This window comes from Kitasatospora sp. NPDC093679, from assembly GCF_040683455.1.
GTDB classification, from domain to species: domain Bacteria; phylum Actinomycetota; class Actinomycetes; order Streptomycetales; family Streptomycetaceae; genus Kitasatospora; species Kitasatospora arboriphila.
This window is the reverse complement of the sequence record NZ_JBFBDW010000016.1, coordinates 1-115343: the sequence shown is the minus strand read 5'-3', so window position 1 is coordinate 115343 and position 115343 is coordinate 1. Positions and strand designations below refer to the sequence as shown.

The following is a 115343-nucleotide window of genomic DNA, read 5'->3' as shown; positions in this document are numbered from 1 at the left end:
CCGCGTACCACCCCCCGGTCCCCGGCAGTTCCCTCACCGCCGCACCGACACAGCGCGCAGGCACGGGGAGTGAGGCCGGGATGAGGATCGCGATGGGCACCGGATCGGTCGCCTCCCTGCTGCTGACCGCCGTCCTCTGCCTCGTCCTGGCCCTCACCTGGCTGATGATCCGCCGGCTGCAGGCCGCCCAGCGCCGCGCCGTCGGCGAGGCCGAGCGGGCGCGCACCTGGGCCGAGACCCAGGCCACCCAGCTGCGCGCCGAACTCGACCGCCGCGAGGAGCGGTTGGCCGAGGAGCTGCGCCGGCTGCGCGCCCAGGAGGACGAACTCGACCGCCGCGCCACGGAACTGGACGCCACCCGGGCCGAACTCGCCGAGCTGGAGACCGACCGGCGCCGCGCGCTGGAGACCGCCGCCGGGCTGACCGCCGCCCGCGCCCGGGAGGAACTCACCCGCGCCGTCGAGTCGGAGGCCCGCCGGGACGCGGCCGTCACCGTCCGGGAGATCGAGCGCCGGGCCAAGACCGAGGGCGACCAGCGGGCCCGCGAGATCATCGCCGGTTCGATCCAGCGACTGGCCGCCGAGCAGACCGCCGACACCGTGGTGGCCGCCTTCAAGCTGCCCAACGAGGACATGAAGGGCCGGGTGATCGGCCGCGAGGGCCGCAACATCCGGGCCTTCGAGGCCGTCACCGGGGTCAACCTGATCGTCGACGACACCCCCGAACTCGTCCAGCTCTCCTGCTTCGACCCCGTCCGCCGGGAGGCCGCCCGGCTGACCCTGGAGGCGCTCACCGCCGACGGCCGGATCAACCCGCTGCGGATCGAGGAGGTCCACGAACGCAGCCGCGCCGAGGTCGAGCGGCTCTGCGTGCGGGCCGGTGAGGACGCCCTGCTCGCCGTCCAGCTCGACGGCATGGAGCCGGAGCTCGTCCGGACCCTCGGCACCCTGCGGTACCGGACCTCGTACGGGCAGAACGTGCTCGGGCACCTGGTGGAGTCCGCGCACATCGCCGGCATGATGGCGGCCGAACTCGGCGTCGACCAGGACCTGGTGAAGCGCTCCGCGCTGCTGCACGACATCGGCAAGGCGCTCAGCCACGAACTGCCGGGCAGCCACGCCGCGATCGGCGCGGAGTTCGCCCGCCGGCACGGCGAGTCCGCCGAGGTGGTGCACGCGATCGAGGCCCACCACGGCGAGGTCGACCCCAAGACGGTCGAGGCGGTGCTCACCCAGGCCGCGGACGCCTGCTCCGGCGGCCGCCCCGGTGCCCGCCGGGAGTCGCTGGAGGCGTACGTCCGGCGGCTGGAGCGGCTGGAGGAGATCGCCCGCTCGCACGAGGGCGTCTCCAAGGTCTTCGCGATGCAGGCCGGACGCGAGGTGCGGGTGATGGTCCAGCCCGAGAAGGTGGACGACCTGCGGGCCAAGACCATCGCCCGGGAGGTCGCCCGGCAGGTCCGCGAGGAGCTGACCTACCCCGGGCAGATACGGATCACCGTGGTCCGCGAGAGCCGGGCCACCGAGTTCGCCCGCTGAGCACCCTCCCGCCGGACCCGCGCCGCCCCTGCGGCGTCCCTGCTCCCTCCCCGCGGCGCGTCAGCGGCGGCCCGCACCGTCCCGGGCGGCGTCCTCCCGCGGCGCCGCCTGCGGACCGCGTTCCGGCGTCCGGCCGGTGCCACCGCCGGCGGCCGGGAGCCGGGCCGGCCCGCCGCGGGCGCCCTCCGCGAGGCTGCGCAGCTCCTCGGCCCGGCAGCCCTGGGTGGTGCCGACCAGGTGCCCGTCCGGGCGCACCAGCAGCACGGTGTGCGGCTCGGCCCCCGGGTACTCCTCGGTGACCAGCACCTCGGCCGGGACGGGCAGCGCCGCGGCCACCTCGGTGAGCCGCGGCATCATCCCGGCGCCCAGCCAGTGCCGGGACGACCAGACGGCCGTGCCGGGCGCGACCAGCACCAGCAGGAAGCCCAGCCCGAGCCGGGCGCGCAACCGGTCCGGCGTGCCCTCGGTGGTGACCACGGCCAGGTCGGGCACCTGCACGCCCGGCGCGGTCGGCGGCAGGTTCTCGGTGAGCGAGGTGGCACGGGCCGCGCGCTGCTCCGGGACCTGCCCGGGCACCCCGGACGGGGCGGCCGGGTAGGCGGGTGCGCCGCCGAAGCGGCCGGTGCCGAGCTGGCCGTCCGCCAGCAGCGGCGCGTGCTTGCGGAACGAGCCGGTGAACATCGACCGCCGGGTCTGCTGCCAGCCGCGCAGCGGCCGCAGCAGCGGCATCGCCTGGTCCACGGCGCGCAGCCGGGCGCCGACGGCGCTGCGCCGCTCGGCCTCGTAGCCGTCCAGCAGCGCCCCGCCGGGGTGGAGGTGCCAGGCCAGGGCCAGCCGCCAGGCCAGGTTGTCGGCGTCGCGGAGCCCGTCGACGAGGTTCTGCATGCCGAGGGCGCCGTGCAGGTGGGCGGCGTCGCCGGCGAGGAAGCAGCGGCCGGAGCGGAACCGGGCGGCGAGCCGCTGCTGGGCGGTGTGGTCGGCGGCCGCGAGCAGCTCGTACGCGGGGAGTTCGCCGCACCAGCCGGTGAGGGCGGCGCGAACCCGGGTGAGCAGGGTGTCGCCGGTGACGATGCCGGGCCAGGTGGCGTGCGGGTCGACCGGTTCGGTCGGGGCGGGGCGGCCCGGGGGCAGCCGCCAGTCGAGGCGCCATAGGCCGTCGGGCAGCGGGCGGGCGGAGGCCTCGCGGTCGCCGCGCCACGGGGGTTCGCGGTGCAGCCGGGCCTCGCCGGGGAAGGGCAGGTCGACGCGGACGGTGGCGACCGCGTGCCGGTCGACGGCAGGCCGGCCGGGGAAGCGGATCTTCAGCAGTTTGCGGACGGTGGAGCGGGCGCCGTCGCAGCCGACCAGGTGGCTGCCGCGCCACCAGGTGGAGGCGCCGTCACGGGTGCCGGTGGTGCGGACGCCGACGCCGTCCCGGTCCTGTTCGAGTTCGACGACGCGGGTGAGCGGCGCCAGCTGGATCAGCGGGGTGGCGGTGACCGCGTCGCGCAGACCGCGCTGCAGCCGGTGCTGCGCGAGGTGCAGCACCGGCTCCTCGTCCAGCGGGATCCGCAGGACCTCGGCGCGTCGGCGCCAGACCGTGAAGGCGTCCCAGCGGGCCGCGTCGGAGGCGGCCCGGGTGTAGCCGAGGCGTTCGAGCAGGGCGGTGGTGTCGGGGCCGAGGACGACGGTGCGGGGGCTCTCCGGGCAGAGGCCCGCGCCCTCGTCGAGGACGATGCTCGGCACCTCGTGCCGGGCCAGGGCCAGGGCGAGCGACAGCCCGACCGGCCCGGCCCCGACGACGATCACCGGGTCCACGCGGGGACCTCCGGGCGTGCGGGATCAGCATGTGCCGCGGGGGTCGTCCCTGGTGGTGTCACGAAGAGCAATGCAACAGATCACCCGGGTTGACGTCAAGCAGCAGCAGGTGTGCGCCGGTTCGCGCCGCGGCGGCCGCGCGCCTCGAGCCACTTGGCGAGGCCGGTGAGGGCGAGGCACAGGCCGATGTAGAGCGTGCCGACGACGATCACCACGGGGATGTACGGATAGCCCGTGGAGTTGCTGGCGATCAGCTTGCCCGCGTAGAGCAGCTCGGGGTAGGTGATGACGAAGCCGAGCGAGGTGTCCTTGAGGGTGACCACCAGCTGGCCGATGATCGCCGGGAGCATCGACCGGACCGCCTGCGGCACCAGGATCAGCGTCATGACCTGGGTCTTGCCCATGCCCAGGGCGTAGGCGGCCTCGCCCTGGCCGCGGGGCAGCGCGAGGATGCCGGTGCGCATGATCTCGGCCTGGACGGCGCCGTTGTAGAGGGTGAGCCCGAGGACGAGGGCCGGCATCGGCTCCGAGGGGAACACCGCGTGGTACAGCGCGAAGATCATGATGAGCAGCGGCATGGCGCGGAAGAACTGCACCAGGGCCGAGGACACCGCGCGCACCGGAAGGTGGTCGGAGAGCCGGCCGGCGGCCAGCAGCGCGCCGAGCACGATCGACAGCACACCGGCCAGCGCGAAGACCTTGAGGGTGGCCACCATGCCGTCGAGGATGCGCTGCTGCACGGCCGTGTACTGGAACGGGTCCCACAGCTGGGGGTCGAACTGCCCGGCCGCGTCCAGCTTGGCGTACACGTACCAGCCGAGGCCGGCGATGGCGAGCAGCGACAGGACGCCGAACAGCCGGTAGCGGAGCGTGGCCTTCGGGCCGGGGGTGTCGAAGAGGACGGTCGCGGTGGCGGTGCGGGTGCTCATCGGACCACCGCCAGGCGGCTCTCCAGGAACCGGAACACACCGCCGACGGTGAAGCTGACCAGCAGGTAGGCCAGCGCCACCCAGAAGAAGATCGCGAGGATGGCGTACCCCTTGTCGCTCAGTGTCGCCTGCACGCTGTAGAGCTCGGCGACGCTGAACGCGCCGGCGATCGCCGAGTTCCTCGGCAGGGCGATGAAGATGCTGCTCATCGGCGGCAGCACGGTGCGGGCCGCCTGCGGCAGCACGACGTGGAGGAGGGTCTGGCCGAAGGACATGCCCAGGCTGCGGGCGGCCTCGGCCTGCCCGAACGGCACCGTGTTGATGCCCGAGCGCAGCACCTCGCAGACGAACGAGCCGGTGTAGGCGCTGAGCGCGATCACCGCGAAGGTGAAGTTGTCGAAGTGCACGTCCAGCCGCGGGAGTCCGAAGATCACCGCGAAGAACAGCAGGGTCAGCGGGGTGTTCCGGAAGGTGTTCACCCACACGGTGCCGAACACCCGCAGCGCCGGGACCGGGGAGACCCGGAAGGCCGCCAGCACGGTGCCGAGCAGCAGCGCGAACAGCGCACTCACCGCGCTGAGCTCGATCGTCTGCAGGAAACCGTCGCGGAAGAGCGCGAAGTTGTCGCCCTCGAACAGTATGCCCACGCCGGCGGCCCTCCTCTCTAGGTCGTTCGGCCGGTCCCGGACCGGATCAGTAGCGCTCGAGCGGCGGCACGGCCGGGGCGGCGGCACCGGACAGGCCGAGCGTCGCGTCGTACGCCTTCTTCCAGTCGCCGTTGTCCTCGTGGGCCTTCAGCGCGTTGTTGATGGCGTCCCGCAGCACCTTGTCGTCGTGGTTCAGGCCCACGCCGTACTTCTCGGCGGAGAAGGTCTTGCCGACGACCTTGAGCTTGCCGGCGTTCTTGGCGCCGAAGCCCTTGAGGATCGCGTCGTCGGTGGTGACCGCGTCGATCTCGCCGGTCAGCAGCTTGTCGACGCACTGGGCGTAGTTGTCGTACTGGACGACCTTCTTGCCCTCTCCGACGTACTTCTGGATCTGGGTCACCGAGGTGGAACCGGTCACCGAGCAGACGTTCTTGCCCGCGACCGACTCCGGGCCGGTGATGGCGGTGTTGTCCTTCTTCACCAGCAGGTCCTGGCCGGCGATGTAGTACGGGCCGGCGAAGGAGACCGAGGCCTTGCGCTTGTCGTTGATGCTGTAGGTGCCGACGTAGTAGTCGATGCCGCCGCCGCTGATCTCCGTCTCGCGGTTGGCGGAGACGACGGTCTTGAAGTCGATCTGGTCGGGCGCGAAGCCCAGGTCGGCCGCGATCATCTTGGCGATCTCGATGTCGAAGCCGGTGCGGGTGTTGGCGGTGACGTCCTCGAAGCCGAGGTACGGCTGGTCCGCCTTGGCGCCGATGGTGAGCTTGCCCTTGGCCTTGGCCTTCTTCCACACCGGGGAGGCGTCCAGGTTGGCGGACTTGTTCACGGCGTAGGTGGGCAGGGTCGGCGCGGCGGCGTCGGAGCCGGCCGGGGAGCCGTCCTTGCCGCAGGCGGCGACGGCGGTCAGCGCGAGCACCGACAGGGCGGCGGCGATGGTGCGACGAGTCCTCATGAGGGTTGGCTCTCCTCGGTAGTGGCCACCGGACGACCGGGGGCCGGGCTGGACCTTCCGTGACTGCGGCCGGGCACCCCGTCGGGCCCGGCCGCTCTGGGTCGGCGCGCAGAGGGGCGCCGCGGCGTTCAGTGACTCAGGATCTTGGACAGGAAGTCCTTGGCGCGGTCCGTCCGCGGGGCGGTGAAGAACGCGTCCGGGGTGTTCTCCTCGACGATCCGGCCGTCCGCCATGAACAGCACCCGGTTGGCGGCGGAGCGGGCGAAGCCCATCTCGTGCGTGACCACGACCATCGTCATGCCCTCGGCGGCGAGCTGGCGCATGACCTCCAGCACCTCGGTGACCATCTCCGGGTCGAGCGCGGAGGTCGGCTCGTCGAAGAGCATCACCTTCGGCCGCATCGCCAGCGCCCGGGCGATCGCCACGCGCTGCTGCTGGCCGCCGGAGAGCTGCGCCGGGTACTTGTCCGCCTGGGCGCCCACGCCGACCCGCTCCAGCAGCTCGCGGGCGGTGGCCTCGGCCTGGGCGCGCGCGACGCGGCGCACCTTCACCTGGGCCAGGACGACGTTCTCCAGCACCGTCTTGTGCGCGAAGAGGTTGAAGCTCTGGAACACCATGCCGACCTCGGCGCGCAGCCGGGCCAGCTCCTTGCCCTCCGCGGGCAGCGGCCGGCCGTCGATGGTGATGGTGCCCGAGTCGATCGTCTCCAGCCGGTTGATCGTCCGGCAGAGCGTCGACTTGCCGGAGCCGGACGGCCCGATCAGCACCACGACCTCGCCCTGGCGGATGCTCAGGTCGACGTCCTGCAGCACGTGGAGGGCGCCGAAGTGCTTGTTGACGCCGGACAGCACCACCAGCGGAGCGGTTGCGGCCGCGGCATCGGTGACGGCGGTCTCGGTCATCGCGCGGTAGCTCCTCGTCTCTGACCCGGGGTGAACTCCCTCGGGTGGCAGTGCTGGTGGTGCGAAGTCGGGTCGAACCGGTGGGTCCGACTGGTGCCGGGGGCCGGAGCCGGCGGAGCCCGCAGCCCCCGGTGGGCCGACCATAGGAGGCCCGACGATGCCATGTCAGTCGATCTGAGCGGAACTTGAGGATCACGATCAGGCCACGCACGGCCGCCGGGGGGTCACCCTGCGCATCGGGACGGGTCCGGACGGCTCCGGGTATCGGCTCGGTAACGGCCCGCGGCCGCGGCCCCCGGCGACCGGCCGTGTGCGGTGCGATGGGCCGGGGCGGCGCGTCCGCCCCGCAGACGCCGGTGTCGCCGCCCCCGGGGCGGACGGCACAATACTCCGAACCGCGTGGCCGTACCGGTCGGGCCGTCCGCCCGGCACACTGGCCGGACAGGCCACCGCGGCAACGGGAGAAATGGGAGGTACCGGATGCGACTGCTGCTCGTCGAGGACGACGACCGGGTCGCCGCCGCGCTCACCGCTGTCCTGGGCCGGCACGGCTTCCAGGTCAAGCACGCGCGCAGCGGGCACGAGGCGCTGGACGCGCTCGTGCCCGACGGCAACGATCCGTTCCGGGTGGTGCTGCTCGACCTCGGGCTGCCGGACCGGGACGGCTTCGAGGTGTGCAGCCGGATCAGGGCCGGCAGCGGCGTCCCGGTGATCATGGTGACCGCCCGGGCCGACATCCGCTCCCGGATCCACGGCCTCAACCTCGGCGCCGACGACTACATCACCAAGCCCTACGACATGGGCGAACTGCTCGCCCGGATCCACGCCGTCTCCCGCCGCGGCCTGCCCGCCGCCCCGGCCGGCCCGGCCGAGCAGGCCGGCGGACCGCTCGCCTCCCGCGGCATCGTGATCGACCGCGAGCGCCGCCGGGTCAGCGTGCAGGGCCGCGACGTGCCGCTCACCCGCAAGGAGTTCGACCTGCTGGCGCTGCTCGCGCAGAGCCCCGGCGTGGTCTACCGCCGCGAGCAGATCTTCAGCGAGGTCTGGCGCAGCGGCTGGGAGGGCAACGGCCGCACCCTGGAGGTGCACATCGGCTCGCTGCGCACCAAGCTCGGCCTGCCCGGCCTCGTCGAGGCCGTCCGCGGCGTCGGCTACCGGCTGATCGCCGAGCAGCCCGCGGACGACGCCGACCGGGCCGCACCGGCCGGGGCCCCGGGCACCGCCGACACGGGCACCACCGGCACGGACACCGCCGGCACCGGCACCGCGGAGCGCTGAGCCCGACGTGCAGAACCGCCTGCTCGGCATCCTGCTCTCCCTGATGGCCTGCGTGCTGGCGGCCCTCGGGCTGCCGCTGGCCGCAGCCGTCGCCGCGGCCGAGCAGAGCCGGGTGGTGGTCGACCGGATCGACGACGCCGCCCGCTTCGCCCAGGACCTGCCGACCCAGGGCCGGGCGGGCTCCGACACCGCCGTCAAGGGCGGCACCGAGCCCGACGCCGGGGACACCACACGGCTGCGCATGCTCGCCCTGGAGGCCTCCCGCTACCACGACCTGTACGGCGCCCGGGTCGGCATCTTCCAGCGGGACGGCAGCTCCGTCGCCGTCGCCCCGGTCGGCTGGACGGTGCCCGAGGAGGGCCCCGGCGCGCAGGCCTTCCAGGAGGCGCTGGACGGGCGGCGCAGCCACAACCCGCCGCAGGTCTGGCCGTGGACCCCGGACCGCACCATCACCGTCGCCCTGCCGGTGGTCCGCGACGGCGACGTGGTCGCCGTGGTGATCACCGAGTCGCCGGCCGGCCCGATGCGTGCCCGGGTGCTGCACAGCTGGCTGTGGATCGGCGCCGGCGAGGCGCTCGCCATGATCGTCGCCGTGCTGCTCGCCCTCCGGCTGACCGGCTGGGTGCTGCGGCCCGTCCGCACCCTCGACCGGGCCACCCACGACATCGCCACCGGCCGGCTCAACGCACGGGTCGCCGCCAGCGGCGGCCCGCCGGAGCTGCGCCGCCTCGCCCGCTCCTTCAACGACATGGCCGACCACGTGGTGCTCGCCATCGACCAGCAGCGGGCCTTCGTCGCCGACGCCTCGCACCAGCTGCGCAACCCGCTGGCGGCCCTGCTGCTGCGGGTGGAGCTGCTCGGCCTGGAGCTGCCCGAGCGGCACCAGGGGGAGGTCGGCGCCGTCCGCGAGGAGGGCATCCGGCTGGCCCGGGTGCTGGACGACCTGCTGGGCCTGGCCACCGCCGAGCACGCCCGGCCCGAGCCCGAGCCGGTGGACCTCACCGCGCTGGTCCTCGCCCGGGTCGACGCCTGGCGCCCGGTCGCCGACCAGCGAGGCATCGACCTGTCCTGGGACGGCCCCCCGGTCGCGTACGGGCTGGCCGACCCGATCGGTTTCGGCAGCGCGCTGGACGCGGTGCTGGACAACGCCCTGAAGTTCACCCCGTCGGGGCGCCGGGTGGCCGTCGACACGGTGCTGCGCAAGCGCGAGGTCAGCGTGGCGGTGACCGACTCCGGCCCCGGGCTCACCGAGGAGGAGCTCGGCCGGATCGGCGACCGCTTCTGGCGCAGCCCCCGCCACCAGAACGTGGACGGCTCCGGGCTGGGCCTGTCCATCGCCCGCACCCTGCTGCTCGCGGGCGGCGGCTCGCTGGACTTCGCCCCGGCCGAGCCCGGCGGGCTGACCGTGGTGCTGTCGGTGCCGCGCCGCCGCGACTGAGGCCCCGCCCGGCGGCCGGGCCCGGGGTCCTGCGGTCCCTCAGGGCTTGATCGAGGTGTAGTACCGCCGGGCGCCCTCGTGCAGGGGCAGCGGGTCGGTGTAGACGGCGGTGCGCAGGTCCACCAGCTGCGCGGCGTGCACCTGGGAGCCGATGGTGTCCCGGCTGTCGATCACCGCCCGGGTCACCCCCTGCACCAGGTCCGGGTCCACGTCGTCACGGGTGACCAGCAGGTTCGGCACCGCGACCGTCGGCACGGCGGTGCCGGCCGGCTCGGCCTTCGGGTAGGCGTCCTTGGGGATGGTCGCGGCCCGGTACGCGTCGGTGCCTCCGCCGCCCTCCTGCTGGTGCAGCGCCTCGGCGAGGTCGGCCAGCGGCACGATCCGGATCCGGTAGCGCTCCGACAGGTCGGTGAGCGCGGTGGTCGGCAGGCCGCCGGACCAGAAGAACGCGTCGATCCGGCCGTCCCGCAGCTGGTCCGCCGCGTCGCCGACGCCCAGCAGCGCCGGCCGGACATCCTTGTCGATGTCCAGGCCGGCCGCGGCCAGCAGCTTGCGGGTGACGAGGTTCACGCCGGACTTCTCCTGGCCCACCCCGACCCGCAGCCCCCGCAGGTCGGCCGTCCGCCGCACCTTGGAGTCGGCGGGCACCACCAGCTGCAGGTAGTCGTCGTAGAGCCGGGCGATCGCCCGCAGGTGCCACTTGGACGGGCTGTTGAAGCCCGCCACCGCGTCCGCCGTCGAGATCGCGAAGTCGTCCCGGCCCGCGGCCACCCGCTCCAGGTTGTCCACCGACCCCTGGGAGTTGTCCAGGCGCATCCGCACCCCGGGCATCGCCGTGGAGACGTAGCCCTGCAGCAGCTGCCCGTAGCGGTCGTACACGCCGCGCTGCACGCCGGTCGAGAAGCCGATCTCGCCCTTCGGGTAGCCGGGCGAGGCGTTGGAGGACAGCCACCACCCGGTGAGGGCGCCCGCCACCAGCAGCAGCACCAGGCCGATCGGCACCGGCCGGCGGCGGGCGGCGCGGCGCACGGCGGCACCGAACCGGGCGGGTATCGAGGACTGGGCCATGCAGGGATACTGCCAGGCCGGACGGCCCGGCGGGAGGGCCGTCCCACTGCCCGTACCCTTGCAGGCGTGGGTATGGAGGAGAGCTTGCGAACTTACAAGGTCGTCACGTACGGCTGCCAGATGAACGTCCACGACTCCGAGCGGCTGTCCGGCCTGCTGGAGGAGGCGGGCTACGCGAAGGCCGCCCAGGACGCCGACCCGGACCTGGTGGTCTTCAACACCTGCGCGGTCCGCGAGAACGCCGACAACAAGCTGTACGGCAACCTGGGCCGGCTGGCCCCCGTCAAGCAGCAGCACGAGGGCATGCAGATCGCCGTCGGCGGCTGCCTCGCCCAGAAGGACCGCGACACCATCGTCCGCAGGGCGCCCTGGGTCGACGTCGTCTTCGGCACCCACAACATCGGCCACCTCCCCGCCCTGCTGGAGCGGGCCCGGGTCGAGGAGCGGGCGCAGGTCGAGATCCTCGAGTCGCTGGAGACCTTCCCCTCCACCCTGCCGACCCGCCGCGAGTCCGCCTACGCGGCCTGGGTCGCCATCTCGGTCGGCTGCAACAACACCTGCACCTTCTGCATCGTCCCGGCGCTGCGCGGCAAGGAGGAGGACCGCCGGCCCGGCGACATCCTCGCCGAGGTCGAGGCGCTGGTCGCCGAGGGCGTCGTCGAGGTCACCCTGCTCGGCCAGAACGTCAACTCCTACGGTTCCGACCTGGGCGACCGCGAGGCCTTCTCCAAGCTGCTGCGCGCCTGCGGCGACGTCGAGGGCCTGGAGCGGGTCCGCTTCACCTCGCCGCACCCGCGCGACTTCACCGACGACGTGATCGCCGCCATGGCCCAGACGCCGAACGTGATGCACCAGCTGCACATGCCGCTGCAGTCCGGCTCGGACACCGTGCTCAAGGCGATGCGGCGCTCCTACCGGCAGGCGCGCTACCTGGAGATCATCCGCAAGGTCCGCGAGGCCATGCCGGACGCGGCGATCTCCACCGACATCATCGTCGGCTTCCCCGGCGAGACCGACGAGGACTTCGAGCAGACCCTGCACGTCGTCCGAGAGGCCCGCTTCACCAACGCCTTCACCTTCCAGTACTCCAAGCGGCCCGGCACCCCGGCCGCCGAGATGGACGGCCAGATCCCGAAGGCGGTCGTCCAGGAGCGCTACGACCGGCTGATCGCCCTCCAGGAGGAGATCTCCTGGGAGGAGAACAAGAAGCAGGTCGGCCGCCGGCTGGAGATCCTCGTCGCCGAGGGCGAGGGCAAGAAGGACGACCGGACGGACCGGCTCTCCGGCCGCGCCCCCGACAACCGGCTGGTGCACTTCACCCGCCCCGCGGAGGGCGTCCGGCCCGGCGACGTGGTGACCGTCGAGATCACCTACGCCGCCCCGCACCACCTCCTCGCGGAGGGCGCCCCGATCGGCGTCCGGCGCACCCGGGCCGGCGACGCCTGGGAGAAGCGGCAGGCCGCCCCGGCCGCCAAGCCGGCCGGCGTGATGCTCGGCCTCCCGACGATCGGCGCCCCGGCGCCGGCCGCGGCCCCGGCGGGGCCGGGGTGCGGCTGCGACTGACGTTCCCGTCGGGACCCGCGTGCGGCGGAAGGCCACGGTCAGTGCCTTCCGCCGCACGCGGGTCCCCCCGCCCTTCGGCCGGGAGGTGCCCGCATTCCCCTCGGGGTTCGCCGCGGGTCTTCGGCGGGCCCGTGCCGACTAGAGTGATCGGCATGCTGGTTGCCGCCGCCGTGTGCCCCTGTCCGCCGTTGATCGTTCCGGAGGTGGCGGCCGGTGCCGCGCCCGAGCTCGACGGGCTGCGGGCCGCCTGCGCGGAGGCCGTGGGGGAACTGCTCGACTCCGGGGCCGAGCTGATCGTCCTGGTCGGGACGGGCCCGAAGGCGGAGGTCTGGACGGAGGGCGGAGCCGGGTCGTTCCGCCGCTACGGGGTGGACCTCGCGGTGCGGCTGCCCGCCGGCGTGTCCGGCCCCGAGCTCGCGCCCTCGCTGACCGTCGGCGCCTGGCTGCTCGCCGAGGCCGGCGCCGCGCTGCCCGCGCACGCCTGCGCCGTCCGCCCCGACACCGCCCCGGACCGCCTGGCCGGCCTCGGCAAGGGCCTGGCCGACCTCGCGGACCGGGTCGGCCTGCTGGTGCTGGGCGGCGGCAGCGCCTGCCGCTCGGTGAAGGCCCCGGGCTACTGGGACGAACGCTCCGAGGCCTACGACGCGGCGGCCGCCGCCGCGCTGGCCGCGGCCGACACCGCCGCGCTGGCCGCCCTCGACCCGCAGCTCTCGGCCGAGCTGCAGGCCGACGGGTGGGCACCCTGGCAGGTGCTGGCCGGCGCCGCGGAGGGCGCGGGCCTGGGCGGCCGGCTGCTCCACGACGAGGCCCCGTACGGCGTGGGCTACCTCGTGGCCTCCTGGCGCTGAGCCCAGGCCCCGGCCGCGCGGGTTCCGCCCCGCGGGGCGCCGCGGTCAGGAGGTCTTGCCCGCGTCCGGCTTGGTCGCGAAGTCGTTGACCATGTGCTTCGCCTTGGCCGTGCCGTGCTCGATCTTCTCGTGGTACTTGTGCTTGGTCGCCTTGTCGACCGCCTGGCCGGTCTTGTCGACGACGTCGTCGATCTTCTCCTCGTGCCGGCCGGTGAGTTCGCTCGCCTTGACCTTGAGCTCGTCGGCCTTGACCTTGAGGCTGTCCTTCAGTCCCATGGCTGGTCTCCTCGTCCGGTGGGGGAGGGCCGGACCCGGCGGGCCGGCGTCCCATTTCCTCCAACGCTCGGATGTGCCCGGTTGTTCTCCCCGGCAAACCGGGCGTAATCGGACAAAACGATACGGGGGTGCGAACTCCGCCGCAGGGTTTGGGAGACTGGGCGGGTGAGCAGCTCCAGCCCCGTCCCCTCCCGCGTCGTCTCCGTCGTCGGCGCCACCGCAGCCGGCAAGTCGGACCTCGCCGTGGCGATCGCCACGGCCCTCGGCGGCGAGGTGGTCAACACCGACTCGATGCAGCTCTACCGGGGCATGGACATCGGCACCGCCAAGCTCACCGAGGAGGAGCGCGGCGGCGTCCCGCACCACCTGCTGGACATCTGGGACGTCACCGAGGCGGCCAGCGTCGCCGAGTACCAGCGTCTCGCGCGCGCCGAGATCGACCGGCTGCTCGCGGCCGGCCGCACCCCCGTCCTCGTCGGCGGCTCCGGCCTGTACGTGCGGGCGGCCGTGGACGAGATGGAGTTCCCCGGCACTGATCCGTCCGTACGCGCCCGACTGGAGGCCGAGCTGGCCGAAAACGGCCCCGGGGCGCTGCATCGCCGACTCGCCGCGCTGGACCCGGCGGCCGCCGAGGCGATCCTGACCGGCAACGGCCGGCGGATCGTCCGGGCGCTGGAGGTCATCGAGATCACCGGGCGGCCGTTCACCGCCAACCTGCCCGGCCACACCGCCGTCTACGACACCGTGCAGATCGGCGTCCGGGTGCCCCGACCCGAGCTGGACGAGCGGATCGAGCTGCGGGTCGACCGCATGTGGCAGGCCGGACTCCTCGACGAGGTGCGGGAGTTGGAGAAGGCCGGGCTGCGCGAGGGGCGGACGGCCTCCCGGGCGCTGGGCTACCAACAGGTGCTGGCCTTCTTCGCCGGCGAGTGCACCGAGGACGAGGCCCGCGCCGAGACCGTCCGCGCCACCCGGCGGTTCGCCCGCCGCCAGGAGTCCTGGTTCCGCCGCGACGACCGCATCCACTGGCTGGACCGCCCGGCCGGCGCCGACCCCGTCGAGCTGCTGGCGCGCTCGCTGGAGCTGATCGGCGCCTGACCCGCGGCCCGTCCGCGGCCCGCCCCGGGGGAGTACCCTCCGGGGGTGCTCCCCGAGGACGCCCGGCGCGGCCCCGGAGGCCGCGGGGGCGCTTTCCGGCCATGTCGTTCGTGCAGCTGCGCACGCAACGGCAGGTGCACGACGAACCGGCGGTTACAGCCGGATCACGTCATGGCCACGGATCACCCGGAGACCCGGTACGACGCCCTGTCGGCAACCTTGGACATGCCATCATCGTCAGTACCGGGGGTCGGTCTACGCGGGCCGGCTCCTCCGTTCACGAGTCCGTGAACTCGTGTCGATCCGTCAGGGGAGGCCGCGTGTCGACGGGTACCGGCCCCGAAACCGAGGAGCTCAGGCAGGGCACCGAGCAGGTGCTGCCCGAGCTCGTGGTCCCCACGTCCTACGCGATCGCACTGCCCGCCATCGAGGACCTCGCCGCCCCCGGCGTCGTGCACGAGCGGGAGATCCGGCCGCGCCGCCGACTGCGCTGGTGGCAACTGCTGCCGATCGTGCTGATGGCCACCTTCGGCTCCCTGATGTTCGCCTTCCCGCTGGCCTTCTCCGGCGACGCAGCCTCCTCGATGATCGGCATGCTCGGCCTGCTGCTCACCGCGGCCTCCGGCGGCTGGGGCGCGATGGCCGCCCGGCGGGCCGGCTACAAGTGGCCGGGCCTGCCCCGGCGCGGCAGCGGCACCCGTGCGAGCTGGCGGGCGATCATGGCCTACACCCTGATCGCGGGCGCGGCCGTGGCGCTGGCCCTCTGGCGGGTCGTCCACCTGCGCGGCTGATCAGTACCATCGGCCCTGTGAGCGCACCCACCGGAACCGGCCTCCCCTTCCTCAAGGGCCACGGCACCCAGAACGACTTCGTGATCGTCCCCGACCCGGACGGCCGCCTCGACCTCGGCCCCGTCGCGGTCGCCCGGCTGTGCGACCGCCGCGCGGGCATCGGCGGCGACGGTCTGCTGCGGGTGGTGCGTTCCGCCGCCGACCCGGCCGCCGCCCACCTGGCCGGCGAGGCCGAGTGGTTCATGGACTACCGCAACTCCGACGGCTCGATCGCCGAGATGTGCGGCAACGGCGTGCGGGTCTTCGCCCACTACCTGGTGCAGGCGGGCCTGGCGGAGCCCGGCGCGCTCGCGGTCGCCACCCGGGCCGGCGTCCGGCGGGTCCGGGTCGCCGCGGCCGCCGCCGGCGGCGCGCCCGGCGAGGTCACCGTCGACATGGGCCGCGCGCTGCTCCCCGGCCCGGACGGCATCGAGGTCGCGGTGGACGACAGGGTCTGGCCCGCCCGCAACGTCAACATGGGCAACCCGCACGCGGTCGCCTTCGTCGACAGCCTGGACGATGCCGGGCACCTGTACACCGCGCCGCGCACCGCCCCCGAGGGGGTCTACCCGGACGGCGTGAACGTGGAGTTCGTGGTCGACCGGGGCCCGCGGCACGTGGCGATGCGGGTGCACGAGCGCGGCTCCGGCGAGACCCGCTCCTGCGGCACCGGCGCCTGCGCGGTGGCCGTCGCCGCCGCGCGCCGCGACGGGATCGACCCGGCCGTCACCGGCGAGGCCGTCAGCTACACCGTGGACCTGCCCGGCGGCCGACTGGTGATCGAGGAGTTCCCGGACGGCCGGGTGGAGATGACCGGCCCCGCCGAGATCGTCGCCTCCGGCACCCTGGACCCGGCCTGGCTGGCCTGCCTGCCTGCCTGATCCGCGGCCCCGGCCCGTCGTCCACCCGCCCCGCCCATCCGCCCATCCGCCCTTTTTTCCGCCCTCCCCGCCCGACGGCCCGTCGGCTCCACACCGGCGGGCCGCCGGCGGGCGTCCGCGGGGCCGTCCGCATGCGGAGGTGTCCGGCGGTCCGTCAGCTCCGGCCGGAGCGCGGTGTTTTCCCGTTCCGGTCGTGGGCGAATCCGCCCGATCGGGTGATCCTGGTCACGGACCGGGAGCATTGCGTCGCGGATCGTGCTGTCCTCGGTAGCATGGACCACCGGGTCGGGAGCCCGCTCCGGTGATCGCTGCCGGAGGTGCGGATGGCCATCGAAGCAGGACCGATCGAGACCGCTCAGCCCGGCGCCGCGTCCAGGCGCCCGCTCGGCCGGCTGAGCCGCAGCGCGCTGACCCGGGCGGGCCGCGCCGCCCTGCTGGCCACCGGCCGCGCCCCCGTTCCGGACGCCATCGAGCCGATCGTGCAGGCGCACCGCCGCCACCATCCGCAGGCCGACCTCGCCCTGCTCGCACGGGCCTACCGGCTCGCCGAGGAGGGCCACCGCGGCCAGACCCGCAAGAGCGGCGAGCCGTACATCACCCACCCGCTCGCCGTCACCATGATCCTCGCCCAACTCGGCGCCGAGACCACCACGTTGGTCGCCTCGCTGCTGCACGACACGGTCGAGGACACCGAGGTGACGCTCGATCAGGTGGCCGCCGACTTCGGGCCCGAGGTGGCCTACCTGGTCGACGGCGTCACCAAGTTGGAGAAGGTGGACTTCGGCGTCGCCGCCGAGGCGGAGACCTTCCGCAAGATGCTCGTCGCCACCGGCGACGACGTCCGGGTGATGGTCATCAAGCTCGCCGACCGGCTGCACAACATGCGCACCATCCGGCACATGAAGCCCGCCAGCCGGGTACGGATCGCCAAGGTCACCCGGGACGTCCTCATCCCGCTCGCCGAGCGCCTCGGCATCCAGGTGCTCAAGACCGAGCTGGAGGACATCGTCTTCGCCACCCTCCACCCGGAGGAGTACGCCCGGACGCGCGCCGTGGTCGCCGCGCACGAGGCCCGGCCGGACGGACTGCTGCAGCCCTTCGCCGGGACGCTCGCCCGCCAGCTCGCCGAGGCCGGGGTGCCCGCCGAGGTCACCGTCCGCCCCCGGCACTGCGTGTCGGTGCACCGGGTGATGCTCAAGCGGGCGGCCGCGGCCGGCCCGGACGGCCGGCCGCAGGCCCTGCAGCCGGCGGACTTCGGACGGCTGCTGGTCGTCGTCGAGGAGAACGCGGACTGCTACGCCGTCCTCGGCGAGCTCCACACCTGCTGGACACCGCTGCCCGGTGAGTTCAAGGACTTCGTGGCGGCCCCCAAGTTCAACCTCTACCAGTCGCTGCACACCGCGGTGCAGCTGCCCGGTGGCGAGGTGGCCGAGGTGCTGGTCCGCACCCGGCAGATGCACCGGGTGGCCGAGTTCGGCGTGGTCGCGCTCGGCGACCCGCACCAGCCGGCCGACCGGGCGGCCGCCGCGGCGCCGGCCGGGACGGGCACCCCGGCCGGGACGGGCACCTCGGCCGCGGGCGGTGCCCCGGCCGGCGGCGACGAACTCGACCGCACCGACCCCGCGAGACCCGGCTGGCTCAGCCGGCTGCTCGCCTGGCAGCAGGAGACGCCGGATCCGGACGCCTTCTGGACGACGCTGCGGGACACCCTCGCCGACGACGGCGAGATCACCGTCGTCACCGAGGAGGGCGACACCCTCCACCTCCCGGTCGGCGCCAGCTGCGTGGACGCCGCCTACCTGCTCGGCGAGGAGACCGGCCACCGATGTATCGGCGCCCGGGTCAACGGCCGGCTCGCCACCCTCTCCACCGTGCTGCGCGACGGCGACATGGTGGCCGTGCTGACCGCCCCGACCGGCGAACCGCCGGGCCCCTCCGCCGACTGGCTGGAGCACGTGCGCACCCCCGCCGCCCGCCTCGCCGTCGAACGCTGGCTGGCCGGCCGCCCGGCCGCCGCGCCGGAGGTGGAGACCGGACCCGCCGACGGCAGACCGGTGCCCCAACCACTGCCGCACCCCCCGGCGGGCGCCCGCGGCCGCGCCCCGGTCACCGTGGCCGGCCGTCCCGACACACCCGTCCGGCTCGCCCGCTGCTGCACCCCCGTACCCCCGGACGCGGTCACCGGCTACCCGATCCGCGGCGGCGCCGTCGCCGTCCACCGCACCGGCTGCCCGGTCGGCGAGCGGATGCGCGAGGACGGCCGCGGTCCGCTCCGGCTGACCTGGGTCCCCGGCGCCGCACCGCCGAACGGCTACCGGGTCGCCCTGCAGGCCGAGGCGCTGAACCGCCCGCGGCTGCTGGCCGACCTCACCGCCGCCATCTCCGGCGAGGGCGTCGGCATCTTCTCCGCCGACGTCGAGGCCCCCCGCGACCTGCGGGTCCGGCACAGCTACACGATCGAACTGCCCGGCGCCGAGACGCTGCCCGCGGTGATGCGCGCGATGCTGCGCGTCCCCGGCGTGTACGACGTCTACCGGGCCGGCGCGCCCCGCGAGGACGCCGCCGTCGGCCCCGCCGCCGACCCGCCGGACGGTGCCGCCGAGGTGGCCGCGGGGCGAAATGGGGGTGACCCGGCGGACGGGGCCGTGCGACCATCGTGGGGAATGCACGGCCGGTCCGCGGCGTTCTCCGGAGGCAGTAGCTCCGGTGCCGCCGGCGGTCCGCAGGGGTAGCTCGTCCCGCCCGACGGTAGAAGGGGCGGCAGCCGGGCAGACTCCTCGACGCAGTCCGTCTGCGCCGGCCTCCCGACACCGCAAAGGATGAGATGACCTCCACGTTCGACAGCCGCACCCAGACGCGCGAGTCCGCCCGCCGGCTCGCCGACCTCAGGGCCGGTGCCCTGATGGACGAGGACCTCGCGGCGATCGACGAGGACCTCGACCACTACGACGGGGAACAGTACGACCGCTCCGAGCGCGCGGCCCTGCGCCGCGTGGCCGGCCTGTCGACCGAGCTCCAGGACGTCACCGAAGTCGAGTACCGCCAGCTCCGCCTGGAGCGCGTGGTGCTCGTCGGCGTGTGGACGGACGGCACGGTCGAAGAGGCCGAGAACTCGCTGGCCGAGCTGGCCGCGCTCGCCGAGACGGCCGGCTCCGAGGTGCTGGACGGTGTGATCCAGCGCCGTGACAAGCCCGACGCGGCCACCTACATCGGCTCCGGCAAGGCGCAGGAGCTGCGCGACATCGTCGCCTCCACCGGCGCCGACACCGTCGTCTGCGACGGTGAGCTCACCCCCGGCCAGCTGATCCACCTCGAGGACGTCGTCAAGGTGAAGGTCGTCGACCGGACGGCCCTGATCCTCGACATCTTCGCCCAGCACGCCAAGTCCCGCGAGGGCAAGGCCCAGGTCTCCCTGGCGCAGATGCAGTACATGCTGCCGCGCCTGCGCGGCTGGGGCCAGTCGCTCTCCCGGCAGATGGGTGGCGGTGGCTCCGGCTCCTCGGGCGGCGGCATGGCCACCCGTGGTCCCGGTGAGACCAAGATCGAGACCGACCGGCGCCGGATCCGCGAGAAGATGGCGAAGCTCCGCAAGGAGATCGCCGACATGAAGAAGGGCCGCGACACCAAGCGCCAGGAGCGCAAGCGCCACCAGGTGCCGTCCGTGGCCATCGCCGGCTACACCAACGCCGGCAAGTCCTCCCTGCTCAACCGGCTGACCGGGGCCGGCGTCCTGGTGGAGAACGCCCTGTTCGCCACCCTGGACCCGACCGTCCGGCGCGCCCAGACCCCGAGCGGCCGGCTGTACACGCTCGCCGACACCGTCGGCTTCGTCCGCCACCTGCCGCACCACCTGGTCGAGGCGTTCCGCTCCACCATGGAGGAGGTCGCCGCCGCCGACCTCATCCTGCACGTGGTCGACGGCTCGCACCCCGAGCCGGAGACCCAGCTCGCCGCCGTCCGCGAGGTGATCGTCTCGGTCGAGGCACAGGACGTGCCCGAGATCGTGGTGATCAACAAGGCCGACGCCGCCGACCCGGCGGTGCTGCAGCGCCTGCTGCGCCGCGAGCCGCACGCCATCGTGGTGTCGGCCCGCAGCGGCCAGGGCATCGACGAGCTGCTGCAGCTCATCGACGACGAGCTGCCCCGCCCGGCCGTCGAGGTGCAGGTGCTGGTCCCGTACACCCGCGGCGACCTGGTCTCCCGGGTGCACGCGGAGGGCGAGCTGATCTCCACCGAGCACACCGGCGACGGCACCCTGCTGCACGCCAAGGTGGCGGCCGTGCTGGCCGCCGAGCTGGAGCGCTTCGCCGTGGTGGCCCAGGCCTGACGACGGCGCACCGCGAACGCCGCGGGCCCCGCACCCCTCGGTGGGGTGCGGGGCCCGCGCCGTTCCCAGGTCACCGCTTCAGGGTGCTCATGTAGTCGAACATCGCCTTCGCCTGCGCGCCGAGCGCCGGGCCGGCCATCCAGGCCGCCGGACGCGGGCCGATCGAGTTGTTGCTGATCAGCGACGGCTTGCCGTTGCGCAGCACGAACCAGCCGCCGCCGCTGGAACCGCCCGTCATGGTGCAGCCGATCACGTACATCGTCGGCCGCTCGGCGTCGAAGGAGAGCCGGGCCGGCTTCACCCGCGAGTCGCAGAACTCCAGCTCCCGGCCGTCGAAGGGCGCCCCCTGCGGGTAGCCGTACGCGGAGACCCCGGCGATCTGGGCGCGCGGCGCGTCGAACCACACCGGCACCGAGCTGCCGACCGCCTCCTCCAGCGAACGGCCGTCGGAGGAGTCCTCGTTGTGCACCCGGAGGATGCCGAAGTCGTACTGGCTGGCGGGTCCGCCGCGCTCGCCGCCCTCCTCCGCCCACTGCGGGGAGACCACCGCGTAGTCGGCCGTCCAGGCACCGTACGGCGCGACCTGCTCGAAGGTCGCCTCGCGGCCCTTCGACGCGGCGCCGGAGCGGTTGTACGAGGGCACGAACGCCATCTTCTTGAACCAGGTGCCGCCCTTGCCCTCGTGCAGGCAGTGCGCGGCCGTCCACACCAGGTTGGACTTGCCGGGGTGCGCCGGGTCGCTGATCACCGTGCCGGAGCAGACCGCGCTGGTCTGCGCGTCCACCTGCATGAAGATCTTGCCCAGCACCGCGGAGGCCGGGGAGTACGGGTGCGGCTGCGCCTTGGCGGGGATCTTCGCCGGCGGCTGCGGGTCGTTCTCCGGAGCGGTCTTCTCGGACTGCAGGGCGGCGTCCTGCGTCTCCATGCCCTGCGCCTTGTCCATCCGGGCCCGGTCCCAGAAGCCCTTGAGCTTCTCCGCGGTGAAGCCGTGCGCACCGGCCCACTTCGCCCAGTCGTCCGTGGTCCAGTTCTTCAGGTTCTTCAGCGCCTCGGTCAGGTCGAGACCGGGCTTGGCGGCGCCCGAGGCCGAGGCCGAGGCCGGCGCGGCCGCGTCGGCGCCGCCGCCGGCCTCCGGGTCGCAGGCGGTCGCGGTGAGGGTGAGCACGGCGGCCGCCGCGGCGGCGGCTGCGGTCCTGCGGAAGGTGGAAGGCATGTCTGTCCCCGTCTGCTGTGTCGATGTTCCGGCGGTCGGCAGCACCGGGGGAGTGCCCCGGGGCCGCCGGCCGCGTCGGTGCGTGTCTGTCGGTCGGGCGGGTCTACTTCTGGGAGATCCAGGCCAGTGCCTGCTGGGCGACCTTCTCCAGGTAGGGGCCGCTCAGGGTGGTGTGGGCGCCGGTGCCGATCGAGGTGTTGCTGACCAGGGCGGTCCGGCCGTCCGGCATCGGGGCGAACCAGCCGCCGCCGCTGGCACCGGCGGTCATGGTGCAGCCGATGGTGAGCATCGCCGGGCGGGCCGCGTCGAAGGACAGCCGGGTGGGCCGGCCGCCGTCGCACCGGTCCAACTCCTGGCCGTTGAACGGCTTGACCGCCGGATAGCCCCAGGCGGAGATCCGCAGCTGCTCGCGCGGTGCGTCGAACCACACCGGCACGGCGGTGCCGATCGCCTCCTCCAGCGACTTCGAGGGGTCCTGCGGGTCGTGCACCCGCAGCACCGCGAAGTCGTACTGGTTGGCGGCGTCCCCGCTGTGCCCGCCCTCGGCCGGCCACAGCGGCGAGGTCACCACCTTGTCGGCCCACCACTGGCCGAGCGGCGCCACCTCGGCGAGCGGAGCCCTGCGGCCGCCGCTCGCCGCGCCCGAACTGTTGTAGGCCGGCACGAAGATGATGTTCTTGAACCAGTCGCCGCCCTTGCCCTGGTGGACGCAGTGCGCGGCCGTCCAGACCAGGTTGGACTTCCCCGGGTGCGACGGATCGGCGACCACCGTCGCCGAGCACTGGCCGATGCCGCCGCCCGGCGCGTTGCTGAACACCTTCCCGGAGGCCGGGTACCGGGTGTACGGGCGCTCCACCGGAACGGCCGGGACCGGTGTCGGATCGGGCTCGGCGCTCCCGTCCCCGGGCGGCGGCGCGGTGGGCGACACCGTGGGCGGTGCCGGCTGCTGCGGGGCGGCGGCGTCCATCCGGTCCGGATTCCACAGGTCCCGCACCACCGGGTTGCGGAAGACGTGCGCGGACGCCCACCTGTCCCAGTCCGCGTACGTCCAGTGGCGCAGCTCGTCCCAGCTCCGCGGGAGCCCGGCCAGCAGCCCCGAGGGCAGGTCGGTCGGCAGCTTCAGCCGGCCCGCCCGTGCCGAGGCGGCGCTGCCCGACGGCTCCGGCGTGCCCCCGCCCTCCGGAGTGCAGGCCGCGACGGTGAGCAGCAGTGCCGCGGCGAGTGTCGCGAGCGGCCCCGCCCGTCCGATGTGTGCCATGGCTACGTCCCCCCTGACGTCGCTGCGGCCGAATCGCCGCCGGTGAAGTCTGCCATCACCGGCACGGCCGACGTCGCCGGGGTGCACGCCGGTTGACAAGAGGTCACCGAACCGTGACCCGGACGCACCGTCAGCACACACCACCCCCACGGGTGAGCAAACGGCTCCGTTTCACCACAACGAGTGAGGAGCTTTTGTGGTCGGGCGCCCCAGGAAGGTAACCCTTACCTGTCGCCTTCCGGGTGCCGTTCCCCCACCGCACCCGTTCGACCCCGCGCCGGCCGACGGCGCGCACCCAAGGAGCAGCCTTGAGCACCGCCCTCACCGGAGCCCCGACCCCCGCCGCACCGCCCGGACCAGCTGCCCCCCGAGCACGCCGCACCCCCGACGACGACCCCCTGCACGATCCCCTTCCCGGCGCCCTTCCCGACCCGCCGGACCACCCCGGGACGGACCACCCCGGGACGGACGACCCGCTGCTCCACCCCGACCCCGCCACCGCCGCGGAACACGCCACCACCGAAGCCGTCCTGCGCTGCTGGGCCCGCGAGACCGGCACCCGGCCCGACGCCGCCGGACGCCTCGACGCCCCCGTCCTCGGCGGCGCCGCCCGGCTCGGCGCCCCCGTCCGCTACTGGTCGCCGTGCGGCCGCCACCGCTTCGGCCCCGCCACCGTCGGCACCGGGCCCGGCGGCCCCGCCGCACCCGTCGACGCCGTCACCGCCACCGCCCTGCTCGCCCGCACCGCCGACGGCGACGGCCGGCACACCGACCCCGGCCGGATCGCCGACCTCGCCGCCCGGGTCGCCGACTCCGTCGCCCGCACCACCGAGATCCTCGCCCACCGCCGCACCGCCGCCGACCCCGCCGGCCACACCCCCTTCCTCCGCTCCGAACAGGCCCTGCTGCTCGGCCACCCCCTGCACCCCACCCCCAAGAGCCGCGACGGCCTCGGCCCCGCCGAGAGCCGCGCCTACTCGCCCGAACTCCACGGCTCCTTCCGCCTCCACTGGTACGCCGTCGACCGCACCCTGCTCGCCGCCGACTCCGCCACCGCGGAGAGCGCCGACCGGATCACCGAACGGCTCCTCGCCGCCCCCCACCTCCTGCCGCCCGGCACCGCCGCCCTGCCGCTCCACCCCTGGCAGGCCCGCGAACTCGCGCTGCGCCCCGCCGTCGCCGCCCTGCTCGACCAGGGCCTGCTGCACGACCTGGGCCCGCACGGCGACCCCTGGCACCCCACCTCCTCCGTCCGCACCGTCACCCGCCCCGGCACCCCCTGGATGCTCAAGCTCTCGCTCGGCCTGCGGATCACCAACTCCCGCCGCGAGAACCTCCGCAAGGAACTCCACCGCGGCACCGAGGTCCACCGCCTGCTCGAAGCCGGCCTCGCCGCCGAGTGGCGGGCCGCCCACCCCGGCTTCGACATCGTCCGCGACCCCGCCTGGATCGGCGTCGACCACCCCGGCCTCACCGACCCCGACGGGCTGTCCACCGTGCTGCGCCAGCAGCCGTTCGGCCCCGCCGACCGCGTCTACTGCCTCGCCGGCCTGCTCGCCGAGCACCCCGCCGGGCAGCGGCTCGACTCGCACCTCGGCCGCCTCCTCGCGGCCCTCGCCGACCGCACCGGCCGCCGCCCGGGCACCGTCGCCGCCGAATGGTTCCTGCGCTACCTCGACGCCGTCGTCCTGCCCGTCCTCTGGCTCGACGGCACCGCCGGCATCGCCCTGGAGGCGCACCAGCAGAACAGCCTCGTCCTGCTCGACCGGGACGGCTGGCCCGTCGGCGGCCGCTACCGCGACAACCAGGGCTACTACTACCGCGACTCCGCCGCCGAACGGCTCACCGCCCGGCTGCCCGGCCTCGGCAGCACCAGCGACACCTTCGTCCCCGACCGGGTCGCCGACGAGCGCTTCGCCTACTACCTCGGCATCAACCACGTCCTCGGCCTGATCGGCGCCCTCGGCGCCCAGCGGCTCGCCGACGAGGAGGTGCTGCTCGCCGCCCTGCGCCGCTTCCTCGCCGGCCCGCGCGCCGCCGCCACCGGCTCGGGCCTGCCCGCCCACCTGCTCACCGCCGCCACCCTGCGCTGCAAGGCCAACCTGCTCACCCGGCTGCACGGCCTCGACGAACTCGTCGGCCCGGTCGAGACGCAGTCCGTCTACGTCGACATCCCCAACCCGGTGGCCGCCGCATGACCCCGGCCACCGCCCCGGCCCCGGCGGCTCCGGCACCGGGGGAGCGCCCCACCCCACCGGACGGCGTCGCCGACCACGGCCCGATCGCCACCCCCGCCGGCGAGTTCCGGCTCCGCCCCGTCCGGCTGCCCGACGACCTCCCGCTGATCGCCGGCTGGATGAACGACCCCGCCGTCGACACCTGGTGGCAGCTCGCCGGGCCGCCCGACCGCACCGAGCGGCACCTGCGCGCCCAACTCGACGGCGACGGCCGCAGCCTGCCCTGCCTCGGCCTGCTCGACGGCACCCCGATGAGCTACTGGGAGATCTACCGGGCCGACCTCGACCCGATCGCCGCCCACTACCCGGCGCGCCCCCACGACACCGGCCTCCACCTGCTGCTCGGCCCGCCCGCGGCCCGCGGCCGCGGCCTCGGCGCCGTCCTGCTCGCCGCCCTCGCCGACCACGTCCTCGCCCGCCGCCCCGACTGCCACCGGGTGCTCGCCGAACCCGACCTCCGCAACACCGCCTGCCGCCGCTCCCTCGAACGGGCCGGCTTCCGGCAGGCCGGCGAACTCGAACTCCCCGACAAGCGCGCCGCACTGATGGTCCGTTCCCGGCCCGGCCCCCGCCCGCTCCCCGCCCCCCGCGACGGCGGCGAACCGTACGGCCTGCTCGGCGTCGGCATCGGCCCCTTCAACCTCTCCCTCGCCGCCCTCGCCCACGGCGCCGCCGACGCCGTCTCCGCGCTCTTCTGCGAGGCCGAGCCCGAGTACCGCTGGCACCCCGGCATGCTCGTCGAGGGCGCCCGGATGCAGGTGCCCTTCCTCGCCGACCTGGTCTCCCTGGTCGACCCCACCAGCCCCTGGAGCTTCCTCAACTACCTGCGGCACCAGGAACGCCTCTACCCCTTCTACTTCGCCGAGCGCTTCCAGCTCTCCCGCCGCGAGTACGCCCACTACTGCCGCTGGGTCGCCCACCGGCTGCCCAACTGCCGCTTCGGCGCCCCCGTCACCGCCCTGCGCTGGGACACCGCCGAGCGGCTGTTCCGCGCCGAGGCCGGCGGCGAGGAGATCCGCGCCCGCAACGTCGTCCTCGGCGTCGGCACCCGCCCGCACCGGCCGGCCGCCTTCGCCGACCTCGCCGGCCACCCCCGGGTCTGGCACTCCGCCGACTACCTGCAACGCCGTGACAGCCTCGACGGCGCCCGCGACATCACCGTCCTCGGCTCCGGCCAGTCCGGCGCCGAGGTCTTCCTCGACCTGCTGCGCCGCCGCGCCGACGACGGCACCCGGCTGCGCTGGCTGAGCCGCACCCGCGCCCTCGCCCCCATGGAGTACTCCAAGCTCGGCCTGGAGCACTTCACCCCCGACTACACCCGCTACTTCCACAGCCTCCCGCGCGAGGTCCGCGACGACCTGGTGCCCGCCCAGTGGCAGCTCCACAAGGCCGCCAGCGCCGAGACCCTCGCCGAGATCCACGACCTGCTGTACGAGCGCTCCGTCGGCCGCCCGCCCGGCGGCGACCCGGTCGAGATCGTCCCGGGCACGGCCGTCACCGCCGCCCGCAGCGGGCCCTGCGGCGGCCTCGAACTCCACTGCCGGCACACCGACTCCGGCGCCGACCACGTCCTGCGCACCGACGCCGTGGTGCTCGCCACCGGCTACCGCGCCACCCGCCCGGACGCCCTCGACCCGATCGCCGCCCTCATCGACTGGGACGAGCGGGGCCGCTACCGCGTCGACCTGGACCACCGCGTCGCCACCCGGCCCGAACTCACCGGCGGCCTCTACGTGCAGAACGCCGAGCTGCACACCCACGGCGTGGGCACCCCCGACCTGGGCCTCGGCGCCCACCGCGCCGCCGTCATCCTCAACGCCGTCGCCGGCAAGGAGCTCCACCCGCTGCCCGCCCGCACCGCCTGGACCAGCTTCGCCCCGCCGGGCGGCGCCTGAGCACCCCCGCCGGCCCGCCGGGGCGGCCCGCCGGGCCGGGGCGCACGGGGCGCCCGGCCCGGCGGGCGGGCCGAGCCCGCCCGCCTCGGCGCGCACCGATTGTCGGCGGCGCGCAATAAGGTGGGCGGCGTCATGACGAACGACTCCGCACCCCTGCCCCTGCCGGGCGACGACACGCCGGCCCCCGTACCGCGCTCCCGCATCCCCGAGCTGCTGCACGCCGCCGTCACCGCGGTCGGCGGCGTCGAGCGCCCCGGCCAGGTCAGGATGGCCGAGGCCGTCGCGGACGCGGTCGACGAGGGCGAACACCTCCTCGTCCAGGCCGGCACCGGCACCGGAAAGTCCCTCGCCTACCTGGTGCCCGCCCTCGCCCACGGCGACCGCGTCGTGGTCGCCACCGCCACCCTCGCCCTGCAGCGCCAGCTCGTCGAACGCGACCTGCCGCGGACGGTCGACGCCCTGCACCCCGTGCTGCGCCGCCGCCCGCTCTTCGCGATGCTCAAGGGCCGCTCCAACTACCTGTGCCTGCACCGGGTGCACGAGGGCACCCCGGCGGACGAGGGCGAAGGCCTGTTCGACGCCGCCGAGGTGCTCGGCGGCCCGAGCAGCAAGCTCGGCCAGGACGTCGTGCGGCTGCGCGACTGGGCGGACGAGACGGAGACCGGAGACCGGGACGACCTCTCGCCGGGCGTCTCCGACAAGGCCTGGGCCCAGCTCTCCGTCAGCTCCTCCGAGTGCCTCGGCGCCTCCAGGTGCCCGTACGGCCAGGAGTGCTTCGCCGAGGCCGCGCGCGAGCGGGCCAAGGTGGCGGACGTCGTCGTCACCAACCACGCGATGCTGGCGATCGACGCCATCGAGGGTGCCCCGGTGCTGCCCGAGCACGGGCTGCTGATCATCGACGAGGCGCACGAGCTGGTGAACCGGGTGACCGGCGCCGCCACCGCCGAGCTCACCGTGCACGCGGTGAACCGGGCCGTCCGGCGGGCCGCCAAGCTCGCCAACGAGAAGGCGGTGGACGCCCTCCAGGCCGCCGCCGAGAACTACCACGGGCTGATGGAAACCGCGCAGCCCGGCCGGGTCGAGGAGCTGCCCGAGTACCTCGCCTACGCCGTCACCGCGATCCGGGACGCCGCCCGCCAGGTCATCACCTCGCTCGGCGAGACGCGGGACCGCTCGCTCTCCGACGAGGACGCGGTGCGCAAGCAGGCCATGGCCTCCGCCGAGTCGCTGCACGAGACGACCGACCGGCTGCTCCAGGACTCCGCCTACGACGTGGTGTGGATCGAGCGCAGCGACCGCTTCGGGGCCGGCACGGCCTCGCTGCGGGTCGCCCCGCTCTCCGTCTCCGGCCTGCTCCGGGAGAACCTCTACCGGGACCGCTCGGTGGTGCTCACCTCGGCGACCCTCAAGCTGGGCGGCGACTTCAACGGCGTCGCCGCCTCGGTCGGCCTGCCGGCGGAGGGGCGGCTGCCCGACGAGCGGACGCCGGACGAGCCGGAGCCCGACGGCGGCGAGGACGCCCCGCCGTCCTGGCGCGGCCTCGACGTCGGCTCGCCGTTCACCTACCCCAAGCAGGGCATCCTCTACGTCGCCAAGCACCTGCCGCCGCCCGGCCGCGAGCCGGACCGGCCGGCGATGCTGGACGAACTCGCCGAGCTGATCGGCGCAGCCGGCGGGCGGACGCTCGGCCTGTTCTCCTCGATGCGGGCCGCCCAGGCCGCGGCCGAGGCGCTGCGCGAGCGGCTGGACAACCGCATCCTGCTGCAGGGCGAGGAGACGCTCGGCGAGCTGATCAAGGCGTTCGCCTCGGACGCCGAGTCCTGCCTGTTCGGCACCCTGTCGCTCTGGCAGGGCGTGGACGTGCCCGGTTCGGCCTGCCAGCTGGTCGTCATGGACCGCATCCCCTTCCCGCGGCCGGACGACCCGCTGATGAGCGCCCGGCAGAAGGCGGTCGAGGAGGCCGGCGGGAACGGCTTCATGGCGGTCGCGGCGACCCATGCGGCACTGCTGATGGCGCAGGGGGCGGGCCGGCTGGTCCGTGCGGCGGACGACCGGGGTGTGGTGGCGGTGCTCGACCCGCGCCTGGCCACCGCCCGGTACGGCGGCTTCTTCCGCTCGTCGATGCCGGACTTCTGGTACACCAACGACCGCAACCAGGTCCGCCGCTCGCTGGCGGCGATCGACGCCTCGGCCCCGCCGGTGAAGCCGGTGAAGTAGGAGCCCGGCGGCGACGGCCCGCGAAGGTGCCGGACGGACAGAAGGGGGCGCGGGGAGCCACGCGGGCCGTGAGCCCCGCGCAGTTCTCCGCGCCCCCGCGCGTCTGCCCGTCAGAGGCGCCGCAGCACGGCGACGACCTTGCCGAGGATGGTCGCGTTGTCGCCCGGGATCGGGTCGTACGCGGGGTTGTGCGGCATCAGCCAGATCTTGCCGTCCTCGCGCTTGAGGCGCTTGACGGTGGCCTCGCCGTCGATCATGGCGGCGACGATGTCGCCGTTCTCGGCGACCGGCTGCCGGCGGACGGTGACCCAGTCGCCGTCGCAGATGGCCGCCTCGATCATCGAGTCGCCGCGGACGGTGAGCGCGAAGAGCTCGCCCTCGCCGACCAGCTGACGCGGCAGCGGGAAGACGTCCTCGACCGTCTGCTCGGCGAGGATCGGGCCGCCGGCGGCGATCCGGCCGACCAGCGGCACGTAGGAGGTCGAGGGGCGGCCGGCCGTCTCGGCGGTGTTCGGGCGGGCGACCTCGACGCCGCGGACCTCGTAGGCGCGCGGGCGGTGCGGGTCGCGGCGGAGGAAGCCCTTGCGCTCCAGGGCCATCAGCTGGTGGGCGACGGAGGAGGTGGAGGAGAGGCCGACGGCCTGGCCGATCTCGCGCATGGACGGCGGGTAGCCCCGGCGCTGGACGGAGTCCCGGATGACCTCGATGACCCGGCGCTGGCGCTCCGTCAGGCCGGCCTCGTCGGTGCGGATCCCGGGCGGGCGGCCGGGCAGGGAGCGGGTGGGGGCGGGCGCGCCGAGCACGGTGTCCTGCACGGCGGCGTGCTCGATCGGCTGGCTACGGCTCATGCTGTGGTCCACGCCTTGCTGGTCCGTGGTGCGCGCGGAGCGCTCCTGCACCGGGATGGAGTTGCTCTTGAGTTCTACGGTGTTCATCGCGGCCCCTCATTGGACAGGCGTTTCTCCCTTGCCCTGCTCAACTGGTGCCCCTATCGAAAGGTTGCGCCAAACACACGTTCGAGTGAATTATTTAGCAGTCTGCTGACGCGATCAAGGCTTTGGGTGTACATCGATTAAATGTTCGACTCCGGCAGTCTATTTCACCGGCCCCGGAGATTTCGACCCGGTCCGCGGAACACGCCGCTCGAACGGCGGCGCAGGCACTGCGGACGAACCGGATCCGTTCGGCGTGGCGCGACCCCCGAGCGCTAGATCTTGTGCCAGTCTCACCGGTCGGGCCCACAGGTTGTGGTCGAGCTTGCTGTGGACCCCCGCTCATCGCGTAGAGTGGCCCGGTCCGCTGTCATGCCCTTCGGGAGGGAGTCCTCAGGTGCACTGCCCCTTCTGCCGGCATCCCGACAGCCGGGTCGTGGACAGCAGGGCCAGCGACGACGGCAGTTCCATCCGCCGCCGCCGCCAGTGCCCCGACTGCGGCCGCCGTTTCACCACGGTGGAGACCGCGACCCTGATGGTGATCAAGCGCAGCGGCGTCACCGAGCCCTTCTCCCGCGAGAAGGTGATCTCCGGCGTCCGCAAGGCCTGCCAGGGCCGGCCGGTCAGCGAGGACGCGCTCGCCCAGCTGGGCCAGCGGGTCGAGGAGTGCGTGCGCGCCTCCGGCAGTGCCGAGCTGTCCACCCATGACGTCGGTCTGGCCATACTGGGCCCGCTCAAGGAGCTCGACGTCGTCGCGTACCTGAGGTTCGCGTCGGTCTACCGGGCCTTCGACGGCCTGGAGGACTTCGAGGCCGCCATCGCGGAGCTCCGCGCCGAGCGGCCCTTCGTCCCGGAGGACGGCGCCGCGCTGTCCTCCCACGCCGCCGCCGCGCCCTAGGGCCGCGGCAGGCCACCGCTCCGACCGTCCGCGGTCGGCGCATGCCCGCTCGACGGGTGCAGAACACAACACAACGTGCGAAAGCGGTCGGCGTTCCGTGCTGCCCGCACACCAGGAGAAGCGAACCACCGGATGTCCCGCACGCCGGAAGCATCGGGGCGTCCAGGGCGTTTGCCCAGGAGGAGGAAGAAGAAGTGACTGACACGACGAGCGGTTCCGCACGCGGGTCGAAGTCCGGCAAGGCGACCAAGGCGGCCGGCAAGGCCCCCGAGGGCGGCCTGCGGATCGGGCGCATCTACACCACTCCTGGCGTCCACCCCTACGACGAGGTGACCTGGGAGCGCCGCGACGTCGTCATGACCAACTGGCGTGACGGCTCGATCAACTTCGAGCAGCGCGGCGTCGAGTTCCCCGACTTCTGGTCGGTCAACGCGGTCAACATCGTGACCTCGAAGTACTTCCGCGGCGCCGTCGGCACCCCGCAGCGCGAGTGGAGCCTCAAGCAGATCATCGACCGCGTGGTGCTCACCTACCGCGCCGCCGGCGAGAAGCACGGCTACTTCGCCACCCCGGACGACGCCGAGACCTTCGAGCACGAGCTGACCCACGCCCTCCTCCACCAGGTGTTCAGCTTCAACTCGCCGGTCTGGTTCAACGTCGGCACCAAGCAGCCCCAGCAGGTCTCCGCCTGCTTCATCCTGGCCGTCGACGACTCCATGGAGTCGATCCTCGACTGGTACAAGGAAGAGGGCATGATCTTCAAGGGCGGCTCCGGCGCCGGCCTCAACCTCTCCCGCATCCGTTCCTCCAAGGAACTCCTCTCCTCCGGCGGCAACGCCTCCGGCCCGGTCTCCTTCATGCGCGGCGCCGACGCCTCCGCCGGCACCATCAAGTCGGGCGGCGCCACCCGCCGCGCCGCGAAGATGGTCGTCCTGGACGTCGACCACCCGGACGTCGAGGCCTTCATCGAGACCAAGGTGAAGGAGGAGGAGAAGATCCGCGCCCTGCGCGACGCCGGGTTCGACATGGACCTGGGCGGCGACGACATCACCTCCGTCCAGTACCAGAACGCCAACAACTCCGTCCGCGTCTCCGACGAGTTCATGGCCGCGGTCGAGAACGGCACCACCTTCGGCCTGCGCGCCCGGATGACCGGCGAGGTCATCGAGACCGTCGACGCCAAGAAGCTGTTCCGCAAGATGGCCGAGGCCGCCTGGGCCTGCGCCGACCCGGGCATCCAGTACGACTCGACCATCAACCACTGGCACACCTGCCCGGAGTCCGGCCGCATCAACGCGTCCAACCCCTGCTCCGAGTACATGCACCTGGACAACTCCAGCTGCAACCTCGCCTCGCTCAACCTGATGAAGTTCCTCCGCGACGACGACTCGTTCGACGCCGGGACCTTCGCCAAGGTCGTCGAGCTGGTCATCACCGCGATGGACATCTCCATCTGCTTCGCGGACTTCCCGACCGAGAAGATCGGCGAGACCACCCGCGCCTTCCGCCAGCTCGGCATCGGCTACGCCAACCTCGGCGCCCTGCTGATGGCCACCGGCCACGCGTACGACTCCGAGGGCGGCCGCGCCCTGGCCGGCGCCATCACCTCGCTGATGACCGGCACCGCCTACCGGCGCGGCGCCGAACTCGCCGGCGTGGTCGGCCCGTACGAGGGCTACGCCCGCAACGCTGCCGCCCACCGCCGGGTCATGCAGCAGCACGCGGACGCCAACGCCGCCGCCGTCGCGGTCGACGACCTGGACGCCCCGGTGTGGGCCGCCGCCACCGAGACCTGGGGCGACGTCGTCCGCCTCGGTGCGGCCAACGGCTTCCGCAACGCGCAGGCCTCCGTGCTCGCCCCGACCGGCACCATCGGCCTGATGATGGACTGCGACACCACCGGCGTCGAGCCGGACCTCGCGCTGGTCAAGTTCAAGAAGCTCGTCGGCGGCGGCTCGATGCAGATCGTCAACGGCACCGTGCCGCGCGCCCTGAAGCGCCTCGGCTACCAGGACGAGCAGGTCGAGGCGGTCGTCGCCCACATCGCCGAGCACGGCAACGTGATCGACGCCCCCGGCCTGAAGACCGCCCACTACGAGGTCTTCGACTGCGCGATGGGCGAGCGGTCCATCTCGCCGATGGGCCACGTCCGGATGATGTCGGCGATCCAGCCGTGGATCTCCGGCGCCATCTCCAAGACGGTCAACATGCCCGAGAACGCCTCGGTCGAGGACGTCGAGGAGATCTACTTCCAGGCGTGGAAGCTCGGTGTGAAGGCGCTCGCCATCTACCGCGACAACTGCAAGGTCGGCCAGCCGCTCTCGGCCAAGACCAAGACCCCGGCCGTCGAGGAGAAGGCCGCCGAGGCGCCCGCCGCGGTCGAGAAGGTCGTCGAGTACCGCCCCGTCCGCAAGCGCCTCCCGAAGGGCCGCCCGGGCATCACCACCTCCTTCACGGTCGGCGGTGCCGAGGGCTACATGACGGCCAACTCCTACCCGGACGACGGCCTGGGCGAGGTCTTCCTGAAGATGTCCAAGCAGGGTTCGACCCTCGCGGGCATGATGGACGCCTTCTCCATCGCCGTCTCGGTCGGCCTGCAGTACGGCGTGCCGCTGGAGACCTACGTCTCGAAGTTCACCAACATGCGCTTCGAGCCGGCCGGTCTGACGGACGACCCGGACGTGCGGATGGCGCAGTCGATCGTCGACTACATCTTCCGCCGTCTGGCGCTGGACTTCCTGCCGTTCGAGACCCGCTCCGCGCTCGGCATCCACTCCGTCGAGGAGCGCACCCGCCACCTGGAGACCGGCTCCTACGAGCCCGTCGAGGAGGAGGTGGACGTCGAGGGCCTCGCCCAGTCCGCGCCGCTCGCCGCCCCCAGGACCGCCGAGCAGCCCGCCCCGGCGAAGCCGCAGGCCGCCCCGGCCCAGGCCCACAACTCCACCGAACTGGTGGAGATCCAGCTGGGCCTGAACGCCGACGCGCCGCTCTGCTTCTCCTGCGGCACCAAGATGCGCCGCGCCGGCAGCTGCTACCTCTGCGAGGGCTGCGGCTCCACCAGCGGCTGCAGCTGACGGCGGGCGCAAGCGCCGCCGACGCGCCGGTGAGCACCTGCCGCTGAGCGTGCCGGGCCGCACGTGAGAGAGGGTGTCGACCATCGGTCGGCACCCTCTCCGCCGTTCCCCCGCGTGGCGCCCGTCCGCGCCGGCCCCGGCGGGGAGGGTGTGCGGCATGATGGGCGGATGGAACTCGAGCCGTACCGGCGTGAGTTGGTGGCCTACTGCTACCGGATGTCGGGCTCGTTCCACGAGGCCGAGGACCTGGTGCAGGAGACCCTGCTGCGGGCCTGGAAGGCCCGGGACCGCTACGACCCGGCGCGGGCCTCGGTGCGGACCTGGCTGTACCGGATCGCCACCAACGTGTGCCTGACGGCGCTGGAGGGGCGCGGGCGGCGGCCGCTGCCGTCCGGGCTCGGGGTGCCGAGCGACGATCCGGGGGCGCCGCTCGTGCCGGCGCCGGACATCCCCTGGCTGGAGCCCTTCCCGGACGCCCGGTTCGACGCCGAGGCGCGGGCCGACCTGCGGCTCGCGTGGGTGGCCGCCGTGCAGCACCTGCCCGCCCGCCAGCGTGCGGTGCTCGTCCTGCGCGAGGTGCTGGCGTTCTCCGCCGCCGAGGTCGCCGAACAGTTGGGGACCACGGTCACCGCGGTGAACAGCGCGCTGCAGCGGGCCCGCGCGGCCGTGGCCGGGGTGGGCGACCCCGGCGAGGTCCGGGAACCGGACGATCCCGAGGTGCGGGCGGTGGTCCGGCGCTACGTGCGGGCGTTCGAGGCGGCCGACGTCGCGGCGCTGGTGCGGCTGCTGGCCGAGGACGCCGTCCTGGAGATGCCGCCCGTGCCGCTCTGGTACCGGGGTAGCCGGGACTACGGCCTGTTCCTGGAACGCGTCTTCCGGATGCGCGGCACCGGCTGGGGCATGCGGCGGCTCACCGCCAACGGGCAGCCCGCGCTGGCCGCCTATGCGCCGGATCCCGGTGGCGGACTCCTTCTGCACACGGTGCAGGTCCTCACCGTCGTCGGCGGCCGGGTCGCGCACAACGCGGTGTTCGCGGATCCGCGCGTCCTCGAAGTGTTCGACCTGCCGCGACGGATTTCCGCCGAGGAGTTCCGGCGGCGGCGATGAGTCCGGGCGGTGCGGCCGGTACGTACCGGTGAACACCGCACCGAAGGGAATCCGCCGTGAGCGTCGTCGTCATCGAATTCATCACCCTGGACGGGGTCGTGTCCGACCCGGACGGGTCCGGGGGAACGCCGCTGGGCGGCTGGGCCTTCCGGTTCGGCCGGGAGGCCGTCGCCGGGGACAAGTTCCGGCTCGGCAGCACGCTGGACGAGGGGGTCATGCTGTTCGGGCGGGAGACCTGGCAGCTGTTCTCGCGGCTGTGGCCGGGCCGCGACGACCAGTTCGCCGTCCGGCTGAACGCCGTGCCGAAGCTCGTCGCGTCCCGCACCCTCACCGACACCTCGGCCTGGGCCAACTCCCGCCTGCTGGAGGGGGACCTGGTCGACGCCGTCAAGCGCGAGCAGCGCGACGTGATCGTCACCGGCAGCCTGAGCGTCGTGCACCGGCTGATGGCCGAGGACCTGGTCGACGAGTACCGGCTGCTGACCTTCCCCACCGTCCTCGGCACCGGCCGCCGCCTGTTCCCGGCCGAGGGCCCGCACGCCGACCTGGAGTGCCGGTCCGTCCGGCGGATCGGCGCCGCCGTGCTGAGCACGTACCGCAGGGCAGGCTGATCCCTGCCGCCGGGGGCCGGCCGTCCGCGGTGCCGCGGGTCCGGGGTGGCACCCGGGCGGTCAGGTCGCCGGGGGGAGGTGCCGTGCGGCCGCCAGGGCGGCCACCGTGCGGAGCTTCGCGAAGTAGGCGCGGCAGTACGCCTCGTCGATCAGCGGGACCACCCGGTCGAGCTCGGTGATGTACCGCCAGAGCACGGCGGTCCGGTCGGCGTCGAGTCCGCCGTCCAGCTCGCGCCGGACGAGTCCGGCGACGTCGGCGTCCAGGAGGATCAGTTCGACGCCCGCGATGTCCACGCCGCGGAAGCTGTCGGGGTAGGGCGCGCGCCGGTGCTCCTCCCACAGCAGGGCGAGCCGGTCGGCGGACCCGGCAGCGCCGGTGTCCGGGACCGCGGCCCCGGCCGTGGGCGGCGGTCCGAGGAGCAGGGCGACGGTGTCGAAGACGGCCCGCAGCAGTTCGACGGCCCCGGCCGGGCGGACGGCGGCGCTGATCGCGGCGCCCCGCGCGAGCCGGTCGCGCAGCAGCAGGGCCCGGTCGAGCACGGCGGCGCGGTCGCTCGTGACGAGCCCCGCGCGGACGGCCCGGTCGAGCAGTTCGCGGAGCGGCCGCTCGGTGGCCAGACGGTCGACGAGGACGCGCTCCAGGGCGAGGAGGGAGTGCGTGACGGCGGCGGTGGCGAACTCGTACCGGTGGTAGGAGTGCCGGACGAGTTCGCGGGCGGTCTCCAGCGTGCTCATCACGTCCATGGAGGCCCGGTCGGGCAGGACCAGCCCGGCGATCAGGTCCTGCATGGCTGCGAAGTCGGGGACGAGGTCGCGGGCGCGCGGGTCGGGGGCGGGCCGGGCGAGCGGGCGGGGTGCCGAGGGGTGGGGCGCCGAGGGGTGGGAGTCCACCCGCGCAGTCTGGTCGGCCGACGGGCCGCGGTGCCAGCGGATTCGCGCGCCGGGGGCCGGACCCCTCGGTCGGGGTCCGGCCCTCGGGTTCGCCGCGGGTCAGTGGGTGGTGCTCAGGGAGGGCAGGGGCCACTCGCGGTGGAAGGCGGGCAGGGGGAGGTCGGCCTTGAGGAGCGGGGTGCCGAGGATCTTGATCTGGGCGTAGAGCCTGCCGTTGATGTCGAGGCCGGCGGTGTTGGTCCAACTGCCTTCGACGTGCGGGGGCTTGCCCGTGGTGTCGAGGGTCACGGAGCCGGCGACCCGGGTGTGGAGGTAGGGCTCGACGGACGCGGCGACGCCGACGGTGTCGTAGAGGCCGACGGAGGCCTCGGCGGTGAGGCCGGTGCGCAGGGTCGCGTCGCCGCTGAGCTTGGCGCGGACGGGGCCGACGGTGGTGGTGCCGGGGTCGGCGGTGGTGGTCCAGCCCTTGCCCTTGGCGTAGTCGGCGTGGACGGACCAGGCGCCGTCGAGGTCCTGTTCGGCCTCGACGGTGAGCTTCCCGTCGGCGCCGACGGTGAGGTAGCAGGTGAGGTCGAGGTTGACCACCACGGGGAAGCCGGCGACGGTCAGCACGGGGCTGGCGCTGAGCTTGGCGAGCGGGACGCGCAGCGGGTTGGGGCTGGCGGCGAGGGTGGCGCCGACCTTCCAGTCGGCGTGGGCGCCGAGGCCGAAGCCGACGCGGGCCTTCTCGATGCCGCCCTTGAGGATGCCGCGGCCGTCGTAGGAGAAGTCGACGGAGGGGGAGAGGCGGATGCCGGCGGCGAGGTCGGCCTTGGCTCCGCCGGGGAGGGGGACGCTGGTGCCGGCGTCGAGGGAGAGCTGGGCCGAGGCGGAGCCGTTGCCGCCGCCGGGGCGGGTGGTGAAGCCGACCTTGAGGTCCTTGACCAGCGGCTGGACGCGGATGCCGTGGACGTCGATCGCCTGGTGCTGCTCGGTGGCGGTGGCGCCGAGCAGTTCGGCGACCTCGGCGGGGCGGGTGGTGACCTCGACCTCGTCGCCGGCGGTCTTCTGCACGCCGGTGACGGCGACCAGGGCGCCGCGCGGTGCGGCGGGGGTGGGCGGGCTGGCGATCAGCTGGCCGGTGCGGACGGTGTCCGGTGCGGCGGACGCGGACGCGGAGGCGGTGGCGTCCGGGCCGTGCGGGGCGCCGGTGGTGCGGGAGGGCGCGGGGGTCTTCCCGGTGCTTCCCGTGCTGCCGGTGCTGCCGGGGTTCTTGGCGTGCCCGGGGTTTCCGGTGCGCAGGGTGGCGTGGCCGCTCGCCGGGTCGTAGGCGACGAGGGAGACCGTCCGACCGGTGCCGGCGGCCGGTTTGCCGGCGGTCGCCGGGGCCGCGACGGCGGCGGTCGGGGCCGCTGCGGCGCGGGTGTCGGTGCTGCTCGGGGCGGTCGCGGCCGGCGCCGCCGGGGCGGTCTCCGTGGTGAGGGCCGCGGCGGCGAGGGCCGGTTCGGCGGCGGGCGCCGAGGCGGCGCAGCCGGTGGCGGTGAGCAGCAGACCGGTGGCCAGTGCGGGGAGCGCACGGGAGCGTATGGACATGCAGAGGGTTCGCCTTCGAGGTGGTGAGGGCAGGGTGAGGCCGGACGGGGGTGGCCGACCGACGCATTCCTTGGCATGTTACTGACGAGTCATCGGTTGGACGAAAGTGACGCAGGCTCAACTTTCTGGAGGTGGATGCCGGATGAGTTTCGGATGGCATGCCCGGCGGGTGGCGGATTCGAGGTTGCCGCTCCGGGTGAGGGTGGCGGCGCTGCGGTCGTGCGTGCAGCTGTACCGGCCGTTGGGGTTCCACGGGACGCTGGACCGGCTGGCGTGGCTGGCCGGGCCGTTCCAGCGGGACGAGGCGGCGCTGTTGCGGGCGCTGGCGGTGCTGGAGGAGGACCGCAGCCGCTGGCTGGCCGAGCTGGACGCGTACGCGCGCTCGCGCCGGACGGGCAAGCGCTGCGGACGCCGGATGCCGAGGGAGGGGGAGCGGAACCCGAACGATCGGGCGTACTGGTCCGTGTGAGGCTTCGCCGTCGGTGCGGCCGCCCGAGGTCTTTGTCAACCTGGGTTGACACCGAGCGCCTGTCAACCTAAGTTGACAGCATGAGCGAGACGAGACAGCTCGCCGCGGACGCGAGCAGCCGCGACCCCGCGATCGGCCTGCGGGCCGTCCGGGCGCTGCGGGACCTGGCCGACCGGCTGGAGGACCTCCAGGTCGGCAACGCGCGCGAGCAGGGCTGGTCCTGGCAGGAGATCGCCGCCTGCCTCGGGGTCAGCCGACAGGCGGTGCACAAGAAGTACGCCAAGCGGATCTTCGGTACGAGAGGGGAGGGCTGACCGTGTTCGAGCGGTTCACGGACGGCGCGCGCCGCGTCGTCATGCAGGCCCAGGTGGAGGCGCGCGAGCTCGGCCACGAGAAGGTCGGCACCGAGCACCTGCTGCTCGGCATCGTGCACGACCCGGCCGACCCGGTGGCCGCGCTGCTGGCCGCCGACGGCCTCGACCACGAGGCCGCGCGGGCCGAGGTCGTCCGGCTGTCCGGCGGCCACGTCGACGGCCGGGCGCTGGCCGCGATCGGCGTCGACCTCGACGCCGTCCGGGCGGCCGTGGAGTCCGCCTTCGGCGAGGGTGCCCTGGAGCGCCGGCCCGCCGAGGGCCGCCGGGCCGGCAAGCACAGCCGGCTCACCCCGGGTGCCCGCAAGACCCTGGAGCTCTCGCTGCGCGAGACCCTCCGCCTCAAGCAGAAGGAGATCGCCACCGGCCACATCCTGCTCGGCCTGATCCGCGAGGGTCAGGGCCTGGGTGCGGCGGTGCTCTCCGGCCACGGAGTGGACTTCGCCAAGCTGCGCCGGGACGTGGAGGCGGTCCTCGGCTGACCCGGCGCCGACCCGGCGCCGACCCCGGGCGCCCCCCCGGCGGGCCGTTCCCACATCGCGGAACGGCCCGCCGGACGTCTTCCGGAGCCCGTCGGCCGCACGGTTACCGGGTGGTACGGGCGCGGAGCGTCATCCTGTGCGACTGTGTGTCAACTCGGCCATTGAGTCGAAAACCTGAATGGATATGATCGGGCGACCGCGTGTACCGATCAAATGAGCGGAACGCGCTCGGCCGTACGCTGTCCCGGCCCCGCCCGGCATGCCCGCGGCCGGCCCTGCGGTCACCCTGCTCCGCCGCCGACGCCGCACGAGGATCAGACAGATGAGAGCTCGCACGCGCCCCGCCGGGGCGGCGTACCAGGGATCCGACGGCGCTCTCGCGGTCCGCGCCGGGGCCGGGATGGTCCTCGGCGCCGCGGCCGCCGCCGCGGCCGTCGCCCTCACCCCGTCCGTCCACCGCGCCGCCGTCGCGGGCGTCGCCGCCGTCGCCGCCCTGCTCTGGTGCGGCCTCGTCGGCTGGACGGCCAAGCTCGGCCTCCGCGCCCGCGCCGCCGAGCACGAACTCGCCGCCGCCCGGCGCGAACTCGCCGAGACCGGCGCCGCCGCCGGCGCGCTGCACACCGACCTCACCGCCGCCCACACCGCGGCCGGCGCCCTGCGCGCCGCCCTCGCCAACGCCCAGGCCGAGACCGCGGAGATCCGCACCGACCTGGAGCAGGCCCGCGCCGACCGGCAGGCGGCGCGCGCCGAACTCACCGCCCTGCACGAGGCGCACAGCGCCGCCGTCCGGGAACGCACCGAACTGGCCGCCCTGCGCGACCAGGTGCTGCCCCGGGTGATCGAGAGGCTGCGCGCCGGCGCCTCGGTCGACACCGCCCTCGCCGGCCACGACCTGCCCGTCCACCACGCCCTGCTGCGCACCGTCGCCGAGGCCGTCGGCCGCGGCGAGCGCCAGCGCGCCGCCGCCCTCGCCGTCTGCGCCACCGCCGCCGGCCGCGTCCAGGCGCTGGCCACGAGCATGCACGCGGAACTGCGCGACATGCAGCACCGGCACGGCGAGGACGTCCTCGGCGACCTGCTCGTCCTCGACCACTCCACCGCCCAGGTCGGGCGGATGGCCGACTCCATCGCGGTGCTCACCGGCGCCCGCTCCGGCCGCCGCTGGACGAAGCCGATCGGCGTCGAGTCGATCCTGCGCGGCGCCCTCGGCCGGATCGGCGCCTACCAGCGCGTCCGGCTGCACAACGCCTCCACCGCCGCCGTCGCCGGGTTCGCCGCCGAGGGCGTGATGCACGTCCTCGCCGAACTCCTCGACAACGCCGCCAACTTCTCCGCCCCGCCGGCCGAGGTGCACGTCTACGTCGAGGAGGCGCACTCCGGCCTCGTCGTCACCGTCGAGGACGGCGGCCTCGGCCTCAGCGACAGCTGGCTGCGCCGCGCCGAACAGGCCGTCTCCGCCCAGCCGCTGGACCTCAGCGCGCTCTCCGCCGGCACCCGGCTCGGCCTCGCCGTGGTGGGCTCGCTGGCCCGCAAGCACGGCCTGTCGATCTCCTTCCGGCCGTCCGCCCGCGGCGGCACCGGCGTCGTGGTGCTGATCCCCGAACAGCTGATCAGCCACCCCGCGCCCGCCCTCGCCCGGGCCCTGGAGGCCGAGCGCCGCGCCGCGGCCGCCGCACCGGCCCCGGCCGTACCCGTCCCCGCCGTACCGCGCCCGGCCCGCGCCGTGCTGGAGCCCGCCCGCCCGGCCGCCCCCGCGGGCCCGGACACCCCCGCCGGCCCGGACACCACCGGCGTCACCGAGGACGCCGACACCACCGAGCGCACCGACGGCCCGCACACCACCGACGACGACGCCGGCAACGGGGCCGGCACCGACACCCCGCCCGCCGCCCGGGCCCTGCCGCAGCGCCGCCGCGGCCAAACCCTGGCAGCGGCCGCGCCGGCGGCCCCGGCCGCTCCGGCGCCGCGGACCGAGCGCTCCGCCGCCCTCTCCGCGGCCCGCTTCGGCGCGTTCCGCAAGGCCCTGCAAGGGGCCGAGTCCCCCGACGCCCACTCGAAGGACGATGCCCGATGAGCAGCAGCACCGACCGCGACCTCGACTGGCTGCTGGAGAACCTGCTGACGGCCACCCCCGGTGCCCGGCACGCCCTGGTGCTCTCCGCCGACGGCCTCAAGCTCTGCCACACCGCCGGCCTCGGCACCGACCAGGCCGACCAGCTCGCCGCGATCGCCTCCGGCATGCAGAGCCTCGCCCACGGCGCCTCCATCGAGTTCGGGAACGCGGCCGGCGGCGTCCGCCAGTCGATGACCGAGTTCCACGGCGGCATCCTGTGCATCGTCGCCGCCGGCGAGGGGGCCCACCTCGCGGTCGTCACCGACGACGACGCCGACGTCGGCGTCGTCGGGCACAACATGCACGGGCTGATCGAGCAGATCGGGGTGTTCCTGAGCGCCCCGCCGCGCGAGATCGAGGCCGGGGTGTGACGCGGCCGCTCGCCGGCCGGGACGAGGACCCGGACCGGCTCTACACGGTGACCCGCGGCCGCAGCCGGCCGCCCGAGCACGCCTTCGACCTGGTCACCCTGATCGTCACCGAGCAGGAGCCGGTGCCCGGCATGCAGTCCGAGCACGCCCGCATCCTCGCCCTGTGCGCCACCCCGACGGCCGTGGTCGAGCTCGCCGCCGAACTCGCCCTGCCGGTCAGCGTGGTGAAGATCCTGCTGGGCGACCTGCTGGAGGCCGGCCGGATCACCGCCCGCCACCCCAGGTTCGCCCCGTCCAAGGCACGCCTGCCCGACCTCGACACGCTGAAGCAGGTACTGCATGGTCTCCAACAGCTCTGACACCCTCGCCGCGGCCGGCCGGGCCCCGCTCAGCAGCACCGCCGCCAACGGACTGAAGATCGTCGTGGTGGGCGGCTTCGGCGTCGGCAAGACCACCCTGGTCGGCTCGGTGAGCGAGATCCGCCCGCTCAACACCGAGGAGACGATGACCCGCGCCGGCGAGGGCGTGGACGACCTCACCGGGGTGCAGGGCAAGCGGTCGACCACCGTCGCCTTCGACTTCGGCCGGATCACCCTCGGCGCCGAGAACGTGCTCTACCTCTTCGGCGCCCCCGGCCAGGAACGCTTCTGGTTCCTCTGGGACCGGCTGTTCAGCGGCGCCCTCGGCGCCGTGGTGCTGGTCGACACCCGCCGCCTCGAGGAGTCCTGGTACGCCATCGACCGCCTCGAACACCACGGCACGCCCTTCGTGGTCGTCCGCAACAACTTCGGGCCGCCCGAGCACACCCTCGCCGAGGTCAGGGCCGCCCTCGACCTCGCCGACCACGTCCCGCTGGTGGAGTGCGACGCACGGGACCGCGAGTCGAGCAAGCAGGTGCTGATCGAACTCGTCCGCCACCTGCACCGCATGGCCGAGGCCGAGGCCTCCGGAGAGGACACGCCGTGACCGAGCCCGTCACCACCCCGCCGCCCGGCTGCCCGGCCCACGCCGACGCCGCCCCGCTGTACGGGCCCCGCTTCCAGACCGACCCCGGCGCGCTCTACCAGGAGCTGCGCGACCGCCACGGCCCGGTCGCACCCGTCGAACTCGCCGGCGGCGTCCCCGCCTGGCTGGTCATCGGCTACCGCGAACTCCAGCTGGTCACCGGCCAGCCCAAGGTCTTCGGCCGGGACTCCACCCGCTGGAACCAGTGGCCGGACATCCCCGAGGACTGGCCGCTCAAGCCGATGATGGCGCCCGTCCCCTCGATCCTCTACGCCGAGGGGGCCGAGCACCAGCGCCGCTCCTCCGCCGTCACCGACGCCCTCGCCGCCGTCGACCCGTACGAACTGCGCATCCACGCCGAGGAGATCGCCGACCGGCTGATCGACGGCTTCGCCGGCCGCGGCGAGGCCGACCTGGTCGCCGACTACGCCCACCGGATGCCGCTGCTGGTGCTCTGCCGGCTGTTCGGCCTCGACGAGGACGAGGCCCCCGTCCTGATCCGCGGCCTGCTCGCGATGCTCGACGGCGGCGCCGACGCCCAGGAGGGCGCCCAGCAGCTGCTCGCCGTCATGCTCGGACTCGTTCACCGGCGCCGCGAGATCCCCGCCTCCGACGTCACCTCGCGGCTGCTCGCCCACGAGGCCGGGCTCAACGACGAAGAGGTCATGCGGGACCTGCGGGTGCTGCTGATCGCCGGTCACCAGCCGCTCGCCTACTGGATCTCCAACGCGCTGCGGCTGATGCTCACCGACGAGCGCTTCGCCGCCTCCCTCTCCGGCGGACGCCGCTCGATCGGCCAGGCGCTCGGCGAGGCCCTCTGGGAGGACACCCCCACCCAGATCTTCGCCGGCCGCTGGGCGACCCGCGACGTCCACCTCGGCGGCCAGCGGATCGCCAAGGGCGACATGGTGCTGCTCGGCTTCGCCGGCGCCAACGCCGACCCGACGGTCCGCCAGGACTCCGGCCGCCCCGCTGAGGGCAACCGCGCCTACCTGAGCTTCTCCGCCGGCGACCACGGCTGCCCCTACCCGGCCCGCGAGGCCGCCGAGGTGATCGCCAACACCGCGATCGAGGTGCTGCTCGACCGGCTGCCGGACCTGCGCCTCGCGGTGTCCGAGAGCGCGCTTGTGTGGCGCCCCTCGGCCTGGGTGCGCGGACTGATGGCGCTGCCGGTGGCCTTCACCCCCGGCTACGTGGCGGAGTGACGAGACCCGAGGAGGGGCAGGGATGACCGAACTGACCGCAGGAGCCGCAGTGACGGCGGCGGAGCCGGCGACCGGACCGGACCAGGCGGCCGGAGCGGCCGCGCCGACCGCCGACGCGCCGTTCGTGATGGACCCGCTGGCCCGTGACAACGCCGCCGAGGGCGCCCTGCTGCGCGCCGCAGGCCCGGTGGTCCCGGTCGAGCTGATGGGCGTCCGCGGCTGGGCGGTCACCCGGCACGCCGAGGCCCGCAAACTGCTCACCGACGCCCGCCTGGTCAAGGACGCCGCGCACTGGTCGGCGTACCAGGGGGGCGAGGTGCCGAAGACCTGGCCGCTGATCGGCCTGGCCGTGCCCGGCCCCTCGATGGTCACCACCGACGGCGCCGCGCACCGCCGGCTGCGGGCGATCGTGGCCCAGGCCTTCACCCCCCGCCGCGTCGAACTCATGAAGCCCCGCGTCGAGGAGATCACCGCCGAGCTGCTCGACCGGCTCGCCGCGGCCGGCCCGGTGGTCGACCTGAAGACGGCCTTCGCCTTCCCGCTGCCGATGTCGGTGATCGGCTGGCTGCTCGGCGTGCCCGAGCACGACCACGCCTACATCCGCGAGCTGTACGAGCGGTTCTTCTCCAGCACCACCGCCCCGGCCGATGTGCCGGCCACCATCGCCGCGCTGAACGCCTTCGTTGCGGACCTGGTGGCGCTGCGCCGCGCCGAGCCCGGGGACGACCTGATCAGCGCCCTGCTGACGGCCGACGTCGAGGGCGGACCGCTGACCGACGCCGAGGCCTCGGCGACCCTGCGCGTGATCATCGCGGCCGGCCACGAGACCACCGTCAACCTGATCACCAACGCGGTCCGCGCCCTGCTCACCCATCCGGACCAGCTCGCGCTCGCCCGTTCGGGCGAGGTCGGCTGGCCGGCGGTGGTCGAGGAGTCGCTCCGCTGGACCCCTCCGACCAGCAACTTCCTGTTCCGCTTCGCCACCGCCGACATCGAGGCCGGCGGCACGGTGATCCCCGCCGGGGACGCCGTCCTGATCTCCTACAACGCCATCGGCCGCGACCCCGCGCAGCACGGCGTCACCGCGGAGGTCTTCGACATCACCCGTGACGCCGGGCGGCACCTCTCGTTCGGCCACGGGCCGCACGTCTGCCCGGGCTCGCCGCTGGCCCGGCTGGAGGCGGCGGTGGCGCTGCCCGCCCTCTTCGAACGCTTCCCCGGCCTCGCCCTCGCGGTGCCCGAGGAGGAGCTGCGGCCGAACCCCACCATGGTGGTCAACAGCCTGCGCGAGCTGCCCGTCCGGCTCTGATCGGGGCCCCGGAACGGTGCTGGAGGGCCGGTGCGGAACCGGCCCTCCAGCACGGCCCGATCACGACCGGGACACCGGCCGATGAAGGTCGAACGCGCACCTTGGCGTGGGGTAACCGGTGAGTTAACGTCTTCAAGCCAGCGATACTGCTGGGTACAGCTCGATCAACCGGTACAGCGCAGACTTGTAGTCCCACGCCGGCATCTCGGGGTGCCCTGGCCAGGAGGAGCGCATTGTCCACCACCACGATCGCCTGTGAGGCCCGCCGATGACCATACTCCTGCGGCGGCGTCTGCTCGCCGTTCCCGCCGTGTTCGCCCTGGCCCTCGCCGCGGCGTGCTCGAACAGTTCCTCGAAGGACGGCGGCGGCACGTCTGCGGCACCCACGCTCACCGGTGACTGTGCCAAGTACCAGGCCTACGCGGGCCACTCCGGCACCAAGGTGACGATGTTCGCCTCGATCCTCAGCCCGGAGTCGGACTCGCTGGAGAAGTCCTGGGCGGAGTTCAGTTCTTGTACGGGCATCAAGATCTCGTACGAGGGCTCCAACGACTTCGAGTCGCAGCTGCCGGTGCGCGTGAGCGGCGGAAACGCCCCGGACTTCGCGATCATCCCGCAGCCCGGCCTGCTCGCGCAGATGGTCAAGACCGGAAAGGTCGTGAAGCCGCCGGCGCAGACCGTCGCCAACGAGGACAAGTGGAGCCCGGTCTGGAAGACCTACGGCTCCGTCAACGGCACCTTCTACGCGGCGCCGATGAGCGCCAACATGAAGTCGCTGGTCTGGTACTCGCCGAAGGCCTTCAAGCAGGCCGGCTACGAAGTCCCGAAGACCTGGGCCGACCTCATGGGCCTCAGCAACAGGATCGCCACCTCGGGCGGCGCCAAGCCGTGGTGCGGCGGCATCGCCTCCGGCACCGCGACCGGCTGGCCGGCCACCGACTGGGTCGAGGAGGCCGTCCTCGGCAGCTACGGCGGCGACGTCTACGACCAGTGGGTCAGCCACAAGATCAAGTTCAGTGACGAGAAGATCACCGGCGCCATGAAGACGGTGGCCGACTGGATGCAGAACCCGGCCTGGGTCAACGCCGGCATCGGCGACGTGAAGTCGATCGCCACGACCACGTTCCAGGACGCGGGCGCGCCGATCCTCTCCAACAAGTGCTACATGCTGCAGCAGGCGTCGTTCTACCGGGCGCAGTGGCCCAAGGGCACCAACATCGGCCCGGACGGCGACATCTTCGCCTTCCACCTGCCGGCCGTGAACCCGGCGGTCAGCAGCCCGGTCGAGGGCGGCGGCGAGTTCCTGGCCGCGTTCTCCAGCCGGCCCGAGGTGCAGGCGGTGCAGAACTACCTGTCGACCAGCGACTGGGCGAGCAGCCGGGTCAAGGTCGCCTCCGGCTGGGTCTCCGCCAACCAGGGCGTGGACAAGAGCCTCTACACCGACCCGATCGACAAGCTCTCCGCCGAGGCGCTCACCGACCCGGCCGCCACGTTCCGCTTCGACGCCTCCGACCTGATGCCGGCGGCCATCGGCTCCGGCCAGATGTGGAAGTCGTTCACGGCGTGGTTCGCCGAGGGGCAGTCCGTCCAGAAGGTGGCGGCTGACATCGACGCGGCCTGGCCGCAGTAACGCCGGCCGCCTCCGGGCAGCGCGGGTCCCACCCGCCCGCGCTGCCCCTCCCCATGTCCGAGGAAGGACCCTCCGCATGCCCACGGCCACCGCCGTGCACCTCGCCGACTCGGCGTGGACGGATGCGACGATCAAGTTCACCAACACCGTCGGAGCCGTCGCCGGCTTCCTCGGCGTGCTGCTGCTGATCTTCTTCGCGGCAGGCCGGGCGACCGGGCGGTTCTCCCGCCCGCTGGCCGTCCTGGTGATGGTCGGACCGGCGATCCTGCTGCTGCTGGTCGGTCTGGTGATCCCGCTGGTCCGCACCGTCTACCTGAGCTTCTACAACGACGACTCCACCAAGGCGGTCGGCGGCAGCAACTACGGCTGGGCGCTCACCACCGAGTCCATCCACCAGGTGCTGTGGAACACCCTGCAGTGGCTGGTCGTCGCCCCGCTGGTGGCGACCGGCACCGGCCTGGTGCTGGCCCTGCTGGTGGACCGGCTGCGCGGGCAGGCGGTCTACAAGTCGCTGCTGTTCATGCCGATGGCGATCTCCCTGGTCGGCGCGTCGATCATCTGGAAGTTCGTCTACGAGGACCGCGACCCCTCCCAGCCGCAGATCGGCCTGCTCAGCCAGCTCGCGATCAGCCTCGGCTGGGACGACCCGCCGAACTGGATCCTCTCCCACCCGCTGAACAACTACCTGCTGATGATCGTCATGATCTGGGTGCAGACCGGCTTCGCGATGGTGGTGCTCTCCGCGGCGATCAAGGCCATCCCGGACGAGATCACCGAGGCCGCCCGCCTCGACGGCGCCCGCGGCTTCCAGCTCTTCCGGCACGTCACGGTGCCGATGATCCGCACCACGCTGATCGTCGTGCTGACCACCGTCATGATCACCACGCTGAAGGCCTTCGACATTGTCCGCACCATGACGGGCGGCAACTTCGGCACCCAGGTGCTCGCCAACGAGATGTACTCGCAGTCCTTCGTGCAGTTCAACGTCGGCCGCGGCAGTGCGCTCGCCGTGATCCTCTTCCTGGCCGTGATCCCGCTGGTGGCCTACAACATCGTCCAGCTGCGCAAGGAGCGTGAGCACCGATGAGCGAGCAGCTCGCCCCGGCCCCGCAGCCGGGGGCGGAGGACCGCGTGCCCCCGGTGAAGGCCGTCCGGCGGGTGTTCAGCAGCCCGCTGGCCTCGCTGCTCATGGTCGTGGTCACCGTGCTCTGGACGATCCCCACGATCGGCCTGCTGGTCACCTCGCTCCGCCCCGAGGAGGACGTCTCCGACAGCGGCTGGTGGACGGTCTTCGGCGACCCGAACCTCACCCTGGAGAACTACCACACGGTGCTCTTCGAGGGCGGGTTCGGCGTCAGCGGCGGCCTGATGCCGTACATGGTCAACTCGCTGGCGATCAGCATCCCGGCGACGGTCTTCCCGCTGGTGCTGGCCGCGATGGCGGCGTACGGGCTGGCCTGGGTGAAGTTCCGGGGCAGCGACGTGGTCTTCTTCGCGATCTTCGCGCTGCAGGTGGTGCCGCTGCAGATGGCGCTCATCCCGCTGCTCCAGCTGTTCTCCGGCGGCGCGCACATCGGCTCGGTCACGGTGATCCCGGCCTTCGACCTCAGCGGCACCTACGTCCCGGTCTGGCTGGCGCACACCATGTTCGCGATGCCGTTGGCGATCTTCCTGCTGCACAACTTCATCGCCCAGCTGCCGCGCGACCTGATGGAGGCGGCGGTGGTCGACGGGGCCACCCACTTCAAGATCTTCCGGTCGATCGTGCTGCCGCTGTGCGCGCCGGCGCTGGCCTCCTTCGCGATCTTCCAGTTCCTCTGGGTCTGGAACGACCTGCTGGTGGCGCTCACCTTCGCCGGCGGCACCCCCGAGGTCGCCCCGATGACCGTCCGGCTGGCCCAGCTGAGCGGCTCCTTCGGCGGCCGCTGGGAACTGCTCACGGCCGGCGCCTTCCTGTCGCTGATCATCCCGCTGATCGTCTTCTTCGCGCTGCAGCGGTACTTCGTCCGCGGCCTGCTGGCGGGCTCGGTCAAGGGCTGAGCCGGCCCCGCTCCGGCCCCGCGCTCCCGCTCCGGCGACGCCCCCGTGCCCCGTGCGCGGGGGCGTCGCGCGTCCGGCTTCTGACGGCTCGTGACACGGAACGGGAATGTGGGGATTTCGAGGACGCGCCACCCGCACAGCCGGTACACCGGTAGCGGCGATTCCGCCGCCGATCCGGTTGTCCGACGAGTGGGGGACGGCGTGAGGTTCAGAAGACGTCTGGCGTGCCTGGTGGCCGCCGTGCTGGCAGGAGCCGTCCTGGCCGCCGCACCGGCAGGGGCGGCGGGCACCGCGACCCTCGGCAACACCGCGGTCGGCTCGGCCACCGACTCGGGCGACTCCAACTACATGAACACCTCGCGCTTCGTCACCGGGTCCAACGGCGGTGCGCTGAACGGCATCAGCGTGCACGTCGGGGCGGTCGGCGCCGCGCCGAACAACCAGTACCAGGTCGCGGTCTACGCCGACGCGGCGGGCAAGCCGGGCGCCCTGGTCGCCTCCAGCGCCTCCGGCACGCTCACCGCCAACGCCTGGAACACCCTGCCGCTGACCGGCACCCTCGCCTCCAACACCGCCTACTGGCTGGCCTACAACAGCAACGGGTCGAGCGCCGCCGTCAACAACCTGCACTACAGCAGCGGCGGGACGAGCGGCTACTCCACCGGCGGCGCCCCGTTCGGCACCTGGCCGACCGCCTTCGGCGCGAGCAGCACCATGAGCGCCACCTTCTCGATCTACGCCACGTACACCCCCGACGGCGGCGGCACCACCCCGCCCGGCAGCGGACCGGGCGCCGAGGGCCCGATCCTGCTGGTCGGCAACGCGGCCAACCCGTACACCGCCTACTACACCGAGATCCTCAAGGCCGAGGGCCTCAACTACTACAAGCAGACCGACCTGTCGGCGGTCACCGCGGCGACGCTCGCGAACTACGACGTGGTGCTGCTCGGCGAGAGCGCGCTCACCCCCGCCCAGGTCTCCATGTTCACCACCTGGACCAACGGCGGCGGACGGCTCGTCGCGATGCGCCCCGACAAGCAGCTCGCCGGCCTGCTCGGCCTCACCGCCACCACCGGCACCCTCGCCGACGCCTACCTGAAGATCGACACCTCGGCGGCCCCCGGCGCCGGCCTCACCGCCGACACCATGGGCTTCCACGGCACCGCCGACCGGTGGACGCTGAACGGCGCCACCGCCGTCGCCACCCTCTACGACGACGCGACCACGGCGAGCGGCAACCCCGCCGTCACCCTGCGCACCGCCGGCAGCGGCCGGGCCGCCGCCTTCACCTTCGACCTCGCCAAGTCCGTGGTGCAGACCCGCCAGGGCAACATCGCCTGGGCCGGCCAGCAGCGCGACTCCACCGACGGCTACGAGGCCGGCGAGATGTTCTTCGGCACCAACGGCCAGCCGAACTGGAACGACCTCGACAAGGCGCTGATCCCGATCGCCGACGAGCAGCAGCGGCTGCTCACCAACCTGATCACCCTGATGGACTCGGCGAAGAAGCCGCTGCCGCGGTTCTGGTACTTCCCGCGGGACGTCAAGGCGGTCGTCGTGATGAGCGGCGACGACCATGGCATCGGCGGCACCGTCGGCCGCTGGGACAGCTACACCTCCCAGTCCCCGGCCGGCTGCTCGGTCGCCGACTGGGAGTGCGTGCGCGGCTCGTCGTACATCTACACCAACGACCCGATGACGCCCGCCCAGGCACAGTCCTACACCGACGAGGGCTTCGAGGTCGGCGTGCACGTCACCACCAACTGCAAGCCCTGGGGCACCACGGCCAACCTGCAGCAGCTCTACAGCGACCAGCTGGGCGCCTGGAAGGCCAAGTACGGCTCGCTGCCGAACCCGTCGAGCAGCCGCACGCACTGCGTGGAGTGGGACGACTGGGCCACCCAGGCCAAGACCAAGCTGGCCAACGGCATCCGGCTCGACATGGATTACTACTACTACCCGTCCGCCTTCGTGCAGGACCGGCCCGGCTACTTCAACGGCACCGGCATGATCATGAAGTTCGCCGACACCGACGGCAGCGTCATCGACGAGTACCAGGCCACCACCCAGCTAACCGACGAGTCCGGCCAGTCCTACCCGTCCACCGTCACCACCCTGCTCGACGGCGCGTACGGCGCCAAGGGCTACTACGCGGCGATCGGCGCCAACATCCACACCGACTTCGCGGCCTCCAGCGCCTCGGACGCGGTGATCGCGGCGGCCAAGGCCCGCGGCGTGCCGGTGGTCTCCGGCCGGCAGATGCTGACCTGGCTGGACGGCCGCAACGGCTCCGCCTTCTCCAAGCTCGCCTGGAGCGGCAACGCGCTGACCTTCGACATCACCGGCGGCGCCCGCGGCCTGCGCGCGATGGTGCCGGTGAACTCCGCCTCCGGCACCCTCACCGGGATCTCCAGGCAGGGCCAGGCCGTGCCCTACCGGATCGAGACGATCAAGGGAACGGCGTACGCCTTCTTCGACGGAGCGGTCGGCTCCTACACCGCGACCTACGGGCAGGACACCACCGCGCCCACCGTCACCGGCACAGCGCCCGCCAACGGCGCCACCGGGGTGGCGGCCGGCACCGCGGTGAAGTTCTCCTTCAGCGAGCCGCTCGATCCGGCGACGGTCACCGGCTCGGCGCTCACCCTGAGGAGCACCACCGGCGGCACCCCGGTCACCGGCACCGTCACCTACGACGCGGCCACCGGCACCGCCGCCTTCACCCCGGGCGCGGACCTGGCGCTGACGACCGGTTACACCGCCACTGTGCAGGGCGTGAAGGACCTGGCGGGCAACACCCTCGCCGGGCCGGTGACCACCGCCTTCACCACCGTCGGGCTGCCGCCCAAGACCATCGGGTCCAACACGGTCGGCACGCTGGTCGACGACACCGACTCCAACCACCTCAACGGCTCCAAGGTGACCACCGGTCCGACGGCCGTCGCCCTCACCTCGCTCAGCGTGCACGTCGGCGGAGTCGGCGCGGCGCCCAACAACCAGTACCAGCTGGCCGTCTACACCGACAACGCCGGCTCGCCCGGCACCCTCGTGGTCTCCACCGCCTCCGGCACCCTGACGCCCAACGCCTGGAACTCGCTGCCGGTGACCACCACCCTCGCGCCCAACACCAGCTACTGGTTCGTCTACAACAGCAACGGGACGGGCTCGACGGTGAACAACATGCACTACTCGACCGGCACGGCCGGCTCCGGGGCCTACAGCAACACGGTGGTGCCCTTCGGCACCTGGCCCACCGCCTTCGGAACCGCCGTCAAGGACAGCCTCGTCTACTCGCTGTACGGCGCGTACTGACGATCCGTCCGATCCGGCGGCTCCGGCCGCGGGCCGGACCGCCCGCCCGCTGCGGGGCGTTTGTGTCACAACTCTGCGACACAAGCGCCCCGCAGCACTTTTGAACCTGTTCAGAACTGTCCTCCGCGCCCTAGAGTCGCGGTCACCCGCCGCGGGGCCGCACGTCGGCCGCCGCGTGTCCCGTGACGCTTGAGGGGGACTCATGTCGACACCGTCAGACAGCACACCGCCGCCCGCACCTGCCACTCCGCCCGCGTCTTCCGAGCCGTCCGGGCCCGCCGAGCCGTCCGGGCCCGCCGAGCCGTCCGGGCCCGCCGAGGCGTCCGGGTCTCCCGAGTCGACTACGTCTCCCGAGGCGTCCGCGTCTCGCGAGTCGTCCGGGCCGTCCAAGGCTTCCTCGGGGGCGGCTGCACCTGGTGACGCTGCGTCCGGTGCCGCTGGGGCGGCCGCAGCCGTTCCCGGTGCCGGAGTGCCGGGAGCACGGACGGAGCCCGACAGCGGGCGCGTCGATCCGGTCGCGGACGGGACGACCGGGGAGACCGGTGCGAGCGGCGCGGACGGGACGGGCGGTGCGAGCGGGGGAGTGGAAGCCGGCCGTGTCGCCGCCGAGTTCCGCAAGGGAGCCGCGGAGCCCGGTCAGGCCCCGGCCGCCGCTTCGGCGCCTCGCCCGGGGTCTCGTCCGGTGCCGGGGCCCGGTGGCGGTGGAACGGCCGCCGGCACGGGGAGCGGGCCGCGGCCGGGTGCGGGACCGGGAGCAGGCCCTGGCGTGCGCCCCAGTGCGGGACCCGGTGCAGGTCCCGCGTACGGCGTTCGTCCGGGGACCGGCCCCGGCGTGTGGCTGCCGCCCGCCCCGCCGCCGGACCCGCTGTGGATCACCGCGACCGCGCCGACCCGACCCGCCCTGCCGGGGTTCGGGGTACTGGGGGCCGGTCTCGCCTCCGGTCTGCTCGCCGCGGTCCTGCTGACCGACGGCCTCGGCGTCAACGTGCTGCTCTGGGCGCTGGTCGGTGCGGTCGCCGCAGGACTCGCCGCCACGGCCGGCGGCCGCAAGGTCCGGCCGTGGACGGTGGTGTGGACGGTCACCGCCCTGGTGCTGCTGCTCGTCCCGGCCCTGGTGGAGGCCTCCTGGCCGGTCGTCCTGGCGCTGCTGGCCGCCGCGGGCGCCGGATCGCTCGCCCTGCACGGCGGCAAGCGCTGGCCCGGCGTGCTGCTGGGCGCGTTCGGCATGTGGCCGCACCTGATTCCGGGCCTCGCCTGGGGTCTGCTCTCGCTGCGCAACCGCCAGTACCCGGCCCGCGCCCGGGTGGTGGCCGTGGTCAAGGCGGCGGCCGTCTCGCTGGCGCTGCTGGTGGTCTTCGGCGCACTGTTCGCCAGTGCCGACGCCGCGGTCGCCGAACTCCTCGGCGACCTCGTGCCGAGCGTCGACACCGAGAACCTGCCGATGCAGGTCCTGCTGTTCGTGGTCGGTCTGCTGGTCGCCCTGGCGGCCGCGCACACGGCGGCCGGACCGCGTCGCTTCGACCGCTTGCCGGTGAAGCCGGGCCGCGAGCGCGGCCGGCTGGAGTGGGCGGTGCCGCTGGTGGCCCTCAACCTGCTCTTCGGCGTCTTCGTCGCCGTCCAGGCCGTGGTGTTCGTCGGCGGCTACGAGTCGGTGATGAGCAAGCCCGGGATGATCCCGGCCGAGTACGCCCGGCAGGGCTTCTGGCAGCTGCTGATCGTCACCCTGCTGGTGCTGGTCCTGCTGGCCCTGGCGGGCCGCTGGGCACCGCGCTCCACCCCGCGGGACCGGGTGATGGCCAAGACGCTGCTGGCGCTGCTCTGCGGCCAGACGCTGGTCGTGGTCGCCTCGGCGCTGTACCGGATGCAGCGGTACGTGGACAACTTCGGCCTGACCCGGCTGCGGATCTCGGTGGCCACGGTCGAGATCTGGCTGGGCGTGGTGCTGTTGCTGGTGCTCGTCGGCGGGATCCTCGCCTCCGCCAAGTGGCTGCCGCGGACGGTCGTGCTGAGCGCCGCCGCCGCCACCGCGGTCTTCGGCCTGATCAGCCCGGACGCGATGATCGCCGAGCAGAACGTCCACCGCTTCGAGCAGACCGGCCGGATCGACGTCGGCTACCTCCGCGACCTCTCCGCGGACGCCGTGCCCGCACTGGACCGGCTCCCGGAGGACCAGCGCACCTGCGCCCTGCAGAAGATCGCGAGGGACCTCGACGACGACCGACTGCCCTGGTACGCCACCAGCCTGGCCGAGGCCAGGGCCCGCGAGATCCTGAAGGACCGTTCGGTGCCGCTCATCGGACGCGACGCCTGCGGCCGGGTCGGTGTCCGCCTGGGCGACCCGTACTACGGCGGCGACTACGACTACTGACGCCAACTGATCTCTGCCTGACGCCTGTTGACGCATGCTCATGCGCGCCGGTGCCGCCCGTACCCGGGGCCGGTCCGGCTCGGGTGGCCGCGGTCGAGTCGTGAGGACCGGTGTGTGGTGGCGGGGTCGCCGGGGCCCGCCACCACACGGAGCGTCAGAGCGCCACGCCGGCCGCCCCCTCCGACGGCAGGTCGCTCGCCTTCGCCTTCACCACGAACAGCGCCACCAGCAGGGCGACCGCGGCCAGCGAGGCGCCCACGATGAACGCCTGGCCGATGCCGTGCGCCAGCGTCTCGCTGTACGCGGCACTGCCCACCGGGAACTCGTGCGCCTTCTGGAAGTGCTGCGCCTGCTCGGGAGTGGCCGACTGCAGGAAGCCCGGCACCAGCTCGGTGGCCTTGGACTTGGCCGCATGGCTGAACACGGTGGTGAGGATCGACAGGCCGAGGGCGCCGCCGATCTGCTGCACCGAGTTGAGCAGGCCGGAGGCCGCCCCGGTCTCGTTGTTCGGCACGCCGGACACCGCGATCAGCATCACCGGGACGAAGATCAGGCCCATGCCGAAGCCGAAGATCACCGTGGGGCCGAGGATCCCGTCCACGTAGCCGCTGTCCGCCTTGAGCTGGGTCAGCCAGCTCAGGCCGACCGTGACCAGGGCGGCGCCGCCGGCCATGAACACCTTCGGGCCGAGCTTCGCCTGGAGCGCCGAGGCGATCTGCGCCGCCACGATGATCGCGGCACTGATCGGCAGGAAGGCCACACCAGCCTTGAGCGGGCTGTAGTGGATGACCGTCTGCACGAAGATCGTGATGTAGAAGAAGATGCCGAACATCGCCGCGGCGAGGCAGAGCATCATGATCAGGCCGCCGGTGCGGTTGCGGTCCTGGAACAGGTGCAGCGGGGTGATCGGCTGCGCCGTCCGCCGCTCGATGACGACGAACGCGACCACCAGGACCACGCCCCCGACGAACGAGGCCAGCGTCAGGGCGTCGCTCCAGCCGTCCGACGCGGCGCGGATGAAGCCGTAGACCAGGGCCACCAGGCCGAGGGTCGAGGTGAGCGCGCCGGGCAGGTCGAAGCGGCCCTCCGTCCGCTCCGACTCGTTGATGAACCGCGGCGCGGCGAGCGCGATCAGCGCGGCGATCGGCACGTTCACGAAGAACACCCAGCGCCAGTCGAGGTACTCGGTGAGCAGACCGCCGGCCAGCAGGCCGATCGCGGCACCGGAGCCGGCGACCGCGGAGAAGACGCCGAAGGCGCGGTTGCGTTCGGGCCCCTCCTCGAAGTTGCTGGCGATCAGGGCGAACGCGGTCGGTGAGCAGACGGCGCCGCCGAGGCCCTGCAGGGCGCGCGCGGCGAGCAGCATGGTCGAGTCCTGCGCGAAGCCGCCGAGCAGCGAGGCGAAGCCGAAGAGCAGGGTGCCGACGATGAACACCCGCCGCCGGCCGAGGATGTCGCCGAGGCGGCCGCCGAGCAGGAGCAGGCCGCCGAAGGTGAGGGTGTAGGCGTTGATCACCCAGGAGAGGGTGGTGTCGGAGAAGCCGAGGTCGTTCTTGATGTGCGGCAGCGCGATGTTCACGATCGTCGCGTCCAGCACGACCATGAGCTGGGTCGCGGCGATGACGGTGAGGGTGATGCCCTTGCGCTGGGTGCGTCCCGCCTTCGGTGGTGCGGGTGTGCCGACTGTGTCCGAGATTGCCACTGATTGCCCCCTGTTGGTCCTGCACCGTGGGGTGGTGCCGGAGAATGCGCCCGTGACGTGCGCGGTTGTGCGACTGCGCACGGCCGGTGGCGGTACGCGGACACTGTGAAGGAACGGAGCCGTTCACTATCATGTGGACGATATCCGGAAAGAGATTGTGAACGCAAGCGTTCTCTAGGGTGGTGACGATGGATCAGTTGGTGCGGCGTCAGGCGTCGGTCGGGTCGTCGGGTGCGGTGGCGGCCGGATGTGCGCCGTCCGCCCCCGCCGGCGTGGCGCGGGCCGTACCACTGCAGGCCGGCGCCGAGGCGTCGGCCGGGCCGGCGGCCGCGGTGCCGCCCGTCGAGCCGGGGGTGCCGGGCGTCGATCCCGCGGTGCCGTCCGTTGAGCCGGCGGCGCCTGCCGCGGCCCGGCGGCGGGGGCGCGCCCTGGAGGCCGCGATCTTCGAGGCGACCCTCGAACTCCTGGTCTCCGGCGGCTTCGCCCGGTTGACCATGGAGGGCGTCGCCGGGGCGGCGCAGACCGGCAAGGCCGCGCTGTACCGCCGCTGGGCGTCGAAGGCGGATCTGGTCGTGCACGCCCTGGGGGCCACTCTGCCACCCCCCGTGGACATCCCCGACCTCGGGTCGGTCCGTGCCGAGTTGATGCAGCTCATGGCGGGCTTCGGCGCGATCATGTGCTCGCCGGCCGGCACCGCCATCCGCGTGCTGATGGCCGAGCTCGACCACGAACAGGCCGTCGCCTTCAAGGACTTCCTCGACGGCCGGGTGATGCGGCCGGCCAACGCGGCGATGCTCGCCATCCTCGGCCGCGGCGAGCGGCGCGGCGACGTCCGGCCCGGCGCGGCCACGCCGATCGTCGCCGACGTCGCCCCGGCGATGCTGCTCTACCGGGCCAAGGTCTGCGAGGGCGTGGTCGACGAGGCCTTCTGCACCGAACTGGTGGACCAGGTGCTCATGCCCCTGGTGAGCGCCTACTAGGGCGCGGGGCCAGGGCGCTCGGGCGGTCACTCCAGGGGCGTGCGGGGAACTGCGCCGTCCGGATGCGGCCCACCGGTCGGACCGGGGACGATCCGGATCCGCCGGGAACACCGCTCCCGGACCGCGCAGTTCTCCTCCGGCCTCCTTGCCGGGAGGTGCCTCCATGCGTCCCCGTCAGGCGCCCGGGCGCCCGGGCGCCTTCGAGGCCCGGCCCTGGGGCGGGCCGGGCCGCGGACGGGTCGTCGCCGGGTAGGCCGGTCCGCGTGACCCGGTCGGTCCGCGTGGTTTGGTCGGTCGCGTCGTTTGGTCGGTCGCGTCGTTCGGGGTCGCGGGTCGGACGGGGTCGGGGCGGGTGCCGGCCGTCCGGGGCGGTCCCGGCGGGGACGTAGGCTGGTGCTGCCGGAGCGACACGAATGGACCAGCCATGCCCTACGCCCCCCCGACCCACTCGGTCGAGCGCTCGCTGCGCCGGGCCGGAGCCGCCGTGGTCGCCGGGCTCGACGAGGTCGGACGCGGCGCCTGGGCCGGCCCGGTCACCGTCGGCGCCGCCGTCACCGGACTGCGCCGCCCGCCGGAGGGCCTCACCGACTCCAAGCTCCTCACCGTGAAGCGCCGCGAGGCGCTCGCCCCGGTGCTCGCCGACTGGGTCACCGCGTACGCCCTCGGCCACGCCTCCCCGCAGGAGTGCGACGAACTCGGCATGACCGCGGCGCTGCGGCTGGCCGCCGAACGCGCCCTGGCGGCGCTCCCGGTCCGGCCGGACGCCGTGATCCTGGACGGCAAGCACGACTACCTCGGCGGCCCGTGGCGGGTCCGCACGGTGATCAAGGGCGACCAGTCCTGCGTCTGCGTCTCCGCGGCCTCCGTCCTGGCCAAGGTCCGCCGGGACGGGATGATGGCGGAGCTCGCCGCGGACCACCCCGCCTACGGCTTCGAGGACAACGCCGGGTACCCCTCGCCGGTGCACCGCGCCGCCCTGGAGGAATTCGGTCCGACCTCGGAACACCGCCTGTCCTGGGCCTATCTCGACGGGCTCCCGCAGTGGCGCCACCTCAAGCGCGGCCGGATCGCGGAGCCTGCGGACGAGCAGTTGTCGCTCGGCTTCTGACGTTCCGTCGAGCCCCGGGGCGGCCCTCCGCGAGCCCCGCCGGGTGCCCAACAGGTGGGGTGCCCGTGCGCATCCGACCGGCATTTGATAGATATCCGGGTATGCCTGTCTTCCCCGAGGAGCCGGAGATTCACGAGAGTATCCCGGGCCCCGGCGTTCCCTTCCCCCACAAGTCGGACGCATCCAGCCCCCGTACGCCTTCCGTCAACCCTGCTGCGTCCGGCGTCGTGCCGGGCCAGCGGCCCGCGCCGCCCCGCCCGGCGCCGCCCCGTCCCGCTCCGCCGAGAGCTGCGGGCGCCGTTCCGGGCCCGCGCCCCGGGCCGAAGCCCGGTCCGGGTCCCCACCCCTCGTCCCCGGCCGTCCGGCTGGTCCCCGCCGATCCGCAGGAGGCGCTGGAGCGCGCCGACGAGACGGTGGACCAGCTGCTCGAGTCCGGCCGCCTCCCCGGCGACGTCCTCGTGCTCACGGTCGGCGAACCGCACCCGTGGCAGCAGCACGAGCTGTCCTTCGGCGAGGAGCGCTACTGGGCGCAGCTCGCCGAGGCCGGTGACGTGTTCTACGCCGACGCCGCCACGACCCGGCCGCTGCGCCGCGACGTGGTGATCCTGGTGGTCAACGGCTCCGGGGTCAACCGCATCGCGGGCGCCGCGGTGCGTGCCGCGGAGCGCGCGGGCTCGCTGCTGGTGGTCTGCGGCGGCACGGACGCCGTCGCGTCGCTCTTCCCGGGGGCGGACCGGCCCGTGCCGGCCTGAGCCCGCTCGTCCGGGCGCGTGCCGGCCGGGTCGGGCGTTCCGGCCCGGTGACCGGTGCCGACCGGTGCCGTGGGTTCGCCCGTGGCGGTGCCCGGAGGGTCCGGCACCGTCCGTCGTCGCGGTGCCGCCCGCCTCATCGGCGGGCGGCCGCGCGAACGGTCAGTGCGAGGCCGCGGGGCGCAACGCGTCCAGCGCCGTCACCGCTGCGACATGGGGGTTCCGTGCGGTCCGCCGGACCGGCTCCCGCGCGTGGCGCGGCGGCAGCTCGGTGACGGTGTGCAACGGCCCGTCGGACCACGACCCGGAGTGCGGGTTGCGGCCGCGCCGCCCGTCGCCGATCACGTGCCAGCCTGCGGGTGTCAGCGCGATGTAGGAGCCGCAGCGCAGCCCGTGCAGCGCGGCGGCGTCCTGGAGTGCCCACATCCACGCGCCGTCCTGGGCCGTCCACTCGGGCGAGCCCTCGCGGCAGCGCAGCAGCACGGCCGTGCGGACGGGAGCGGCGAGCCGGAGGTCGTGCGGGACGACCTGCCGGAGGTTGGCCAGGATCGCGTTGCGGTGCTGCCACCCGTCGGTGAGGTGCTGGCGGGTGCTGAAGGAGGCCGAGGCGATCAGCTGGTGCCTGGCGTCCAGCACGGCGACGACCGTGGTGCCCGGTTGAGGCAGGTGCCGCTGGTGCAGCTCACGGACGAAGTCGCGCGGGGCGCGCAGCAACGGCACGTCGGCCTCGGACCAGGCCTTCGGGTCGATGCTCCGTCTGGCGGTGGAAGGATCCTGACCGTGGTCTCTGCGGTTGATCACGATCCTCCTTCCGGCCCGCTGGCACGGCGGTGACGTGGGTACGCCGAATACCGGGTCTTCCGACCAGGTGTGGGGTACGGCCTCAATTCTCCCGTCAGATCGGTCGAAGCGGCAATGATGAAATGCCGAGCGCCGCCCGAAATTCAGTGTTCTGCCGGATATATTCCGTCACGGTCATGCGTCCATTCGCCTGACGGCCGTCCGACGGGCGGACGACGGGTGGTCGAAGTCCGGTTTGCCCCGAGGTGTCCTTCCGGTGAACGGGGTGGCCTCCCGTACGCGATCCGGTTCTCCCGGGGCTCAGGCCTGGAGGGCCAGGACCAAGGGGAGGACCCCCGTCGCCCCGGCGCGACGGAGCAGCCGGGCGGCCACGGTCACCGTCCAGCCCGAGTCCACCAGGTCGTCGACCAGCAGCACCGGGCCGCCCGCCGCGGCGAGCGTCGCCCCCAGCTCCTCCGGGACGACCAGCGTCCCCGCCAGCGAGTGCAGCCGCTGTGCGCTGTTGCTCCGCGGGCCGTGCGGCGGCCGGCCGGCCGCGTACTCGATCCGGCCGAGCAACGGCAGACGGCCGACCGCCGCGATCCGTGCCCCGAGGCTCTCCACCAGCTGGGGCCGGGTCGCCGAGGCCATGGTGACCACGCCGACCGGCCGGGCGAGGCGCGTGCCGTCCGGGCCCTCCGGTCCGGCCCAGCCGCCGGGACCGCGCGCCCAGTCGGCCAGGACGCTCACCAGGGCGTCGACCACCTCGGCCGGGACGGGGCCGTCCGGCGCCGACTCGGCGAGCAGCGTGCGCAGCCTGGTGCCCCAGCCGATGTCGGACAGCCGGCCGAGCGCCCGGCCGGTCTCCGCCTGCTCCCCGGCGGGGATGCGACCCTTGAGCGGCACGCCGAGCGCGTCCATCCCGGTCGGCCACAGCCGGCGCGGCTCGAACTCCGCACCGGGCCGGCCGAGTGCCGCCCGGGCCGCGGCGAGCGCCTCCGCCGACACCTCGGGGCCGTGCGCCGGGCCCGCACAGTTGTCGCAGCGCCCGCAGGGCACGGCCTCCGGGTCGTCGAGCTGCCTGCGCAGGAACTCCATGCGGCAGCCGGCCGACGCCGCGTACTCGCGCATCGCCTGCTGCTCGGCCTCCCGCGCGGCCGCGACCTTGGCGTAGCGCGGCGCGTCGTACGCCCAGGGGCGGCCGGTGGACTCCCAGCCGCCGCGGACCTTGCGGACCGCGCCGTCGACGTCGAGCACCTTGAGCATGGTCTCCAGCCGGTTCCGCCGAAGGTCCACCCGGGCCTCCAGGGCGCCGGTGGACAGCGGGCGGCCCGCCTCGGCGAGCGCGTCGATCGTCCGTCGGACCTGCTCCTCCGGGGGGAAGCCCAGCGATGCGAAGTAGCGCCAGATCGCCTCGTCCTCCCGGCCCGGCAGCAGCAGCACCTCGGCCCGGTCGACACCGCGTCCGGCGCGTCCGACCTGCTGGTAGTAGGCGATCGGCGAACCCGGCGAGCCGAGGTGGACCACGAAGCCCAGGTCGGGCTTGTCGAAGCCCATGCCCAGGGCCGAGGTCGCGACCAGCGCCTTGACCCGGTTGGCCAGCAGGTCCGCCTCCGCGCTGCGGCGCTCGGCGTCCTCCGTCCGGCCGGAGTAGGAGGCCACCGGGTACCCGCGGGAGCGCAGGAAGGCGGTCACCTCGTCCGCCGCCGCCACGGTGAGGGTGTAGACGATGCCGGAGCCGGGCAGCTCGGCCAGGTGGTCGGCCAGCCAGGCCAGGCGGTGCGCCGGGTCGGGCAGCGCGAGGACCCCGAGGCTGAGGCTCTCCCGGTCCAGCGGACCGCGGAGCACCAGCGCCGTGCGGTCGGCCGACGGCCCGCCCGAGCCGTCGGGTGCCCCCGTGCCGAGCTGGTCGGCCACGTCGGCGGTGACCCGTGCGTTGGCCGTCGCCGTGGTGGCGAGGACCGGAACGCCGGGGGCGAGGTCGGCCAGCATGGTGCGCAGCCGCCGGTAGTCCGGCCGGAAGTCGTGGCCCCAGTCGGAGATGCAGTGCGCCTCGTCGACCACGAGCAGGCCCGTGGAGGCGGCGAGCTTGGGGAGGACCTGGTCGCGGAAGTCCGGGTTGTTCAGCCGCTCCGGGCTGACCAGCAGGATGTCCACCGCCCCGGCGGCCACCTCGGCCTGGATCTCGTCCCACTCCTGCGGGTTGGCGGAGTTGATCGTCCGGGCGTGGATGCCGGCCCGGGAGGCCGAGTCCACCTGGTTGCGCATGAGGGCCAGCAGCGGCGAGACGATCACCGTGGGGCCGGCGCCGGCGGAGCGGAGCAGCGCGGTGGCGATGAAGTACACGGCCGACTTGCCCCAGCCGGTGCGCTGCACCACCAGCGCCCGGCGGTGGTCCACGACCAGCGCCTCGATGGCCCGCCACTGGTCCTCCCGGAGGACCGCGGACGGCCCGGCCAGCTCGCGCAGCACGGCCTCGGCGCGCTCGCGGACGGCAGCGCGGTCCTGCTCGGCGGGACCGGCCGGACCGGCCGCGTGCCCGTCACCGGGGGCGTGCCCGGCCGCCGACCGGCTGCCGGTGCGGTCCGGTGCGGCCGATGCGGCCGGTGCGTCCACGGACTCGGATTCGGGGCAGGTGCTGCGCTCGTCCATGGCCCCATGCATACCGCGTGTGACCGACAATGGGCCAATGCAGCGCCCGGCCTGTGGATGACCCGTCATCAGATCGGTTGACGGGAAAGGCCGGTACGGTCCGGGCGGCGGAATTCCCGCGGAATGATCGGCCCGGAAGGTGTGCGGAACAACCGCGGAACAATCCGCAATCCGGAGTTATCCACAGGCTGAACATGCGGCCCGGAAAAAGCCGCATGCTTCGGGCCATGAACCACGACGAACACCGCACCCCGCCCGCCGCCCCCGCCCAGGGGCTGCCCGCCACCCTGCTGCCCACGCCGATGCGCGGCCCGGCCGACATGGCCGAGATGCTGCCCTACCTGCTCGGCTTCTTCCCCGACGACAGCATCGTCGCCGTCGGCCTGCAGGGCCCCTCGCTCCACCAGGGCGCCGTGGTCCGGGTGGACCTCCCGGACGCGCCCGAGCAGTGGGCGCCGGTGGCCCGTGACACCGCCGCGCTGCTGCTGGACCTCTCCGAGAAGCGCGACCGCCGCCCCGACCAGGTGCTGCTCTACCTCGTTCGGGATCCCGCAGACCCGGCGTCCGCGCAGAGCGGCGCACCGCCCGGTGACGGGCCGCGGTCGGCCGAGGCGCTGCGTCCGCTCGCGGACGGCCTGGCCGGTGCCTTCCGGGCGGCCGGGGTCGCCGTGAAGGAGTCCCTGTTCGTCTCCGGCGGCCGCTGGTGGTCGTTCCTGTGCACCCGCACCGGGTGCTGCGACCCGGCCGGCACACCGATCCGACCCTCCCACCGGCCCAGCCCCGTCGCGGCCGCCGCGGCCTTCGCCGGCTTGGCCCCGCGTGGCAGCCGGCGGGCGATGGTCGCCGGCCTGGCGCCCGTCGGGCCGCCGCTCGCGGACGTCCAGCGGCAGGAGATCGAGCGGGCCGGCCCCGGCTTCCTCCAGGAGCTCGCCGCCGGGCGGACGTCCACGGTCGACCGGACGGGAGAGATGATCACCGAGGTGATGGCCGAGTTCCGGGCCGGCGCGCGGGAGATCGACGCCGAGCGCGCCGCCCGCCTGCTGCTCGGCCTGCAGGACAAGCTCGGCCGGGACCGCGGCGCCGAGTTCGCCGAGCCGGACGAGCTGGCCGTCGCCCAGCGCGTGTGGCGGTTCCTCGTCCAGCGCTGCGTCAGCCCGTTCGAGCACCTCGCGGCGCCGCCGCTCACCCTGCTCGCCTGGACGGCCTGGATCGCCGGCGACACCGCCACCGCCCGGATCATGCTCTCCCGGGCATTGGAGGTGGATCCGCGCTACACCCTCGCCCTGCTGCTGTACGAGTCGATCAACGGCGGCCTGGCGCCGGAGCGGCTCCTGGCGAGCGTCCGGGAGCAGCGCGCCAACCGCACGGCCCGGGAAGCCCGGGAAGCCCGGGCGGCCCGGGGAGCTCCTGCGGTCCGTCCCCCGACCGAACCGGCGGATGCCGGATCCGACGCGCCCCCGGCCGGCGCCCAACGCCCGGCCGTGCCCGGGCCGGCCCCGACCCACCGGTCGGCACCGGGCGCAGCGGCCACCGCATCCGTCCTACCGGGGGCTTCCGGGGAGCACCGATCGTCGGACCACGGCGGCCCGGGCGCGGACGCCGCACCCACCGAGGCGGTCGGCGACAGCGGTTCGGATCCCGCGGCGCCGCCCGCCGAGGGATCCACGCCCGCATCCGGCCCCACGCCCGCATCCGGCCGCACCACCGCGCGGGGCCGCCGACCGTCCGGACACGGAAACGACGCCGCGCCCCGCCCCACGGCGGGCGGGCCGCCCGGCAGCTCGCCGCACACCCCGTACCGCACCCCGCTGCACCGACCCGTCGGGCCGGCCTGGGGCAGGCCGCGGCCGACGGCCCCGCAGGGGCACGAGCGCCCGACCGGTCAGTGGCCCGCCCGACGGCCGGGCGGCGGCTGAGATGCACCGCCGACCCGGCGCCCGGGCCCTGCTGCTACGCCTCTCCGCGTGCCATCCGCACCAGGCGGTCGAGCACCGCCCGGCCGCTCACCCGCAGGGCGTCGTGCTCCCACTCGTTGGTCAGCCAGAAGCGCAGGTTGCCCACCGCCCGTGCGGTCTCCAGCGAGTCCGCGGTGTCGACGTACATGTCGTCGAAGTACACGGCCGCGTACACCGGCACCGTGTTGGCGGCGAGCCGCTCGGGGGAGTACAGGTCGGGCCAGTCGCGGCGCTCCGCGAGCACCTGGGCCGTCTCGCGCAGCGGCTGCAGCGCCGGGTCGGTCTCGAACATCCAGGGGTAGATCATCTCGCCGGTGAACAGCACCGGTGCGTCGCTGTCGAGGGCGGCGTCGGCGTCGAAGGCGGGGAACTCCTTGCGGACGCGCTCGGCCGCCCACCCGGTGCCCGCCGGGTCCACCGAGCGCTGGCCGTAGATCGACTCGTGCAGCACGGCGTACAGCGGGTTCTGCGCGAACGAGAGCTGCGCGTGCACCCCGGTGAGGAAGGTGTCGGACAGTTCCGGCCCGTCCACACCCTCCACCCAGGCCTCCTCCAGCAGGTAGTGCAGCGCGCCCGAGCCCGACCCGGCGCCGAGCATCAGGCCCAGTGCCTGGAAGGCCGGGACGGTCAGCAGCCCGCCGTCCGGCAGCCGGGCCGGCTGCTGCGCGAGGTGGGCCGCGATCCTGCGGACGGCCGCCACGTCCTGCGGGTAGCGGGTGTAGTGCGCCGCGTTCTTGGCCGCCACCCGCGGGTACGCCGCGCGGTAGACGTCGTCCGCCGAGGACCGCAGGCCGGCCAGGCCGCCCGTGACGAACGCCTCGCGCAGGCCCTCCGGCGCCAGCGACAGGTAGGTCAGGGTGCAGAAGCCGCCGAAGCTCTGGCCGAGGAGGCTCCACCTGCCCTCCTCGCCCAGCAGGAGGCGGCGGATCAGCTCGGCGTCCCGGACGATCGAGTCGGCGCGGAAGCGGGCGAGGTAGTCGGCCTGCTCGGCCGGGCCGCCGCGGCGGGCGAGGGTCTGCCGATTGGCCGGGGTGGACCGGCCGGTGCCGCGCTGGTCGAGGAGCAGCACCCGGTAGTCGTCGAGGGCGCGGTTCAGCCAGTCGTCGCGTCCCAGCGGCCGCCCGGCCTTCCCGCCCGGCCCGCCCTGCAGGTAGAGCAGCCAGGGCAGGTCGTCGTTCTCCCGCCCGGACGCCACGACCTCCCGGGCGTACACCTCGATCCGCTCGCCCTCCGGCCGTTCGTGGTCGAGCGGCACCCGGAAGACATGGTCCGTGGTGACGATTCCGGGCAGTCGGCCGACGGTGGACATGCAGCTCCTCGGTACGTGCTGGTCGCAGTCGCGATGCGACGCGCGTCAACCATGTTCCGGGTACGGGCGCCGCCGAACCGCACCGTATCCTGGCGGCGGACGGGAGCCGACGGGGGAGGGCCATCGAGGTGGCCGCGCCGCAGTCGGCGGTCGGGCCGGGCAACGTCGAGGGGGCGACGCGGTGGGCCGGGCGGTCGCACCTCGCCTGCGCGCCGTCGCCGCCGCGCCGGTCGGCGTGACCTGTGGCACGTGCAGGACGTTCATCATCGGGGCGCGCGGGCGGCATCGACCACCCGCAGGCCCTGCACCGAGTCAAAGCGCACCGCACCACCGGTGCGCGCGGACCTCAGCGCGTCCGTCCGGGCGGAGCACCGGCCGGACCCGGCCGCGCCGGAGTCGGTGCGGCTCAGGCCCGCTCCCGCCCCGCCGATCGACCTGCCGCGTGCCGGCAGAGCAGCAGCACAGACCGCGAACGAACACGCTCGCGGTCGACCGGCCCAGCAACAGCCGGCCGACCGAGGGGAGGAGAGCCCGGTGACCGTTTCCAGGCCACCAGAGCCGGCAGCACCGCCGCCGGCCACCGAGCCGAACCCGGCGCCGGGTGCGCCCTTGGCGCCCTCCTCGGCGCCGCCTCTTCCCCCCGAGCCGACCGCACCGCCCACCGGGGGCGTGGCACCCGGTCGGCCGGTCGGCCCGGCCGCACCGCCGGTGTCCGCCGCGCCCCCCGTACCGCAGGGTGCCCCCGTGCCTCCCGCTCCTGCTGCACCGCCTGCACCCGCGGTCCCGCCCACCCCACCGGCACCGTTCGGGCACGCCGCCGCACCGACCGCCCCGGGCCGACCCCCCGGCCGGCCGCCGACGAGCCAGCCCCTCGGCCCCCCGTCCCCCCGGACGCCGCCCTACGGAGTCCCCCTCCCCCCGACCTCGCAGACCCCGCCGCACGGCGTCCCGACCCTGCCCTACGCGGCCGGGACCCCGCCGTACGGCGTGCCACTGCCGCCCCCGGGCGCGCCGACCAGCACCGCTCCCGGTCAGCCGAGACCGCCGGCGCCGCCCCGTACCCAGGCGGCCGCCGCCGCCCACGACCTGCTGATCTGTGCGGCCGCCCCCGCCCTGGCCGCGTCCGGGGCCGACGGCCAGCTCCGCGGCCAGGGACTCCAGGGCTTCTACCGGTCCGGTGTCCGCACCCTGGCCCGGATGGAGCTGCGCCTCGGCGGCATCGAACCGATGCCGCTGCAGGGCGCGCTCACCTCCGCCGCCGAGGCCCGCTTCGTCGGCAGCGTCCGCATCCCCGGCGACCCCGATCCGGACCCGGCGCTCACCGTCGAACGGCTGCGCCACGCCGACGGGACGGAGACGGTCACCGTCCGCAACGCCGGAGGTCGGCCCGCCCGCCTCCCGCTGGAGATCACCTTCGGCACCGACCTCGGCCTGCTCGGCGACATCGCGGCCGGCCAGCGCAGCGCCGACCTGCCGAGCCAGGTCCAGTCGGCCGGTCTGCGCTGGGCGGGGCACGGCCGCAGCGCGTCCGTCTCGGCGCGCCCCACCCCGCACGCCGTCCTGGCCGGCGCGGGCGTACTCCGCTGGGACCTGGAGGTGCAGCCGGGCGCCCGCTGGTCGGTCGACCTGCAGGCCGAGCTGGAGAGCGTCCCGCCCGGCGGACGCCCGCCCACCGGACGCGGCCAAGGCGTCCCGCTGCCCTGGTCCGAGCCCGAGGTGCGGTGCGACGACGCCCGGGCGCAGCGCCTGGTCCCCGCCTCGCTTGACGCGCTGGCCGCTCTCCTGCTCGCCGACGCCGACCGCCCGACCGACCTCTACGCCGCCTCCGGCGCGCCCTGGCGGTTCGGCCTGACCGCCGCCGACGCCCTGTGGGCCGCGCGCTGGACGCTGCCCTTCGGCACCCGGCTGGCAGCGGGGACCCTGCGGGCGCTGGCGCGCCGTCAGCACGCGGGCCGCCACGGCGGACCCGGCACCGCAACGCCGTCCGGAGCCCCGGGCGGGGCGGTGGCCGGGGCTGGGGCCGGCGCTGCTGCTGCGGGACCGGGGGAGGGGCTGATCCCCGGCCCGATGCGGCACGGCGGTCCGGAGCTCCCGCCGACCTGCACCGCCACCGAGGCCACCCTGCTGTTCGTCACCGTGTTGGCCGAGGCGTGGCGTTGGGGCCTGCCGCGGCACGAGGTGATAGAGCTGCTGCCGGCGATGGAGCGGGCCCTGGCGTCGCTCCGCGCCTCCGTCGCCGAGGGGCCGGACGGGCCCGAGGGCTTCGTCGTCGACCTCAGCCGTGCCCCGGAGGAGCGGTCGAGCCGCACCGCGGTGGCCCGGTGCGAGGTGCAGGCGCAGGCGTACCGCGCCGCCCTGCACGGCGCCGAGCTGCTCGCGGCCTTCGCCCGGCCCGGTGCGGCCGAGTGGCTGAGCTGGGCCGCGGCCCTCCGGGAGCGCTTCCGGGAGCGGTTCTGGATCGACGACCTGGCGGGTGGCCGTCCCGCGGCGGCGCTGCTCGGCGGCGGGCGGACGGTCCCCGCGGTCGCCTCCTCCTTCATCCACCTGCTCGACGTGGGCCTCTCCCGCGAGGGTGATCTGCACGAGGGCCTGCTCGACCGGGAGCAGACGAGGCTCCTCGCCCAGCGCCTCGCCGCCCCGGAGCTGGACTGCGGCTGGGGGCTGCGGACCCTCAGCGCCAAGTCGCCGAGGTTCAACCCGCTCGGCCACCGCAGTGGTGCCGTCCGGGTGCACGAGACGGCGCTCGCGGTGGCGGGCCTCGCCGACGCGGGATTCGAACGAGAGGCGGGCCAGCTGCTGGAGGGCCTGTTGGGTGCGGCCGAGCACTTCGACGGACGACTGCCGGAGATGTACGCCGGGGAACAGCGGGTGACGGGGTGTCCGCCGGTGCCCCACCCGGCGGCCTGCCGGCCGGCTGCGCTGTCCGCGGCGGCAGGCGTCCACCTCGTCCTCTCGATGGCCGGCATCCGGCCGGACGTCCCCGGTGGGCGGGTGGTGGTCCGCCCGGCCTCCAGCACACCGCTCGGCGAACTGCAGCTCACCGGCCTGCGGGTGGCGGGCGAGCCGTTCTCCGCCCGGGTCAGCCGGATCGGCGTGGCCGTCGTCGAGGAGGCCTCGCCCCAACTCCAGCTCGGCGCGGGCTGAGCCGGGTCGGTCCAGCCCGGCTCGGCCCGGCCCCGGCCCGCCGCCGCACCGCGCCGCGCCGGACGGCCACACCGCACCACGCCGCCGCACCGGGAGCACGGCACCATCCCGCCGCCCGGCGCGGTGGTGCCGTGGAGCCACGGATCTGCGCGGCCGGCGCGGTCGGTGCGGCCGGCGCGGTCGGTGCGGCCGGTGCGGTGTGCGCGGTACCGCCGACGCGGCGTGGTCGGCTGCCGTGCCCGGCCGATTCCGTACCGGAGTTGCGGGGCCCTCACCGGTGCTCTGTGTTTATCGTCAGAGAGACGACTATCATCATCGCCATGTCGCGCTATGACCCGTCGGCCTTCCCCCCGTTCGCCGTCACCGTCGACCTGGTGGTACTGACGGTCCGGGACCACGAACTGTGCGCGCTGCTGGTCAGACGGGGCGAGCCGCCGTTCCAGGGGTACTGGGCACTGCCCGGTGGCTTCGTCCGCCCGGACGAGGGCCTCGCCGAGGCGGCCTCCCGCGAACTCGCGGAGGAGACCGGCCTGCGCGCGTCCGCACCCGGCCAGTCCGCGGCCGGCGTGCACCTGGAGCAGCTCGCCACCTACGGTCACCCCCAGCGCGACCCGCGGATGCGCGTGGTCAGCGTCGCCCACCTGGTGCTCGCGCCGGACCTGCCCACCCCCCGCCCCGGCGGCGACGCCAGTAGCGCCCGCTGGGCCCCCGTCCACGAACTGCTCGACGACGGCCCGGCGGACGGGGTCCCACTGGCCTTCGACCACGGTCAGATCCTCGGGGCCGGCGTCGAACGCGCCCGCTCGAAGATCGAGTACTCCTCGCTGGCCACCGCCTTCTGCCCCCCGGAGTTCACGGTGGGGGAGTTGCGCCGTGTCTACGAGGCCGTCTGGGGCGTGGTGCTCGACCCGCGGAACTTCCACCGCAAGGTCACCGGAACTCCCGGCTTCCTGCTGCCGTCCGGCGGTACGACGACCCGGCAGGGTGGCCGTCCCGCGCAGCTGTTCACGGCGGGCGGGGCCACCGTCCTCAACCCGCCGATGCTCCGCCCCGAGGCCTGACCGCCGCTCCCGAGCAGGGCCGGAGCCCTGCTCGGGAGCACGTTCCCCGAGCAGCCCCGACCGCACTGATGATCGGTCAGAACACCGGTTACGTCACCTGATCGAGTGAGCTCGGCGGCCACGCTCCCCATCGGCATGCGCAATGCCCGGAATCCTCCCCGCCGGGGCCTAGGGTGCTGGCGCGGGCAGCGGAGCGCCGCGCCCCCCAGGGCCGGCGCACCCGGTCGGCCGAGGCACGGGAGCAGGCAGCGATGATCCAGATCACCGGACTGACCAAGGTCCACCGGCGGGGCGCCCCGCCTGCGCTGCTCGACCTGACCTTCGACACCCGTCCCGGCACGGTCACCGCCCTGCTCGGCGACGAGGGCGCGGGCAAGACCACCGCGATCCGGCTCATGGTGGAGCTCGAACGCGGCCGCGGCGCAGCCCTGTTCGACGGCCGCACCTACCGCCGGCTGCGTCGCCCCGAGACCCGGGTCGGCCTGGTGCCGGACGCCGGGCCGTCCTGTCCCGGGCACCCCGGCCGGAAGGCTGCGGACCACCTGCGGATGCTAGCCGCCGCGATCGGCGTGCCCGCACGCCGTGCCGACGACCTGTTGGAACAGGCGAGGCTCGCGGGCGTGGCCTCCCACCGGCTGCGGTCCTTCTCACCGGGCATGAACCGTCGGCTCGCCCTGGCAACCGCCCTGCTCGGCGACCCGCAGGCCCTGCTGCTGGACGACCCGACCGCCGGACTCTCGCCGCGCAGCACCGAGTGGCTGCACGCCTTCCTGAGGTCCTTCGCCGCGGCGGGTGGCACGGTGCTGCTGACCACCCGCTCCCCGCAGGAGGCCGGCACGGTGTCCGACCGGGTGATCACCCTGGTCCGGGGGCGCCAGGTGGCGGACCAGAGTGCCTCGGAGTTCCGGGGCACCCGGCTCTGCCCGGAGGTGGTGGTGCGGGGGCCGCAGACGGCCCGGTTCGCCGACCTGCTGCTCGCCCGGGGCGCGCGCGTCCGACCCGACGGCAGGTCGGGCATCGCGGTCGGCGGTCTGGCCCGCACCGAGATCGGCGAACTCGCGCACCGCCACGGCATCCTGCTCCACGAGCTCGCCGACCGCGCGATCGGCCGCCCGCTGCCCCACCCCGTGCTGCCCGCCGGATCCGGCCGATCCGGCGAGGTCGTCCGACTGCACCGCACCGAGCCCGTGCCGTCCTCACCGATCTCATCCCCCTCGCCCCCGTCACAGCCCTCGCCACAGCCCTCACCCCCCTCGCAGTTCTCGCCGTCACCGGCCCCGCAGGACGACAACGGCGCCGCCAGGCACCGCCCGGGAGCGCTGCCGACCGTCGGCGCGCCCACCACCGGACCCCGTCCGAGGCCCGCGCCCGCGCCGACCTGGTCCGCGACGCCCCCGTCCGCGCTCTCGTCCGTGCTCTCGTCCACCTCGCCGTTCCCCCGCTCGGGCCGACCGCCGGCACCGACCGCAGCATCTGCACCCGCCCCTGCAGCCGCACCCACCGCCGAGGACCCGCCGACCCGTCCCCTGCCGCCCGTCCGGCCGGGGCCGGGACTCCCCGCCGCGATCACCCCCACAGCACGCACGGCCCCTACAGCCCCCACAGCTCACCCGCACCCGGCACCGGACGAGTCCGCCCGTCCGGTGTCCGACGGAGACCACCACCGGAGTGAGGCCCCGTGAGCGCGCTGCCGTTCCACGTCCTGCCGTTCCACGCCCTGTCGTACGAGGTCAGGCGGCTGCGCGGACTGCGCTCGACCTGGCTGATCGCGGCCGCCGTGCTGGTAGTGGGCGCGGCGGTGGCCGCCGTGGCGGCGCGGCAGCAGGCCCCTGGCCCGCTGCCGGCGGCGGCCGGGCTGCAGGCGGTCGCCGCCGTCGTCCCGCTGGTGCCGCTGCCGGTCGCCGCCCTGGGCGTCTGCCTGCTCGGCGCGCTCTCCTACGCCCACGAGGTCGGACACCCGGGCCTGCCGGCCTCCCGGGTCGCACTGTCGCGCCGCTTGGCGCTGATCCTCGCCAAGCTGACGGCGATCGGCGGGGCCGGCCTCCTGCTCACCGCCGTCACCGTCCTGGTGAACACCGCGGTGCTGTGGCTCGCCCTGCCCGCCGGCGTGGACGCCGGCGCACTCCTCCCGGGTGCGACCCCCGCTCCGGCCGCACACCAGGAGAGCGTCGCCGCCCCGGCGTGGGCGGCTTCCCCTGCGTGGGGGACCGCCCGGGGCTGGGAGACCGCGCTGGCGGCGGTCGGCCGGCCGTTCGGGGTGTTCGCCGCGGTGGTGGTGCTGGCGGGGTGGGCCGGCCTGGTCGCGACCTCCCTGGTGCGGCAGGCCGCCGCGGGGTTGGTGCTGGTGGCAGCGGTCGCCGTACCGGGGGAGCTGTTCGCCGGCCTGCTGCTGCGCCGGTCCGGGGGCGGGGCGGACGGACTCGGCGGCCCGGCCGTCGTCCAAGGGCTGCAGATCCTTCCCGACCTGCGGCTGCTACGGCCCCTGCCGACGCTGAAGACCCTGCTGCCGTTGCACGACGGGCTGGAGAGGTTGCGCGTCCGCGACGGCCGCGCGGTGGCCGAGGTCCTGCACCTGCCGCTCCCGTTGCTGCTCGCGCTGCTGCTGGTGCCGCCCGCCCTGGGGCTGGCGGCGGCGGTCGCGCTCCAGCTCCGGCGCCGTGAGCTGTGAGCTGTGAGAACGGGCGCCGTGAGCCGCGGGAAGGGGCTCGGCGACGGTCGCCCGTCCGCGGCCGGGCCATGACCGGAACCGGCGTCCGAGCGATCGAAAGAGGACGGTCTGCCTGATAAGAAGTCAATGATCCAGCCGCAGGCGATCACCCTTTCGTGTGCTTTTCACGAGAATCCTCAAGCCGGGTGGGGCGATCGCCGACAAAGGACGTGTGAGTACCCTTGCGCACCCCGCCATGACCACCGCCCGTCCGGCCGACGGCATCGCCGCCGCCGAGATCGACCGCTTCCCCTACGCCGAACGGCCCGTCCCGCCCGCACCCCGCTGGGAGGGTGCCGAGTCCGAGCTCGGCCGGGTCGGCCGCAAGACCACCAGCAGCCGCGGCCGCGGCCTGCACGGCCAGCTGGTCCAGCAGCTCGGCCAGATGATCGTCTCCGGCGACCTCGGCGCCGACCGCCCCCTCGTCCCGGAGGAGATCGGCCAGCGGTTCGAGGTCTCGCGCACCGTCGTCCGCGAATCGCTGCGCGTGCTGGAGGCCAAGGGCCTGGTCAGCGCCCGGCCGAACGTCGGCACCCGGGTCCGCCCGGTCGCCGACTGGAACCTCCTCGACCCGGACATCATCGAGTGGCGCGCCTTCGGCCCGCAGCGCGACGAGCAGCGCCGCGAGCTGTTCGAGCTGCGCTGGGCGATCGAGCCGCTGGCCGCCCGCCTCGCCGCCGGCCACGGCCGGGAGGACGTCCAGCACCGGCTGGTCGAGCTGACCGAGATCATGGCCCACGCCGCCACCCAGGGCGACGGCGTCGGCTACGGCCGGGCCGACGCCGAGCTCCACAACCTGGTGCTGCAGATGGCCGGGAACCGCATGCTGGAGCACCTCTCCGGCATCGTCTCCTGCGCCCTGCAGGTCTCGGGCGGCCCCGGCTCCACCTGCGAGCGTCCCTCGGACGCCGCGATCAGCCTGCACGTCCGCCTGGTCGACGCCCTCGGCACGGGCGACGGCACCGCCGCGGAGACGGCCGTTCGGGCGCTGCTCACCGTCCATCCCGACATCGAGCACGCCGTCCCGGCCCCGCGCGAGCACTGAGCGGAGCGTCCGGACCAGGATCCGAGGCCGCACCCCGCGCCACCCGAAGCCCGCACGGCCGCACCGACCCGCACCACCCGGTGCCCACACGGCCGCACCGAGTCGCACCGCCCCGCAGCACCCCGCAGCACCGATGCCGCACGGCCCTTCCGCCGCCCGAGCCCCGTCCCCCGGGGCGGCCGGAGGGCCGTGTCGCCCGGTGTCGAGGCCGTTCCGCCCGAGGCCGCGGGGGGTCCGCGGCGGTTCCGCCGGTGGTGTGACCCGCGCCACGAACGGGATGCGTAACACTTGAGGGGTGGCAGCGATGTGTACGGAGCGGAAGCAGCTCCGGAATACCACCACCATGTCAGAATGCTGTGTTGGTCTGCGGCGCTGCTGCCGTCCTGCAAACCCAGTCCTCGTCCTCAAGTCCGAGCCGGTCGGAGTCGACCCCGCACGTGATCGTGCGTGATCGTCCCCCGTCCTCTCGTACGGTCGGGTACGGGTTCGAGTCCACTCATCGTCCGAGAGGTTGTTCGTGTCGGCCAGCACATCCCGTTCGCTCCCCCCCGAGATCGCCGAGTCCGCAGCACTGCTCGCGCTCATCGAGCGGGGCAAGGCCCAGGGGCAGATCGCCGGTGACGACGTGCGTCAGGCGTTCGAGGCGGACCAGATCCCGGTCACCAAGTGGAAGAACGTCATGCGCAGCCTCAACCAGGTGCTGATTGAGGAAGGAGTGGACCTCATGGTCAGTGCGGCCGAACCGGCCGGCTCCAAGCGCAAGAGCGTCGCGGCCAAGAGCACCACCAAGCGCACCGCGACCAAGACGGTCACCACTCGGACCCCGGCCGCCCCGGCCAAGCCGCCGGTGCGCATCGCACCGGCCGCCACGCCGGCCGCCCCCGTGGCCGCCCCGGCCGTGGTGGCCGCGGTCGCCGCGGAGACCACGGTGATCGGGTCCGGTTCCGTCGAGGCCGTCGAGGCGAAGACCGCCGCGAAGAAGGCCGCCGCCCCGGCGAAGAAGGCCGCGGCCAAGAAGACCGCCGCGCCCGCCAAGAAGACCGCCGCCAAGAAGACCACCGCCTCCAAGACCGGCAAGGCCGGCGAGGAGGAGGCCCTCGGCGAGGAGGAGCTGCTCGAAGAGGTGGCGCTCCCCGGCGACAAGGCCGAGGGCGAGCCCGAGGAGGAGTCGGAGGGCTTCGTCCTCTCCGACGACGACGAGGACGACGCGCCGGCCCAGCAGGTCGCCGTCGCGGGTGCCACCGCCGACCCGGTCAAGGACTACCTCAAGCAGATCGGCAAGGTCCCGCTGCTCAACGCCGAGCAGGAGGTCGAGCTCGCCAAGCGCATCGAGGCCGGCCTGTTCGCCGAGGACAAGCTGAGCCAGGCCGACAAGCTCGCCCCGAAGCTCAAGCGCGAGCTGGAGATCATCGCCGAGGACGGCCGCCGGGCCAAGAACCACCTGCTGGAGGCCAACCTCCGCCTGGTGGTCTCGCTGGCCAAGCGCTACACCGGCCGCGGCATGCTCTTCCTGGACCTCATCCAGGAGGGCAACCTCGGTCTGATCCGTGCGGTCGAGAAGTTCGACTACACCAAGGGCTACAAGTTCTCGACCTACGCCACGTGGTGGATCCGCCAGGCGATCACCCGCGCCATGGCCGACCAGGCCCGCACCATCCGCATCCCGGTGCACATGGTCGAGGTCATCAACAAGCTGGCCCGCGTCCAGCGCCAGATGCTCCAGGACCTGGGCCGCGAGCCCACCCCGGAGGAGCTGGCGAAGGAACTCGACATGACCCCCGAGAAGGTCATCGAGGTCCAGAAGTACGGCCGCGAGCCGATCTCGCTGCACACCCCGCTCGGCGAGGACGGCGACAGCGAGTTCGGTGACCTGATCGAGGACTCCGAGGCGGTCGTCCCGGCCGACGCGGTCTCCTTCACCCTGCTCCAGGAGCAGCTGCACTCCGTGCTCGACACCCTGTCCGAGCGTGAGGCCGGCGTCGTCTCGATGCGCTTCGGCCTGACGGACGGTCAGCCGAAGACGCTGGACGAGATCGGCAAGGTCTACGGCGTCACCCGTGAGCGCATCCGCCAGATCGAGTCGAAGACCATGTCGAAGCTGCGGCACCCGTCGCGTTCGCAGGTCCTGCGCGACTACCTGGACTGATCCCCGGGGCCACGGCGGCCCGGCGACGAGACAGGCCCGAAGGGCCCGGAGCACCACGCTCCGGGCCCTTCGGCACGCCCGGGCCCCGCTCTCCGTACGGCCGGGGGAGCCGAACCGCCCGGGCGGGGGAGCCGCGCCGCCCGGCAGCACCGCCGGTGTCCCTCGTACGGGTGGCCGCAGGCAAGGTGACGCCACGTTGGGTGACGGCTCGACTACGCTGTGCCGGTTGTCCGTCGTCGAGCCAGCTTGGAGATCCGGTGCCCTCCCTGGACGTCCCCGCCATCCGGCCCCGCCCCCTTGACCTCCGCAGCGACCCCGGACGGACGGCCGCGGCCCGTGCCGGCCGCCGCCGCACCCGCCGGGCGGTGGCGGCGGCGCTGCTGGCCGCGCTCCCCGCCTCGTTGACGGTGCTCGGCGCGGCCGGCCCCGCCGCGGCGCAGCGCCGGATCGTCGGTGGTGCGGCCTCCTCCACCTCCGACCACCCGTGGATGGTCGCCGTCGCCAGCCGCCAGCAGTTCGGCAGCAGCCGCTCCGGGCAGTTCTGCGGCGGCGTGCTGGTCTCGGCCACCAAGGTGGTCACCGCCGCGCACTGCTTCTACGACGAGCGGACGGGCCACCGTGCGGACCGGCCGGGGCTGCAGGCCGTGATCGGCCGTGACGACCTGCGCGACCGGGACGGCCGGGAGGTCACCGTGCGCAACGTGTGGATCGACCCCGGGTACGACTTCACCCGCAACCTGCGGGACGTGGCGGTGCTCACCCTGGCCGAGCCGCAGGCCGGCCGGCCGGTGATCGGCATGGTGGCCCAGGGCGAGACCGGGCCGTACGCCGCGGGCACCGAGGCGCGGGTCTACGGCTGGGGCGACACCCGCGGGAACGGCAGCTACTCGCCGACGCTGCGGTCGGTCGAGGTGCCGGTGGTCTCCGACGAGGTGTGTTCGCGCGCCTACCCCGCGGGTGGGGACAGTCCCTACGACGCGCGGGTCATGGTGTGCGCCGGTGCCGAGCAGGGCGGGCGGGACGCGTGCCAGGGCGACAGCGGCGGACCGCTGGTGGTGGCCGGGCGGCTGGTCGGGCTGGTGTCCTGGGGGACGGGCTGCGCGGAGGCGGCGCACCCGGGGGTCTACACCCGGCTCGCCGCGGTGGCGGACGATGTGCGCTCCGCACTCTGACGGTCACCGTCCGACGCGGTGTCAGTCCGCCTGCGGCCGGTGGCAGTCCGTGCGCGGGCGGTTCCGCTGCGTGGGCGCGCTCTCACGGAACGCGACGCCGGGTGTGCGGGCAGGCGCGTACGAGGGTGCGCAAAAGGGCCGGGCGACAGGCCTTTCGACCTGTCGCCCGGCCCCGTGCCCCGGGTGGACCCGGCTCGCCGATGGAGCGCTGCGGTCAGCGCTCGTCGTCGGAGGCCGTCGAGGGCGTCGTGCCCAGACGACCCGTCTCGTCCTGTATCTCCACAGAGATCTTCTTGAGCTCGGGCTCGAACTTCCGGCCGTGGTGGGCGCAGAAGAGCAGTTCTCCGCCGCTTGCGAGGACGACGCGCAGGTAGGCCTGGGCGCCGCAACGGTCGCAGCGGTCAGCCGCGGTGAGCGGGCTCGCAGGGGTCAGAACAGTAGTCACGTCGCCTCTTCTCTAGCTCGACGAGCTGTCGTACCAGGGTCAACATCCAACCAGGTCGATTTCGTTCCCGCTCGTGGCTTTTCTTCTCTGAGGATTCTGCTTGTTGATGAGGACGTGCCCCGGGGCCCGGCGGTTCATGCGTGCCGATTCCCGTGGCGGCCACCCCTCCTCGAACGCCCGATCGAGGCGATGTCCGAGGTCCGCGTAGCATAATCCTCTGCTGGGTTGGAGCATAAGCCCCGTCCCGAGCACCGGTAGCCTGCATCGCAGCAGCTCCGCCGCCTGCGCCCGGTGCCACGGTCCGCCAGGAACCGTGGTGGCAGGAGGAGATGGCGTCCCGGGGCGCCGGTGCCCGGCCAAGGTCGTGTTCGCGCAGCGCGTACAGGCTGCGACGGGCGCCACACCCCGCCGTCTCGCCCTGTGAGAGCGGGCCGGGGGCAAGGGGGCGCCCGCGCAGACGAGTCAGAGAACTTCATTGAGGAGTGCAACGCCGCATGAGTGCCGAATCAGTGCCGTCCGCCCTGCTGGCCAAAGACGACGGTTCCAACTACACCGCTCGGCACCTGCTCGTCCTCGAGGGCCTGGAGGCCGTCCGCAAGCGGCCGGGCATGTACATCGGGTCCACCGACAGCCGCGGTCTGATGCACTGCCTGTGGGAGATCATCGACAACTCGGTCGACGAGGCCCTCGGCGGCTTCTGCGACCGGATCGAGGTGCTGCTGCACGAGGACGGTTCGGTCGAGGTCCGCGACAACGGCCGCGGCATCCCGGTCGACGTCGAGCCGAAGACCGGCCTGTCCGGCGTCGAGGTCGTCATGACCAAGCTGCACGCCGGCGGCAAGTTCGGCGGCGGCTCCTACGCGGCCTCCGGCGGTCTGCACGGCGTCGGCGCCTCGGTCGTCAACGCGCTCTCCGCCCGCCTGGACGTGGAGGTCGACCGCAGCGGCCACACCCACGCGATCAGCTTCCGCCGCGGCACCCCCGGCCACTTCACCGAGCTCTCCCCGGACGCCCCCTTCGAGGCGGCCGGCGGCCTCACCAAGAAGGGGAGGGCCCCGCGCGGCCGCACCGGCACCCGGATCCGCTACTGGGCCGACCGGCAGATCTTCCTCAAGGACGCCCGGCTCTCCCTGGAGAGCCTGCACGCCCGCGCCCGGCAGACGGCCTTCCTCGTCCCCGGCCTGACGATCGTCGTGCGTGACGAACGGCTGACGGAGAGCGAGGCCGTCGACGAGACGACCTTCCGCTTCGACGGCGGCATCGCCGAGTTCTGCGAGTTCCTCGCCCCCGACAAGCCGATCTGCGACGTGCTGCGGCTGCACGGCGAGGGCAACTTCAAGGAGACCGTGCCCGTCCTGGACGAGCTCGGCCACATGACCCCGACCGAGGTCACCCGTCACCTCGGCGTGGACATCGCGCTGCGCTGGGGCGCCGGCTACGACAGCACGGTGCGCTCCTTCGTCAACATCATCGCCACCCCCAAGGGCGGCACCCACGTCACCGGCTTCGAGCGCTCCCTCGCCAAGACCGTCAACGAGGTGCTGCGCAGCGCCAAGCTGCTGCGCGTCGCCGAGGACGACATCTCCAAGGACGACGCCCTGGAGGGCCTCACCGCGGTGGTCACCGTCCGGCTCGCCGAGCCGCAGTTCGAGGGCCAGACCAAGGAGGTGCTCGGCACCTCGGCGGCCAACCGGATCGTCGCCGCCGTGGTCGCCAAGGAGCTGAAGGCCTTCCTCACCTCCGCCAAGAAGGACGAGAAGCTCCAGGCCCGGGCCGTCCTGGAGAAGGTCGTCGCGGCCGCCCGCACCCGGGTCGCCGCCCGGCAGCACAAGGAGGCGCAGCGCCGGAAGACGGCGCTGGAGACCTCGTCGCTGCCGGCGAAGCTCGCCGACTGCCGCAGCGACGACGTGGACCGCAGCGAGCTGTTCATCGTCGAGGGCGACTCGGCGCTCGGCACCGCCAAGCTGGCGCGCAACTCCGAGTTCCAGGCGCTGCTGCCGATCCGCGGCAAGATCCTGAACGTGCAGAAGGCCTCGGTGGCCGACATGCTCAAGAACGCCGAGTGCGCCTCGATCATCCAGGTCATAGGAGCGGGCTCCGGCCGCACCTTCGACATCGACCAGGCCCGCTACGGCCGGGTCATCTTCATGGCCGACGCCGACGTCGACGGCTCCCACATCCGCTGCCTGCTGCTGACGCTCTTCCAGCGGTACATGCGGCCGATGGTCGAGCAGGGCCGGGTGTTCGCCGCGGTGCCGCCGCTGCACCGGATCGAGCTCACCAACCCCAAGCGCGGCCAGGGCAAGTACCACTACACCTACTCGGACGCCGAACTGCGTCGCACCCTGCTGGAGTTCCAGTCCAAGGGGCTGCGCTGGAAGGACCCGGTGCAGCGGTACAAGGGCCTCGGCGAGATGGACGCGGACCAGCTGGCGGAGACCACCATGGACCCGCGCCACCGCATCCTGCGCCGGATCAACCTCGGCGACCTGGAGGCGGCGGAGAAGACCTTCGACCTGCTGATGGGCAACGACGTGGCCCCGCGCAAGGAGTTCATCGTGGACTCCGCGGCGACCCTGGACCGCTCGCGCATCGACGCCTGAGCCGGCCACCGGCCCGGACCCGGGTCCGCGCCCCGTCGTGCCGGGGGTTCTCCACCCGCGGGTGGAGAACCCCCGGCACGACGTCCTCGCGGATCTCGACCCGCGCTCCGAGGTACGTGGGACGCCCGGTCCGTAGCGTCGGAGAGGTCAGCCGACCTCTCACCGGGAGCCCGCCATGTCGTCCCTCGCCGCCCTCGCCAACGTGCTGGTCGCCCTCGCGGTGGTCGTCCTGGTGGTCACCCGCCAGATGAAGGCGCGCCCGATCGAGACCGGGGGCCGCTTCTGGCTGGTGCCGCTGGTGCTGGCCGTGGTCGCGCTGCGCGACCCGGCGCTGATCGACCGCGACCACCGCGTGGCGGCGGTGGCCGTGCTGGCCGGTTCGCTGCTGACGGTGCTCGCCATGGGCTGCGTCTGGGGGTGGACGGTGCGGCTGTGGCAGGAGGTCGACGGCACCGTCTGGGCGAAGGGCACCCGCGCCACGGTGGCCGCCTGGGTGGGCATGATCGTGCTGAGGATCGGCTGGTACGCCCTCGGCGGCGCACTGCACGTGCACCAGAGCACCGCCGTGCTGCTGCTGTCGCTGGGCGTGCTGCTGCTGGTCCGTGGTGCGGTGCTGAAGCTGCGGGTGGCGCAGACCTTCGACCGGCCCGCCGTCCTCTGACCGTGCGTGAGGAGCCTTGGGTGACCCTGGAGTTCTGGACCGGCTGGCCCGCCGGCAGCGCGTCCCACCGGGAGCCGGCCACCCGGCCCCGGCAGGTGATCACCGCCGGCGGCCGGCTGGTCCTGCTGGCCGTGGTGGTGTGGGGCACCTTCTCCACCGGCCGGTTCACCGGTTGGGCGGCCGTCGTCGCGGGCGGCTGGATGGCGGAGTCGGCCGCGTTGCTGGTCGGCTTCCACCTCGCCTCCCGGGCCCGCCGGCTGTGGCCCGCGCTGGCCTGCGCGGCGGGCCTGCTGGTGATCGCCGCACTGGCGAAGGACGGCGGCGCGGACACCCTGGCCGGGATCCTCTGGGGCGGCCTCGCCGTCCTCGCGCTGGTCCGCCTGCCGCTGGCCGCCGGTGCGGCGGTCACCGGCGCGGCCCTCGTCTCGTACGCGCTGATGAGCGGAGAGGCGCTGGTCGCGGGTCTGACCACGGCCGGCGGGCTCGGCCTGCTCGGCTACCTGCTGCGGCTGGACGCGGAGGCGCGCGGCACCCAGCGGCGGCTGCTCGAACAGGAGCGGGCGGCCCGCGCGGCCGAGGCGGAGAGCGCCGCGCTCGCCGAGCGGGCCCGGATCGCCCGGGAGATCCACGACGTGCTGGCGCACAGCCTCTCCGCGCAGCTCGTCCACCTGGAGGCGGCCCGGTTGATGCTGGACCGCGGTGCGGAGCGCGAGCAGGTCCGCGAGCGGGTGGTGGCGGCCCGCCGGATGGCGCAGGAGGGGCTGGCGGAGACCCGGCAGGCGCTGTCCGCGCTGCGCGGCGAGCTCACCCCGGTCGGTGACTTCCTGGTCGAGCTGACGGACCGTGAGCGGGCCGCGCTGGCGATCGAGGGCGCGCCGCGGCCGCTGCCCGCCGAGGCCGGCCTGGCGGTGCGCCGGGTGGCGCAGGAGGCGGTCACCAACGCCCGCAAGCACGCGCCGGGCAGCCGGGTCGCGGTGCGGCTCGCCTACCTGCCGGACGCCGTCGAGCTGGAGGTGCGCAACTCCCGCCCGGCGCGCGGCGGCGCCCCGCAGGGGCTGGCCGACAGCGGTTCCGGGTACGGTCTGCTGGGGATGCGGGAGCGCGCCGAACTGCTCGGCGGTGAGCTGTCCGCAGGTCCCGAGGACGGAGGTTGGCGGGTGCTGCTGAGGGTGCCGGCGTGAGCGCAGGGCCGGTCACCAGGGTGGTCGTCGCGGACGACCAGACCGTGGTGCGCGAGGGCATCGTGATGCTGTTGGGCCTGCTGCCGGGGATCGAGGTGGTCGGTGCGGCCGCGGACGGCGAGGAGGCGGTGCGCCTGGTCGCCGAACTCGCGCCGGACGTGGTGCTGATGGACCTGCGGATGCCGCGCTGCGACGGCGTCGAGGCGACCCGGCGGATCCGGGCCGGGCACCCCGGCACGGAGGTGGTGGTGCTCACCACGTACGCCGACGACGACTCGCTCTTCCCGGCGCTGCGGGCCGGCGCCCGCGGCTACCTGACGAAGGACGCCGGGGCCGAGGAGATCGCCCGGGCGATCGCGGACGTCCGCTCCGGGGCGGCCGGGCTGTCGCCGCAGGTGCAGCGGCGGCTGCTGGAGAGCCTGTCGGGGCGGCCCCGCGACCCGCGGCCCCCGGAGCCGCAGCAGCTCCCGGAGCCGCAGCGCCCGTCGACGCCGCCCGCGCTGCCGGACGGCCTCACCGCGCGGGAGGCCGAGGTGCTGGCGCTGATCGCGGAGGGGCTCTCCAACGCGGAGATCGCGGCCGAGCTGTTCGTCAGCCCGTCCACGGTGAAGACGCACATCAACAACCTCTTCGCGAAGACCGCGGTGCGGGACCGCGCGCAGGCCGTGGCGTACGCCTATCGGCATGGAATTTCCCGGAGTTCGTGAGGGCGGACCCCGCTCATCAGTTTGGGTGAACGTCCCTGCGTCGATTGGCGCAGCGGCGGACGACGGTCCCATTCTGGTCGGGTCAGCGGCCGGAGGCTTCCGTTCCGGCGCCGTGCCGGACGCCGCGCGCGCGTGCGTCCCCGTCCAGGAGCGTTCGTGGCGCAGCAGCAGAGCTTCGACTGGTGGGCCGACCGGCTGCCGGGCCGGCCCGCAGCCCGGCGGGCCGGGGTCCCGGCGCAGGCCGTCCCGTCCGCGCCCGCCGCGGGCACCCGTGAGGCGTCCGCCACCGCGGCCCCCGTCCCGGGTGCGGCGGACGCCGCCGAGGTGTACCGGGCGGTCCAGTCCAGCGAGGCCTTCGCCCGGATCCGCCGCGACCACCGGGGCTTCGTCCTCCCGGCGACGGCGCTGTTCCTCGGCTGGTACCTGCTCTACCTGGTCGCCCAGGCCGTCGCACCGGAGGTGATGCGCCGTCAGCTGGCCGGTCCGCTGAACGTCGCCTGGGTGCTCGCCCTCGGCCAGTTCGCCTCGACCTTCCTGCTCACCTGGCGGTACGCCCGCAACGCCCGGACCAAGCGCGACCGGGCCGCCCTGGAGCTGCGCTGGGACACCCAGGACCGGCTCCGGTGAGCGCCCGTACCGTCCTCGCCGCGGGCGCCTGGTCGCCCGGCCGCCACGGGCTGGCCGTCGCACTGTTCGCCGTCGTCGTCCTGGTCACCCTGGGCATCACGCTGTGGGCGGGCCGCCGCGGCCGGGCCGCCGAGGACTTCTACGCCGGCGGCCGCGGCTTCAGTCCGCTGCAGAACGGCCTCGCCCTCTCCGGCGACTACCTGTCCGCCGCCTCCTTCCTCGGCGTCACCGGGCTGATCGCGCTGTACGGCTACGACGGCGTGCTGTACAGCATCGGCTTCCTGGTGGCCTGGCTGCTGGTGCTGATGCTGGTCGCCGAACTCGTCCGCAACGCCGGGCGCTACACGCTGGCCGACGTGCTGGCGGTGCGGATGCGCGCCCGGCCCGTCCGGGCCGCCGCGGGCACCGCCGGGCTGGTGGTCTCGCTGCTGTACCTGGTGGCGCAGATGGTCGGCGCGGGCAGCCTGGTGGCGCTGCTGCTCGGCACCGGCGACGGCCCGGCGAAGGCCTGGACGATCGTCGGCGTCGGCGCCCTGATGATCGTCTACGTGACGATCGGCGGGATGCGGGCGACGACCTGGATCCAGATCGTCAAGGCGGTGCTGCTGGTCGCGGGTTCGGTGCTGCTGACCGTCCTGGTGCTGGTCCGCTTCCACGGCGACGTCGCCGAGCTGATGCGGACGGCGGCCGACCGCAGCGGCGCCGGCGCCGCCTACCTGGAGCCCGGCCTGCGCTACGGGGCGAGCCTCACCAGTCGGCTCGACTTCGTCAGCCTGGGCCTCGCCCTGGTGCTCGGCACCGCGGGGCTGCCGCACATCGTCTGCCGGTTCTACACCGTGCCGACGGCGCGGGCCGCCCGGCGTTCCACGATCTGGGCGATCGGCCTGGTCGGCGGCTTCTACCTGATGGCGGTGGTGCTCGGCCTCGGCGCGGCCGCCCTGGTCGGCTCCGCGGAGGTGCGGCGCGCCAACCCGGCGGGGAACACGGCCGTGCCGCTGCTCGCGGCGGAGCTCGGCGGCGGTACGGGCAGCACCCGCGGGGTGGTGTTGTTCGCGCTGATCTCGGCCATCGCGTTCGCCACCATCCTCGCCGTGGTCGCCGGGCTCACCCTGGCCTCGTCGGCGGCCTTCGCGCACGACCTGTACGCCGGGGCGTGGCGGCGCGGCGACGGCCCGCAGGTGACGGAGCGCCAGGAGGTGCTGGCGGCCCGGCTGTCCGCGGTGGCGATCGGCGCGCTGGCGATCGTGCTGAGCCTGTTCGCGCAGCGGCTGAACGTCGCCTTCCTGGTGGGCCTGGCCTTCGCCGTGGCCGCCTCCGCCAACCTGCCGACCCTGCTGTACAGCCTGTTCTGGCGGCGTTTCACCACCCGCGGTGCGGTCTGGGCGGTGTACGGCGGGCTGGTGCCGGCGGTGCTGCTGGTGGTGTTCTCGCCGGTGGTGTCCGGCACGCCCGCGTCCGTCCTGCCGGGCGTGGACTTCCACTTCTTCCCGTTGGAGAACCCGGGCCTGGTGTCGATCCCGCTGGGTTTCCTGGCGGGCTGGATCGGCACGGTGACCGACCGCGAGCCGGCCGACCCGGACCGCTTCGCCGAGATGGAGGTCCGCTCGCTCACCGGCGCCGGGGCGGTCTAGAGCTCCCCCACGGATGCTCCAGGCCTGCCCGCGGCGCCGGTGGCGGTGCGTCAGAGCGTGCAGTTGGTGCTGTGCAGCTCGGGCGCGTCGGCGGGGCCTCCGGTGGCACAGACGATGGTGCGGTAGTCGGTGCGGACGGCCGGGGTGGTCAGCGAGAGCGTCCCGGTGCTGGCGACCAGCGTGGAGCTGGCCACCGTCTCCCAGGGGCGGCCCCATGCGCGCTGGATCCGCACCTCGACGCGGAGCAGCGTGGGCCGGGTACGGTCCGCGGTGTCGAGGCGGGCCGCGCCCACCACGCCCTCGGTGCTCGGCTGCTGCCAGACGCACGGCCGGGTGATCGACGCAGGGCACGCGGGCTGGGGCGCAGCAGCCGCGGTTCCCGAGGTCAGGGTGCTGATCGTTGCCACAGCAGCGGCCAGACCTGCGATACGTGAAATCATGGCACTGTTCTCCTTTGAATCAGAGCCTTGTCGGGTTCTTGTGGCGACTATGTCATGTCCGTGACAGAATCGCCACCGTGAGTGCCCGACAAATGACCGAACGTCAGGCGGCTGCCCTGCCAACGGCGTGGGAAACCGCGTACGCCTCGGCCGGCCGGCCCCGGGACAGACCGCGGGCGGCGCGGCCGCGCCCCGCCGCCCCTCGCCCTACCGCCCGGCGGCGAGCCCGTACTGGTGCTCCGGCCGGCCCGTGTCGCCGTACCGCAGGCTCAACCGCAGCCGCCCGTCCCGGGCCAGCTGCTTCAGGTACCGCTGCGCCGTCGACCGGGACAGGCCGGTGGCGTCCGCGACCTCCTGGGCGGACAGCGGCTGCCCGGCTCCGCGCAGCGCCCCGAGCACCAGATCGGTGGTCGGGGCGGAGTGGCCCTTCGGCAGTGCGGTCGGCGCGGCGGCGCTCCGCAGGGCCGCGAACATCCTGTCGACCTCGTCCTGGCCGGCCTCCCGGGTGGCCGCGCCGGCCAGGGCGTGGCGCAGCTCGGCGTACCCGGTGAGCTTCTCCCGCAGTCCGGCGAAGGTGAACGGCTTCACCAGGTACTGCAGGGCGCCGTGCTGCATCGCGGCGTGCACGGTGGTCACGTCCCGGGCGGCGGTCACCATCATCACGTCGCAGCCGATGCCGCCCTCGCGCAGCCGCCGCACCAGGGCGAGACCGGTCTCGTCCGGCAGGTGGTGGTCGAGCAGCACCAGGTCGACGGGGGAGCGCTCCAGGCTGGCGAGGGCCTCGGCCGCGCTGTGCGCCCGCCCGGTGACCCGGAAGCCGGGCACCTTGGCGACGTACGCCGCGTGCACCTCGGCGACCCGGAAGTCGTCGTCCACCACCAGTACGTCGATCATGCCGTCTCCACCGGGTGCAGGGCCTCGGGCAGTTCCACCGTGAACCGGGCGCCGCCGCGCGGCCCGGTGCCGACCGCCAGCCGGCCGCCGGACCGCTCCACCACCCGGCCCACCAGCGCCAGGCCCAGGCCGCGCGGCCGGTGCGCCGGGGCGTCCTTGCTCGTCCAGCCCTCCTCGAGGACGAGCGTCCGCAGCTCCTCGGGCACGCCGGGGCCGCTGTCCGCGACCTCGACGAGCAGGGTCGCGCCGACCGGCCGCAGCCGCACGTCCACCGCCCCGGGGCCGGCGCCGACCGCGTCCAGGGCGTTGTCGACCAGGTTGCCGACCACCGTCACCAGCGCCCGCGCGTCGACGGCGGCGTCCGGCAGGTGGCTGTCCGCGGTGACGGCGAGCTCCACGCCCCGTTCGGCGGCGACCGCCGCCTTGCCCGCCAGCAGCGCGCCGACGTGCGGGTCCTGCACCTGCTCGGAGATCCGCGCGGTCAGCGCGGAGTGCGACCCGGACTGCTCGGAGATGAACGCCGCGGCCTGTTCGTGCCGGCCGAGCTCCAGCAGGCCGAGCAGGGTGTGCATCCGGTTGGCGTGCTCGTGGTCCTGCGCCCGCAGCGCCTCGGTGAGGCTCCGTGTGTTGTCCAGCTCGCGCACCAGCGATTCGAGTTCGGTGCGGTCGCGGAGCGTGGTGACGGCGCCGCCGTCGGCGGTGGTCATCCGGTTCACCACCAGCACCCGGTCGTCGCGCACCGCGGGCAGGTCGGTGCCGGTGATCCGCCCGGTCAGCACGTCCGCGAGCCGCCCCGGTGGCAGCAGCGCGTCCACCGTCCGCCCGGCGCAGTCCTCCGGCAGCGCCAGCAGCCGCAGCGCCTCGTCGTTGGCCAGCCGGATCCGGCCCGCCCCGTCGAGGGCCACCATGCCCTCGCGGATGCCGTGCAGCATCGCCTCCCGCTCGACGAGCAGCGCGGCGATGTCGGCGACCGCGATGTTGTGGGTGCGGCGCTTGAGCCGGCGGGCGAGCAGCAGCGTCGCGGCCAGACCGGCGGCCAGGCCGGCGCCCGCGCACAGCAGGATGCCGTGCGTCATCGACAGCAGCCGGCGGCGGATCGAGCCGTCGCTGATCCCGACCGAGACCTCGCCGACGATCCTCCCGTCCGCGAGCCGCAACGGCACCTTGCCGCGGGCGGTGCGGCCGAGCGTGCCGTCCTGGATCGCGGTGACCGACTCGCCGCGCAGCGCCGGCTGGGGGTCGGTGGACACCCGCAGTCCGATCCGCGACGGGTCGGTGTGGGACAGCCGGATGCCGTCGGTGTCGGTGATCACCACGAAGCTCGCGCCGGTGGCCAGCCGGATCTGCTCGGCGCCCTGCTGGGCGGTCCGCGAGTCCCGGACGGCGGCCGCCCGGGCGAGCGCGTCGTCGGCGGCGGTGGCCTGCGCGATCGACAGGGCCCGCTGCATCGCGTCCCGGTCGAGCTCCCGGCTGACCGGTGCGAGGAACAGTCCCGCCGTCACCGCGGTGACACCGACCGTGACCACGGTCTGGCTGAGCAGGAGCTGCGCGAAGACCCGGCGTGGCCAGTGCGGACGCCTCACGGCGGGCTCCTTCCGTGCTCGGCGGGGGCGGGGTGGACGGTCACCCTACGTTTCGTCCGTGTTTCGTGCCAGCCCCGCCCAGCCGTTGTAGCGGAAGCAAAAGGAGCAGAACAGCCCTCAACGCGGGAAAGCCGCGTTACGCCCGCAAGCCTCCCGCCGCGGCCGGTGCCGCTCGTAGCGTCCCGGAGCACAGCACCGAGCCGGCGACGACGCCGGCCGAGGAGGTAGGTGGTTCACGTGAGCCCGCACAAGGCCGACGCCGTCCCGGCGATCGAGTTGACCGGGGCGACCAAACGCTTCCGGACGCCGTCCGGCACCCTGCACACCGCCGTCCGGGACCTCGACCTGACCGTCGCCCCCGGCGAGTTCGTCGCCGTCGTCGGCCCCACCGGCTGCGGCAAGTCCACCACCCTGACCCTGGTCAGCGGCCTGGAGGAGCCCACCGAGGGCGAGGTGAAGGTCTACGGCGAGCACGTCGACGGGATCGACCCGAACGTCGGCTTCGTCTTCCAGCAGGACGCCGTCTTCCCATGGCGGACGGTGCTCTCCAACGTCACCGCCGGCCCCCGGTTCCGCGGTGTCGGCGCCGACGAGGCCCGCGAGAAGGCCCGCGACTGGCTCGCCCGGGTCGGCCTCGCCGCCTTCGAGGACCGCTACCCGCACCAGCTGTCCGGCGGCATGCGCAAGCGCGTCGCGCTGGCCCAGACCTTCGTCAACGACCCGAAGATCCTGCTCATGGACGAGCCGTTCTCCGCGCTCGACGTGCAGACCCGGGCCCTGATGTCCGACCAGCTGCTGGAGCTGTGGGCGGGCACCGGCTCCTCGGTCGTCTTCGTCACCCACGACCTCGACGAGGCGATCGCCCTCGCCGACCGGGTCGTCGTGATGACCGCGGGACCGGCCACCGTCAAGGAGGTCTTCACCGTCGACCTGCCGAGGCCGCGCACCGTCGAAGCCGTCCGCCTGGAGCCCCGCTTCGTCGAGCTGTACCGCGAGATCTGGGCCTCCCTCGGCGAGGAAGTCCGCATCACCCGTGAGAGAGGAGCGGGTCGTGCCGCTTGAGACCGCCCCCGCCGCCGCACCCGCGGCCGCCCCCGCCGCCACCCGCAGCCAGGTCCGCGAACGGGCCGCCCGCAACCGCCGCAACGGCGTGTACGCCGCCCGGGCCGGCGTGCTCGTCGCCTTCCTCGGCCTGTGGGAGGTCTGCGCCCGCACCGGTGTGATCGACCCGTTCAACTTCTCCCAGCCGTCGAAGATCTGGGCGCAGATCTGGCAGTGGATCACCCACGGCACCGCCCAGGGCTCGCTCGGCGAGCAGATCGGCTACACCCTGTACGAGGCGCTCAGCGGCTGGGTGATCGGTGTCGTCACCGGCGTCCTGCTGGGCATCGCGCTCGGCCGGATCCGCTTCCTCGCCGACGTGTTCGGGCCCTACATCAAGGTCCTCAACGCGATCCCGCGGATCGTCCTCGCGCCGATCTTCCTGATCTGGTTCGGCCTCGGCCCGGCGTCCAAGGTCGCCTCCGCCGTCGTCCTGGTGTTCTTCCCGGTGTTCTTCAACGCCTTCCAGGGCGCCCGCGAGGTCGACCGCAACCTGGTCGCCAACGCCCGCATCCTCGGCGCCGACAACCGCAAGGTCACCCTGCAGGTCGTCATCCCCGCCGCCACCACCTGGATCTTCACCAGCCTGCACGTCAGCTTCGGCTTCGCCCTGATCGGCGCGATCGTCGGCGAGTACATCGGCGCCACCAAGGGCCTCGGCCTGATGGTCGCCGCCGCCCAGGGCACCTTCAACGCGGCCGGCGTCTACGCCGCGATGACCATCCTCGCCGTGGTCGCCCTGTTCACCGAGGGCCTGCTCACCTTCGCCGAGAAGCGGCTCTTCCGCTGGAAGCCCGCCGACTCCGGCGACGGCCGCTGAGCCGCAGCCCCACCCCCGCAGTTCCCGCAGAACGTCCCTGCATCACGTCCCCCGCAGTAGCTCCCCCCGCAGAAGATTCCCCCCGCGCACCCAGGAAGGCCCCCACCCATGCGCAGAACCGCCGCCGCCCTCGCCGCCGCCCTCCTCCTGCCGCTGGCCGCCTGCGCCAACGACGCCGCCTCCACCTCGCACAACGGCGCCGCCCCGGCCGGCCCCACCGTCGAGGGCCCCAAGGTCAAGATCATGGTCGGCGGCCTCGACAAGGTCATCTACATGCCCGCCATGCTCACCCAGCGGCTCGGCTACTTCGCCGAGGCCGGCGTCAACGTCGAGCTGATGAGCGAGCCCGCCGGCGTCAACGCCACCACCGCCCTCCTCGCCGGTGACGTCCAGGGCGCCGTCGGCTTCTACGACCACACCATCGACCTGCAGGCCAAGGGCAAGAGCGTCGAGTCCGTCGTCCAGTTCTCGCAGGCCCCCGGTGAGGTCGAGGTCGTCTCCGCCAAGCAGGCCGAAGCCATCAAGAGCGGCGCCGACTTCAAGGGCCGCAAGCTCGGCGTCACCAGCATCGGCTCCTCCACCGACTTCCTCACCAAGTACCTCGCCGTCAAGAACGGCGTCGACACCAGCCAGTTCAGCCCGATCGCCGTCGGCGCAGGCCAGACCTTCATCGCCGCGATGCAGCAGGGCTCCATCGACGCCGGCATGACCACCGACCCGACCGTCGCCAACATCGTCTCCAAGAACATCGGCACGGTGCTGTACGACATGCGCACCCCCGAGGGCTCCAAGGCCGCCCTCGGCGGCCTCTACCCCTCGTCCTCGCTGTACATGAACACCGCCTGGGTGAACGGCAACAAGGACACCGTGCAGAAGCTCGCCAACGCCTTCGTCAAGACCCTCAAGTGGATGAACACCCACACCCCCGAGGAGATCGCCGCGAAGATGCCCGCCGACTACGCACAGGGCGGCGCCGAGCAGTACGCGGCCGCCATCAAGGCCACCCTGCCGATGTTCACCGCCGACGGCGTCATGCCCGCCGACGGTCCGAAGACCGTCCTCGCCGTCCTCGGCGCCTTCCACCCCGACGTCAAGGGCAAGGAGGCGAGCATCGACCTCGCCAAGACCTACACCACCGAGTTCGTCAACAAGGCCACCGGCTGACCCGGCCCCGTGACCTGTGACGGCCCCCCGCCCTCCCGGACAGCGGGCGAGGGGCCGTCACAGCCGTTCCACCGGTCCCGCGACCATCCGCGACGGCAGCCCCGCCGCCTTCCCGCAGCTCTCCGGACGCGGCGGCTCCGACACCCCCGCCGTCACCGGCACCCGCCAGCCGCGGCCGTCCACGTGCCGCACCTCCACCGACCAGCCGCCGACCACCGCCGTCTGGCGCACCGTCAGCGCCTCCGCCGCCGTCTCACCCACCGCGAGGCGCACCGCGTGCTCCGCCGCCTGACCCGGACGGTCCCAGCACGACCGGCCCCGCGAGAACTCCGGCACCGTGTGCCCCGCCGCCGTCGACGCCAGCACCTCCTTCGCCGCCGCCCCCGACAGCCGCCCGTACGCGTACCCGAACGGCAGCACCAGCATCGTCGGCGAGAACCGGTGACCGCCCAGGTGCGTCACCTCCCACACCTCGCCCAGGCCGGACGCCGCCAGCTCCGCCGCCAACGGACGCCCCAGCAGCGCACAGCACCGGTCCCGTCGGCCGTTCGTGCAGACCAGCGCGAGGGGACCGCCGTCGTGCTCCACCCCCAGACCCCCGTGCACCCCCGCACCCAGCGCCGCGAAGTCCAGGCCCAGCAGCTCCGCCGGATCCGCCACCGACCAGCGCCGCACCCACGACCGGCCCGGCACCGTGTGCGCCACGACCACCCGGTGCCGGTCCCGGAGCCGGGCGTCCGCATGACGGCCGGGAGAACGCACCAGCGCCACCCGCACCCCCGAACCCGCCGCGGCCGCCTCCAACGCGGCCCCCACCGCGGTCTCCAGATGGCTCTCCACCAGCGCCTTCGCCCCCCACGGCCCGGCCTGCTCCAACAGCAGCCAGGTCGAGGCCGTCGCCGCGGTCGCGGCCAACGGCTCGGACAGTTCCAGCGACAACGTCGCACAGGTGCTCACCCAGGCAAGCCTACCCTCGCCACCCCCGGCAGCCCCGGCGTCGAAGCACCGCCCCGGGCGCCCCGCCGACCGCACCGGCCCCCGCCGCAACGCCGACGGGGGCGCCGCCGAAGCAGCGCCCCCGCCCACGCGGAACCGGCCCTACAGCCGGCTGCCGACCGCCGCGACCTGCGCGGACACCGGCGAACCCGAACCGTCCCGGCGCGGATCCCGCTCCGGCAGCACCACCGGCGAACCGTTCGCCGCAGCCGCCAACGCCGGCACCGCACCCGCCCACGCGAACGCCAACACGTCCTCACCCCGCAGGAAGCGCTGGCAACGGACACCGCCCGTCGCCCGGCCCTTGCGCGGATACACCTCGAACGGCGTCACCTTCCACGTCGTGTGCTCACCGCCCGACAGCGTCCCCGACGCCGCCGCCACCGACAGCACCACCGCGTCCGCACCCGGATCCACCGCCGTGAACGACAGCACCCGGGCCCCCTCCGACAGCTTGATGCCCGCCATGCCGCCGGCCGGACGACCCTGCGGCCGCACCTGACCCGCCGGGTACCGCAGCAACTGCGCGTCCGAGGCGATGAAGACCAGGTCCTCCTCGCCCGTCGCCAGCTCCACCGCACCGACGACCTCGTCACCCTCCTTGAGGGCGATCACCTCGAACTCGTCCTTGTTCGACGGCCACTCCGGCACCACCCGCTTCACCACGCCCTGCGCCGTGCCCAGCGCCAGACCCGGCGAGGACTCGTCCAGGGTCGTCAGCGCCAGCGCCCGCTCCCCGGCCTCCAGCCGCAGGAACTCCGACACCGCCGCACCACCGGCCAGCGACGCCGCACCCCCCGGCGGCAACTGCGGCAGGTCGATCACCGGCAGCCGCAGCACCCGGCCCGCCGTGGTCACCACACCCACGTCCGCCCGCGCCGTCGCAGCCACCGCCGACACGACCACGTCGTGCTTCGCCCGCTGCTCCGACACCTCCACCGACTCGCCGTCCGCCGTCCGCGCCAGCAGACCCGTCGACGACAGCATCACCCGGCACGGATCGTCCGCCACCTCCAGCGGCACCGACAGCGCCGCACTCGGCACCGCCCCCGCCTCCAGCAGCACCGTCCGGCGCGGCGAACCGAACTGCTTCGCCACCGCACCCAGCTCCGACGACACCACGCTGCGCAGCCGCGCGTCCGACTCCAGGATCTCCGTCAGCTCCGCGATCTCCGCCGTCAGCTTCCGCTGCTCGTCCTCCAGCTCCACCCGGTCGAAGCGGGTCAGCCGCCGCAGCGGAGTGTCCAGGATGTACGCCGTCTGCACCTCCGACAGCGAGAAGCGCTCGACCAGCCGCTCCTTCGCCTGCGCCGCGTTGTCGCTCGACCGGATCAGCGCGATCACCTCGTCGATGTCGACCAGCGCCACCAGCAGGCCCTCGACCAGGTGCAGCCGCTCCTGGCGCTTGCGCCGCCGGAAGTCACTGCGCCGACGGACCACCTCGAAGCGGTGGTCGACGTAGACCTCCAGCAGCTCCTTCAGACCCAGCGTCAGAGGCTGCCCGTCCACCAGCGCCACGTTGTTGATGCCGAAGGTCTCCTCCATCGGCGTCAACTTGAACAGCTGCTCCAGCAGCGCCTCCGGCACGAAGCCGTTCTTCACCTCGATCACCAGGCGCAGACCGTTCTCACGGTCCGTCAGGTCCTTGACGTCCGCGATGCCCTGCAGCTTCTTCGCGTTGACCAGGTCCTTGATCTTCGCGATCACCTTCTCCGGCCCGACGCTGTACGGCAGCTCGGTGACCACGATCCCCTTGCGGCGCGCCGTCACGCTCTCGATCGACGTCGTCGCCCGGATCTTGAACGTCCCCCGGCCGTTCGCGTACGCGTCCCGGATCCCCGACAGACCCACGATCCGGCCACCCGTCGGCAGGTCCGGACCGGGCACGAACCGCATCAGCGTGTCCAGGTCCGCGTTCGGGTGCTTGATCAGGTGCCGGGCCGCCGCCACCACCTCGGCCAGGTTGTGCGGCGGCATGTTCGTCGCCATGCCCACCGCGATGCCCGAAGCGCCGTTCACCAGCAGGTTCGGGAACGCCGACGGCAGGACCTGCGGCTCCTGCTCACTGCCGTCGTAGTTCGGACCGAAGTCGACCGTCTCCTCGTGGATCGACTCCACCATCGACATCGACGCCGCCGTCAGCCGCGACTCCGTGTACCGCATCGCCGCCGGCGGGTCGTCGTTGCCCAGCGAACCGAAGTTCCCGTGCCCGTCGATCAACGGCAGCCGCATCGAGAACGGCTGCGCCATCCGCACCACCGAGTCGTAGATCGACGCATCGCCGTGCGGATGCAGCCGACCCATCACCTCGCCCACCAGGCGCGCGCACTTCACGTGCCCGCGCTCCGGCCGCAGACCCATCTCGTTCGCCTGGTACAGGATCCGCCGGTGCACCGGCTTCAGACCGTCCCGCGCGTCGGGCAGCGCCCGCGAGTAGATCACCGAATACGCGTACTCCAGGAACGAGCCCTGCATCTCGTCCACCACGTCGACATCGAGAATCCGCTCCTCGAAGTCACCGGGCGGCGGGGTGGGCGAACTGCGGCGGGCCATCGCGGCGGGGCTCCTTGCGTGTCGGGCTTGCGTCTGTCGAACGGCGGCCGTCCACCGGCCGCCGCGTCGAACCCTACGGGGGCACGGCGCCCCCCATTGTGGACCCTCCCACCCACAGCCACGCCCACCCCCGCCGACCCGGGCCCCGCAGCGCCCGCCCCCGCACCCGGACCGCCCACCGCCGCGACCGACCCCCGCCGCGTCCGCCCCTGGCGAACGCCGCCCCTGCGCGGACACATCCCGGGCCCCCGCGCGTTGCACCACAATGGGGACACGCACACAGCCCCCGACCTGCACAACCACCAGGGAAGGACCCACAGCGCATGGCCCAGCCGGCCCCCGCCTCCCACCGAGGCCTCGCCATCACCGAACACCGCCTGGCCAACGGCCTGCGCGTGGTGCTCTCCGAGGACCACCTCACCCCGGTCACCGCCGTCTGCCTCTGGTACGACGTCGGCTCCCGCCACGAGGTCAAGGGCCGCACCGGCCTCGCCCACCTCTTCGAACACCTGATGTTCCAGGGCAGCCGCAACGTCTCCAACAACGGCCACTTCGAACTGGTCCAGGGCGCCGGCGGCTCCCTCAACGGCACCACCAGCTTCGAGCGCACCAACTACTTCGAGACCATGCCCGCCCACCAGCTCGAACTCGCCCTCTGGCTCGAGGCCGACCGGATGGGCTCCCTGCTCGACGCCCTCGACGACACCTCCATGGAGAACCAGCGCGACGTCGTCAAGAACGAGCGCCGCCAGCGCTACGACAACGTCCCCTACGGCACCGCCTTCGAGAAGCTCACCGCCCTCAGCTTCCCCGACGGCCACCCCTACCACCACACCCCCATCGGCTCCATGGCCGACCTCGACGCCGCCACCCTCGAGGACGCCCGCGCCTTCTTCCGCACCTACTACGCCCCCAACAACGCCGTCCTCTCCATCGTCGGCGACCTCGACCCCGAGCAGACCGTCGCCTGGGTCGAGAAGTACTTCGGCAGCATCCCCGCCCACGACGGCAAGCAGCCCCCGCGCGACGGCACCCTCCCCGACACCATCGGCCGCGAACTGCGCGAACTCGTCGAGGAGGACGTCCCCAGCCGCGCCCTCATGGCCGCCTACCGCCTCCCGCACGACGGCACCCGCGAGGCCGACGCCGCAGACCTCGCCCTCACCATCCTCGGCTCCGGCGAATCCAGCCGCCTCTACAACCGGCTCGTCCGCCGCGACCGCACCGCCGTCACCGCCGGCTTCGGCCTGCTGCGCCTCGCCGGCGCCCCCAGCCTCGGCTGGCTCGACGTCAAGACCAGCGGCGACGCCACCCTCGACGCCGTCGGCACCGCCGTCGACGAGGAACTCGCCCGCTTCGCCGCCGAAGGTCCCACCCCCGAGGAACTCGAGCGCGCCCAGGCCCAGATCGAACGCGAATGGCTCGACCGGCTCACCACCGTCGCCGGCCGCGCCGACGAACTCTGCCGCTACGCCGTCCTCTTCGGCGACCCCAAGCTCCTCAACGAGGCCCTCCCCAAGGTCCTCGACATCACCGCCGAAGAAGTCCGCGCCGTCGCCGCCGCCCGCCTCCACCCCGAGAACCGGGCCGTCCTCGCCTACGAGCCCACCACCACCGGCCCCGACGCCGACGACACCACCGAGCAGGAGACGGCCGCGTGACCAGCCAGATGACCTTCCACCCGCAGCCCACCGCCGGCACCCCCAGCCCCTGGGCGTTCCCGGCACCCCAGCGGCTCACCCTCGGCAACGGCATCACCGTCCTGCACTGCCACCGCCCCGGCCAGCAGCTCGTCGCCGTCGACCTCGTCGTCGACGCCCCCCTCGCGGCCGAACCCACCGGCCTCGACGGCGTCGCCAACATCCTCGCCCGCGCCCTCAACGAAGGCACCGAGCACCACACCGCCGAGGAGTTCGCCGCCGAACTCGAACGCGCCGGCGCCACCCTGGACGCCCACGCCGACCACCCCGCCATCCGCGTCAGCCTGGAAGTCCCCGCCTCCCGCCTGGAGCGCGGCCTCACCCTCCTCGCCGACGCCCTGCGCGCCCCCGCCCTCCCCGAGGACGAGATCGAACGACTCGTCGCCAACCGGCTCGACGAGATCACCCACGAACTCGCCAACCCCGCCCGGCGCGCCGCCAAGGCCCTCTACGCCGCCCTCTTCGACGCCACCGACCGGCTCTCCCGCCCCCGCAGCGGCACCGCCGAGACCGTCCGCACCATCGACCGCGCCGCCGTCCACGCCTTCTACCGGGCCCACGTCCGCCCCGGCACCACCACCGCCGTCGTCGTCGGCGACCTCACCGGAACGGACCTCCCCGCCCTCCTCGACAGCACCCTCGGCACCTGGACGGCCGACCCCGCCGAGCCCTCCGTCCACGCCCCGGTCACCGCCGACGACAAGGGCCGCGTGATCATCGTCGACCGGCCCGGCTCCGTCCAGACCCAGCTCCTCATCGGCCGCATCGGCCCCGACCGCCACGACCCCACCTGGGCCGCCCAGATCCTCGGCACCTACTGCCTCGGCGGCACCCTCACCTCCCGCCTCGACCGCGTCCTGCGCGAGGAGAAGGGCTACACCTACGGCGTCCGCGCCTTCGCCCAGCCGCTGCGCTCCGCCGCCGACGGCTCCGGCCGCGCGTTGCTCGCCATCAGCGGATCCGTCGACACCGCGTCCACCGCGCCGGCCCTCGCCGACACCTGGACGATCCTGCGCACCCTCGCCGCCGAGGGCCTCACCGACGCCGAGCGCGACGAGGCCGTGCAGTTCCTCGTCGGCGTCGCCCCGCTGAAGTACGAGACGGCCGGCTCGGTCGCCGGCACCCTCGCCGACCAGGTCGAGCAGTACCTGCCCGACGACTACCAGGCCGAGGTCTACCGGCAGCTCGCCGAGCTCGGCACCGAGGCCGCCACCGAGGCCGTCGTCGCCGCCTTCCCGCCGGACCGCCTGGTCACCGTGCTGGTCGGCGACGCCTCCGTCATCGGCGACGCCGTCCGCGACCTCGGCATCGGCGAGGTCACCGTCGTCGCCAACTGACGTGCGGCACGCCGGGCCCGGCGGAGCGTCAGCTCCGCCGGGCCCGCGCGTTTATTGCATTGCACCGGGGCCCGGCCGCGTGGGTAGATGGTCCCCGCAGCCGCACCCCGCGGCCGCAGCACACAGCGCGAGAGGAGGCGGTCACCATGCGGGTCGAGCGCGACTACCGATGCTCCCCACGACCGTCCTCCCGACGCACCGCCGCCTGAGCGCGGCCCCACAGCCTTCCCCGAGCCGCACCGGGACTCATCGCGCGGCACCCCCCTACGCTGGAAACAAGCGACCTGTGGAGGTCGAATCACCATGTCGTACACCGAGGTACCCGGCATCCGCGTGCCCATCCGGATGTGGACCGACCCGGCCACCGTCGAGGGCCAGGCCATGCAGCAGCTGCGCAACATCAGCTCGCTCCCGTGGCTGCACGGCCTCGCCGTGATGCCCGACGTGCACCTGGGCAAGGGCGCGACGGTCGGCTCCGTGATCGCCATGAAGGGCGCCGTCTGCCCGGCCGCGGTCGGCGTCGACATCGGCTGCGGAATGACCGCCGTCAAGACCTCGCTCACCGCGAAGGACCTGCCGGACGACCTGTCCCGGCTCCGTTCCAAGATCGAGCAGGCGATCCCGGTCGGCCGCGGCCTGCACACCGACCCGGTCGACCCGGGCAAGCTGCACGACCTCGCCACCGGCGGCTGGGACCGCTTCTGGGACGGCTTCGACGGCATCGCCCCGGAGGTCCGCTGGAAGCGCGAGCGGGCGGCCCAGCAGATGGGTTCGCTCGGGTCGGGGAATCATTTTGTGGAAGTGTGTGTCGATGCGTCCGGTTCGGTGTGGCTGATGCTGCACTCCGGCTCGCGCAACATCGGCAAGGAGCTCGCCGAGCACCACATGGGCGTCGCCCGGTCGCTGCCGCACAACCAGGGCCTGATCGACCGCGACCTCGCGGTGTTCATCGCGGACACCCCGCAGATGAACGCCTACCGCCAGGACCTGTTCTGGGCGCAGGACTACGCCAAGCGCAACCGGGCGATCATGATGGCGCTCTTCCAGGACGTCGTCCGGCGGGAGTTCCCGAAGGCGAAGGTGGCCTTCGACCAGATGATCAGCTGCCACCACAACTACGTGGCGGAGGAGCGGTACGACGGCGTCGACCTGCTGGTCACCCGCAAGGGTGCGATCCGGGCCGGCTCCGGCGACTACGGGATCATCCCGGGTTCGATGGGCACCGGTTCGTACATCGTCCGCGGTCTCGGCAACGACGCCGCGTTCAACTCGGCCTCGCACGGCGCCGGCCGCAAGATGAGCCGCACCGCGGCCAAGAAGCGGTTCACCACGCGCGACCTGGTCGAGCAGACCAAGGGCGTGGAGTGCCGCAAGGACTCCGGCGTCGTCGACGAGATCCCGGGCGCGTACAAGTCCATCGAGAAGGTGATGGACCAGCAGCGCGACCTGGTCGAGGTGGTCGCCCACCTCAAGCAGGTCGTCTGCGTGAAGGGTTGAGCTCGGGCCGGGGTGCGCGGGGGGCGCACCCCGGCCTTTCGAGGTCGAATCCGGTCATGGCGCCGGCCTGCGCCGGGTGGTCCCGGCGGCGGGTCGGTTCGTCGGCGGATCATCCGACGGTGCGGTGGTCCTCACGTCGAAATGTCGGATCGTGGACCCCGGCGGGGTGGTGCGGGCGGCCGGGGACACAATGGCCGCGTGGACTACCAGGGACTTCTGCGGGAATCGATGGAGACCGCGCGCGCGGCGCCGGCGCGCGGGCGCTCGGCGGACTACATCCCGGCGCTGGCGAAGGCCGATCCGGAGGCCTTCGGGATGGCGATCGCGACGGTGGACGGCGGTGTGTTCGGGGCGGGCTCCTGGGAGGAGCCGTTCTCGATCCAGTCGGTGTCCAAGCTGTTCACGCTGGCGCTGGCCCTCGCGGAGGGCGGCGACGGGCTGTGGCGCGGGGTGGGCCGGGAGCCGTCCGGGAACCCGTTCAACTCGCTGGTGCAGCTGGAGACCGAGCAGGGGATCCCGCGCAATCCGTTCATCAACGCGGGCGCCCTGGTGGTGACGGACCGTCTGCTGGAGCTGACGGGCGACGCGGTGGGGACGGTCCGCGAGTTCCTCCGGCGGGAGTCGGGGAACGACGCGGTGGCCACGGACGACACGGTGGCGGCCTCGGAGGCGCGGCACGGCCACCGCAACGCGGCGATGGCGCACTTCATGGCGAGCTACGGCAACCTGCGCAACCCGGTGGACAGCGTGCTGGCGCACTACTACGCGCACTGCGCGATCACGGCGAGCTGCCGGGACCTGGCGCTGGCGGGGCTGTTCCTGGCGCGGCACGGGGTGCGGGTGGACGGTTCGCGACTGCTGACCCGCAGCGAGGCGAAGCGGATCAACGCGGTGATGCTGACCTGCGGGACGTACGACGCGGCGGGGGAGTTCGCCTACCGGGTGGGGCTGCCGGGCAAGAGCGGTGTCGGCGGGGGCGTGCTGGCGGTGCTGCCGGGCCGGGGCGCGGTGTGCGCGTGGAGCCCGGGCCTGGACGCGGCGGGGAACTCGGTGCTGGGGGTGGCGGCGCTGGACGCGCTGACCACGGCGACCGGCTGGTCGGTCTTCTGACGGCACCCGGCAGGGCGAAGGGGTGCACCCGGCGGGAGACCGCCGTGGTGCACCCCTTCCGCGTAGCCGCGGTCAGGCCGCGGGGAGCTCGTCGAGGCCCTCCTGGACGAGCTTGGCGAGGCGGTCGAGGGCCTGGTCGGCGCCGTCGGCCTCGGAGGCCAGGACGACGGTGTCGCCGCCGGCGGCACCGAGGGTGAGCAGGCCGAGCATGGAGCCGGCGTTCACGGGGTTGCCGCCGTCCTTGGCGATGGTGACGGGCACGCCCGTGGAGGTGACGGCGCGGACGAAGATGGAGGCGGGACGGGCGTGGAGGCCTTCGGCCCAACCGACGGTGACGCGGCGCTCTGCCATGGGACGTGCCTTTCGGTGGTGCTGGGTGGAGCCAGTTGTCTAGACCAGTGTCGCACGTCCGTCGCACGTCCGGAACGGTGCGGCACCCCCTCGTTCCCACCTTGGCCCCGCCGGTCCGGCACCGCCGGGCGGCTCGCCGCGGCCCCCGCCGGATAACCTGGCGGTTGTGGACGACTCCGGGACTTCACCGCGCACCGAACCGGCCACCGAGCCGGGCACCGAACCGGCCACCGAGCCGGGCACCGAACCGGCCGACGAGACCGGCTACCCCCAGCACTGGGAGGCCGACGTCCTGCTGCGCGACGGCGGCGCGGCCCGGATCCGGCCGATCACCCCGACCGACGCCGAGCGGCTGGTCGAGTTCTACGAGCAGGTCTCCGAGCAGTCGAAGTACTTCCGCTTCTTCGCCCCGTACCCGCGACTGTCCGACAAGGACGTGCGGCGCTTCACCCACCACGACTACGTGAACCGGGTGGGCCTGGCGGCGGTGGTGCGGGACCGGTTCATCGCCACCGTCCGCTACGACCGGATCGACAGGGACGGCCGCCCCTCCACCACCGGCACCGACGCCGAGGTGGCCTTCCTGGTGCAGGACGCCCACCAGGGCCGCGGCGTCGCCTCGGCGCTGCTGGAGCACATCGCGGCGGTCGCCCAGGAGCGCGGCATCCGCCGGTTCACCGCGGAGGTGCTGCCGGAGAACCGCAAGATGGTGAAGGTCTTCACCGACGCCGGCTACACCCAGCACCGCAGCTTCGCCGACGGCGTGGTGCACCTGGAGTTCGACCTGGAGCCGACGGCGGCCTCGCTGGCGGTGATGCGCGGCCGCGAGCACCGGGCCGAGGCCCGCTCGGTCCAGCGGCTGCTGACGCCGCGGTCGGTGGCGGTGGTCGGGGTGTCGCGCAATCCGCAGTCGGTGGGGCGCGGCCTGCTGCGCAGCCTGGCCGGGTTCCGCGGCGAGCTGTACGCGGTGAACCGGAGCGCGCCGGACGGGACGGTGCTGGACGGGGTGCCGGTGCACCGGTCGCTGCTGGAGATCCCGGGGCCGGTGGACCTGGCGCTGGTGGCGGTGCCGGAGGCGGCCGTCCCGGCGGTGGTGGCGGACTGCGGCGCGCACGGGGTGCAGGGCCTGGTGGTGGTGACGGCCGGGTACGCGGAGACCGGTCCGGAGGGGCGGGACCGGCAGCGGGCGCTGGTGCGGCAGGCGCGGGCGGCGGGGATGCGGGTGGTGGGCCCGAACGCCTTCGGGCTGGTGTCGACGGATCCGGAGCGGCCGCTGAACGCGTCGCTGGCGCCGGTGCTGCCGGCCCGCGGCCCGTTCGGGGTGTTCTGCCAGTCGGGGGCGATCGGGGTGGCGCTGCTGGAGGCGGCGCACCGGCGGGGCCTCGGGGTGTCGTCGTTCGCCTCGGTGGGGAACCGGGCGGACGTGTCGGGCAACGACATGCTGCAGTTCTGGGAGGAGGACGCCGCCACCGAGGTGGTGCTGATGTACATGGAGTCGTTCGGCAATCCGCGGAAGTTCACGCGGATCGCCCGGCGGCTGGCCGCGTCGAAGCCGGTGGTGGTGGTCAAGGGGGCGCGGCACACCGGGAGCCTGCCGCCGGGGCACGCGGTGCAGCCGGCGTCGAGCCGGCTGCGGGACGCGACGGTGGACGCGCTGTTCCGGCAGGCCGGGGTGGTGCGGGTGGAGACGATCACCGACCTGTTCGACACGGGCGAGCTGCTGGCGGGCCAGCCGCTGCCGGCGGGCGACCGGGTGGCGGTGGTGGGGAACTCTGACTCGCTGGGGCTGCTGACGTACGACGCGTGCCTGGGCAGCGGGCTGCGGCCGCGGTCGCCGGTGGACCTGACGACGGCGGCGACGGGGGAGAACTTCCGGATCGCGCTGGGGACGGCGCTGGGCGACCCGGCGGTGGACGCGGTGATCGCGGTGGCGATCCCGCCGATCGGGGTGCACGGCGGCGGGGCGCCGGAGCCGGACGACGAGCCGGAGGTCGCGGCGGCGCTGCTGGACGCGGGGGAGCGGGCCCGGGAACTGGGCAAGCCGCTGCTGCTGACGCACCTGGCGCTGGGGGGTCTGGCGGAGCGGCTGCGGGCGGGCCGGATCCCGTCGTTCCCGGCGCCGGAGCGGGCGGTGCACGCCCTGGCGAACGCGGTGCACTACGCCGAGTGGCGCCGGCGCAGCGCGGAGGCGGAGCGGACGGCGCGGATCCCCGAGCTGGAGGGGATCGACGAGGCGCGGGCGCGGGCGCTGGTGGAGGGGGCGCTGGGCACACGGCTGGCGGTGGCGGCGCGGACGCAGCCGGGCGGGGCCCGGTTCACGCTGCCGGAGGCGGACGCGGAGGCGCTGCTGGGCTGCTACGGGATCGCGGTGCGGCCGGTGCTGCCGGCGCCGGACGAGGAGTCGGCGGTGCGGGCGGCGCGGCGGCTGGGCTATCCGGTGGCGTTGAAGGCGACGGCGGACCACCTGCGGCACCGGCCGGACCTGGGAAGCGTGCGGCTGGACCTGGACGGCGAGGAGGGGCTGCGGCGGGCGCACCGGGAGCTGGACGCGTTGCTGGGCGGGGCGGCGCAGGCGCGGCTGGTGGTGCAGCAGCTGGCGCCGCGCGGGGTGGACACGGTGATCGGGGCGGCGGTGGATCCGGCGGTGGGCGCGATCCTGAGCTTCGGTCTGGCGGGGGCGCCGGCGGAGTTGCTGGGTGATCTGGCGCACCGCCTGGTGCCGGCGACGGACCGGGACGTGGCGGCGCTGATCCGGGAGGTGCGGGCGGCTCCGCTGCTGTTCGGCTGGCGGGGCGCGGATCCGGTGGACACCGGGGCGCTGGAGGAGTTGCTGCTGCGGGTGTCGCGGCTGGTGGACGACCTGCCGGAGGTGGCGTCGGTGGATCTGGAGCCGGTGGTGGTGGCGCCGCAGGGGCTGGCGGTGCTGGGGGCGGTGGTGCGGATCGCGCCGCTGCCGGTGCGGACGGATCTGGGTCCGCGGGCGATGAGCAGCCTGTAACCTTGCTTGGCTGCGCCGCTCGGCGGCGCTGACCAGCCCCCCGCAGGGCGGGCCCGGCAAGGCGGGTCCGGAAGCTCGGCGCAGTGCCGCCCGCTTCGTCGGCGGGACATGCCAGGATGGAGACATGGCCAAGACCGGTACCACCACCACGCAGGACCTGCGGTCGGCGATCGAGCGCAGCGGCTACTACCCGGCCCTGGTGTCCGAGGCCGTGGAGTCCGCGGTGGGCCCCGAGCCGATCAGCTCCTACCTGGTGCACCAGGAGACGACGTTCGACGCGAACGAGGTCCGCCGGCACGTGACGGTGCTGGTGCTGACCCCGTCGCGCTTCGTGGTGAGCCACACGGACGAGCAGAACGGCGACGCGGCGACCCCCGTGCCGTACGCGACGACGTCGACCGAGAGCGTCCGGTTGGACCGGATCAATTCGGTGGTGGTGAGCCGCATGGTGGCGAACCCGGAGACGTACACGCCGGGGACGCTGCCGCGCGAGGTGGTGCTCACGATCGGCTGGGGTGCGGTGCAGCGCCTGGACCTGGAGCCGGCGGGTTGTTCGGACCCGAATTGCGACGCGGACCACGGGTACACGGGGTCGGCGACGGCGGACGACCTGTCGCTGCGGGTGTCGGAGGCGGGTGACGGTCCGGAGACGGTGTCGCAGGCGCTGGTGTTCGCGCGGGCGCTGTCCGAGGCGACGATCGCCGACCGGGTCTGAGGCCGCCGTCACGCATGCTCGGTTACGACGCCTTCGAGATCCTCGATCCTTCGGACGCCCCGGCTCCGGCGTACGGCTGCGGTTCGCTGGCGGACCTGCTGCCGGCGGTGGCGGCCGGCCTCGGCGTGCCCGGCTTCGAGAGCGGGCTGCTGCTGGAGCCGGCGGACCGGGTCTGCGTGTTCCTGGTGGACGGCATGGGCTGGGAGCTCGTCCGCCGGCATCCGGAGTACGCGCCGTTCCTGACGTCGCTGTCGGCCGGGGCGAGTCCGATCACGTCGGGGTTCCCGTCGACGACGGCGACCTCGCTGGCCTCGGTGGGGACGGGGCTGACGCCCGGGGTGCACGGCCTGGCCGGGTACACGGTGCGGGTTCCGGGCCGGAACGAGCTGATGAACCAGTTGCGCTGGGTGCCGCCGGTGCCGCCGCGGGAGTGGCAGCCGCACCCGACGGTGTTCGAGCGGGTGTCGCGGGCGGGCGTGGCGACGGCGCAGGTGTCCTCGCCGTTGTTCTCGCAGACGCCGTTGACGCAGGTCGCGCTCTCGGGCGGGACGTTCCTGGGCCGGACGACCGGTGAGGAGCGGATGGACGAGGCGGCGCGCTGGCTGGCGGGGAACGACCGGGCGCTGGTCTACACGTACGTGAGCGAGCTGGACGGGGCGGGCCACCGGTTCGGGGTGGACTCGGACGAGTGGCGGATGACGCTGAACACGGTGGACCGGCTGGTGAAGCGGCTGGCGGAGCAGCTGCCGCCGCGGTCGGCGCTGTACGTGACGGCGGACCACGGCATGATCGACATCGCGCCGGAGGACCGGGTCGACTTCGACGAGGACTGGGAGCTGTCGGCGGGCGTGGCGCTGCTGGGCGGCGAGGGCCGGGCGCGGCACGTGTACGCGGTGCCGGGTGCGGCGGCGGACGTCCACGCGGTCTGGAGCGAGGTGCTGGGCGACCGGATGTGGGTGGCCACCCGGGAGCAGGCGGTCGCGGCCGGCTGGTTCGGTCCCGTGGTGGACGAGCGGGTGCTGCCGCGGATCGGCGACGTGGTGGCGGCGGCGCGGGACGACATCGCGGTGGTCGCCTCGCGGAACGAGCCGGGGGAGTCCTCGATGGTCGGCCTGCACGGGTCGATGACCGCGGTGGAGCAGCTGGTGCCGCTGCTCGACGTCCGTACCTGATGCTGTCCGCACCGCCCGTCCCACGATCGAAAGGCCCTCGTCCCACCCATGGCTGAACTGGTGTTCTTCTCGGGCACGATGGACTGCGGCAAGTCGACGCTGGCGCTGCAGATGGACCACAACCACGCGGCGCGCGGCCGCCAGGGCATCATCTTCACCCGGCACGACCGGGCGGGCGCGGCGACGATCTCCAGCCGGCTGGGGCTGCGCGCGGACGCGGTGGAGGTCGCCGACGACTTCGACTTCCAGGCGCACGTGGTGCACCTGCTGTCGGCGGGCGGCAAGGCGGACTACCTGATCTGCGACGAGGCGCAGTTCTTCTCGGCGGAGCAGATCGACCAGTTGGCCCGGGTGGTCGACGAACTCGGCATCGACGTCTACACCTTCGGCATCACGACGGACTTCCGGACGAAGCTGTTCCCGGGGTCGCAGCGGCTGATCGAGCTGGCGGACCGGGTCGAGGTGCTGCAGGTGGAGGCGCTCTGCTGGTGCGGGGCGCGGGCGACGCACAACGCGCGGACGGTCGGCGGGGTGATGGTCGTCGAGGGCGCGCAGGTGGTGGTCGGCGACGTGGCGGTCTCGGAGGACCAGATCGGCTACGAGGTGCTCTGCCGACGCCACCACCGGCGGCGGTTGACGGCGGCGACCGCCCGGGCGTCGGTGCTCTCCCCCGACGTGCTGCCGTTCGAGGGCTGACGGTCCGTCGGCGGCGGCCCGGTCTTGCCACAATGGCGGACATGACTTCCTCGGGTGTTTCCCCGCTGATCTCCGTCGACGAGCTGGCCGCCGCCCTGGCGGGGCCGACGCCGCCCGTCCTGCTCGACGTCCGCTGGCAGTTGGGCGGCCCGCCCGGCGCGGGCGAGTACGCGGCCGGGCACCTGCCCGGTGCGCACTACCTGGACCTGGACACCGAGCTGGCCGCCCCGCCCGGCCCGGCCGGCCGGCATCCGCTGCCCGACCCGGCGGTGCTGGGCGCGGCGCTGCGCCGGGCCGGGGTGTCGGCCGGCCGGCCGGTGGTGGTGTACGACGCGGGCCCGGCGATGTCGGCGGCGCGGGCGTGGTGGCTGCTGCGCTGGGCGGGGCACGACGGGGTGCGGGTGCTGGACGGCGGTCTGGCGGCGTGGCGGGCGGCGGGGCGGCCCGAGTCGGTGGAGCGCCCGGCCGACGGGGCGGGGGACTTCGTGCCGGTGCCCGGGTCGCTGCCGACGGTGGACGCGGACGGTGCGGCGGAGCTCGCGCGCAAGGGCGTGCTGCTGGACGCCCGGGCTGGGGAGCGGTACCGCGGCGAGGTGGAGCCGATCGACCCGCGGGCGGGCCACGTCCCGGGTGCGGTGTCGGCGCCGACGGCGGAGAACGTGGCGGCGGACGGCACCTTCCGTCCCCGGGCGGAGCTGGCGGCGCGGTTCGCCGCGCTCGGTGCGGACGGCTCGGTGCCGCTCGGCGTGTACTGCGGCTCGGGGGTGACGGCGGCGCACGAGCTGCTGGCGCTGGAGAGCGCGGGCATCACCGGCGCGGTGCTCTACCCGGGCTCGTGGAGCGAGTGGTCCGGCGACCCGGCCCGCCCGGCGGCCACCGGCGACCTTCCGGGCTGAGCACGTCGGGGCGGCCACCCGTGCGGGTGGCCGCCCCGACGTGCTCGTAGTCCTGCTACTCCTGCTTCTTGCGCCGGCTGCCGAAGACGATCTCGTCCCAGCTGGGCACGGTGGCGCGGCGGCCGGGGCGGACGCCGTCGGCCTCGGCCTGCCGGTCGGTGGTGCCGACCAGCCGCTCGCGGTGCGGGGCGACCGCCCGCGGCATGAGGATGTCGGCGTAGGCCGACCCGGCGCCGACGCTGGCCGCGGGGGCGGCCGGCTCCTCGGCCTCCTCCGGCTCCTCGGCGGCGATCACCGGCTCCGGCGCGGGGCCGATCGCGAGGTCGCCGCGGTAGGCGGGCACCACGTCGAGCAGGCTGGTCAGCGAGTCGCGGTTCTCCGCGGACGCCTCCCTGGCCTCGCGGACCTCCCGGCCGGACATGATCCGGTCGGCGGAGGGCCGTTCGATCATCGCGCGGGCCGGCCGCTCCTGGGGGAGCCGGGCGATCCGCGGGATGAACGGGAAGACCGAGTCCTCGTCGCGGTCGACGTTCTCGCCGATCAGGGCGCGTGCCTCGTCGTCGTTCGGCTGGACGAGGCGGCGCGGCGGGTCGTACGTCCAGCTGGCGCGGCGGTGCTCGCCGTCCGCGCGGTAGCTGAGGATGACCTCCCAGGTGCCGTCGTCGCGGCGCCAGGAGTCCCACCGCTCGGTGTCCTTCTCGGCGGCGCGCAGGGTCAGCCGCTCGGCCACGGCCTCGCCGAGCTGCGGGCCGGTGGACTCGCCGTGCCGGCGGATCGCGGTCTTGCGGGCGCGTTCGGCCATGAAGGCGCGCTCGGCCAGCACCGGGCCCTCGAAGCGGCGGACCCGTTCGACGGAGATCCCCGCCGCCTGTGCGACCTCCTCCGCGGAGGCACCGGCTCGTATCCGCGCCTGGATGTCACGGGGCCGCAGGTGGCTCTCGACCTCGATCTCGATCTGGCCGAGGCGCGGCCGGTCGCCGCGGACGGCGGCGCGCAGCCGCTCGTCGATGGGGAGGGTGTACTCCGTGCTGTCGGCAGCCTTGAGCACCAGCCGTGTGCCGTCATTGCTGACGGCCACGACGCGCAGTTCGGGCACGGTTACCTCCCGGGTGGTGCCTGCCGACGTCACCTGCGTCGCTGCTCCCGTACTGAGTGTGGCCTGCCCGCCTGCGACTGGCCACAACCTTGCAGAGTTACCCGGCGTGTCGGGCTTACGCCCGGGCACGCCGCTGTGGCACGGTTGCCTGTTCGCCACGTCGCCGGTCGACGTCGCGCCCGGGCCCCTAGGCCACTGTCAGACGGGCAGTCAACAGGAACGCCGAAGGCTCAGGCCCAACGAACAGTACTCCATTCGTGGCACCCAGCGGGGCGGCTCGCCGCTCAAGTCTCCCCCGATTCACCGGAATCTCAAGAGCGGCCACACCGTTGAGCGCTTCGCGATCGCCGAACGGTGATCATCTTCACATATATCGACCGGGCTGAAGCAGAATTTCGCCCGTTGTGTCCCGTGCCGTGCAGGATCGACAGAATTGTTCGAGTCTCCGGCGCGTGAGCGAGGAAACTGCTGCCGATCCTCCGTCAGTCCCCGAGCACCCGGCGGAGGTAGTCGTTGGCGAACACCCGGCCCGGGTCGACCTTGTCCCGCAGCGCCGTGAAGTCGCCGAAGTGCGGGTACGCACCGGCCAGGTACTCGGCGTCGCGGGTGTGCAGCTTGCCCCAGTGCGGGCGTCCCTGGTGCGCCGTCATGAGCCGCTCCACCTCGGTGAAGTAGCCGCTGTCGGCGGTGCCCCGGTACAGGTGGACGGCGACGTACACGCTGTCGCGGCCGCTCGCGGTGGACAGCCACAGGTCGTCCGCGGGCGCCACCCGGACCTCCACCGGGAAGCTGATCCGCCAGTCGGAGCGTTCCACCAGCGCCTTCAGCTCGCGCAGCACGGTGGTCGCGGCCTCCCGCGGCACCGCGTACTCCATCTCGACGAAGCGGACCTTCCGCGGACTGGTGAACACCTTGTACGCGGTGTCGGTGTAGGTGCGCTCGGACCAGGCCCGGCCGGCGACCTGGGCGATGGTCGGGATCGCGGCGGGGAAGCGGCGGCCGACGCGGCAGACGCCCTCCCACACGGTGTTGGACAGGAAGTCGTCGTCCAGCCAGGCCCGGAATCCCGGCAACGGCGCCGCCGGGCCCGGGCTGCGGTTGTTCCGCTTGGTGGTGCACAGATCGGTGTGCGGGAACCAGTAGAACTCGAAGTGCTCGTTGACCGAGGCCAGGTCGTCGAAGCCGGCGAGCACCTCGTCGAAGCGCATCGGCTTCTCGTGCGCGGTCAGCAGGAAGGCCGGCTCCACGGCGAAGGTCAGTGCGCTGACCACGCCGAGCGCGCCGAGGCCGAGCCGGGCCCCCTGGAAGAGCTCGGGGTCCTCGGTCGGGGAGCAGGTGCGGATGCTGCCGTCGGCGAGGACGATCTCCACCGCGCGGATCTGGGCGGCGAGCGAGCCGGAGTCCCGGCCGGTGCCGTGGGTGCCCGTGCTGGTGGCGCCGGCGACGGTCTGCACCTCGATGTCGCCCATGTTGGTCAGCGACAGCCCGGCCGCGGCGAGCAGCCGGTTGAGCCGGGAGAGCGGCAGTCCGGACTCGACGGTGACCGTGCCGGCCTCGCGGTCCAGCGAGCGGACGGCGGTCAGGGCGTCCGGGCGCACCAGCACGGCGTCGCCGGCCGAGGCGATCGCGGTGAAGGAGTGGCCGGAGCCGACCGCCTTGACCCGCTGCCCCTGCTCGGCGGCCCGTCGCACCGTCTCGGCGATCTCCTCGGCGGAGCCGGGAGCGACCGCCCGGGCGGGCCGGGCGGTCTGGTTGCCGGCCCAGTTGCTCCAGGTGCCGGTGGTGGTGCCGTGGGGCATGCCGAGTGCCTCCTGCTCACGAACTACCAGTGGGTAGGGTGAGCGTAGTCACTCGGATGCCCCCGGTCCATGCCCCGAAGGACCCCGTTCGGGCGCTGCTCACCGGGCCGCGGGGGTGCCCACCGGCTCCGGCTCGGGGGCGGCCAGCCCGCCGCGCAGCCGCGGCAGTCCGGCCAGGGCGGCGACCGCGGCGAGCAGGGCGGCCCCGACGGGCACCCAGTAGGCGGTGGCGGCGCCGGCGGCGTCCACCACCCAGCCCGCCGCCGAGGAGCCGAGCGCGACGCCGATCGCGAGGCCGGTGGTCGTCCAGGTCATCCCCTCGGTGAGCTTCGAGGCCGGGACGAGCCGCTCGACCAGCGCCATCGCGGTGATCATCGTCGGGGAGATCGACAGGCCGGCGACGAACAGCGCCGCCCCGATGCCGACCAGGCCGGCCGTGCCGTGCAGCAGGGAGGCGGCCAGCACCAGCGGCAGCATGCCGACCGCCATCGCGCCGACCCCGCCGAGGAACCGGCCGGCCAGCGACCCCCGCGGCCGGAACGCGCCGAACACCACCCCGGCCAGGCAGGAGCCCAGCGCGTACACGGCGAGCACCAGGCTGGAGGCCGCGGTGTGGCCCTGCTCCTTGGCGAAGGCGACGGTGACCACCTCGACCGCGCCGAAGATCGCGCCGGTGGCGACGAAGGTCAGCACCAGCACCTGCAGCCCGGCGGAGCGGATCGCCGACCCGCCGTGGTGGTGCGCGGCCGGATGGACGGGCGGCTCGGTGGAGCGCTGCGCGCAGAACCACACCACGCCGACCAGCAGGAAGACGGCGGCCAGCGCGACGCCGGCCTCCGGGAAGAGCGAGGTGGCGAGCCCGATGGAGAGGATCGGCCCGACGATGAAGCAGACCTCGTCCATCACCGCCTCGAAGGAGTACGCGGTGTGCAGCCGGTCCGGCCGGTCGCTGTACAGGTGCGCCCAGCGGGCGCGGACCATCGACCCGGTGCTCGGCATGACGCCCATGCCGGCGGCGAAGAGGAAGAGCGTCCAGTCGGGGGCGCCGAGCCGGGCGCTGGCCAGCAGGCCCGCCGCGGAGGCCACGGCCGCGGAGGTGGCCGGCAGCGCGACCCGCCGCTGCCCGTGCCGGTCGACCAGGCGGGACACCTGCGGGCCGAGCACCGCCGCGGCCGCCGCGAGGACGGCAGAGACCGCGCCGGCGATCCCGAACGAGCCGCGGAGCTGGGCGAGCATCGTGACGATGCCGATGCCGGTCATGGAGATCGGCAGCCGCGACACGAAGCCGCTGGAGGAGAAGGCCAGACTGCCGGGGGCGGCGAAGATCTGGCGGTAGCTGGACAGCACTGGTGCTCCGCAGGAGTGGGTAAGGAACGTCGTTCGTATGGACAGCTTACGAACAGCCTGCCGCCGCCCGCGAAGACATTTCCGGCGGACGGGTGGCCCGTCACCGGCCGGACCCCGCCGGGTGGCAGGATCGGAGCCATGTCCGACTCGCGCACCGCCACCGACCACGCCCCCTACGACGCGCTCCTGCTGCTCTCCTTCGGAGGTCCGGAGGGACCGGAGGACGTCGTGCCGTTCCTGGAGAACGTGACCCGCGGCCGGGGCATCCCCAAGGAGCGCCTCGCCGAGGTCGGCAAGCACTACTTCCTGTTCGGCGGGGTCAGCCCGATCAACGAGCAGAACCGCGAGCTCCTGGCCGCGCTGCGCAAGGACTTCGCCGACCACGGCCTCGACCTGCCGGTCTACTGGGGCAACCGGAACTGGGCGCCGTACCTGGCCGACACCCTGAAGGAGATCGCCGCCGACGGCCACCGCCGGGTGCTCACCCTCGCCACCAGCGCCTACGCCGGCTACTCCGGCTGCCGCCAGTACCGCGAGAACCTCGCCGACGCCCTCGCCGGGCTCGCCCGCGACGGCCTGCCCGCGCTGCGCGTCGACAAGCTCCGGCACTTCTACAACCACCCCGGCTTCGTCGGCCCGATGATCGACGCGACCCTCGCCGCCCTCGGCGACCTGCCCGAGGAGGTCCGCGCCGGGGCGCACCTCGTCTTCACCACGCACTCGATCCCGAACGCGGCGGCCGACAGCTCCGGCGCCCCCGACGACCCGGCCCGCGGCACCCCCGGCGGCGCCTACGTCGCCCAGCACCTCGACGTCGCCCGGTTGGTCGCCGAGGCCGTCGCCGCGGTCACCGGCGCCGCCGACCGCCCCTGGGAGCTCGTCTACCAGAGCCGCAGCGGCGCCCCGCACGTCCCGTGGCTGGAGCCGGACGTCTGCGACCGGCTGGAGGAGCTCCACGCCGCCGGCGCGCCCGCCGCCGTGATGGTGCCGATCGGCTTCGTCTCCGACCACATGGAGGTCAAGTACGACCTCGACACCGAGGCCGCCGCCAAGGCCGCCGAACTCGGCCTGCCGGTCGCCCGGGCGGCCACCGTCGGCGCCGACCCGAGGTTCGCCGCCGCGGTGCGCGAACTCGTCCTGGAGCGCGCCGCCGCCGAACGCGGGGTCGCGGTCGACCGCCGCGCCCTCGGCACCCTCGGCCCCAGCCACGACGTCTGCGCCGCGGCCTGCTGCCCCAACCCGCGCGCCCCGCGGCCCGCGGCCGCCGAACAGTGACCCGCACCCCGTACCCGGGAGGACCCCGCGTGACCGGCACCGCGCCCACCGACCCGCAGGCCGCCGCGCTGACGGCCGAACTGCTCGCCGTCGCCGAGGAGGCCGCCCGCGCGGCGGCCGAGCTGCTGCACCGCGGCCGCCCGGCCGACCTCGGCGTGGCCGCCACCAAGAGCAGCCCCGTCGACGTGGTCACCGAGATGGACCTCGCCTCCGAGAAGCTCGTCCAGGAGCTGATCGCCGCCCGCCGCCCCGAGGACGGCTACCTCGGCGAGGAGGGCACCGACCGGCCCGGCCGCAGCGGCGTCCGCTGGGTCGTCGACCCGCTCGACGGCACCGTCAACTACCTGTACGGACTGCCCTCCTGGGGCGTCAGCGTGGCCGCCGAACTGGACGGCGAGGCGATCGTCGGGGTCGTCGCCGTGCCCGCCCGTGGCGAGCTCTTCCGGGCCGTCCGCGGCGGCGGCGCCGACCTCGACGGCCGCCCCCTCGCGGTGCGCCCGGCCCCGCCCTGGGGGCAGGCGCTGGTCGCCACCGGCTTCAACTACGTGCAGGCCGAGCGCGCCCACCAGGCCGAAGTGCTGCTCACCCTGATGCCCGAGGTCCGCGACATCCGCCGGGCCGGCGCCGCCGCCGTCGACCTGTGCGACCTCGCCGCCGGCCGGGTCGACGCGTTCTACGAGCGCGGCCTCAAGCCCTGGGACATGGCGGCCGGCCTGCTGATCGCCCGCGAGGCGGGCGCGCTCGCCGGCGGCCGTCCCGGCCGGCCCGCCGACGGCGACCTCGCGGTGGCCGCCGCCCCCGGCGTCTTCGAACCGCTCCAGGCCCGCCTGGACGCCCTCGGCGCCTGGCACGGCTGACCCGGGGCCCGGACACGGCGAAGGGCCCGCCACCACCCCGCGGGGGGCGGTGGCGGGCCCTCGTGGCCGTCGGACGGAGCCGTACGGCCGGGCGCGCCCGGGCAGTGAATGGGCCCTGGCACGCGGGAGGTGCCAGGGCTCGCTGATTCGAACTGCGATGTGGTGCTGCTGTGGTTCGGTCCTGCGGGGCCCCGCGGGGGCGGGGCGGGTGTCGGTCCTGCGGCCGGGTCAGGCAGCCGACCGGTGCATCTCGTGCACCGGGTCGACGCCGTGCTCGGCAGCCAGCCGGCGCAGGTCCTCCAGCTCGGACTGCTCGACCTCGGCCAGGAACTCGTCCCCGGACTCGAGAGCGCGGTGGAGGTCCTGCTCGGCGTTCTGTATGCGCTGCAGGATTCCGGCGGTGAAGGCGTCCATACGGCCCCCTTGCTGTGTCGGACGGGCACGGGTCCGCGTGCTCCCCGGTCGGTGGACGTGCCACGGGACGCCGCACGATCCGGACGTTGCCGGCCCCGGTGGGCGCGGAGACGGCTCGTCGGCCGCTCCCGATGACGTGACCCCCGATCCGGTGCGGATGAGCACGCGGCGGGTGGGTGCGATCCGCGCACGGCGCGATCGCGTGTGAGCTTGTCCTCCCCAACCGCGGGCCGGGGAAACCTCCCCGCCGCCGGAAAGTTGCCCGTGTCACAGTCCAACCGGAGGGAACGCCTTCGCTCCGCCCCGGCACCCGGCCCCCACCCCGGGGCGTCCTCGCAGGTCAACCTACCGGAAGCGGCCCGCCGCGGCCGGGAACGGCTCGGAATCGGCCGCTTACAGCTGCTTTACCCGCGGACCAGGCAGGATGGAGGCACCGTCGGGGCCGTGCCGCAGGGCGCGGCTCCGTGCCCGGCGCACCACGGCCCGCACGGGCGGACAGCACGGCGGGGCCGATCGGATGAAGGGACAACCACCGTGCGGGTACTCGTCGTCGAGGACGAGCAGCTGCTCGCCGAGGCCGTGGCCACCGGGCTGCGCCGCGAGGCCATGGCCGTCGACGTCGTCTACGACGGGGAGGCGGCCCTGCAGCGGATCGCCGTCAACGACTACGACGTGGTCGTCCTCGACCGCGACCTCCCGCTCGTCCACGGCGACGACGTGTGCCGCCGGGTCGTCGAGCAGGGCCTCGCCACCCGCGTCATCATGCTCACCGCCTCCGGCGACATCAGCGACCGCGTCGAGGGCCTGGAGATCGGCGCCGACGACTACCTCCCCAAGCCGTTCGCCTTCAGCGAACTCGTCGCCCGGGTACGGGCGCTGGGCCGCCGCGCCACCGTCCCGCTGCCGCCGGTCCTGGAGCGCGCCGGCATCAGCCTCGACCCCGGCCGCCGCGAGGTGCTCCGCGACGGCAAGCCCGTCCAGCTCGCCCCCAAGGAGTTCGCCGTCCTGGAGGTGCTGATGCGCGCCGGCGGCGCCGTCGTCTCCGCCGAACAGCTCCTGGAGAAGGCCTGGGACGAGCACACCGACCCGTTCACCAACGTCGTCCGCGTCACCGTGATGACCCTGCGCCGCAAGCTCGGCGACCCGGCCGTGATCGTCACCGTGCCCGGCTCCGGCTACCGCATCTGACCCGGCGCGGGCGGGCCGCACCGGCCCGCC

The 115343-nt window shown here is 74.0% G+C and carries 90 protein-coding genes; 63 read left to right on the top strand and 27 right to left on the bottom strand.

Annotation, left to right across the window (positions count from 1 at the left end):
- Window positions 1-80: 80 nt before the first annotated feature.
- On the top strand, window positions 81-1535 hold the full coding sequence (rny, locus tag AB0O09_RS16340) for a ribonuclease Y (RefSeq protein WP_363542354.1): 1455 nt from the start codon (window positions 81-83) through the stop codon (window positions 1533-1535).
- A 60-nt stretch (window positions 1536-1595) separates the two neighbouring features.
- On the opposite strand, the gene AB0O09_RS16335 is transcribed toward rny, so the two are convergent.
- From AB0O09_RS16335 to AB0O09_RS16315, 5 genes are all read right to left on the bottom strand, one after another.
- The gene (locus AB0O09_RS16335) at window positions 1596-3332 is read right to left on the bottom strand and encodes an FAD-dependent monooxygenase (protein WP_363542353.1); all 1737 of its coding nucleotides are present in this window, start codon (window positions 3330-3332) and stop codon (window positions 1596-1598) included.
- 95 nt (window positions 3333-3427) lie between these two features.
- Window positions 3428-4261 (bottom strand): amino acid ABC transporter permease, encoded by an 834-nt coding sequence (locus AB0O09_RS16330; protein WP_363542352.1) that lies wholly within the window; start codon window positions 4259-4261, stop codon window positions 3428-3430.
- On the bottom strand, window positions 4258-4908 hold the full coding sequence (locus AB0O09_RS16325; RefSeq protein WP_344623209.1) for an amino acid ABC transporter permease: 651 nt from the start codon (window positions 4906-4908) through the stop codon (window positions 4258-4260). Before AB0O09_RS16325 ends, AB0O09_RS16330 begins: the two co-directional genes overlap by 4 nt.
- 46 nt (window positions 4909-4954) lie before the next feature.
- A complete protein-coding gene (locus AB0O09_RS16320; protein WP_030272562.1) occupies window positions 4955-5860 on the bottom strand; it encodes a glutamate ABC transporter substrate-binding protein in 906 nt (301 codons plus the stop codon).
- Window positions 5861-5988: 128 nt separating this feature from the next.
- Window positions 5989-6717, bottom strand: coding sequence for an amino acid ABC transporter ATP-binding protein (locus AB0O09_RS16315; protein ID WP_344623287.1), 729 nt, complete (start codon window positions 6715-6717; stop codon window positions 5989-5991).
- Between the two features lie 525 nt (window positions 6718-7242).
- On the opposite strand from AB0O09_RS16315, the gene AB0O09_RS16310 reads away from it, so the two are divergent.
- Together AB0O09_RS16310 and AB0O09_RS16305 are read left to right on the top strand one after the other, a co-directional pair.
- Window positions 7243-8040 carry a response regulator transcription factor gene (locus AB0O09_RS16310; RefSeq protein ID WP_363542351.1) on the top strand — a complete coding sequence of 266 codons (798 nt, stop codon included), beginning with the start codon at window positions 7243-7245 and terminating at the stop codon, window positions 8038-8040.
- 7 nt (window positions 8041-8047) lie between these two features.
- A complete protein-coding gene (locus tag AB0O09_RS16305) occupies window positions 8048-9478 on the top strand; it encodes a HAMP domain-containing sensor histidine kinase (RefSeq protein WP_363542350.1) in 1431 nt (476 codons plus the stop codon).
- A gap of 39 nt (window positions 9479-9517) precedes the next feature.
- On the opposite strand, the gene AB0O09_RS16300 is transcribed toward AB0O09_RS16305, so the two are convergent.
- The gene (locus AB0O09_RS16300; protein WP_363542349.1) at window positions 9518-10546 is read right to left on the bottom strand and encodes a TAXI family TRAP transporter solute-binding subunit; all 1029 of its coding nucleotides are present in this window, start codon (window positions 10544-10546) and stop codon (window positions 9518-9520) included.
- 72 nt (window positions 10547-10618) lie between these two features.
- On the opposite strand from AB0O09_RS16300, the gene miaB reads away from it, so the two are divergent.
- Window positions 10619-12109, top strand: coding sequence for a tRNA (N6-isopentenyl adenosine(37)-C2)-methylthiotransferase MiaB (gene miaB, locus AB0O09_RS16295; protein WP_363542368.1), 1491 nt, complete (start codon window positions 10619-10621; stop codon window positions 12107-12109).
- Between the two features lie 152 nt (window positions 12110-12261).
- Window positions 12262-12957, top strand: a complete 696-nt coding sequence (locus AB0O09_RS16290; protein ID WP_363542348.1) for a hypothetical protein — start codon at window positions 12262-12264, stop codon at window positions 12955-12957.
- Window positions 12958-13002: 45 nt separating this feature from the next.
- Here AB0O09_RS16290 and AB0O09_RS16285 read toward each other — a convergent pair whose 3' ends face one another.
- Window positions 13003-13233: an antitoxin gene (locus tag AB0O09_RS16285; protein WP_344623214.1), complete on the bottom strand. Its 231-nt coding sequence runs from the start codon at window positions 13231-13233 to the stop codon at window positions 13003-13005.
- 165 nt (window positions 13234-13398) lie between these two features.
- On the opposite strand from AB0O09_RS16285, the gene miaA reads away from it, so the two are divergent.
- The 5 genes from miaA to hflX all read left to right on the top strand — a co-directional run bounded on the left by miaA (window position 13399) and on the right by hflX (window position 20369).
- Complete coding sequence (miaA, locus tag AB0O09_RS16280; RefSeq protein WP_363542347.1) at window positions 13399-14331, top strand: tRNA (adenosine(37)-N6)-dimethylallyltransferase MiaA; 933 nt, start codon at window positions 13399-13401, stop codon at window positions 14329-14331.
- A 320-nt stretch (window positions 14332-14651) separates the two neighbouring features.
- Window positions 14652-15122: a hypothetical protein gene (locus AB0O09_RS16275; RefSeq protein ID WP_363542346.1), complete on the top strand. Its 471-nt coding sequence runs from the start codon at window positions 14652-14654 to the stop codon at window positions 15120-15122.
- A gap of 17 nt (window positions 15123-15139) precedes the next feature.
- Window positions 15140-16042: a diaminopimelate epimerase gene (gene dapF / locus AB0O09_RS16270; protein WP_363542345.1), complete on the top strand. Its 903-nt coding sequence runs from the start codon at window positions 15140-15142 to the stop codon at window positions 16040-16042.
- Window positions 16043-16365: 323 nt separating this feature from the next.
- A complete protein-coding gene (locus AB0O09_RS16265; RefSeq protein ID WP_363542344.1) occupies window positions 16366-18774 on the top strand; it encodes an HD domain-containing protein in 2409 nt (802 codons plus the stop codon).
- Window positions 18775-18866: 92 nt separating this feature from the next.
- Entirely contained in the window at window positions 18867-20369 is a 1503-nt protein-coding gene (hflX, locus tag AB0O09_RS16260) for a GTPase HflX (RefSeq protein ID WP_363542343.1), read from the top strand.
- Between the two features lie 70 nt (window positions 20370-20439).
- Here hflX and AB0O09_RS16255 read toward each other — a convergent pair whose 3' ends face one another.
- Entirely contained in the window at window positions 20440-21582 is a 1143-nt protein-coding gene (locus AB0O09_RS16255) for a hypothetical protein (RefSeq protein WP_363542342.1), read from the bottom strand.
- Between the two features lie 103 nt (window positions 21583-21685).
- A complete protein-coding gene (locus tag AB0O09_RS16250) occupies window positions 21686-22840 on the bottom strand; it encodes a hypothetical protein (RefSeq protein ID WP_363542341.1) in 1155 nt (384 codons plus the stop codon).
- Between the two features lie 308 nt (window positions 22841-23148).
- On the opposite strand from AB0O09_RS16250, the gene AB0O09_RS16245 reads away from it, so the two are divergent.
- The 3 genes from AB0O09_RS16245 (at window position 23149) to AB0O09_RS16235 (ending at window position 29189) form a co-directional block, all read left to right on the top strand.
- Complete coding sequence (locus AB0O09_RS16245; RefSeq protein WP_363542340.1) at window positions 23149-25038, top strand: IucA/IucC family protein; 1890 nt, start codon at window positions 23149-23151, stop codon at window positions 25036-25038.
- A complete protein-coding gene (locus AB0O09_RS16240; protein WP_363542339.1) occupies window positions 25035-26972 on the top strand; it encodes a GNAT family N-acetyltransferase in 1938 nt (645 codons plus the stop codon). Before AB0O09_RS16245 ends, AB0O09_RS16240 begins: the two co-directional genes overlap by 4 nt.
- 132 nt (window positions 26973-27104) lie before the next feature.
- Window positions 27105-29189: an ATP-dependent DNA helicase gene (locus tag AB0O09_RS16235; RefSeq protein ID WP_363542338.1), complete on the top strand. Its 2085-nt coding sequence runs from the start codon at window positions 27105-27107 to the stop codon at window positions 29187-29189.
- Between the two features lie 110 nt (window positions 29190-29299).
- Here the strand turns inward: AB0O09_RS16235 and lexA are convergent, their stop codons facing one another.
- Window positions 29300-30124, bottom strand: a complete 825-nt coding sequence (lexA, locus tag AB0O09_RS16230) for a transcriptional repressor LexA (protein WP_344623225.1) — start codon at window positions 30122-30124, stop codon at window positions 29300-29302.
- 394 nt (window positions 30125-30518) lie between these two features.
- Here lexA and nrdR point away from each other — a divergent pair, with 394 nt between their 5' ends.
- The 4 genes from nrdR (at window position 30519) to AB0O09_RS16210 (ending at window position 35811) form a co-directional block, all read left to right on the top strand.
- Window positions 30519-31019, top strand: coding sequence for a transcriptional regulator NrdR (gene nrdR / locus AB0O09_RS16225; RefSeq protein WP_363542337.1), 501 nt, complete (start codon window positions 30519-30521; stop codon window positions 31017-31019).
- Window positions 31020-31213: 194 nt separating this feature from the next.
- Window positions 31214-34093 (top strand): vitamin B12-dependent ribonucleotide reductase, encoded by a 2880-nt coding sequence (locus AB0O09_RS16220; protein ID WP_363542336.1) that lies wholly within the window; start codon window positions 31214-31216, stop codon window positions 34091-34093.
- Window positions 34094-34261: 168 nt separating this feature from the next.
- Window positions 34262-35200 carry a sigma-70 family RNA polymerase sigma factor gene (locus AB0O09_RS16215; RefSeq protein ID WP_363542335.1) on the top strand — a complete coding sequence of 313 codons (939 nt, stop codon included), beginning with the start codon at window positions 34262-34264 and terminating at the stop codon, window positions 35198-35200.
- A gap of 56 nt (window positions 35201-35256) precedes the next feature.
- Window positions 35257-35811 (top strand): dihydrofolate reductase family protein, encoded by a 555-nt coding sequence (locus AB0O09_RS16210; protein ID WP_363542334.1) that lies wholly within the window; start codon window positions 35257-35259, stop codon window positions 35809-35811.
- Between the two features lie 60 nt (window positions 35812-35871).
- On the opposite strand, the gene AB0O09_RS16205 is transcribed toward AB0O09_RS16210, so the two are convergent.
- Window positions 35872-36702: a hypothetical protein gene (locus tag AB0O09_RS16205; RefSeq protein ID WP_363542333.1), complete on the bottom strand. Its 831-nt coding sequence runs from the start codon at window positions 36700-36702 to the stop codon at window positions 35872-35874.
- 99 nt (window positions 36703-36801) lie between these two features.
- Window positions 36802-38274: a hypothetical protein gene (locus AB0O09_RS16200; protein ID WP_363542332.1), complete on the bottom strand. Its 1473-nt coding sequence runs from the start codon at window positions 38272-38274 to the stop codon at window positions 36802-36804.
- 142 nt (window positions 38275-38416) lie between these two features.
- Between AB0O09_RS16200 and AB0O09_RS16195 the strand changes: the two genes are divergently transcribed.
- From AB0O09_RS16195 to AB0O09_RS16130, 14 genes are all read left to right on the top strand, one after another.
- Complete coding sequence (locus AB0O09_RS16195) at window positions 38417-38743, top strand: hypothetical protein (RefSeq protein ID WP_363542331.1); 327 nt, start codon at window positions 38417-38419, stop codon at window positions 38741-38743.
- 80 nt (window positions 38744-38823) lie between these two features.
- Window positions 38824-39057, top strand: a complete 234-nt coding sequence (locus tag AB0O09_RS16190; RefSeq protein ID WP_095872902.1) for a helix-turn-helix transcriptional regulator — start codon at window positions 38824-38826, stop codon at window positions 39055-39057.
- A gap of 2 nt (window positions 39058-39059) precedes the next feature.
- Window positions 39060-39596 carry a Clp protease N-terminal domain-containing protein gene (locus AB0O09_RS16185; RefSeq protein ID WP_363542330.1) on the top strand — a complete coding sequence of 179 codons (537 nt, stop codon included), beginning with the start codon at window positions 39060-39062 and terminating at the stop codon, window positions 39594-39596.
- 322 nt (window positions 39597-39918) lie between these two features.
- A complete protein-coding gene (locus AB0O09_RS16180) occupies window positions 39919-41670 on the top strand; it encodes an ATP-binding protein (RefSeq protein ID WP_363542329.1) in 1752 nt (583 codons plus the stop codon).
- Window positions 41667-42080, top strand: a complete 414-nt coding sequence (locus tag AB0O09_RS16175) for a roadblock/LC7 domain-containing protein (RefSeq protein WP_363542328.1) — start codon at window positions 41667-41669, stop codon at window positions 42078-42080. The genes AB0O09_RS16180 and AB0O09_RS16175 overlap by 4 nt, the downstream gene beginning before the upstream one ends.
- Window positions 42077-42439: a DUF742 domain-containing protein gene (locus tag AB0O09_RS16170; protein WP_363542327.1), complete on the top strand. Its 363-nt coding sequence runs from the start codon at window positions 42077-42079 to the stop codon at window positions 42437-42439. The genes AB0O09_RS16175 and AB0O09_RS16170 overlap by 4 nt, the downstream gene beginning before the upstream one ends.
- Entirely contained in the window at window positions 42420-43046 is a 627-nt protein-coding gene (locus AB0O09_RS16165; RefSeq protein WP_344623237.1) for an ATP/GTP-binding protein, read from the top strand. The genes AB0O09_RS16170 and AB0O09_RS16165 overlap by 20 nt, the downstream gene beginning before the upstream one ends.
- Complete coding sequence (locus AB0O09_RS16160) at window positions 43043-44290, top strand: cytochrome P450 (protein WP_344623238.1); 1248 nt, start codon at window positions 43043-43045, stop codon at window positions 44288-44290. The genes AB0O09_RS16165 and AB0O09_RS16160 overlap by 4 nt, the downstream gene beginning before the upstream one ends.
- A gap of 22 nt (window positions 44291-44312) precedes the next feature.
- A complete protein-coding gene (locus tag AB0O09_RS16155; RefSeq protein ID WP_363542326.1) occupies window positions 44313-45599 on the top strand; it encodes a cytochrome P450 in 1287 nt (428 codons plus the stop codon).
- A 268-nt stretch (window positions 45600-45867) separates the two neighbouring features.
- On the top strand, window positions 45868-47229 hold the full coding sequence (locus AB0O09_RS16150; RefSeq protein WP_363542325.1) for an ABC transporter substrate-binding protein: 1362 nt from the start codon (window positions 45868-45870) through the stop codon (window positions 47227-47229).
- Window positions 47230-47305: 76 nt separating this feature from the next.
- The gene (locus tag AB0O09_RS16145; protein WP_344623240.1) at window positions 47306-48316 is read left to right on the top strand and encodes a sugar ABC transporter permease; all 1011 of its coding nucleotides are present in this window, start codon (window positions 47306-47308) and stop codon (window positions 48314-48316) included.
- Entirely contained in the window at window positions 48313-49269 is a 957-nt protein-coding gene (locus AB0O09_RS16140; protein ID WP_363542324.1) for a carbohydrate ABC transporter permease, read from the top strand. Before AB0O09_RS16145 ends, AB0O09_RS16140 begins: the two co-directional genes overlap by 4 nt.
- 201 nt (window positions 49270-49470) lie before the next feature.
- Window positions 49471-52581 carry an Ig-like domain-containing protein gene (locus AB0O09_RS16135; RefSeq protein ID WP_363542323.1) on the top strand — a complete coding sequence of 1037 codons (3111 nt, stop codon included), beginning with the start codon at window positions 49471-49473 and terminating at the stop codon, window positions 52579-52581.
- 832 nt (window positions 52582-53413) lie between these two features.
- Window positions 53414-54949, top strand: a complete 1536-nt coding sequence (locus AB0O09_RS16130) for a DUF4173 domain-containing protein (protein ID WP_363542321.1) — start codon at window positions 53414-53416, stop codon at window positions 54947-54949.
- A gap of 154 nt (window positions 54950-55103) precedes the next feature.
- On the opposite strand, the gene AB0O09_RS16125 is transcribed toward AB0O09_RS16130, so the two are convergent.
- The gene (locus tag AB0O09_RS16125) at window positions 55104-56645 is read right to left on the bottom strand and encodes an MFS transporter (protein WP_363542367.1); all 1542 of its coding nucleotides are present in this window, start codon (window positions 56643-56645) and stop codon (window positions 55104-55106) included.
- Between the two features lie 194 nt (window positions 56646-56839).
- Here AB0O09_RS16125 and AB0O09_RS16120 point away from each other — a divergent pair, with 194 nt between their 5' ends.
- From AB0O09_RS16120 to AB0O09_RS16110, 3 genes are all read left to right on the top strand, one after another.
- The gene (locus tag AB0O09_RS16120) at window positions 56840-57631 is read left to right on the top strand and encodes a TetR/AcrR family transcriptional regulator (RefSeq protein ID WP_363542320.1); all 792 of its coding nucleotides are present in this window, start codon (window positions 56840-56842) and stop codon (window positions 57629-57631) included.
- A 424-nt stretch (window positions 57632-58055) separates the two neighbouring features.
- The gene (locus AB0O09_RS16115) at window positions 58056-58739 is read left to right on the top strand and encodes a ribonuclease HII (RefSeq protein WP_363542319.1); all 684 of its coding nucleotides are present in this window, start codon (window positions 58056-58058) and stop codon (window positions 58737-58739) included.
- Between the two features lie 413 nt (window positions 58740-59152).
- Window positions 59153-59491 (top strand): hypothetical protein, encoded by a 339-nt coding sequence (locus AB0O09_RS16110; RefSeq protein ID WP_363542318.1) that lies wholly within the window; start codon window positions 59153-59155, stop codon window positions 59489-59491.
- A gap of 159 nt (window positions 59492-59650) precedes the next feature.
- On the opposite strand, the gene AB0O09_RS16105 is transcribed toward AB0O09_RS16110, so the two are convergent.
- Together AB0O09_RS16105 and AB0O09_RS16100 are read right to left on the bottom strand one after the other, a co-directional pair.
- Window positions 59651-60289, bottom strand: a complete 639-nt coding sequence (locus AB0O09_RS16105) for a hypothetical protein (RefSeq protein ID WP_363542317.1) — start codon at window positions 60287-60289, stop codon at window positions 59651-59653.
- Between the two features lie 300 nt (window positions 60290-60589).
- A complete protein-coding gene (locus tag AB0O09_RS16100; RefSeq protein WP_363542316.1) occupies window positions 60590-62920 on the bottom strand; it encodes a DEAD/DEAH box helicase in 2331 nt (776 codons plus the stop codon).
- A 227-nt stretch (window positions 62921-63147) separates the two neighbouring features.
- On the opposite strand from AB0O09_RS16100, the gene AB0O09_RS16095 reads away from it, so the two are divergent.
- Complete coding sequence (locus AB0O09_RS16095; protein WP_363542315.1) at window positions 63148-64836, top strand: DUF4192 family protein; 1689 nt, start codon at window positions 63148-63150, stop codon at window positions 64834-64836.
- A gap of 34 nt (window positions 64837-64870) precedes the next feature.
- Here AB0O09_RS16095 and AB0O09_RS16090 read toward each other — a convergent pair whose 3' ends face one another.
- Window positions 64871-66184 carry an alpha/beta fold hydrolase gene (locus AB0O09_RS16090; protein WP_363542314.1) on the bottom strand — a complete coding sequence of 438 codons (1314 nt, stop codon included), beginning with the start codon at window positions 66182-66184 and terminating at the stop codon, window positions 64871-64873.
- 987 nt (window positions 66185-67171) lie between these two features.
- Between AB0O09_RS16090 and AB0O09_RS16085 the strand changes: the two genes are divergently transcribed.
- The 7 genes from AB0O09_RS16085 (at window position 67172) to AB0O09_RS16055 (ending at window position 77459) form a co-directional block, all read left to right on the top strand.
- A complete protein-coding gene (locus tag AB0O09_RS16085; protein ID WP_363542313.1) occupies window positions 67172-69328 on the top strand; it encodes a glycogen debranching N-terminal domain-containing protein in 2157 nt (718 codons plus the stop codon).
- Between the two features lie 320 nt (window positions 69329-69648).
- Entirely contained in the window at window positions 69649-70389 is a 741-nt protein-coding gene (locus tag AB0O09_RS16080; protein WP_344623252.1) for an NUDIX domain-containing protein, read from the top strand.
- A gap of 251 nt (window positions 70390-70640) precedes the next feature.
- Window positions 70641-72071: an ABC transporter ATP-binding protein gene (locus AB0O09_RS16075; RefSeq protein ID WP_363542312.1), complete on the top strand. Its 1431-nt coding sequence runs from the start codon at window positions 70641-70643 to the stop codon at window positions 72069-72071.
- Window positions 72068-73057 carry a hypothetical protein gene (locus AB0O09_RS16070; protein ID WP_363542311.1) on the top strand — a complete coding sequence of 330 codons (990 nt, stop codon included), beginning with the start codon at window positions 72068-72070 and terminating at the stop codon, window positions 73055-73057. Before AB0O09_RS16075 ends, AB0O09_RS16070 begins: the two co-directional genes overlap by 4 nt.
- Before the next feature lie 211 nt (window positions 73058-73268).
- Entirely contained in the window at window positions 73269-74141 is an 873-nt protein-coding gene (locus tag AB0O09_RS16065) for a FadR/GntR family transcriptional regulator (RefSeq protein WP_363542310.1), read from the top strand.
- A gap of 511 nt (window positions 74142-74652) precedes the next feature.
- Complete coding sequence (locus AB0O09_RS16060; RefSeq protein ID WP_363542309.1) at window positions 74653-76287, top strand: RNA polymerase sigma factor; 1635 nt, start codon at window positions 74653-74655, stop codon at window positions 76285-76287.
- Between the two features lie 257 nt (window positions 76288-76544).
- Entirely contained in the window at window positions 76545-77459 is a 915-nt protein-coding gene (locus AB0O09_RS16055) for a serine protease (protein WP_363542308.1), read from the top strand.
- Between the two features lie 214 nt (window positions 77460-77673).
- On the opposite strand, the gene AB0O09_RS16050 is transcribed toward AB0O09_RS16055, so the two are convergent.
- Window positions 77674-77904 (bottom strand): hypothetical protein, encoded by a 231-nt coding sequence (locus AB0O09_RS16050; protein ID WP_363542307.1) that lies wholly within the window; start codon window positions 77902-77904, stop codon window positions 77674-77676.
- Between the two features lie 494 nt (window positions 77905-78398).
- On the opposite strand from AB0O09_RS16050, the gene AB0O09_RS16045 reads away from it, so the two are divergent.
- The 6 genes from AB0O09_RS16045 to AB0O09_RS16020 all read left to right on the top strand — a co-directional run bounded on the left by AB0O09_RS16045 (window position 78399) and on the right by AB0O09_RS16020 (window position 85314).
- Window positions 78399-80507, top strand: coding sequence for a DNA topoisomerase IV subunit B (locus AB0O09_RS16045; RefSeq protein ID WP_363542306.1), 2109 nt, complete (start codon window positions 78399-78401; stop codon window positions 80505-80507).
- A 175-nt stretch (window positions 80508-80682) separates the two neighbouring features.
- On the top strand, window positions 80683-81168 hold the full coding sequence (locus AB0O09_RS16040; RefSeq protein WP_363542305.1) for a DUF1453 domain-containing protein: 486 nt from the start codon (window positions 80683-80685) through the stop codon (window positions 81166-81168).
- A 20-nt stretch (window positions 81169-81188) separates the two neighbouring features.
- Window positions 81189-82349: a histidine kinase gene (locus AB0O09_RS16035; RefSeq protein WP_363542304.1), complete on the top strand. Its 1161-nt coding sequence runs from the start codon at window positions 81189-81191 to the stop codon at window positions 82347-82349.
- Window positions 82346-83056, top strand: coding sequence for a response regulator transcription factor (locus AB0O09_RS16030; protein WP_363542303.1), 711 nt, complete (start codon window positions 82346-82348; stop codon window positions 83054-83056). The genes AB0O09_RS16035 and AB0O09_RS16030 overlap by 4 nt, the downstream gene beginning before the upstream one ends.
- A 156-nt stretch (window positions 83057-83212) precedes the next feature.
- On the top strand, window positions 83213-83683 hold the full coding sequence (locus AB0O09_RS16025; RefSeq protein WP_363542302.1) for a DUF485 domain-containing protein: 471 nt from the start codon (window positions 83213-83215) through the stop codon (window positions 83681-83683).
- Entirely contained in the window at window positions 83680-85314 is a 1635-nt protein-coding gene (locus AB0O09_RS16020; protein WP_363542301.1) for a cation acetate symporter, read from the top strand. The genes AB0O09_RS16025 and AB0O09_RS16020 overlap by 4 nt, the downstream gene beginning before the upstream one ends.
- A 50-nt stretch (window positions 85315-85364) precedes the next feature.
- Here AB0O09_RS16020 and AB0O09_RS16015 read toward each other — a convergent pair whose 3' ends face one another.
- The 3 genes from AB0O09_RS16015 to AB0O09_RS16005 all read right to left on the bottom strand — a co-directional run bounded on the left by AB0O09_RS16015 (window position 85365) and on the right by AB0O09_RS16005 (window position 88231).
- A complete protein-coding gene (locus tag AB0O09_RS16015) occupies window positions 85365-85754 on the bottom strand; it encodes a hypothetical protein (RefSeq protein ID WP_363542300.1) in 390 nt (129 codons plus the stop codon).
- Between the two features lie 207 nt (window positions 85755-85961).
- Entirely contained in the window at window positions 85962-86648 is a 687-nt protein-coding gene (locus AB0O09_RS16010; RefSeq protein ID WP_363542299.1) for a response regulator, read from the bottom strand.
- A complete protein-coding gene (locus tag AB0O09_RS16005; protein WP_363542298.1) occupies window positions 86645-88231 on the bottom strand; it encodes a sensor histidine kinase in 1587 nt (528 codons plus the stop codon). The genes AB0O09_RS16010 and AB0O09_RS16005 overlap by 4 nt, the downstream gene beginning before the upstream one ends.
- A gap of 237 nt (window positions 88232-88468) precedes the next feature.
- On the opposite strand from AB0O09_RS16005, the gene AB0O09_RS16000 reads away from it, so the two are divergent.
- The 3 genes from AB0O09_RS16000 (at window position 88469) to AB0O09_RS15990 (ending at window position 91316) form a co-directional block, all read left to right on the top strand.
- Window positions 88469-89293, top strand: a complete 825-nt coding sequence (locus AB0O09_RS16000) for an ABC transporter ATP-binding protein (RefSeq protein WP_363542297.1) — start codon at window positions 88469-88471, stop codon at window positions 89291-89293.
- Complete coding sequence (locus tag AB0O09_RS15995; RefSeq protein WP_363542296.1) at window positions 89283-90152, top strand: ABC transporter permease; 870 nt, start codon at window positions 89283-89285, stop codon at window positions 90150-90152. Before AB0O09_RS16000 ends, AB0O09_RS15995 begins: the two co-directional genes overlap by 11 nt.
- A gap of 108 nt (window positions 90153-90260) precedes the next feature.
- Entirely contained in the window at window positions 90261-91316 is a 1056-nt protein-coding gene (locus tag AB0O09_RS15990; protein WP_363542295.1) for an ABC transporter substrate-binding protein, read from the top strand.
- Window positions 91317-91373: 57 nt separating this feature from the next.
- On the opposite strand, the gene AB0O09_RS15985 is transcribed toward AB0O09_RS15990, so the two are convergent.
- Both AB0O09_RS15985 and AB0O09_RS15980 read right to left on the bottom strand, forming a co-directional pair.
- Window positions 91374-92273, bottom strand: a complete 900-nt coding sequence (locus tag AB0O09_RS15985; protein WP_363542294.1) for a sucrase ferredoxin — start codon at window positions 92271-92273, stop codon at window positions 91374-91376.
- A 141-nt stretch (window positions 92274-92414) separates the two neighbouring features.
- Window positions 92415-94865: a DNA topoisomerase IV subunit A gene (locus AB0O09_RS15980; protein WP_363542293.1), complete on the bottom strand. Its 2451-nt coding sequence runs from the start codon at window positions 94863-94865 to the stop codon at window positions 92415-92417.
- Window positions 94866-95188: 323 nt separating this feature from the next.
- Here AB0O09_RS15980 and AB0O09_RS15975 point away from each other — a divergent pair, with 323 nt between their 5' ends.
- From AB0O09_RS15975 to AB0O09_RS15960, 4 genes are all read left to right on the top strand, one after another.
- On the top strand, window positions 95189-96526 hold the full coding sequence (locus tag AB0O09_RS15975; protein WP_363542292.1) for a pitrilysin family protein: 1338 nt from the start codon (window positions 95189-95191) through the stop codon (window positions 96524-96526).
- A complete protein-coding gene (locus AB0O09_RS15970) occupies window positions 96523-97902 on the top strand; it encodes a pitrilysin family protein (protein WP_363542291.1) in 1380 nt (459 codons plus the stop codon). Before AB0O09_RS15975 ends, AB0O09_RS15970 begins: the two co-directional genes overlap by 4 nt.
- A 303-nt stretch (window positions 97903-98205) precedes the next feature.
- Window positions 98206-99399, top strand: coding sequence for an RtcB family protein (locus AB0O09_RS15965; protein WP_363542289.1), 1194 nt, complete (start codon window positions 98206-98208; stop codon window positions 99397-99399).
- A 198-nt stretch (window positions 99400-99597) separates the two neighbouring features.
- On the top strand, window positions 99598-100509 hold the full coding sequence (locus AB0O09_RS15960) for a glutaminase (protein ID WP_363542288.1): 912 nt from the start codon (window positions 99598-99600) through the stop codon (window positions 100507-100509).
- Window positions 100510-100581: 72 nt separating this feature from the next.
- On the opposite strand, the gene AB0O09_RS15955 is transcribed toward AB0O09_RS15960, so the two are convergent.
- Window positions 100582-100860, bottom strand: coding sequence for an HPr family phosphocarrier protein (locus tag AB0O09_RS15955; RefSeq protein WP_363542287.1), 279 nt, complete (start codon window positions 100858-100860; stop codon window positions 100582-100584).
- A gap of 292 nt (window positions 100861-101152) precedes the next feature.
- On the opposite strand from AB0O09_RS15955, the gene AB0O09_RS15950 reads away from it, so the two are divergent.
- The 5 genes from AB0O09_RS15950 (at window position 101153) to AB0O09_RS15930 (ending at window position 107337) form a co-directional block, all read left to right on the top strand.
- Window positions 101153-103858: a GNAT family N-acetyltransferase gene (locus tag AB0O09_RS15950; protein ID WP_363542366.1), complete on the top strand. Its 2706-nt coding sequence runs from the start codon at window positions 101153-101155 to the stop codon at window positions 103856-103858.
- A 124-nt stretch (window positions 103859-103982) separates the two neighbouring features.
- A complete protein-coding gene (locus tag AB0O09_RS15945; RefSeq protein ID WP_030277377.1) occupies window positions 103983-104573 on the top strand; it encodes a DUF5998 family protein in 591 nt (196 codons plus the stop codon).
- Window positions 104574-104587: 14 nt separating this feature from the next.
- The gene (locus AB0O09_RS15940; RefSeq protein ID WP_363542285.1) at window positions 104588-105745 is read left to right on the top strand and encodes a nucleotide pyrophosphatase/phosphodiesterase family protein; all 1158 of its coding nucleotides are present in this window, start codon (window positions 104588-104590) and stop codon (window positions 105743-105745) included.
- A gap of 48 nt (window positions 105746-105793) precedes the next feature.
- On the top strand, window positions 105794-106441 hold the full coding sequence (locus AB0O09_RS15935; protein WP_030277373.1) for a thymidine kinase: 648 nt from the start codon (window positions 105794-105796) through the stop codon (window positions 106439-106441).
- Between the two features lie 41 nt (window positions 106442-106482).
- Complete coding sequence (locus tag AB0O09_RS15930; protein WP_359981713.1) at window positions 106483-107337, top strand: sulfurtransferase; 855 nt, start codon at window positions 106483-106485, stop codon at window positions 107335-107337.
- A gap of 55 nt (window positions 107338-107392) precedes the next feature.
- Here the strand turns inward: AB0O09_RS15930 and sepH are convergent, their stop codons facing one another.
- The 3 genes from sepH to AB0O09_RS15915 form a co-directional block, all read right to left on the bottom strand.
- Window positions 107393-108466 (bottom strand): septation protein SepH, encoded by a 1074-nt coding sequence (gene sepH, locus AB0O09_RS15925; RefSeq protein WP_344623281.1) that lies wholly within the window; start codon window positions 108464-108466, stop codon window positions 107393-107395.
- Window positions 108467-108915: 449 nt separating this feature from the next.
- Window positions 108916-110232, bottom strand: coding sequence for a D-arabinono-1,4-lactone oxidase (locus AB0O09_RS15920; RefSeq protein WP_363542284.1), 1317 nt, complete (start codon window positions 110230-110232; stop codon window positions 108916-108918).
- 99 nt (window positions 110233-110331) lie between these two features.
- The gene (locus tag AB0O09_RS15915) at window positions 110332-111579 is read right to left on the bottom strand and encodes an MFS transporter (protein ID WP_344623283.1); all 1248 of its coding nucleotides are present in this window, start codon (window positions 111577-111579) and stop codon (window positions 110332-110334) included.
- 138 nt (window positions 111580-111717) lie between these two features.
- On the opposite strand from AB0O09_RS15915, the gene AB0O09_RS15910 reads away from it, so the two are divergent.
- On the top strand, window positions 111718-112854 hold the full coding sequence (locus AB0O09_RS15910; RefSeq protein WP_363542283.1) for a ferrochelatase: 1137 nt from the start codon (window positions 111718-111720) through the stop codon (window positions 112852-112854).
- A 29-nt stretch (window positions 112855-112883) separates the two neighbouring features.
- Window positions 112884-113711, top strand: coding sequence for an inositol monophosphatase family protein (locus tag AB0O09_RS15905; protein WP_363542282.1), 828 nt, complete (start codon window positions 112884-112886; stop codon window positions 113709-113711).
- A gap of 228 nt (window positions 113712-113939) precedes the next feature.
- On the opposite strand, the gene AB0O09_RS15900 is transcribed toward AB0O09_RS15905, so the two are convergent.
- Window positions 113940-114125: a hypothetical protein gene (locus AB0O09_RS15900; RefSeq protein WP_263103369.1), complete on the bottom strand. Its 186-nt coding sequence runs from the start codon at window positions 114123-114125 to the stop codon at window positions 113940-113942.
- A 534-nt stretch (window positions 114126-114659) separates the two neighbouring features.
- Between AB0O09_RS15900 and AB0O09_RS15895 the strand changes: the two genes are divergently transcribed.
- On the top strand, window positions 114660-115313 hold the full coding sequence (locus AB0O09_RS15895; protein WP_030277361.1) for a response regulator transcription factor: 654 nt from the start codon (window positions 114660-114662) through the stop codon (window positions 115311-115313).
- Window positions 115314-115343 lie beyond the last annotated feature (30 nt).

What these genes read in the sequence shown, in the direction of transcription:
- hflX (WP_363542343.1), top strand. Translation starts at nt 18,867, where the DNA reads ATGACCTCCACGTTCGACAGCCGCACCCAGACGCGCGAGTCCGCCCGC.
- AB0O09_RS15945 (WP_030277377.1), top strand. Translation starts at nt 103,983, where the DNA reads ATGGCCAAGACCGGTACCACCACCACGCAGGACCTGCGGTCGGCGATC.
- AB0O09_RS15930 (WP_359981713.1), top strand. Translation starts at nt 106,483, where the DNA reads ATGACTTCCTCGGGTGTTTCCCCGCTGATCTCCGTCGACGAGCTGGCC.
- AB0O09_RS16045 (WP_363542306.1), top strand. Translation starts at nt 78,399, where the DNA reads ATGAGTGCCGAATCAGTGCCGTCCGCCCTGCTGGCCAAAGACGACGGT.
- AB0O09_RS16265 (WP_363542344.1), top strand. Translation starts at nt 16,366, where the DNA reads ATGGCCATCGAAGCAGGACCGATCGAGACCGCTCAGCCCGGCGCCGCG.
- AB0O09_RS16215 (WP_363542335.1), top strand. Translation starts at nt 34,262, where the DNA reads ATGGAACTCGAGCCGTACCGGCGTGAGTTGGTGGCCTACTGCTACCGG.
- AB0O09_RS16320 (WP_030272562.1), bottom strand. Translation starts at nt 5,860, where the DNA reads ATGAGGACTCGTCGCACCATCGCCGCCGCCCTGTCGGTGCTCGCGCTG.
- lexA (WP_344623225.1), bottom strand. Translation starts at nt 30,124, where the DNA reads ATGAACACCGTAGAACTCAAGAGCAACTCCATCCCGGTGCAGGAGCGC.
- AB0O09_RS16140 (WP_363542324.1), top strand. Translation starts at nt 48,313, where the DNA reads ATGAGCGAGCAGCTCGCCCCGGCCCCGCAGCCGGGGGCGGAGGACCGC.
- AB0O09_RS15955 (WP_363542287.1), bottom strand. Translation starts at nt 100,860, where the DNA reads ATGGCAGAGCGCCGCGTCACCGTCGGTTGGGCCGAAGGCCTCCACGCC.
- AB0O09_RS16040 (WP_363542305.1), top strand. Translation starts at nt 80,683, where the DNA reads ATGTCGTCCCTCGCCGCCCTCGCCAACGTGCTGGTCGCCCTCGCGGTG.
- AB0O09_RS16190 (WP_095872902.1), top strand. Translation starts at nt 38,824, where the DNA reads ATGAGCGAGACGAGACAGCTCGCCGCGGACGCGAGCAGCCGCGACCCC.
- AB0O09_RS15940 (WP_363542285.1), top strand. Translation starts at nt 104,588, where the DNA reads ATGCTCGGTTACGACGCCTTCGAGATCCTCGATCCTTCGGACGCCCCG.
- AB0O09_RS16250 (WP_363542341.1), bottom strand. Translation starts at nt 22,840, where the DNA reads ATGGCACACATCGGACGGGCGGGGCCGCTCGCGACACTCGCCGCGGCA.
- AB0O09_RS16075 (WP_363542312.1), top strand. Translation starts at nt 70,641, where the DNA reads ATGATCCAGATCACCGGACTGACCAAGGTCCACCGGCGGGGCGCCCCG.
- AB0O09_RS16095 (WP_363542315.1), top strand. Translation starts at nt 63,148, where the DNA reads ATGAACCACGACGAACACCGCACCCCGCCCGCCGCCCCCGCCCAGGGG.
- AB0O09_RS16195 (WP_363542331.1), top strand. Translation starts at nt 38,417, where the DNA reads ATGAGTTTCGGATGGCATGCCCGGCGGGTGGCGGATTCGAGGTTGCCG.
- AB0O09_RS16145 (WP_344623240.1), top strand. Translation starts at nt 47,306, where the DNA reads ATGCCCACGGCCACCGCCGTGCACCTCGCCGACTCGGCGTGGACGGAT.
- AB0O09_RS15900 (WP_263103369.1), bottom strand. Translation starts at nt 114,125, where the DNA reads ATGGACGCCTTCACCGCCGGAATCCTGCAGCGCATACAGAACGCCGAG.
- AB0O09_RS16090 (WP_363542314.1), bottom strand. Translation starts at nt 66,184, where the DNA reads ATGTCCACCGTCGGCCGACTGCCCGGAATCGTCACCACGGACCATGTC.
- AB0O09_RS16200 (WP_363542332.1), bottom strand. Translation starts at nt 38,274, where the DNA reads ATGTCCATACGCTCCCGTGCGCTCCCCGCACTGGCCACCGGTCTGCTG.
- AB0O09_RS16310 (WP_363542351.1), top strand. Translation starts at nt 7,243, where the DNA reads ATGCGACTGCTGCTCGTCGAGGACGACGACCGGGTCGCCGCCGCGCTC.
- AB0O09_RS16015 (WP_363542300.1), bottom strand. Translation starts at nt 85,754, where the DNA reads ATGATTTCACGTATCGCAGGTCTGGCCGCTGCTGTGGCAACGATCAGC.
- AB0O09_RS16180 (WP_363542329.1), top strand. Translation starts at nt 39,919, where the DNA reads ATGAGAGCTCGCACGCGCCCCGCCGGGGCGGCGTACCAGGGATCCGAC.
- AB0O09_RS16285 (WP_344623214.1), bottom strand. Translation starts at nt 13,233, where the DNA reads ATGGGACTGAAGGACAGCCTCAAGGTCAAGGCCGACGAGCTCAAGGTC.
- AB0O09_RS15975 (WP_363542292.1), top strand. Translation starts at nt 95,189, where the DNA reads ATGGCCCAGCCGGCCCCCGCCTCCCACCGAGGCCTCGCCATCACCGAA.
- AB0O09_RS16100 (WP_363542316.1), bottom strand. Translation starts at nt 62,920, where the DNA reads ATGGACGAGCGCAGCACCTGCCCCGAATCCGAGTCCGTGGACGCACCG.
- AB0O09_RS16155 (WP_363542326.1), top strand. Translation starts at nt 44,313, where the DNA reads ATGACCGAACTGACCGCAGGAGCCGCAGTGACGGCGGCGGAGCCGGCG.
- AB0O09_RS16165 (WP_344623237.1), top strand. Translation starts at nt 42,420, where the DNA reads ATGGTCTCCAACAGCTCTGACACCCTCGCCGCGGCCGGCCGGGCCCCG.
- AB0O09_RS16255 (WP_363542342.1), bottom strand. Translation starts at nt 21,582, where the DNA reads ATGCCTTCCACCTTCCGCAGGACCGCAGCCGCCGCCGCGGCGGCCGCC.
- AB0O09_RS16115 (WP_363542319.1), top strand. Translation starts at nt 58,056, where the DNA reads ATGCCCTACGCCCCCCCGACCCACTCGGTCGAGCGCTCGCTGCGCCGG.
- AB0O09_RS16120 (WP_363542320.1), top strand. Translation starts at nt 56,840, where the DNA reads ATGGATCAGTTGGTGCGGCGTCAGGCGTCGGTCGGGTCGTCGGGTGCG.
- AB0O09_RS16235 (WP_363542338.1), top strand. Translation starts at nt 27,105, where the DNA reads ATGACGAACGACTCCGCACCCCTGCCCCTGCCGGGCGACGACACGCCG.
- AB0O09_RS15935 (WP_030277373.1), top strand. Translation starts at nt 105,794, where the DNA reads ATGGCTGAACTGGTGTTCTTCTCGGGCACGATGGACTGCGGCAAGTCG.
- rny (WP_363542354.1), top strand. Translation starts at nt 81, where the DNA reads ATGAGGATCGCGATGGGCACCGGATCGGTCGCCTCCCTGCTGCTGACC.
- AB0O09_RS16175 (WP_363542328.1), top strand. Translation starts at nt 41,667, where the DNA reads ATGAGCAGCAGCACCGACCGCGACCTCGACTGGCTGCTGGAGAACCTG.
- AB0O09_RS16330 (WP_363542352.1), bottom strand. Translation starts at nt 4,261, where the DNA reads ATGAGCACCCGCACCGCCACCGCGACCGTCCTCTTCGACACCCCCGGC.
- AB0O09_RS16240 (WP_363542339.1), top strand. Translation starts at nt 25,035, where the DNA reads ATGACCCCGGCCACCGCCCCGGCCCCGGCGGCTCCGGCACCGGGGGAG.
- AB0O09_RS15990 (WP_363542295.1), top strand. Translation starts at nt 90,261, where the DNA reads ATGCGCAGAACCGCCGCCGCCCTCGCCGCCGCCCTCCTCCTGCCGCTG.
- AB0O09_RS15965 (WP_363542289.1), top strand. Translation starts at nt 98,206, where the DNA reads ATGTCGTACACCGAGGTACCCGGCATCCGCGTGCCCATCCGGATGTGG.
- AB0O09_RS16290 (WP_363542348.1), top strand. Translation starts at nt 12,262, where the DNA reads ATGCTGGTTGCCGCCGCCGTGTGCCCCTGTCCGCCGTTGATCGTTCCG.
- AB0O09_RS16080 (WP_344623252.1), top strand. Translation starts at nt 69,649, where the DNA reads ATGTCGCGCTATGACCCGTCGGCCTTCCCCCCGTTCGCCGTCACCGTC.
- AB0O09_RS16010 (WP_363542299.1), bottom strand. Translation starts at nt 86,648, where the DNA reads ATGATCGACGTACTGGTGGTGGACGACGACTTCCGGGTCGCCGAGGTG.
- miaB (WP_363542368.1), top strand. Translation starts at nt 10,619, where the DNA reads ATGGAGGAGAGCTTGCGAACTTACAAGGTCGTCACGTACGGCTGCCAG.
- AB0O09_RS16300 (WP_363542349.1), bottom strand. Translation starts at nt 10,546, where the DNA reads ATGGCCCAGTCCTCGATACCCGCCCGGTTCGGTGCCGCCGTGCGCCGC.
- AB0O09_RS16150 (WP_363542325.1), top strand. Translation starts at nt 45,868, where the DNA reads ATGACCATACTCCTGCGGCGGCGTCTGCTCGCCGTTCCCGCCGTGTTC.
- AB0O09_RS15980 (WP_363542293.1), bottom strand. Translation starts at nt 94,865, where the DNA reads ATGGCCCGCCGCAGTTCGCCCACCCCGCCGCCCGGTGACTTCGAGGAG.
- AB0O09_RS15910 (WP_363542283.1), top strand. Translation starts at nt 111,718, where the DNA reads ATGTCCGACTCGCGCACCGCCACCGACCACGCCCCCTACGACGCGCTC.
- AB0O09_RS15920 (WP_363542284.1), bottom strand. Translation starts at nt 110,232, where the DNA reads ATGCCCCACGGCACCACCACCGGCACCTGGAGCAACTGGGCCGGCAAC.